The organism is Rhodococcus sp. NPDC003318, from assembly GCF_042879035.1.
Taxonomy (GTDB): Bacteria; Actinomycetota; Actinomycetes; order Mycobacteriales; family Mycobacteriaceae; genus Rhodococcus_G.
Window position 1 is genome coordinate 1 of the sequence record NZ_JBIAOU010000001.1, and the last position, 113,552, is coordinate 113,552.

Here is a 113,552-nt window from a genome sequence, read left to right on the forward strand (position 1 = left end):
AACGCCCGGTCCCATTCCGAACCCGGAAGCTAAGCCCTCCAGCGCCGATGGTACTGCACTCGACAGGGTGTGGGAGAGTAGGACACCGCCGTACATACGTTACCGAAAGGGGACCCATTCAACTGGGTCCCCTTTCGTGTTTTCATGGTCATGCCTGTGTTGTCTTCGAAGGAGATGTGGTGGCGGACAACAGCGGAGATCGGCGTTCGTATGGAAGCGACGATCCGGATCGGCGTCGCGGTGACGCCTCGCAGGGCGGACACGCTCGCGGCGGTCACCGTCAGGACGGGCAACGCGGTCGAGACGGACGGCAGGGTCGGGACGACCGGGGTCAGCGAGGGGAGGATCGTCGAGGCGACGGTCCCCGCGGAGGTTCCGGTCACCGTGGCGGTGGTGAGCATCGCGGCGAACGCCGCGGGGAGGGTGGTTCCGGCTACCGCGCCGGCGGCAGTGGCGAGCGTCGCTCGGGCGGGGACCACCGCGGAGAACGCCGCGGCGAAGACGACCGGCGCTACGGCGGTGAGCGTCGCGGTGAGGGCACAGGTGGTCATCGTGGCGGGGGCGAACGCCGCGGAGGACCTGACGACCGCAGGTCCGGGGGCGACCGGCGTGGACCGGACCGCCGCAGCGGCGGACCGCAGCGCCGGGGTGGTGAAGGCGGATTCGCGCCGCGTCCCCGCGACGGCGGCGCCTTCCCGGAGCGTCGCGCTGCACGGCCCGACGAGCCGGAGCTGCCCGAGGAGATCCAGGCCGGAGAGCTCGACCCGGCGGTTCGTCGGGACCTGCTGAGCCTCGACAAGTCGAACGCGAACACCGTTGCCCGCCACATGGTGATGGCGAGCAAACTGGTCGACGAGGATCCGGTCCTCGCGCTCGCGCACGCTCGCGCCGCCCGGAACCGCGCCGGCCGCGTCGCCGTCGTCCGGGAGACCGCCGGGATCGTCGCGTACCACGCCGGCGAGTGGGCGGAGGCGCTGTCCGAGCTGCGTGCGGCCCGGCGGATGGCCGGCGGTCCCGGCCTGCTCGCGGTGATGGCCGACTGCGAACGTGGTCTCGGGCGCCCCGAGCGAGCGATCGAGCTCGGCCGCAGCGAGGAGGCCCGCGCCCTGAAGGGGGACGAGGCGACGGAACTGCGGATCGTGGTGGCCGGAGCGCGGATGGACCTCGGCCAGTTCGACCAGGCCGTCGTCACCCTGCAGACCCCCGAACTGGACGCGTCGAAGTCCGGTCCGACCGCGGCACGGTTGTTCTACGCATACGCCGACGCGCTCGTCGCCGCCGGTCGTGTGCAGGACGGCTTGAAGTGGTTCCTGAACTCGGCGGCCGCCGACGTGGAGGGCGACACCGACGCCGAGGAGCGGGTGGCCGAACTGTCCGGCGAGCAGTGAACGCGCAGGCGCTGCGGGACCGGCACGACGTCCTGCTGCTCGACCTCGACGGGACCGTGTACGCGGGACCGCACGCGATCCCCGGTGCCCGCGATGCTCTGGTGGTCGAGGGCGGTCCGCGCCTGTTCTACGTCACCAACAACGCCAGCCGCAGTCCTGCCGAGGTGGCGGCACATCTGAACGAACTCGGTTTTCCCGCAACGGAATCCGAGGTCGTGACGAGTTCGCAGTCGGCGGCTCGGTTGGTGGCCGAACGGGTGCCGGCCGGGGCGCCCGTGCTGGTGGTCGGGACGGAGGCGCTCGCCGACGAGGTCCGTGTGGTCGGCCTGCGTCCGGTGCGCAGCTTCGACGACGCACCGGTTGCCGTCGTGCAGGGCCACTCGCCCGACACGGACTGGCGGATTCTGGCCGAGGCGACCCTCGCGATCCGGGCGGGTGCCCACTGGGTCGCGTCGAACGTCGACACCACCCTGCCGACGGAACGGGGACTGTGCCTCGGCAACGGCTCGATGGTGGCGGCGCTGCGCACCGCGACCGGCCGCGAACCGGACGTCGCGGGCAAGCCGGCGCGGCCTCTGATGGACGACGCGGTGCGCCGCAGCGCCGCACGCAGTCCGCTCGTGGTGGGGGACCGGATCGACACCGACATCGCGGGTGCGAACGCCGCCGGACTGGACTCTCTCCTGGTGCTCTCGGGCGTCACCAGCCCCGTCGACCTGCTGCGTGCGCCGGTGGCCGAGCGTCCCACGTACGTCTCGTTCACCCTGTCGGCGTTGTCGCAGGCGCCTGCGGACCTCACCATCGCGCCGCACCCCGACGTCACCGCCATCGTCGACGGTCCCACGCTCACGGTCAAGGCGTCTCCGAGTGTGGACGAGGAGACGGTGCTGCGTGCCGCGTTGGCGGCGGCGTGGTCGGACCCGGACGTGGTCGAGGTGCGAGGTGTCGCGCTCCTCGGTCGAGCGGAGTGACCACCCTCCTCCACGCCGGCCGCGGTCCTCGGCACACGGCGGCGCCGGCAGGCGCGCATTGTCGTGTCGATCGGCTAGCGTTGACGGCGATGAGTACGCCGACACCCTTTCCCGGGCAGCACCTGCCCGGTCCGCCGCAGCGAGTCGACCCGGAGCGGATCCACGCCGAGGTGGACGAGCTTCTCACGGGCCTGTCCGACTGCGATCCGCAGCACGATCACCACGCGCTGACGCGACAGGCCCAGATCCTCGAGCGTGCCCACGACGTGCTGGTCCAGGCGCTGTCGACCGTGGACAAGATCTGAGGTGGCCAGGCGTGCACGAGTCGACGCCGAACTCGTTCGGCGAGGTCTGGCTCGCTCTCGGGAACATGCGGCGCAGCTGATCGGGGCCGGCCGGGTACTGATCAACGGCGCTGTGGCGGTCAAACCCGCCACAGCCGTCGAGGCCGGTACACCGTTGCTCGTCACGGACGAGGCGGACGAAGTGTCGTGGGCGTCGCGTGGTGCCCACAAACTGCTCGGTGCGCTGGAAGCGTTCGAGCCGGAGGGACTGTCGGTGACCGGCCGACGCTGCCTCGACGCAGGCGCCTCGACCGGGGGATTCACCGACGTACTGCTCAGTCGAGGTGCCGCCGAGGTGGTCGCGGTCGACGTCGGTTACGGCCAGTTGGTGTGGCGGCTGCAGTCGGACGAGCGGGTTCGCGTCGTCGACCGCACCAACGTGCGTTCTCTCGAACCCGAGCAGATCGGCGGTCAGGTCGATCTCGTCGTCGCGGATCTGTCGTTCATCTCGCTCGCGCTCGTGCTGCCCGCCTTCGTGACGTGCGCCTCGGACGGCGCGGACCTGGTGCCGATGGTCAAACCGCAGTTCGAGGTCGGCAAGGACCGCGTGGGATCCGGTGGCGTGGTCCGGGATCCCGAGCTTCGGGCGGAGGCCGTGCTCGAGGTCTCACGCGCCGCGGACGAGGCGGGGCTGCGCACCCTGGGCGTCGTGGCCAGTCCGCTGCCCGGACCATCCGGCAACGTCGAGTTCTTCCTGTGGCTGCGCAAGCAGACCGAACCGGGTGTCGAGGACGTCGAGGCGCTGGTACGTCGGGCCGTCGCAGAGGGGCCACAGTGAACGGCGAACCGGTCACGCAGCGCGAGATCCTCGTCGTCGCCCACACCGGTCGACCGGAGATTGCCGAGACCGTCCGCCGGATTGCCCGGGTGTTCGCCGAGGCCGGGATCGGACTCAGGGTTCTCGCCTCGGAAGCCGACCACGCGGATGTCGTCCTCGGTGCGGACGTGCAATGCACCTACGTCGGACCCGGTCCGGCCGCGGCGCACGGCTGCGAACTCGTCCTCGTCCTCGGCGGCGACGGCACCTTCCTGCGCGGCGCCGAATCCGCTCGGGCTGCGGACATTCCGGTGCTCGGCATCAACCTCGGACGAATCGGCTTCCTCGCCGAGACGGAAGCGGAGCACCTGGAGGAGGCCCTCGGGCACCTGGTGCGCCAGGACTACCGCGTCGAGCACCGGATGACCATCGACATCGCCATCCGGGTCGACGACGTGATCGTCGACCGCGGGTGGGCGCTGAACGAGGCGAGCATCGAGAACGTCTCCCGGCTCGGCGTGCTCGAGGTCGTGCTCGAGGTTGACGGGCGGCCGGTGTCGTCGTTCGGATGCGACGGCGTGCTGGTCTCGACCCCGACCGGATCGACGGCATACGCCTTCTCCGCAGGCGGACCGGTGGTGTGGCCGGAACTCGAAGCCCTGCTGGTGATTCCGAGCAACGCCCACGCGCTGTTCGCGCGTCCGCTGGTCACCAGTCCGGAGTCGCTGATCGCGATCGAGACGTTCGCGGGCGGCCACGACGGGCTCGTCTTCTGTGACGGCAGTCGCACCCTGGCGCTGCCCGCCGGCGGCCGGGTGGAGGTGGTCCGCGGAGCGAACCCCGTGAAGTGGATCCGGCTCGATTCCGCGCCGTTCGCCGACCGGATGGTGCGCAAGTTCGCGCTGCCGGTGCAGGGGTGGCGAGGACCGAAGAACCGTGGGGAAGGGGACAGCAGGCGTGCTCGCTGAAATCCGCATCGACTCCCTGGGTGTCATCTCGCAGGCGAGTGCCCAGTTCCACGAGGGACTGACGGTGCTGACCGGTGAGACCGGAGCAGGCAAGACGATGATCGTGACGAGTCTGCACCTACTCGGCGGGGCCCGTGCCGATGCCGGCCGGGTCCGCGTCGGTGCCCAGCGTGCCGTCGTCGAGGGCAGGTTCTCGACCGGAAACGTCGGCCCCCGGATCGCAGCGGAGATCGACCGGCTGCTCGAGTCCAGCGGCGCCGAACGCGACGAGGACGGCACCGTCATCGCGGCCCGTACGGTCGGCGCCGACGGGCGCTCCCGCGCCCATCTCGGAGGGCGCAGCGTGCCTGCGGGCGTGCTGGCCGACCTGACATCTCCGTTGCTGACCGTGCACGGGCAGAACGACCAGCTTCGACTGCAGCGCCCCGACCAGCAGAGGGCGGCTCTCGACGAATACGGCGGTGTCGCAGTCGGTTCGCTGCTCGACAAGTACCGTGCGCTCCGGGAGCGGTGGCTCGAGGCTCGTGCCGAACTGGACGAACGCACCCGCAGCAGCCGCGAACTCGCGCAGGAGGTCGACCGCCTCCAGTTCGCGCTGAACGAGATCGACGCCGTCGACCCGCAACCCGGTGAGGACGACGCGATCGTCGCGGAGGTGCGCCGTCTCGGAGACCTCGACTCGTTGCGGTCCGCGGCGGTGGCCGCGCACATCGCGCTGGTCGGTGCGTCGGACCTCGGCAGCGAGGAGGGCCCGGACTCCGCCGGAGCCCTCGACCTGCTCGGTGAGGCCCGGGCTCGTGTCGAATCCTCGGACGATCAGGCGCTGACGGTGCTCGCACCGCGCCTCGGCGAGGCGATCACAGTCCTGACCGACGTCGCGTCGGATCTGACCGGATATCTCGACGAGCTGCCGTCGGATCCCGGGGCACTCGACGCCCTGCTCAGCAGGCAGGCCGAACTCAAGACCCTGACCCGCAAGTACGCAGCGGACGTGGACGGGGTGCTCGAGTGGGCCGCACAGGCGCGTGAGCGCCTCGGACGCATCGACGTCTCGGCAGACGCGCTGGCGGCACTGGCTGCGCGGGTGGACGAGGCTGCGACCGAGTTGGCGGCAGCTGCGACCGGACTGAGCAAGGCCCGGGCGAAGGCGTCGGGCAAACTCGGGAAGGCGGTGACCGCGGAACTCGCCGGTCTGGCGATGGGGAAGGCGAAACTCGAGGTCGAGGTCCGCCCCGTCCCCGCCGGTGCCCAGGACTCGGCGCCGCTCGAGGTCGACGGGCAGTTGCTCCACGCCGGCTCGGCCGGTGTCGACGAGGTCGAGTTCCGGCTCGCTGCGCATGCCCATGCTCCGTCGTTGCCGCTGGGCAAGAGTGCGTCCGGCGGTGAGCTGTCGCGGGTGATGCTGGCGCTCGAGGTCGTCCTCGCCGGGGCGCAGTCCAGCGCGACGATGGTCTTCGACGAGGTGGACGCCGGGGTCGGCGGCCGAGCCGCCGTCGAGATCGGGCGTCGCCTCGCCCGGCTCGCCCGCACACACCAGGTGATCGTGGTGACGCATCTGCCGCAGGTGGCGGCGTTCGCCGACACGCACCTCGTCGTGGACAAGGTCGACGGCAAGCGCAGCGCCGACAGCGGCGTGCGAGTCCTCACCGACGAACAGCGCGTGGTCGAACTGGCACGGATGCTCGCCGGGCTCGGCGACACCGAGACCGGCCGCGCGCATGCGGAGGAACTGCTCGCGACGGCCGGAGCCGAACGGGGGTCCTCCGCCGCATCGTCGTGATCGGTTCGCGACGAGCGGAAGCCGTGTCGTTCGTGGTGTCGGAGTGACAGGTGAGGTAGTAGGTTCGGCGCGCCTCCCGGGTCGCGGCACGCCTCGGGGCCATCATCGTTGGCATGAAGATGCCCGCTCTGTTGTCACGAAACACCGAATCGCTGCCGGGAATCACCGGCATCGCCAGGGTTGACCACAACACGGCGAAGCTGCTTCGCCGCGTCGGCCCCGGCGACATCGTCGTCCTCGACGAACTCGACCTGGACCGGGTGACGGCCGACGCCCTCGTCGACGCCGGCGTCACCGCTGTCGTCAACGTCTCGCAGTCGATCTCCGGTCGCTATCCGAACCTCGGACCGGAGGTGCTCGTCGCCAACGGCATCGTCCTGGTCGACTCCGTCGGTGAGGAGGCGCTCAAGAAGGTCAAGGACGGTGCGAAGATCCGCCTCCACGAGGGCGGCGTCTACACGGGCGAGCGACTCCTGGCGAAGGGTGTCGAGCAGTCCGAGGCGGAGATCTCGGATCTGATGATCGAGGCGAAGACCGGTCTGGTCGACCACCTGGAGGCCTTCTCCGGAAACACGATCGAGTTCATCCGCACCGAGAGCCCCCTGCTCATCGACGGAGTCGGTGTCCCCGACGTGGACGTCGACATGAAGGACCGGCACGTCGTCGTCGTCGCAGACGGCCCGGATCACATGGCGGACCTGAAGAATCTCAAGCCGTTCATCAAGGAGTACTCGCCGATCCTGATCGGTGTGGGAGCAGGAGCGGACGCGCTGTCCTCCGCCGGCTACCGCCCCGACCTCATCGTCGGGGATCCGGAGGAGGTCACCGCCGACACCCTCAAGTCGGGGGCGGAGGTGGTGCTGCCTGCCGACCCGGACGGGCATGCGCCGGGACTCGAGCGCATCCAGGACCTCGGCATCGGCGCGATGACCTTCCCCGCCGCATGCGCCCCGGCCGATCTCGCCTTGCTGCTCGCGGATCATCACGGAGCGTCGTTGATCGTTGCGGTCGGCAGCACCGTCTCGCTCGACGAGTTCTTCGACCGGGGGCGCCGCGACGCCAATCCGGCGGCGTTCATGACCCGGCTGAAGGTGGGCCCGAAACTGGTCGACGCCAAGGCCGTCGCGACCCTGTACCGCAGCCGGGTCTCCGGTGCGGCGATCGCGCTGCTCGTCCTCGCCGCCCTGACCGCGGTGATCGTGGCGCTGGTGGTGTCGAACATCGGCGGCGAGGCCCTCGACTGGGCCGTGGAGACGTGGAACAGCTTCGCTCTGTGGGTCCAGGGATTCTTCGAGTGATCTCTGTGCGTCAACACGCGATCTCGATCGCGGCGATCTTCCTGGCCCTGGCCATCGGCGTCGTCCTCGGCTCGGGCACACTGTCCGATTCACTGCTGTCCGGGCTGCGGGAGGACAAGACCCACCTGCAGAATCAGATCAACGACCTGCACGAGGAGAACAACCAGCTCACGGGGCAACTGTCCGCGGCGGAGGAATTCGACCGGGCCGTCGCGGACCGGGTGGTGCGCGACACGCTCGCGCAGCGGACGGTTGTCATCGTCACCACGCCGGACGCCGACCCCGGCGACCTCGACCAGGTGACCCGGCTGATCGGATCGGCCGGCGGCTCCGTGACCGGGCGGGTGGCGCTGACGGACTCGTTCGTCGACGCCGCGAACGGCGACCAGCTCCGCACGACGGTCACCAACGTCATCCCGGCGGGCATCCAGTTGCGGTCGGGATCGGTCGACCAGGGCAGCCTCGCCGGCGACCTCCTCGGGTCGGTGCTGCTGCTGGGCGCCCGGAACGCGCAACCGCAGAGCACGCCCGAGGAACTGGCGCTCGCGCTCGACGCGCTGCGGGCCGGTGGTTTCGTCGCCTACGACAACGGCACGGTCGCCCCCGCGCAGCTGGCCGTCGTGTTGACCGGTGACGGCAGTTCGGGTCAGGGCGGCAACCGGGGGTCGATCGTCGCGCGGTTCGCGGGGGCACTCGACAGCAGGGGAGCGGGCACGGTGCTCGCGGGCCGGCCCGGTGCCGCGGACGGCAACGGGCCCATCGCCGTGGTCCGCTCCGACACCGCTCTCGCGTCGGCGGTGTCGACCGTCGACGACGCCGACCGCGAGTCGGGACGGATCACCACGGTGCTGGCTCTGCAGGAACAGCTCGGGGGCGGCGCGGGCCGGTACGGGACCGGTCCGAACGCCACGGCGGTCACCGTCGGGGCGCCGATCGGCTGAGCGTCACACACCTCGGGGCGTGGCTCGGGCGTGCCGGTGCAGCGGAGCGGGGCCCCGAGGTGTTACCGTGAAGACCCGTGGGTCGGCAGGCCCCAGCTCTACTCTTTGGTCAAGTCCTGCAAGTCGTCACGGGAGCCCCTTTGCCACTGTCACGCAGTCATTCGCGTACCGCCACCAAGCACATCTTCGTCAGCGGGGGCGTGGCCTCCTCGCTCGGCAAGGGCCTGACGGCGTCCAGCCTCGGGCAGCTGCTCACCGCCCGTGGCCTGCGGGTGACGATGCAGAAACTCGACCCGTACCTCAACGTCGATCCGGGCACGATGAATCCGTTCCAACACGGTGAGGTGTTCGTCACCGAGGACGGCGCCGAGACGGACCTCGACGTCGGCCACTACGAACGGTTCCTCGACCGCGACCTCAACGCCTTCGCGAACGTGACCACCGGCCAGGTGTACTCGTCGGTGATCGCGAAGGAGCGGCGCGGCGAGTACCTCGGCGACACCGTGCAGGTCATCCCGCACATCACCGACGAGATCAAGTCCCGGATCCTCGCGATGGCCGGCCCGGACGCACAGGGGCAGGTGCCGGACGTCGTCATCACCGAGATCGGCGGCACCGTCGGCGACATCGAATCCCAGCCGTTCCTCGAGGCGGCCCGTCAGGTGCGCCACGACGTCGGCCGGGAGAACGTCTTCTTCCTGCACGTCTCGCTGGTCCCGTACCTGGGTCCGTCCGGCGAGCTCAAGACCAAGCCGACGCAGCACTCGGTGGCGGCGCTGCGCAACATCGGTATCCAGCCGGACGCGCTGATCCTGCGCTGCGACCGGGACGTGCCGCAGGCCCTGAAGGCGAAGATCGCGCTGATGTGCGACGTCGACGTCGACGCCTGCATCTCCACGCCCGACGCTCCCTCCATCTACGACATCCCGAAGGTGCTGCACAGCGAGGGCCTGGACGCGTACGTGGTGCGCACACTCGGTCTTCCGTTCCGCGACGTCGACTGGACGGTGTGGGGTGCGCTGCTCGACCGCGTCCACAACCCGCGTGAGTCGGTGCGCGTCGCCCTCGTCGGCAAGTACGTCGACCTGCCCGACGCGTACCTCTCCGTCACCGAGGCGCTGCGTGCCGGCGGGTTCGCGCACCACGCCAAGGTCGAGATCGACTGGGTCCCATCGGATGTGTGCGAGACCGAGAGCGGGGCGCAGGCCGCGCTCGGCGAGGCCGACGCGGTGCTGATCCCGGGTGGCTTCGGCATCCGCGGCATCGAGGGCAAGCTCGGCGCGATCACCTACGCTCGGACCCGCGGCATCCCGCTGCTCGGGCTGTGCCTCGGACTGCAGGCCGTCGTCATCGAGGCGGCCCGCTCGGTGGGTCTGACCGACGCCAACTCGGCCGAGTTCGAGCCCGACACCACGCACCCCGTCATCTCGACGATGGCCGACCAGGAGGACATCGTCGCCGGCGAGGCCGATCTCGGTGGCACCATGCGTCTGGGTGCGTACCCGGCCGTGCTGGAGAAGGGTTCGGTGGTCGCGCGGGCCTACGGTTCCGAGAACGTCTCCGAGCGGCACCGGCACCGCTACGAGGTCAACAACGCGTACCGGGACCGGATCGCGAAGTCGGGGCTGAAGTTCAGCGGCACCTCCCCGGACGGCCACCTCGTCGAGTTCGTCGAGCTGCCCGCCGACAAGCACCCGTTCTTCGTTGCGACGCAGGCACATCCGGAGCTCAAGAGCCGGCCGACCCGTCCGCACCCGCTGTTCGCGGCGTTCGTCGGCGCGGCCGTGAAGTACAAGGCCGCCGAGCGCCTCGAGGTCGACGTGCACCCGGAGACGGACACGGACCACGCCGAGAGCGAGGCCGTCGCCGACGCCCCGAGCGCGGGCTGACCCGCCGATGAGCCGCCCCGGACAACACGACTTCGACACCCTCGACAGCCGAACGGTGTACGAGGGTGCGATCGTCGCGTTGCGCGTGGACCGGGTCGCCATGCCGGGTGGCCGGGCCGCGGACCGCGAAGTGGTCGAACACCACGGCGCGGTCGCGGTCGTCGCCGTCGACGACCGCGACCACCTCGTGCTGATCAACCAGTACCGGCACCCGCTCGGCCGCAGGCTGTGGGAGCTGCCCGCCGGGTTGCTCGACGCGGTGGGGGAGGACCCGCTCGACGCGGCGGCACGCGAACTCGCGGAGGAGACCGGGCTGGCGGCCGCGCACTGGTCGACGCTCGTCGACGTCGCGGTCTCGCCCGGCTTCACCGACGAGGCGATCCGCGTGTACCTGGCGACCGGACTCACCGACATCGAGCGGCCGGATCCGGAGCACGAGGAAGCCGACCTGGAGATCCTGCGGGTACCGGTCGCCGAAGCGGTGGATCGCGCCCTGGCCGGTGAGATCGTCAACGCGACCGCGCTGTCGGGGATACTCGCGCTGGCCGCACTGCGGGCGCGGGACGGGGTGGGCGCCGTCGGGCGTCTCGTCGACTCCGCCTGGGTGGACCGGCCGACCGCCTTCGACCGGCGTGGGCGCGCCTGAGGTGCTCGACCAGCAGGTGTCGAGCTACCTCGCCCACCTCGCCGTCGAGCGCGGGGTGGCCGCGAACACCCTGAGTTCGTATCGTCGCGACCTCGAGCGGTACAGCGAGTACCTCACCACCCGCGGCATCGACGACCTCGACAGGGTCGCGGAACGGCACATCACCGACTTCGTGGTGGCACTGCGTCGGGGCGATCGCTCCGGCGGGGTGCGGCCGTTGGCGCCCGCGTCGGCGGCACGGGCGCTGATCGCGGTGCGGGGCCTGCACAAGTTCGCGACCGCGGAAGGGTTCACCCGAGCGGACGTCGCGCACGCCGTCAAACCGCCGTCCCCGAGCCGGCGCCTGCCGAAGTCGCTGCCGGTCGACCAGGTGTTCGCGTTGCTCGAGTCCACCGGCGGCGACGACGCCGCCGATCAGCCGCGGGCGCTGCGGGACCGGGCCCTGCTCGAGGTCCTGTACTCGACCGGGGCGCGGATCTCGGAGGCCGTGGGGCTCGACCTCGACGACATCGACGCCGTCGACCGGGCGGTCCTGCTGCGGGGCAAGGGCGGCAAGGACCGCATCGTCCCGATCGGCAGGCCCGCGCTCGCCGCACTCGAGGCGTACCTGGTGCGGGGCCGGCCGTCGCTGGTCTCGCGCAGTGGGCCGGCCGTGTTCCTCAACTCGCGCGGCGGCCGGCTGTCCCGGCAGAGCGCGTGGCAGGTGCTGCGCTCGGCCGCCGACCGGGTCGGACTCGCCGACGGGGTCTCGCCGCACACCCTGAGGCACTCCTTCGCCACGCACCTGCTCGACGGCGGCGCCGACGTCCGGGTCGTCCAGGAACTCCTCGGGCACGCATCGGTCACCACCACCCAGATCTACACCCTCGTCACGATCGGCTCCCTGCGGGAGGTGTGGGCCGGGGCGCACCCCCGCGCCCGCTGAACCCTGCACGCCCGGCCCGCCCGCGCGTGTCCGTGGGTGCTTCCCGGGGCCAGACGGTAGCGTCTTGTCGAGCATGCACGAGCGAGGAAGGGGGCCGTCGAACCGTGATCACACCTCAGCCGCCCTCGGCGACGTCGGCAGACGGCGTCGCCGACCGGCCTCGGATGCCCGGCGAACCCGGCGCGCAGGGGGTGGGAGTCGCCGCCGACGAGCAGGTCGTCGGGGGTGCCCCGGTCGACGCCGTGGCCCCGGAACCGCAGGCCGTTCCGGCGGACGAGCCGGAGCTCGGTCCCACCGGCCGGCCGCTGCGCGTGATTCCCGACCCGGCACCCCTCACGTCGCACGGTCCCGCCAAGGTGATCGCGATGTGCAACCAGAAGGGTGGCGTCGGCAAGACCACCTCGACGATCAACCTCGGAGCCTCGCTCGCCGAGTACGGTCGGCGGGTTCTCCTCGTCGACCTCGACCCGCAGGGGGCGCTGTCGGCGGGGCTCGGTGTCGCGCACAACGACCTCGACCTGACGGTCCACAATCTGCTCGTCGAGCGGAAGGTCTCCATCGACGACGTCCTGATGCGCACCCGCGTCGAGGGCCTCGATCTGCTGCCGAGCAACATCGACCTGTCGGCCGCCGAGATCCAGCTCGTCACCGAGGTCGGCCGCGAGCAGGCACTCGGGCGGGCGCTGTACCCGGTGCTCGACCGCTACGACTACATCCTGATCGACTGCCAGCCGTCGCTCGGGCTGCTCACCGTCAATGCACTCGCCTGCGCGGAAGGTGTCATCATCCCGATGGAGTGCGAGTACTTCAGCCTGCGCGGGTTGGCGCTCCTCAACGACACGGTGGAGAAGGTCCGCGACCGCCTCAACCCGCGGCTGCAGATGTCCGGGATCGTGGTCACCATGTTCGACGCCCGCACCCTGCACGCCCGCGAGGTGATGACCCGCGTGGTCGAGGTGTTCGGCGAGCTGGTCTACGACACCGTCGTCAACCGCACCGTCCGCTTCCCCGAAACCAGTGTCGCCGGTGAGCCGATCACCACCTGGGCGCCGAAATCCGGTGGCGCGCAAGCGTATCGGTCCTTGGCGCGTGAGGTGATTGCGCGGTCCGGTCGGTAGATGGAGAACACACCCACCGACGGATCCCCACCGCCGGACGGTGGAGCCGACACCGGTGGCTTCCGGGTGCGGCTGCGCAACTTCGAGGGACCGTTCGACCTGCTGCTGACCCTGATCGGTCAGCGTCGTCTCGACGTCACCGAGGTGGCGCTGCACCAGGTGACCGACGACTTCATCGCGTACACGCGCGCACTCGGCGCCGACATGGGTCTCGACCAGACCACCGAGTTCCTCGTCGTCGCGGCGACCCTCCTCGACCTCAAGGCGGCCCGGCTGCTGCCCGCCGGTGAGGTCGAGGACGCCGAGGACCTGGCGCTGCTCGAGGCCCGCGACCTGCTCTTCGCGCGGCTGCTGCAGTACCGCGCGTACAAGCAGGTCGCGCAGCTGTTCGCGGAACTCGAATCGGCCGCGCTGCGCCGTTACCCGCGGTCGGTGGCGCTCGAGGACCGGTACGCGGGCCTGCTGCCGGAGGTGCTGCTCGGGGTCGACGCGGCCGCGTTCGCGGACATCGCGGCCGCGGCGTTCGTCCCGCGTCCGGTGCCGACCGTCGGGCTCGGGCACCTGCACGCCCCGACGGTGTCGGTGCCGGAGCAGGCCGCGATCGTCCTCGACCTGCTGCGCGACCGCGGGGCGGGGGAGTGGGCGCGTTTCGGGGAGCTCGTCGACGGCTGCGAGGTGACCGTGCAGATCGTCGCCCGCTTCCTCGCACTGCTCGAGCTGTACCGGCAGCGGGCCGTGGCGTTCGAGCAACCCGAGCCGCTCGGCGAACTGCGGGTGACCTGGACGGGTGAGGGTGATGACGACGGGCGGTCGCTGGTGAGTGCGGAGGATTACGGGTGAGCGAGGAAACAGAGTTCGAGCCGGGCACCGCCGCCGTCGTCGAGGTGGACGACACGGACGAGGGCGACCGCCTCGACGACGACGAACTCGACTCCGCGCTCGAGGCGGTGCTGCTGGTGATCGACGCACCCGCGGCCGTGGACGCGCTGGCGGCAGCGGTCGGTGAGCCCGCCGACCGGGTCGACCGTGCGCTGCGGCGCATGTCGGCGGGACTGACGGCCCGCCGCAGCGGTATCGACCTGCGGTACGCGGGGGACGGGTGGCGGTTCTACACCCGCAACGAGTACGCACCGTACGTGGAGCGACTGCTGTTGGACGGGGCTCGGTCGAAGCTCACACGTGCAGCGTTGGAAACCTTGGCCGTAGTTGCGTACCGTCAACCCTTGACCCGTGCACGGGTGAGCGCGGTGCGCGGTGTGAACGTCGACGGCGTCATGCGCACCCTGCTCGCCCGCGGTCTGGTCGCCGAGGCCGGGGTGGACCCCGAGACGAATGCGACCACCTATGCGACGACCGAGTTGTTCCTGGAGCGGCTCGGGCTGGCCTCGCTGGCGGACCTGCCGCCGTTGGCGCCGTTGCTGCCCGATGTCGACGTGATCGACGACATCAGCGAGGACATGGAGTCCGACCCGCGTTTCGCGAAACTGCGAGCCGCGCGGGTGGACGCCGAACCCGTCGTCGACACCCGAGTCGACGACGACAATTGACCGAGTGAACGCATCCGTTCACTCGGACGTGCAGAAGTGAACAGGAAAGAAAAGTGAACAGATCCGCTCGCCGAGATGGCACACCGGACAGGGGCAGGGGGAAACCCGCCCGCACCACGACAGGCAAGAAGGACGCCCCGCGCACCGGCACGGGTGGCGCTCCGAAGAAGCCGCATCGCGGCCAGGCCGCCGGCACCGCAGGCAGGACCGGCGCACCCGGCGCCACCAACAAGCGGGGCAAGCCAAAGCAGGCCAAGCCGCAGCGCCAGCAGACACCGGTCGTCCCCAAGATCAGCAATGCCAAGCCCGCCCGGCACCAGCACGTCGACTCGGCGGGGCCGACGAAGCTCGCCGCCGGCGAGGGCGTGCGGTTGCAGAAGGTGCTCGCCCAGGCCGGCGTCGCCTCCCGCCGCGCCGCCGAGGAGTTGATCGAGCAGGGTCGCATCGAGGTCGACGGCCACATCGTCACCGAGCAGGGCCTGCGGGTCGATCCCGACAACGCCGTCGTCCGCGTCGACGGCATCCGGGTCGTCGTGAAGAAGGACCTCGTGCACATCGCGTTGAACAAGCCGCGCGGCTGGCAGTCGACGATGTCGGACGACCTCGGTCGCCCCTGCATCGGCGACATCGTCTCCGAACGAATCGCCGCCGGTCAGCGACTGTTCCACGTCGGTCGCCTCGACGCCGACACCGAGGGCCTGATCCTGCTGACCAACGACGGTGACCTCGCGCACCGGCTGATGCACCCGTCCTACGAGGTGCCCAAGACCTACCTCGCCACCGTCAACGGGGTGGTCGAACGCAACCTCGGCAGGACCCTCAAGGCGGGCGTCGAGCTCGAGGACGGGCCGGCGAAGGTCGACTCGTTCACCCTCCTCGACATCAACGGCAGGCAGTCACTGGTCAAGGTGGTCCTGCACGAGGGTCGCAAGCACATCGTGCGGCGGCTGCTCGAGGCCGTCGGGCACCCCGTGGTCCGGCTGGTGCGCACGGACATCGGACCGGTCGCGCTCGGCGACGGACGTCCGGGCACCCTCCGCGTGATCGGCCCCGGCGAGGTCGGCGCCCTGTACAAGGCGGTCGGTCTGTGAGCGAGGTGATCGTGCCGCTGGTGGTCGCGATGGACGGTCCGTCCGGCACCGGCAAGTCGAGCGTGTCGCGCAGGCTGGCCGATGCGCTCGCCGCCCGCTACCTCGACACCGGGGCGATGTACCGGATCGCGACCCTGCACGTCCTGCGGTCGGGTGTCGACCCCGACGACGCGGTCGCCGTCGCGGCCGCGACCGAGGCTCTCGACCTGTCGATCGGCACCGACCCGGCCTCGGACCGTGTGCTGCTGGCCGGTGAGGACGTCACCGACGAGATCCGCGGTGCCGTCGTGACGCAGGCGGTGTCCGCGGTGTCGGCGGTGCCGCGGGTGCGCGAACTCCTCGTCGACAAGCAACGCGCCTTCATCGCGCGGCATCCGCGCATCGTGGTCGAGGGCCGTGACATCGGCACCGTCGTGCTTCCGGACGCCGACGTGAAGATCTACCTGACGGCGTCCGCGGAGGCACGCGCGCGCCGCCGCAACGCGCAGAACGTCGCCGAGGGCCGTGGCGACGACTACCGGGCGGTCCTCGCCGACGTGCAGCGCCGCGACCACCTCGACTCGACGCGGGCGGTGTCACCGCTGCGGCCGGCCGACGACTCGGTGGTCGTGGACACGAGCGAATTGGGGATCGACGACGTGATCGGCCGGCTGCTGCTGGTGGTGCGTGACAGAACTGGAGTGGTGCAGTGAGCGACGTATTCGAATTCGGCGGCGACGCCTACGCCGGCGACGGCACCTGGAACGAGGAATCCGACTGGGACCTCGCCGACGTCGAGGGCGGTTTCGAGGACGAGGAGCACGTCGCCGTCCCGACCCTCGCGATCGTGGGCCGGCCGAACGTCGGCAAGTCCACCCTGGTGAACCGGATCATCGGCCGCCGCGAAGCGGTCGTGGAGGACATCCCGGGCGTCACCCGCGACCGGGTGTCCTACGACGCGAACTGGGCCGGACGCCGGTTCATGGTGCAGGACACCGGCGGGTGGGAGCCCGACGCCAAGGGGCTGCAGCAGTCGGTGGCCCGGCAGGCCGAACTGGCGATGAAGACCGCCGACGCCATCGTCCTCGTCGTGGACGCGGTCGTCGGCGCGACCGCCACCGACGAGGCGGTCGCGAAGGTGCTGCGCCGATCCAAGACGCCGGTTCTGTTGGTGGCCAACAAGGTTGACGACGAACGCACCGAGGCCGAGGCGGCCGCGCTGTGGTCGCTCGGGCTCGGGCAGCCGTACCCGGTGAGCGCGATCCACGGCCGCGGCACGGGCGACCTCCTCGACGAGGTGCTCGCGGTGCTGCCCGAAACCCCGCGGGAGGGCACCGGCGGTCAGGGCCCGCGCCGCGTCGCGCTGGTCGGCAAGCCCAACGTCGGCAAGTCCAGCCTGATCAACAAGCTCTCGGGCGACGAACGGTCGGTGGTCCACGACGTCGCGGGCACGACGGTCGACCCCGTCGACTCGCTCGTCGAGCTGGGCGGGAAGGTGTGGCGCTTCGTCGACACCGCCGGGCTGCGCCGCAAGGTCAGCCACGCCAGCGGGCACGAGTTCTACGCCTCGCTGCGCACCAAGTCGGCGATCGAGGCCGCCGAGGTCGCGATCCTGCTGATCGACGCGTCACTTCCGATCACCGAACAGGACCTGCGGGTGTTGTCGATGGTCGCGGAGACCGGGCGTGCGCTGGTGCTGGCGTTCAACAAGTGGGACCTCGTCGACGAGGACCGCCGGTTGATGCTGGAGAAGGAGATCGACCGGGAACTGGTGCGGGTGCCGTGGGCGCAGCGCGTCAACATCTCCGCCCACACCGGTCGGGCCGTGCAGAAGCTCGTGCCCGCACTGGAGACCGCCCTCGAATCCTGGGACAAGCGGGTTCCGACGGGCCGGCTCAACACCTGGCTCAAGGAGGTCGTCGCCGCGACGCCGCCGCCGATGCGCGGCGGACGCCTGCCGCGGATCATGTTCGCGACCCAGGCGGGCACCCGGCCGCCGACGTTCGTGCTGTTCACCACCGGGTTCCTCGAGGCCGGCTACCGCCGTTTCCTGGAACGCCGCCTGCGTGAGGAGTTCGGCTTCGACGGCAGCCCGGTGCGGATCTCGGTGCGCGTGCGCGAGAAGCGGGACCGCAAGAAGCGCTGATCCCCCCACCGGTCAGGTGCGTGACCAGCCGATTCGCTCTTCCGAGTGCCACTGATGTAATCTTTGCGAGCGCCCGAAAGAGCGTGGACGGGCTGTGGCGCAGCTTGGTAGCGCACCTGACTGGGGGTCAGGTGGTCGCAGGTTCAAATCCTGTCAGCCCGACCGTGAAACCCCGGTGAGAAGACATTCTCACCGGGGTTTTTCATGCGTTCGCAGTGGTGCACTTTCGGACGGCGGGGCCTCCACACATGCACCACTGCGTGAGGGGACTAACCTGGAGCGCTGCGACGGCACCGCTGTTCCCGCCGTCGCCGAATCCGCTTTCCGAAGGAGCTCTCCGTGGTCGACCTCGCCTATGTCATCGCCGGATCGGAAGCGACCGGTGGTGCCGGCCTGCAGGTCGACCTGAAGACGTTCCAGGAGCTCGGCGTCTACGGCGTCGGCACCGTCACCTGCATCGTCTCCTTCGATCCGAAATCCGGCTGGGCACACCGCTTCGTGCCGATCGCGCCGGAGGTGATCGCCGACCAGATCGAGGCCGCGACCAGCGCGCACGACCTCGACGTCGTCAAGATCGGCATGCTCGGCACCCCGGCCACCATCGATGTCGTCGCCGCCGGTCTGCGCAGCCGGAACTGGCGGCACGTCGTGCTCGACCCCGTACTCATCTGCAAGGGGCAGGAACCCGGCGCCGCGCTCGACACCGACACCGCGCTGCGCGAGCAGATCCTGCCGCTCGCCACCGTCGTGACCCCGAACCTGTTCGAGGCCCGCACCCTCGCAGGCATGGACGCCGTCGACTCCGTCGACGACCTCGCCGAGGCGGCGCGCCGCATCCACGACCTCGGGCCGCGTTACGTGATCGCCAAGGGCGGCGTCGAACTGCCCGGAGGGGACGCGGTCGACGTGCTGTTCGACGGCACCGACATCACCGTGCTGAGGGCTCCGAAGGTCGGGCAGGAGCGGGTCTCCGGGGCCGGCTGCACCCTCGCCGCAGCGGTCACCGCCGAACTCGCCAAGGGCGTGGAGGTGGCGTCCGCGGTCGAGTTCGCGAAGGAATTCGTCACCGCGGGCATCGCCGGCCGGGTGTCGGCGCACACGCCCTTCGACACGGTGTGGCAGGGGGCTTACGTCGACGCGCTCGCCTGAGCGGTTAACGTCGGGGGATGGACCACCAGACGCCGACGACACGGGACGAGGATCCGACCGGGCCCGCGTCCACCGATCCGGGACCGCCGCTGACCCGCGCCGAGTGCGTGGCCCGGCTGACAGCGTTGGACCGGATCGCCGTGCCGGACAACGGAACCCGCCGCGCCGCGGTCGCGCTCGCCGTGATCACCGATGACGCCGGTTCACGGTTGCTGCTGACGCGGCGTCCTCCGAGGATGCGGGCGCATGCCGGTCAGTTCGCCCTCCCGGGCGGCAGCATCGACCCCGGCGAGACGCCCGAGCAGGCCGCCGTGCGTGAGCTCGCGGAGGAGCTCGGCGTCCACGCGCCCGACGATGCGGTGCTCGGTCTCCTCGACGACTACGTGACGCGGTCGGGATTCGTCATCACCCCCGTCGTCGTGTGGATCGGGACGCCGAGCGGGCCGATCGTCCCGAACGAGGCCGAGGTGGCGCTCGTGTTCGAGGTCACGATGGCCGAGGTGGACGTCGACCCGTTGATCCAGCCGGTGCCCGGAACGCCCGACGGGGCGCCGCCCTACCTGCGCTGGCCGTTCCGGGGTGGCGCGATGTTCGCTCCGACCGCCGCGATCATCCACCAGTTCCGCGAGGTGGTGCTGCACGGTCGTGGCACCCGGGTCGCCGATTACGCGCAACCGGACTTCGCCGCGCGCTGACCCGGACTACCGTTGACGTTCATGGGCCTGGTCCGTGACATGCTGTGCCGCCTCGACCGCACCGGTGTCGACCCCGTTTCCTGGCAGGCGCCTGCTCCGCCGAGCGAACTGCCGGACCCGGCAGCAGAGTTCGATGCGCTCGAGCGGTGGCCGATGCCCGGTTCGACCGGCCCGGAGGATGTCGCCGTCGACGGCGACGGCCGGTTGATCACCGGGACCGACGACGGCGCGCTGTGGCGGTACGACCACCTCGACCGGCCGGGTGCCGAGCGTGTCACCCGGATCGCGGACACCGGCGGTCGGCCGCTGGGCGTCGAGGTCCTGGCCGACGGACGGTACCTGGTGTGCGACGCCGAGCGCGGCCTCCTGCGGGTGGACGACACCGGCCGCGTCGAGACGCTCACCGACAACGCCCTCGGACGTCCCCTCGTCGCGTGCAACAACTCTGCGGTCGGCGTGGACGGGATCGTGTACTTCACCGACTCGTCGGCGAAGTTCTCGATCGCCGAACACCGCTACGACCTTCTCGAACACCGGGGGACCGGACGGTTGATCCGGTTCGATCCGGTCACCGGCGAGACGGACCTGCTCGCCGACGGTCTGCAGTTCGCCAACGGTGTCGGCCTGTCCCGCGACGGGTCGTTCGTCGTCGTCGCCGAAACCGGTGCCTACCGGATCCGCCGGGTCGATCTGACCGGGCCGACCGCGGGTCGGGTGTCCGTGTGGGCGGACAACCTGCCCGGCATCCCCGACAACGTCGCGTCGCAGACGGCAGCGGGAATCTTCTGGGTCGCTCTCTACAGTCCGCGGATGCGGTTGCTCGACCTGCTGGCCCCGCATCCGGCGCTGCGGCTGCTCGCCGCGAACCTGCCGGACGCCCTGTCGCCGGATCCGGAGCCACGGGCGTGGGTGCTCGGCCTGGACGGCGACGGCACCGTCGCGCACAACCTGCGAGGCCCGAAGGGGAGCTATTCGCCGGTCACCGGGGTCCGGGAGAGCGACGGGTCGCTGTACCTGGGCAGTCTGACCGCCACTGCCGTGGCCCGCATCCCCGCGCCCCCCACCCGCGTGTGACAGTCTTGTCGGTGCCGATCCGTGCCCGACGCACGGCCGACCTGGTGAGCGAGCGTGGGAGTGACATGGACAGCGGAGACCGGCTGCGAGGCGAAGCCGGGACGGTCGAGCCGATGGTGACGGATCGCGTGCTGACGGTGCCCAACCTGCTCAGTCTGCTGCGGCTGATCGGCGTCCCGGTGTTCGCGTACCTGCTCCTGGGTCCCCAGGCCGACGGTTGGGCCCTGCTGATCCTGATGCTCAGCGGATTCACGGACTGGGCCGACGGGAAGCTGGCCAGGCTGCTGAACCAGACGTCGAGGCTCGGCGGTCTGCTCGACCCCCTCGTCGACCGGCTGTACGTCGTCACCACGCTGCTCGCCTTCGCGATCCGCGGGATCGTCCCGTGGTGGGTCGCCGCGGTCCTGATCGGCCGGGACCTGGTGCTCGCGGCGACGCTTCCCCTCTATCGGCGTCGAGGACTGCCACCGCCGTCCGTGCTCTACCTCGGCAAGGCCGCGACGTTCGCGTTGATGTTCGCGCTGCCGCTCGTCCTTGCCGCGCAGGGCGACTGGGCGATCGCCGGCGTTGCACACGCGTGGGGTTATGCACTCCTGACCTGGGGGACCGGGCTCTACGTGTGGACGGGACTGCTCTACCTGCTCGCCGCCCGCAACGTGGCCCGCGACGTGGCACCCGTCGAACGTCGGCGGGAGACGGAATCACCATGAGTGACAGCGAGGTTCGCGGCACGCCCGACGCCGGCGACGAGCCCGGGGTGCGGCGCAACCCGACCCCCTCACTGCTGACGGCGCTGCTCGCCGAGGGGCTCGACCCCGGCTACGCCGCAGCCGCCGAGGACCGGGCCCGGGGACACTCGCTGAACCGGCCGCTGCACGCCGGACTGTGGTGCGGCGCCGGGGCACTCGTGCTCGGTCTGATCTTCGGGGTGGCCTACGCGGAGGCCACCGACCGGGCGCCCGGCACCGAACAGGTGCGCCGCGACATCATCGCGCAGGTGGATGCCGCCGAGGCGCGCGGAACCGACCTCACCCGGGCTCGCGACGACCTCGCCGCCCGCACCGATGCGGCCCGCACGGCGGCCCTGTCGGGCGACGCCCAGGGCGCCGCCGTCCTGGACCGGATCGCGGACCTCGAACAGGCCGCCGCACTCGACACGGTGCACGGGCCGGGGCTCACCGTCACCCTCGCCGACCCGGTGGCCAGGCCCGACCTGTCGGACCGGTCCCGGCCCGGCGCGGACGCGACGCCGGTGATCATCGACCGTGACCTGCAGGCAGTGGTCAACTCGCTGTGGGCATCCGGAGCCGAGGCGGTCGCCGTCGGGAACGTGCGGGTCGGACCGGGAGTGACCATCCGGCAGGCCGGCGGCGCGATGCTCGTCGACAACCAGCCGGTGCCCGCACCGTACGTGATCTCGGCGATCGGGCAGCCCTCACGACTGCAGACCGGCTTCGTCGTGAGCGATGCCTACGTGCGGATGTCCGGCGTCGCGCAGTTGTACGGAGCCGGCTTCACCGTCGCCGACAGCGACGACATCACACTTCCCGGTGCGACGGCCCGGGAGATCAGGAGCGCACGAGAAGTGGGTGGTCAGTGAAGCCGATCAAGCCCGTCCAGGCGGCGAAGAACGGATACGCGATCTACGGGGTACTCGCCCTGATCGCGGGAATCGTGGCGGGCGTGGTGTTCCGGCCGCAGGTTCCCGACGCGGTGCAGCCGTACCTGCCGATCGCGGTGGTCGCGGCGCTCGACGCCGTGTTCGGTGGACTCCGTGCGTATCTCGACGAGATCTTCGACGCCAAGGTGTTCGTCGTCTCTTTCGTGTTCAACGTTCTCGTCGCCGCACTGATCGTGTGGCTCGGAGACCAGCTCGGGGTCGGCACCCAGCTGTCGACCGCGATCATCGTGGTCCTCGGCATCCGTATCTTCGGCAACGCGGCGGCATTGCGCCGCAGGTTGTTCGGGGCGTGAGCGGTCGTGGCCACCGAGGGCAGGCACGAATGGCACACCGAACCGGAGTCCGGGTCGGCACGCAGGTCGAAGGTCGTGTTCGGGGTGCTGGCCGCGCTCCTCATGGCCGCACTCGGCGTCGCGATCGCAACGCAGGTCCAGGGCACCGGCTCCGGTGACACGCTGGACTCGGCGCGCCCGGCGGATCTGCTCGTGGTGCTCGACAACCTGAACCAACGCGAGGTCGCGCTACGCCAGGAGATCGCCGGCCTGCAGGACACGCTCGCGACACTCGAACGCAGCGGGGGAGGATCCGAGGCGGCGTTGGCCGAGGCGAACGCCCGGTTGACGGCGCTGTCGATCCAGGTGGGCGCCGTGCCCGCGACCGGGCCGGGGGTCGTGCTGACCGTCACCGATCCGGCATCGGGTGTCGGGTCGGAGGTGATGTTGGACATGTTGCAGGAGTTGCGTGCTGCGGGAGCCGAGGCCATCCAGGTGCAGGGCGGCGACGGTCCGCCGATCCGGATCGGCGTCGACTCGTGGGTCAGTGGCACACCCGGGCATCTGGAACTCGACGGAACACCGCTGGTGGCGCCGTACACGGTGACCGCGATCGGTGATCCGCCGACGCTCGCTGCCGCGCTGAACATTCCGGGCGGGGTGGTCGACACGGTCGCGCGCAACGGTGGCCGGGTGTCGGTCGAACAATCGGAGCAGGTCGTCGTAGCCGCCTTGCGGGAGGCGAAAGCACGCCAATACGCTCAGCCCGGAAATTGAAGTTCCGCTGCTGCACCGGTATTTCTGTACAGCGTCGGACCGTCGTCGAAAGGACTCCACGGTGAGTGACACCAATATCCCGGCCGAATTGCGCTACACGGCCGAGCACGAATGGGTGCAGCGGACGGGATCGACCACCGTGCGGGTGGGAATCACCGACTTCGCGCAGTCGCAGCTCGGCGACGTGGTGTTCGTGCAGCTTCCCGCCGTCGACGACGAGGTGGTGGCGGGCGACTCCTTCGGTGAGGTCGAGTCGACCAAGAGCGTCTCCGACATCTACGCCCCCTTGACGGCGAAAGTCGTTGCCGTGAACGAGAATCTGGAATCGGGACCGGAGCTGGTCAACTCGGCGCCCTACGGCGACGGCTGGCTGGTCGAGCTCGAGGTCGCCGACGAGGCGACCCTCGACGCGGCGCTCGCCGGCATGCTCGACGCGGCCGCGTACGGCGAGGTGGCCGGGGGCTGACCCCGACGCGCCCCGGCTCGTGACCGCCTACGCGGACGGGCCCGCACAGGGTACGGTCAATGGAGAGTGCATTCGCCGTGTCGGGGCGCTGATCCGCATCGGTTGTGATTGTGTCTACAGATTTGTTCGGGGCTGACCCGAATCGGTCGGACTGAGGAGGAGAAACGGTGAGCGACAACGACAACGATGCGGTCTACGGGGAGACGCCTGCGGAGACCACATCGGTTTTCCGGGCGGATTTCCTCAGCGAGCTCGAGGGGGGCGCCGCGGCGCCGGCCGAACAGCCCGTTTCCGGCGTCGAGGGTCTGCCTGCCGGGTCCGCACTGCTGGTCGTCAAGCGTGGTCCCAACGCGGGATCACGGTTCCTGTTGGACCACCCGACCACCTCGGCGGGGCGGCACCCGGACAGCGACATCTTCCTCGACGACGTCACGGTGTCGCGCCGACATGCGGAGTTCCGCCGCGAACAGCACGAGTTCCAGGTGGTCGACGTGGGCAGCCTCAACGGCACCTACGTCAACCGGGAGCCGGTGGACTCGGCGACGCTCGCGAACGGCGACGAGGTGCAGATCGGCAAGTTCCGGCTCGTTTTCCTGACCGGACCCCGCGCGGCCGGAGACTCGCCTGCGGGTGCGGGTAGCTGATGACGGCGGTCGGGCAGCGGAGCCAGGGTGCAGGGGGGATGTCGATCGGCTCCGTCCTGGATCGGCTACGCCCCGAGTTCCCGGACGTCACGATCTCGAAGATCCGCTTCCTCGAGGCAGAGGGCCTGATCAGTCCGGAACGCACGCCGTCGGGTTACCGACGGTTCTCCCTTGCCGACTGTGATCGGCTGCGCTACGTCCTGACCGCCCAGCGGGACCAGTACCTGCCGCTGAAGGTGATCAAGGAACAGTTGGAGGCGATCGACAGCGGCGCCGCGGTCGTCGGCGCATCGGACGCCGCACCGCGGCGCCCCCGCGCGTTGGCGGTGGCGCCCGGCGAGGTGTCGCCGGAGGAGTTCCGCCCGGACCGTGAGATCCGGGTCAGCCGAGGGGACCTGTTGGCCCGGTCCGGCGTCGACGAGGGGTTCCTGACCGAGTTGGTCCGGGCGGGGCTGATCGTGCCGGGCACGGCCGGGTTCTTCAACGAGGACGCGGTGACGCTGGCCCGGACGGCGAAGGCGATGTCCGGGTTCGGTCTCGAGGTGCGGCACCTGCGCGCGTTCAAACTTGCGGCCGACCGCGAGGCGAGCCTGGTCGCGCAGATCGCGGGCCCGGTCGCCAAGGGCCGCGACGCGGGCGCCCGGGACCGGGCCGAGGAAATGGTCCGGGAACTCGCCGCCCTGTCGCTCACCCTGCACACCTGTCTGGTGAAGTCGGCAGTGCGTGGTGCACTCGACCGCTGAGGGCTTCTCACACTGCTCGGAACATCGGCATAGAATCGGTCGAAGCAACGGTTTTCACGGGAGGCGGGCGCAATGAGTGAGATGCGTGTGATCGGGATCCGTGTCGAGCAGCCGCAGAATTCGCCCGTGCTGTTGCTCCGGGAAGCGGATGGTGAGCGTTACCTCCCGATCTGGATCGGGCAGACGGAAGCGACCGCGATCGTCCTCGAGCAGCAGGGTGTCGAGCCGGCGCGGCCGTTGACCCACGACCTGATCAAGACCCTGATCGATGCGCTCGGTCATCGGCTGATCGAGGTGCGCATCGTCGACCTGCAGGAGGGCACCTTCTACGCGGATCTGGTGTTCGACAGGAACATCAGGGTGTCGGCGCGGCCGTCGGACTCGGTGGCGATCGCACTGCGCGTCGGTGTGCCGATCTACGCGGAGGAGTCCGTGCTCGCCGAGGCCGGTCTGGTGATGCCGGACGAGCGCGAGGACGAGGTCGAGAAGTTCAAGGAGTTCCTCGAATCGGTGTCCCCGGACGACTTCAAGGCGACCGACGGCTGAGCCGTCCGTGCGACCGACGACGGCTGAGCCATCCGTTCGTCCGACGGCTGAGCCGTCCGTGAGGAGTGGACGGTGGACGCGGAGTCCGGTCTCGAAAGCGTCTCACCTGCTCTGATTCAGCAACTCTCAGGCTAAGCTTGGGGAACCTTGGGCGTGTTGCGTTGACCGTGTGTTCGTGTGCCCATACCGTCTGGCCGACATGAACACGCACCATGTGATTCACCGGGCGTACGCTTGGGTGGATCCACGGTTCGGTTTTCCGTGCGAGAGGGAGCAGTCAGTGGTAGATCAGCCGCAGGACGCGGGTGTTCGTCAGCGCGTCGACGCCGAGGCGCCCGCCGAGGTGGTCGAGGTGGAGGACGTCCAGCCGGGGCTCTTTCCCGACGACTCCGTTCCTGACGAACTGGTCGGCTATCGCGTCCCGATCGCCTGCCAGATTGCGGGCATCACCTACCGGCAACTCGACTACTGGGCCCGGACGTCGCTGGTCGTGCCGTCGATTCGAGGGGCCGCCGGCTCGGGCAGCCAGCGCCTGTACTCGTTCAAGGACATCCTCGTCCTCAAGATCGTCAAGAGGCTCCTCGACACCGGGATCTCGTTGCAGAACATCCGGGTCGCGGTCGATCACCTCCGCAAGCGCGGGGTGGGCGACCTCGCCAAGATCACCCTGTTCTCCGACGGCACCACCGTCTACGAGTGCACGTCGCCGGAGGAGGTCGTCGACTTGTTGCAGGGCGGTCAGGGGGTGTTCGGTATCGCGGTGAGCGGTGCGATGCGTGAGCTGACCGGAACGATCGCCGACTTCCCGGCCGAGCGTGCCGACGGAGGCGAGAGCGCGCAGAGCCCCGAGGACGAGCTGGCGTCGCGTCGCAAGACCCGCGCGAACCGCAAGATCGGCTGATCGGACGCCACCGAGGCGCCGCGCGGTAGTGGCGCCTGCCACACCGCGACCGGCCGACGCGGGCCGCCGGTGGGATCTCGCCTAGAATCGTGGGTGCGTCGTCGCCGCATGGGAGAGTTCCGGAGAAGTTCGCCGGACGCCGAAGGAGCAGCACCTCCCCGTCAATCTCTCAGGCACCCAGGACCGTGCGGGCATCGGCGCCTCTGGAAAGCGGTGGGAGCACCCACCCGCCCACGGGGAAAGGGACCGGTCACCGATCAGGTGGCCCGGCCCCGAATCTCTCAGGCGCTCGCCCCGGCGAGCAGGCGACAGAGGGGGAGGAACGCACCGCGGCCCCGCGGTGTGGCCTCGGACCCCGCGGGAGTTGCCTTGTCAGACCAGTACAGCGCGTTCGTCGATCGTCACATCGGTCCCGACGCCACCGAACTCGGACGGATGCTGCACGTCATCGGCGTCGACGATCTGGACGCTCTCGCGGGCAAGGCGGTCCCGGCCGGCATCGTCGACACCGTCACCGACGGGATCAGCGCCGGCCTCGAGGTGCTTCCGCCCGCACTGTCCGAGCACGAGGTGCTCGCCGAACTGACCGCACTCGCGCAGCGCAACACCGTCGCCACGTCGATGATCGGTCTCGGCTACTACGACACCCTCACCCCGCCGGTGCTGGTGCGGAACCTGATCGAGAACCCCGCCTGGTACACCGCGTACACGCCCTACCAGCCGGAGATCAGCCAGGGCCGGCTCGAGGCGCTGCTGAACTTCCAGACGATGGTGTCCGACCTGACCGGCATGGAGGTCGCGAACTCGTCGATGCTGGACGAGGCCACCGCCGCGGCCGAGGCGATGACACTGCTGCGGCGCGCCGGGAAGTCGAAGTCCCCCCGGTTCGTGGTCGACACCGACCTGTTCCCGCAGACCCGCGCCGTCATCGAGACGCGTGCGACGCCGCTCGGGATCGAACTCGTCGACGCGGATCTGTCGCAGGGACTGCCGGACGGTGAGTTCTTCGGTGTGCTGGCGCAGCTGCCCGGCGCCTCCGGCCGCATCGTCGACCACGCGTCGCTGATCGCCGCCGCCCACGAGCGCGGCGCGCTGGTCGCGGTCGGCGCGGACCTGCTCGCACTGACCCTGCTGACCCCGCCCGGGGAACAGGGCGCGGACGCCTGCTTCGGTACCACCCAGCGGTTCGGTGTCCCGATGGGCTTCGGCGGACCGCACGCCGGCTATCTCGCCGTCCATTCCAAGCACGCCCGGCAGCTGCCCGGGCGTCTGGTCGGCGTCTCCGTCGACGCGGACGGAAACCCGGCGTACCGGCTCGCGCTGCAGACCCGCGAGCAGCACATCCGCCGTGAGAAGGCCACCTCGAACATCTGTACCGCACAGGTGCTCCTCGCGGTCCTCGCCGCGATGTACGCGAGCTACCACGGCGCCGAGGGGCTGACCGCGATCGCGCGGCGGGTCAACGCGGCCGCCCGGACCCTGGCCGCGGGCCTGCGCGCCGGTGGCGTCGAGGTCGTGCACGGGGAGTTCTTCGACACCGTCCTCGCCCGTGTCCCCGGTCGGGCCGCGGAGGTCGTCGCGAATGCCAAGGGCTGGAACGTCAACCTGCGGTTCGTCGACGCCGACCACGTCGGCGTCGCCTGCGACGAGGCCACCACGACCGCGCACCTGCAGTCGGTCCTCGCCGCGTTCGGTGTCCCCGGGGACCTGGATGCCGACACCCCGGCGTCCCTGCCCGTGGCGCTCGCCCGGACCTCGGAGTTCCTCACGCACCCGGCGTTCACCAGCCACCGCACCGAGACCGCGATGATGCGCTACCTGCGCAAGCTGTCCGACAAGGACATCGCCCTCGACCGCAGCATGATCCCGCTCGGCTCCTGCACGATGAAGCTCAACGCGGCCGCGGAGATGGAGGCCATCACGTGGCCGCAGTTCAACTCGCTGCACCCGTTCGCCCCGGCCGGTGACACCGAGGGCATCCGTGCGCTCATCGAGGACCTCGAGTCGTGGCTGGCCGCGATCACCGGCTACGACCGCGTCAGCCTGCAGCCGAACGCGGGCAGCCAGGGCGAGTACGCCGGACTGCTCGCGATCCGCAACTTCCACCTCAGCCGCGGCGACGACCACCGCGACACCTGCCTGATCCCGTCCAGTGCGCACGGCACCAACGCCGCGTCCGCGGTGATGGCCGGGATGCGCGTCGAGGTGGTCGCGTGCCGCCCCAACGGCGACGTCGACCTGGACGACCTGAAGGCGAAGATCGCCGACCACGCCGAGCGACTGGCCGCGATCATGATCACCTACCCCTCCACGCACGGGGTGTACGAGCACGAGGTCGCGGACCTCTGCGCCGCCGTCCACGACGCAGGTGGTCAGGTGTACGTCGACGGCGCGAACCTCAACGCCCTGGTCGGCCTGGCCCGCCCGGGCCGGTTCGGTGGTGACGTCAGCCACCTGAACCTGCACAAGACCTTCTGCATCCCGCACGGCGGCGGTGGTCCGGGCGTCGGACCGGTCGCGGTGCGTGCCCACCTGGCCGAGTTCCTGCCCGGGCACCCCCTCACGCCGGAACTCGGCAGCGGACCGACCGTGTCGGCCGCGCCGTACGGCAGTGCGTCGATTCTGCCGATCACCTGGGCGTACATCCGGATGATGGGTGCGGCCGGACTGCGGGAGGCGTCGCTGACCGCGATCGCGTCCGCCAACTACATCGCGCGCCGCCTCGACGAGCACTTCCCGGTGCTCTACACCGGTGACAACGGGATGGTCGCGCACGAGTGCATCGTCGACCTGCGTCCGCTCACCAAGGACACCGGCGTCACCGTCGACGATGTCGCGAAGCGGCTGGCGGACTACGGATTCCACGCGCCGACGATGAGCTTCCCGGTGGCGGGAACGCTGATGATCGAGCCGACCGAATCGGAGAACCTCGCCGAGATCGACCGGTTCTGCGACGCGATGGTCGCGATCCGCCGCGAGATCGACCGTGTCGGATCCGGTGAGTGGCCGGTGGACGACAACCCGCTGCGCGGGGCCCCGCACACCGCCTCCTGCCTCGTCGGGGACTGGCACCACCCGTACTCGCGCGAACTCGCCGTCTTCCCGGCCGGAACCGCGGACAAGATCTGGCCGCCGGTCCGTCGGATCGACGGCGCGCACGGCGACCGGAACCTGGTGTGCTCGTGCCCGCCGATCGAGGCGTTCAGCAGCTGATTTCGTTCCCACAGCGACCGTGAGCGACCCTCACGGTCGTTGTGGGCGGTCGCACCGCAGGGGACGATGGAGCGGTGCCCGAAACCCGGGCGGTCCGCAGCCGACGATCGACCGGGACACGGGAAATCCGCAATCGGAGGTCGGGATCATGTCTGCCACCCTCACCCGCATCGTCGCAGTGACCGCACTGACCGTCGGGATCGGCGCACTGGTCGCTCCGACGGCCACCGCCAAGGAACGACCACTCGGCAACGGTTCGCTCGCCATCTGCTTCGTCGTCCCGCTGCCGGGCTCCGCCGACGTCGAGTGGTGCCTCTGAGGCACAGTGGCGCGGCAGTCCGTCAGCCGAGCGTCGTCGCGAGCGCCTGCTGCAGTTCGGGCCCGGCCGCGTTCGGGACCGTGGTCATGGTCCCACCGGTCCGGTCGACGAGCTGCTGCAGCGTCGCGGCGTCGGAGTTCTCGCCGATCGCGATCACGTCGACCCGGACCGGACGGGCGGGGTCCGACGCCGCGGCGATCGCGCGGAGGAACTGGCTCGAGGTGAGGCTGTAGTCGTCGTTGGGGCCGTCGGTGACGAGCAGGATCGTGTTGGTCCTCCCCGCAACGTAGTCGGAGACCGCTGCGTCGTAGGCGGTGATGACGGACGGGTAGGTCGACGTCGCGGTGCCGGCCCGCACCGAGTCCAGTGCGCTGTCGATGCGGTCCCGGGTCTGCGACAGCGGCCCGGTGGGCACCGCGATCCGGTAGGGCCGGACGCCGTCGAGGCCGCGGGAGTACAGCCACAATCCGACTTCGGAGTCGTCGGGTGCGGTGGCGAGTTGCTCGGTCAACGCGGTCGAGACGTTGCCGAGCCGGGTGCCGCTCCCGTCGGACTGGGTCATCGACGCGGAGACGTCGAGCAGCACGGTGGCCGCGCGGGGGGTGGCCGGTGCGGTCAGGGGAGTGAGGACGGCGTTCGCGGCGGCGGGGTCGGCGCCGGCCAGCGACCCGTCCGGGGCCCCGGTGGTGAATCCCGCGGCGGTCAGCACCTCGGATTGCTCGGGAGCGCGCAGGAACTCGGCGAACTGGGCTGCGGCGCGGGAGCGAGTCTCGTCGACCCATCCGGCGCCGAGGACGACCGCCGGATGGTCGGCGACGGGCCCCGCCCCACCGGGCGCGTAGCCGCTCAGGTTGTCGGCACCGAGCGCGGTCAAGGCGGCGTCGGTCACGGCGACGGCGTGGAACGCGCCGGATGACGGATTGTCCTGCGCGGCAAGCGCGGTCAGTGCCTCCGCGGCCGTCGGCGGGACGTCGCCGAGGGCGCGCGAGCCCAGCCCCAGAGCGGTGAGCTGCCGCGTCGCGGCCTGCGACTCGGCCTGCGCGACCGTCACGGGTCCGGTGCCCGCGCCGGTCACCGCGGCCGTCACTGCCTGCCCGGCGAGACCCGTCGTGTCGGATGCGGGGGGCAGGGCCAGACCGAGAGTACGCCATCCGGGCAACCCCAGCGCCGGCAGCGACTCCGGGTCGGTCTGCAACCTCGCGAGATCCTGCCAGCCGATGCCGGCGCGAGTCAGGCCGTCGCGCAACGCATCCGGCACCGCCAGCACGACGGGGGACCAGGCCACCGATCTCGGCACCCCGCTGACCACGCCGGGAGTGTCGGCGAGGCGGGCGAGGGAGACCGAACTCTGCGGGATCCACAGCGCGGGAGCCGGACCCGGACCGGCCCACTGGCCGCCGTCCGCGCCGGCCAGCGCCGCGCCGACCGACTCGGACGAGGCATCCGTCACCGAGACGCGGACACAGTGGTCACGGATCACGGGCGCGGTCTCGTTGTAGTGATCGGCGATCGTGCGGACCGCCGTGGCGATGTCCGGGTCGGCCGCGACGTCGAGCACGGCGTCGCCCTCGACACAGGTCTGCGCGGCGGCGACACCCTGATCGGAGATCCGGTCCCGCAGCTGGAACCATCCGAGGACCGCGAGCACGAGCACGATCACGCACCCCACCGCGATCACCGGGCCCTTGCTGATACCCCGCCGTCCCGCTTCGTCGCGATGTCGCCCCACGTCGCCTCGTTTCCGGCCGCGAGGCCCACAATCCGATCCGTCATTCGTTCACCAGTCTACGGATCTCGGCAGACCACCCCGCGGCCGCGCCGAACGAGCGACGCCGCCCGACCACGGATGGTCGGACGGCGTCCCGGCAGAGGCGTGATCAGGCGTTCGCGGCCTTGTACTCGCGGCGGCGGCGGTGCAGGATCGGCTCGGTGTAGCCGCTCGGCTGCTTGCCGCCCTCGAGGATCAGCTCCTTCGCGGCCTGGAAGGCGATGTTGGAGTCGAAGTCCGGCGCCAGGTTCCGGTACGACGCGTCACCGGCGTTCTGCCGGTCGACCACCGGGGCCATCCGCTCGAGGCCGGCGACGACGTCGGCCTCGCTGACGATGCCGTGCCGCAACCAGTTCGCGAGCAGCTGGCTCGAGATCCGCAGTGTCGCACGGTCTTCCATGAGCGCGACGTCGTGGATGTCGGGCACCTTCGAGCAGCCGACACCGGCGTCGATCCACCGCACCACGTAACCGAGGATGGACTGGCAGTTGTTGTCGAGTTCCTCGCGCTTCTCGGCGTCCGACCAGTCCGTCGACGGTGCGAGCGGGATGGTGAGGATGTCGTCGACGGTGGCGCGGGGCGTGCCCTTCAGTGCGTCCTGCACCGCGAACACGTCCACCTGGTGGTAGTGGGTGGCGTGCAGCGTCGCGCCGGTGGGGGACGGCACCCACGCGGTGTTGGCGCCGGCCTTCGGGTGGCCGATCTTCTGCTCGATCATGTCGGCCATCAGGTCGGTCATCGCCCACATGCCCTTACCGATCTGCGCCTTGCCCTGCAGACCCGCGGCGAGGCCGGTGTCGACGTTCCAGTCCTCGTAGGCGGCGATCCAGCGCTGCTTCTTCATCTCCGCCTTGCGGACCATCGCACCGGCCTCCATGGAGGTGTGGATCTCGTCGCCGGTGCGGTCGAGGAAGCCGGTGTTGATGAACACCACCCGCTCGGACGCCTCCTTGATGCAGGCGGCCAGGTTGACGGTGGTGCGGCGCTCCTCGTCCATGATGCCGACCTTGAGGGTGTTGGTGGGCAGGCCGAGGACCTGCTCGACGCGGCCGAACAGTTCGGTGGTGAACGCGACCTCTTCGGGCCCGTGCTGCTTGGGCTTGACGATGTAGATCGATCCCGTGCGGCTGTTGTTCAGCGGGCCGTGGTCGTCGTCGGTGCTCAGCCCGTGCATGGCGGCGAGGCTGGTGACCAGGGCGTCGAGGATGCCTTCCGGGACCTCGTTCCCGTCGGCGTCGACGATCGCCGGGTTGGTCATCAGGTGGCCGACGTTGCGGACGAAGAGCAGCGAGCGGCCGTGCAGGGTCAGCTCGGAGCCGTCCGGCGCGGTGTAGGTGCGGTCGCCGTTCAGGGTGCGGGTCAGGGTCTTGCCGCCCTTGTCGAACGACTCCGACAGGTCGCCGCGGTTGAGGCCGAGCCAGTTGCGGTAGCCGACGACCTTGTCCTCGGCGTCGACGGCGGCGACGGAGTCCTCGAAGTCCATGATCGTGGTGATCGCCGATTCGAGCACGACGTCCTCGACGCCGGCGGCGTCCGTGGCCCCGATCGGGGAGGTCGCGTCGATCTGGATCTCGGCGTGCAGGCCGTTGTTGCGCAGCAGCACCGACGTCGGTGCGTCCTTGTCGCCGAGGTGGCCGACGAACTTCTCCGGCTGGGCGAGGCCGGTGACGACCTCGCCGCCGAGCTCGACCCGCAGGGTGGTCTCGTCGACGAAGTACCGGGTGGCCTCGGCGTGGCTGCCCTTCGCGAGCGGGGCGGCGGTGTCGAGGAAGGTACGCGCCCAGGCGATGACCTTGTCGCCGCGAACCTTGTTGTAGCCCTTGCCCTTCTCGGCGCCACCGTCCTCGGAGATCACGTCGGTGCCGTACAGCGCGTCGTACAGCGAACCCCACCGGGCGTTGGACGCGTTGAGCGCGAAGCGGGCGTTGAGGACCGGCACCACCAGCTGCGGGCCCGCGGTGGTCGCGATCTCGGCGTCCACGTTCGCCGTGGTGACCTCGAACGGGGCCGGGGTCGGCAGCAGGTAGCCGATCTCCTGCAGGAACGTCTTGTACGCGGCGGCGTCGTGCGGCCGGCCGGCACGCTCGCGATGCCAACCGTCGATCTGCGCCTGGAGGTCGTCGCGCTTGGCGAGCAGTGCCTTGTTCTTGGGCGCGAGGTCCTCGATGACCTTGACGGCGCCTGCCCAGAACGCGTCGGCGTCGACGCCGGTGCCGGGGACGGCCTCGGTGTTGACGAAGTCGAAGAGAACCTTGGCGATCCGAAGACCACCGACCTGCACGCGTTCAGTCATTGAACAGCCTCACTCTTTGTGGCGAGCGGTGTCCGTGTCGGGACACCGAACGGGACGACAACAATGTTACCCGGCGGTAGCAACCGGAGTGTTGAGTCCGGTGTTACTCGGGTTGCATCGACAGAAACAGCTCGAAAGCTGAGGCGCGTGAGGTGGGCGCCGACGAGTCGCGGACGTACGGTGGGCGCCCGGCAACAGTCTCGATCTCGATCCGGCGGTGTGGCCGGTCGAGACCAATCATACGGAGGGCTCGGCGGAACTCGACGCGGTGGTCGGGATCGCGGCGTGGCGCGCGGGTCAGTCCCGTGCCCACGCGGGGGTGACGAACACGCCCTCCGCCTCGACGGTGACACCCCCGGCGTCGGACAGCATGCCGACCACGAACGTCTTCACACCCTCGACGCGGTCGACGCACGCTTCGGCGCGCAGCGGACCGAGGGGTGTTCCGCGCCGGTACCGCAGCGCCAGCGTGCCGGTGAAGTTGGGTTTGTCGTTGGAGGCGGCGGTGACACCGCACAGCTGGTCGAGCACCAGCGCACAGACCCCGCCGTGGACGTGTCCGGGTGGACCCTCGTACGCGGCGCCGAGCGTGAACTCGCTCCAGTGCAGTCCGTCCGTGTTCCGTTCGATCGTCAGCGGGGGAGCGAGGGCGTTGCGCAGACCGATCACCGCGTTGCCCCACGGCATCGCCGTGCCGTGATCGGTGAACCGGACGCCGAAGGCGCCGTCGATCTGCCGTTCGCGCAGGCGCAGCGTCGCGGCCCGGACGATGGCCGCGACGTCGCGGATCGTGGCGTCGTCGACCTCGGTGCGGATCGTCGCGTCGACGAGTTCGCGGACCGCCTCGGTGAGCGGGCCGTAGAGGGCGGCCCTGCGAGCGATCTCGCCGGCGTCGATGTCCTCGCGTGTGAATCGCACCCGGAACCCCCATTTCTGGACACATGTCTGGACTGATGTGTGAATCTAGGGCCTCGGCCGTGGTCTGTCCAGGAAAACCGCGGCGATGCGCATCGAACCGCGCGATGATGGAGACATGCAGTTCGCCGCACCGGCCGAACGGTACGACCGGTACATGGGGCGCTACACACCGACGCTCGCGGTCGCGCTCGCCGACGCCGCGGGACTGGCGCCGGACAGTCGGGTCTGCGACGTCGGCTGCGGTCCCGGCGGCCTGACCCGCGAACTCGTCGACCGGGTGGGCTCCGCCCACGTGGCCGCGATCGATCCGGCACCCCAGTTCGTCGCGGCCTGCCGGGAACGCAACCCCGGCGCCGACGTCCGCGTCGGCGTCGCCGAGCACCTGCCCTGGGCGGACGGGGAGTTCGACGCGACGCTGTCGTCTCTCGTGGTGGGTTTCCTGACCGACCCCGACCTCGGCATCCGTGAAATGGCGCGGGTGACCCGACCGGGCGGCACCGTCGCCGCCTGCATGTGGGACATCGCCGACGGCGGGATGACCATGCTGCGCGTGTTCTGGACGGCGGTCCGCCGGGTCGACGCCGGTGCGACCGGCGAGTCGGCACTGCCGGGCACCTCCGACGGCGACATCGCCGAGCGCTTCCGCCGCGCGGGCCTGACCGGTGTCGTCGCCGGGGCCCTCACGGCCCGCGCCGACTACACCGGCTTCGACGACTTCTGGGAACCGTTCACCTTCGGGGTCGGCCCGGCCGGGCAGTACCTCGAGTCGCTGCCGCCCGCGGCGCGCGAGACGGTGCGCGAGGAGTGCCGCGCGGTGCTGCCGTCCGGGCGCTTCACCCTCGATGCCCGCGCCTGGTACGCCCGGGCCACGGTGCCTGCGCTCCGACCGGACGTCACCGGTCGCTCGGGCCGGTCGCGCTGATGAAGAGACCCTCCGCCTCCACGGTGACGCCCGCGGCATCGGACAGCGTGCCCGCGACGAGTGCCTTCCGGCCGTCGACGCTCGTCACCCGGGCCTCGCCGCGGAGCTCGCCCAGCGGGGTGCCGCGCAGATGGCGCAGTGTCAGTGTCCCGGTGAAACGTCGGGCGGTCGCGCTGGCTGTGACGCCGAGCAGATGGTCGAGGACGAGCGCGCAGATGCCGCCGTGCACGTGGCCGGGCACACCCTCGTACGCCGCGCCGAGTGTCACGGTCGTCCAGTGCCGGCCGGTCACGTCCGATTCGACGACCAGCGGCGGCGCCAGCGCATTGCGCAGTCCGACGCCCGCATTGCCCCACGCGAAGGATGTCCCGTCCGAGGTTCGGCGCATCCCGAACGCGCCGTCGACCTGCCGCGCCCGCAGTCGCCGCGTCGCGGTCCGGATCGTCGCCTCGATCTCGCGGATCGTGTCGTCGTCGACCTCGGTGCGGATCGTGGCGTCGACGAGGTCGCGCACCACCTCCGCGAACGGCCCGTAGAGGGCCTTGCGTCTCTCGTACTCGTCGACGTCGATGTCGTCCGGGGTCAGTTCCACCTGTGCCGCCTTCGTCTCGGGCCGACCGGTTCGCATCGACGGTAGTGGCCGCGTCCACCCGGTGCGGCCGATTCCCGCCCACGCCGAAACCCGCTCGGGGTGGTGGACAAACCCCACCCAGGGATGGTGGTCCGACGGCGCCCGGGGTCGGAAGGTGAAAAGGCACCGACCTTCCGCACGAGAGGACCAGCCGTGGCCGACACCGAAACACACCAGATTCTCCGGCAATGGCTGCCGCGTGCCGTCTCGGGTGAGCCGCACGCCGTCGGGATGGTGGTGGGATCCGTACACCCGCACGTGGTGGACTACTGCGCCGCACGTATGGATCGCCACACCCGTGCCCACACCCCCGTCGAGGACGTCGCCCAGGAGGTGTGCCTGGCGTTGATGCGGGCCCTGCCACGGTTCCGCGACCGGGGCGGCTCGTTGCTCCGGTTCACATTCGGGATCGCCGCGCACAAGGTGGCCGATGCGCGGCGGGCCGCCGGACGCCGCGGACCGACACCGGTCCGTGCGGTTCCCGAGTCCGGACCGGAGGAGACGGTGCTCGACGACGAGTTGCGCTTGTCGGTGCGGGAACTCGTGGACCGCCTGCCCGAGGGTCAGCGTCATGTGCTGCAGTTGCGGATCGTTCAGGGCCTCAGCGCCGAACGGACAGCAGAGCTGCTCGGCACCACGGCCGGTGCGGTGCGCGTCGCGCAGCACCGAGCGCTGCAACGAATACGGTTGCAGCTCAACGAGTCCGGACACGGCTGAGCAGATCCGCCGCCGCACTCAGGATTCGACCGCCAGCAGGACGCGGATCCTCCCGAGCAGCTCGGCCCGCAGCGGTGCGGCCCGGTCGGCGAGGGCGGACTGGGCGCGCACGTACTCTGCGCGGCCGGCGGGCGTCTCGATCGGCACCGGCGAACAGCCGAGCTCGCGCAGGTCGTACGGGCTCGCCCGCATGTCGAGTTCGCGGGCTGCCATCGCCAGTTCGAAACATCGCACCAGCAGATCCGAGTCGACCAGCGGCGTCAGCTTGTAACACCACTTGTACAGATCCATGCCCGCGTGCAGGCAGCCGGGTTGCTCGCGGCCCACCTGATCCTCACGCCGAAGTGGGGAGTCGTTGCGTCCGACCGCCTCCGGGGTGAAGAACCGGAACGCGTCGTAGTGGGTGCAGCGCAGGTTCATCGACTCGACGACCGCATCGGTGCCCGCCGGCCCGAGCCGCAGCGGGACACCCGAATGCCGGACGGCCTCCTCGCCGCCGCGGTACACCATCGCCCACTCGTGCAGACCGAAACACCCGAGCTGCGCCGGCCGGGACGCCGTCCCCGCCAGCAGCCGCTCGGTGAACTCGAGCATCGACCGGCGTCGCCCCACCAGGCCCGGGTCGGCGGTCACCCCGCCCGCCCATTCCACGTACCCGGAGTACGTGGCGTACTCGGCGGCCGCCGGTCCGGACAGCAGCACACCGAATCCGGGATGCCAGCGTCGCAGTTGCGCCGGCCGCAGGCTGTAGTAGGTGAACAGGAAGTCGACCACGGGGTGTTTCACCCCGCCGGCCTGGCGGTGCAGGTGCGGGCCGGTCAGCTCGTCGACCCGCGCCCGATGCGCCTCGCGGCGCCCGGTCCACTCGTCCTCCGCGAGAACGAGTGGACCGCCGTCGACACCGACCGCGCTCACGGCGTCTGCTGACCGGGGACCGCGTCGACGATCCGGTGCGTCCCGTCGCGGACCGTGCCGACGAACTCCTCCACCAGATCCTCGAGAGCGACGATCCCGAGCGTCCGGCCGTCCCCGTCGACCACCTCCCCGAGATGGCTGCTCGCCCGCCGCAACGCGGACAGTGCCTCGTCGAGCGGAGTCTGCACCTGCAGCCGCGGCAGCGACCGCACGTCACTGCGGGGCACCACGGTGTCCGGGCCCGCGGACTCGTCGAGGATCTCGTCGAGCACGTCCTTGAGGTGCAGGTACCCGGCCAGCGACCCGTCGGCCAGCGCCGCCGGGTACCGGGAGTACCCGGTCTCCGTCACCGCCTGTTCGATCGCACCCAGCGTCGTGCCCGCGTCGTCGAGGGGAACGGTCCGCACCTTGTCGAGGGGGATCACCACGTCGGACACGGTTCGGCCGGTCGTGTGCAACGCCTGGGTGAGCCGGCGGTGCTCCTCCTCGTCGATCAGACCCTCGGACCGGGACTCGCCGATCATCTCCGTCAACTCCAGCTCGGACACCGTGGTGTCGAGCTCGTCCCTCGGTTGCACCCGCAGCAGCCGCAGCGTCGAGTTCGCGGACCAGTTGTAGAAGGCGATGAGCGGTCTGGCCACCTTGATGAACCCGAGATGCGCCGGCACCAGCAGCATCGCGCACCGCTCCGGACCGGCGATGGCGATGTTCTTCGGAACCATCTCGCCGAGCAGGATGTGCAGGACCACGACCAGCGCCAACGCGACGGTGAACGCAATCGGGTGCAGCAGCTGGTCGGGGACACCGACCATGTCGAGCGGCTTCTCGATCAGATGCGCGATCGCCGGCTCGCCGACCCGGCCGAGCAGGATCGAGCAGATCGTGATCCCGAGCTGCGCGCCCGCCAGCATCAACGACAGGTGCTCGCCCGCGCCGATCACGGTCCGTGCCCGCTTCTTGCCCTGCCCCTCGAGCGCCTCGAGTCGGTCGCGGCGCGCCGAGATCAGCGCGAACTCGGCGGCGACGAAGAACGCGTTGCTCGCCAGCAGGAGGGCGGTGAGAACGACGCCGAACAGGTCACTCATCGTTCGGCCCCCTTGCGTGCGACGATCGTCTCGGCGGAAGCCGGAATCAGCACGACGCGGTCGATGCGGCGACCGTCCATCGCGGAAACCCGCGCGAGCCAACCCCCGTCGTCGTCGGAGCCGTCGGGATCGGGCAGCACCACCTCGTCACCGACGTCGGGTATCCGGCCGAGACGGGCGAGCACCAGCCCGCCGAGCGTCTCGTACTCGCCCTCGGGTGCGGCGTACCCGGTCGCCTGACGCACCTCGTCGATCCGGAGCAGACCGGCGCAGATCCATCCGTCGTCGGAGCGCTGCACATCGATCTCCGGATCGTCGTGTTCGTCACGGACGTCGCCGACGATCTCCTCGATCAGGTCCTCCATCGTCACCAGACCCGCCGTGCCGCCGTACTCGTCGACGACGATCGCGACCTGCATGCCGTCCGCACGGATCTGCTCGAGCAGCGCGTCGCCGTCGAGGCTGGACGGCACCACCGGCACCTTCTGCGCCAGCACCATCAGCTGCGTGGTCGCGCGTGCCGACGCCGGCACCGTGAACGCCTGCTTGACGTGCACCACGCCGACGGTGTCGTCGAGGTCACCGTCGACCACCGGGAACCGGGAGAACCCGGTGCGCGACGCGACCTCGATCAGGTCGGCGACCGTGTCGTGGAGTTCGAGGGTCTCGATCTTCACCCGCGGCGTCATGAGTTCCTCGGCGCTGCGTTCGCCGAACCGTAGCGACCGGTCCACCAGGAGCGCGGTACCGGGGTCGAGCGTGCCGCTGCGGGCACTGATCCGCACCAGCGATCCGAGTTCCTGCGGCGACCGAGCCGAACGCAGCTCCTCGGCAGGTTCGACACCGAGCCTGCGTACCACCCAGTTCGCGGATCCGTTGAGGCCGTTGATCGCCCAGCGGAACACGGTGGAGAACCAGGCCTGGGGCCCGGCCGTGGCGCGGGCGGTGCCGAGCGGGTGCGCGATCGCGAGATTCTTCGGGACCAGTTCACCGAACACCATCGACAGCGACGTCGCGATGATGAGCGCCAGCGCCAGCGAGATACCCGACGCCACCGATTCCGAGATGTTGACCGCCGTCAACACCGGCGTGATCAATTGCGCCAGAACAGGTTCGGCGATGTAGCCGGTGATGAGGGTGGTGATGGTGATGCCGAGCTGCGCACCGGACAACTGGAACGACAGGGTGCGATGCGCCCGCTGCACCTGCCGCGCGCGGCGGTCGCCGTCGCGCGCGTGCGCGTCGACGGTACTGCGTTCGAGTGCCGTGAGCGAGAACTCCGCGGCGACGAACAGGGCCGTGCCCGCGGTCAGGGCGAGGAACCCGAGCAAGCTGACGACGGTTATGGCGATCTGCATGGTCTATCGCCCCCGAGCGGGGGCCGGGGAGGGTCCGCCGGGTTTGTCACCCGGCTCGGTAGAGGAGCCCTCCGTCGTGGAACCGTCGTCGCCGGAATCGGCGTCGCGTACGAAAATGGGTGCCTCGGGCACCTTCGTCCTTTCTGTCGTGCCCGGGCGGTGGCGAATCGAAGATCGATCCCCCGCCCGACCCCGGGCGCACACTGTGTCGAGACGTCCATTCTACCGAGTCGACGCCGATCGGCCGCCCGGCACGCAGCCGACACGGTCCGGCCCTGTCACCAGCCCGCCGGCTGTGCTCCTTCACCAGCCCGCCGGTAGTGCTCCTTCACCAGCCCGCTGGTAGTGCACTTTCACCAGCCCGCTGGTAGTGGCCTTCCCTCGGCGAACCCGGCCGCCGACTGCACCCCGAGGACCGCCTTCTCGTGGAGCTCGTCGATCGTGCGGGCGCCGGCGTAGGTGCAGGTGCTGCGGACCCCGGAACAGATGTGGTCGATGAGGTCCTCGACACCCGGCCGGATCGGGTCCAGACGCATCCGGGAACTCGAGATGCCCTCCTCGAACAGGGCCTTGCGGGCACGGTCGAAGCCGCTGTCGGATGCGGTACGGGCGGCGACGGCGCGCTTGCTCGCCATCCCGAAACTCTCCTTGTACGCGTTGCCGTCCTGGTCGAAGCGCAGGTCGCCCGGAGACTCGTGGGTGCCGGCGAACCACGACCCGATCATCACGTTCGACGCGCCCGCCGCCAGCGCGAGCGCGACATCCCGCGGATGACGCACGCCGCCGTCCGCCCACACGTGGGCGCCGAGTTCGCGTGCGGCGTCGGCGCACTCCGCCACCGCGGAGAACTGTGGGCGGCCGACGCCGGTCATCATGCGCGTGGTGCACATCGCGCCCGGCCCGACACCGACCTTGACGATCGACGCACCCGCCGCCACCAGATCGCGTGTTCCGGCGGCGGAGACCACGTTGCCCGCCGCCAGCGGCACCCCGAGGTCGAGCGACGCGACCGCGGACAGCGCCTCGAGCATCCTCTCCTGGTGCCCGTGGGCGGTGTCCATCACGAGCACGTCGGCGCCGGCCTCGACGAGGGCCCGCGCCTTGGCTGCCACGTCCCCGTTGATGCCGACAGCTGCCGCGATCCGCAGCCGCCTGTCGGCGTCGAGTGCGGGTGTGTAGATCCCGGCCCGGATCGCGCCGGTGCGGGTGAGCACGCCCTCCAGACATCCGCGTTCGTCCACGATCACCGCGATCGGATCGTGGCGGGACTCGAGCAGATCGAACACCTCCCGCGCCGACGCGGACACCGGTGCGGTCGCGAAGTCGGTCACCGCGACCGCGCTCAGTCGGGTGAACCGGTCGACGTCCGCGCAGGCGTTCTCGGTCACCACCCCGACCGGACGTCGGTCGCCGTCGACGACCACCACCGCGCCGTGGGCGCGTTTCGGCAGAAGTGCCAGCGCATCGGAGACCGACGAATCGGGTCCGAGCGTCACCGGGGTGTCGGCGACCAGATGCCTGCTCTTGACGAAGGCGACCGTCTCGGAGACCGCGGTCGCCGGAACGTCCTGCGGGATCACGACGATGCCGCCGCGGCGCGCGACCGTCTCGGCCATCCGCTTTCCCGCCACCGCGGTCATGTTCGCGACCACGATGGGGATCGTGGTGCCCGATCCGTCGCGGGTGGCGAGATCGACGTCGAACCGGGACGCGACGTCGGTGCGGTTCGGCACCAGGAACACGTCGTCGTAGGTCAGGTCGTAGGGCGGGGTCTGTCCGTCGAGGAAGCGCACGATCTACGACGCTACCTGGTCCGACGTCGGAGTGCCCGGGCTCGACTGCGCCTGCGACCGGGACAGAGCGATCGTCGTCGCGATCATCACGACCACGGCGCCGGCGACCACCACGGCCCCGGCCGCGTCGACCCGCAATCGCTCTCCGAGCACGGCGAATCCGAGATACGCGGCGACCAGCGGCTCGCCGATCGTGACGGCGGGCAGCGAAGCCGCCAGCGACCCGGCCTGAAAGGCGCGTTGCTGAAGGTAGAAGCCGCCGGCGCCGACGGCGACCAACGCCCACACCTCCCACCGCGCGGGCACGGCGAGCGGATCCCGTCCGGCTTCGTCGAGGACCGGCTTCGTCAGCGCGACGGCGACACCGTACAGCGCACCGCACGCCGACCCGAGCAGCAGTGCCCGCGTGCCCGCCGGGACCCGGGTGAGGGCAACCGTGACGGCCGCCGCGCAGCCCCCGGCGACAACCACCAGCGGAATCGCCCAGTGCCGCAGGGTCGCCGCCGCCTGCCCCTCCGTCGGATTGCCGACCGTCAGGAACACCACCAGCGACAGCGCCAGCGCGACGGCCGTCACCCAGGTCCTCGCGGACATCCGGGTACCCGCGAACCGGGCCGACAGCGGCAACGCGAACAGCAACGTGCTCACGATGAGCGGCTGCACGACCAGGACCGAACCCAGACCGAGTGCGGCGGCCTGGAATACGTAGCCTCCGGCGTCGCCGCCGACGCCGACCCACCACCTCGGCGACCGGATCAACTCACCGATCAGGGCATCGCCCTCCTCGACCCCGGCGGCCGCCGACTGCTGTGCTACCGACCCGATCGCGAACAGCAACGCGCCGACGAGCGCACACGCGACGGAGAGCAGCGGCAGGTCGGTCACGGATTCAGCTTGCCCCGCCGCGCCGCCGTTGTCCCCGGGAACGCCCCGGATCGTTCGTGCGGACGCGCCCGCCACGCCCCGGAGTGCGACCCGGACGGTTCGCGGTCCGCTCCGCGGGTCGGGGCGGACCGTCGTCCGCGACCGGCACTCCGGCGGGTGGCCGGGCACCCGTGACCGCCGCCAGTGCGCGGTCGCCCGGACCGACGAGCACACCCTCCGGGTCGATACCCGCGCGCGTCAGCATCGCCGCGACCTCGTCCCGCTGCTCGTCGGTCACCAGGGTCACCACGGTTCCGGACGCTCCGGCGCGGGCCGTCCGGCCGGCGCGGTGCAGGTAGTCCTTCGGGTCGGCGGGTGGGTCGACGTGCACCACCAGCGACACGTCGTCCACGTGGATCCCGCGGGCCGCGACGTCCGTCGCCACCAGCACCGGTACCCGGCCCGACGTGAACGCCGAGAGTGCGTGCCCACGGAACGCCTGCGACTTCCCGCCGTGCAACGTCCCGGCCCGAACGCCGACCTGCGCGAGCTGGGCGACCAGCCGATCGACGCCGTGCTGGGTGCGGACGAACAGCAGGGTTCGGCCCTCGCGTGCGGCGATCTGCGCGACCACCGCCGCCTTGTCGGCGCGGTCCACGAACAGCACGTGGTGATCGGCCGGGGCGACGGGCGCGGCTGCGGACGCGGTCGCGTGCACGACCGGATCGTGCAGGTAGCGATCCACCAGTGCCTGCACGTCCTCGTCGAGCGTTGCCGAGAACAGCAGTCGCTGACCGCCCTTCGGCGTGCGGTCGAGGATGTCGGTCACCTGGGGCAGGAAGCCGATGTCGGCCAGGTGATCGGCCTCGTCGACCGCGGTGACGAGAACGTCGTCGAGGGACACCGCTGCCTGGTCGAGCAGGTCGATCAGCCGACCCGGCGTCGCGACCAGCAGATCCACACCGCGCGCGAGACGCTCGGCCTGGCGTTTCGTCGGAACCCCGCCGGTGGCGACCGCCATCCGCAAACCCAGGGCGAGCGCCGACTCGTCCAGGGCGCGTTCGATCTGGGCGCCGAGCTCCCGGGTCGGCGCGAGCACCAGTCCGCGCGGCCGCCTCGGTGCGCTGGCGCGGCCGGTGAGGCGCACGAGCATCGGCAGGCCGAACGCGAGCGTCTTCCCGGAACCGGTCGGGCCGCGGCCCAGGAGGTCACGTCCGGCCAGGATGTCGGGGATCACCAACGCCTGGATCGGGAACGGCTCGGTGATCTTCTCCCGCCTCAAGGACTGCGCCAGCGTCGCGGGCAGTCCGAGGTCGGCGAACGTGGGCATGGTGGCGGTACTCCTCGCGATCGGTGCAGGTCGAGGCTACCGCGTGGCACCGGCACGGCCCGCCCCGGCAAACGTGTCGGTGGGGTGGTGCACCATCGGCGCATCGAACACAGTTTCGAACACGGAGCGAGGGGGAGCGGATGTGTGAGATGTGTGACGGGATGTCGCCGCGCGAGATCCGGAGGGAGATGCGGCGGACGATCGCGCAGCACGGCTGGCTGCTGCAGTACGTCGCCTCGGCCATCGACGAGCAGGGAGTGCACCCGGCCTTCTGTTACTCGGTGGGCCTGACCGCGATCGGCCGCCCCGAGCTCGTCGTCACCGGCCGGTGCGCGGAGGAGTCGGCCATGCTGCTGAACGAACTCGGGTCGTGGATGAGGTGCGGGCACGATCTCGAACCCGGCGACAGGTACTCGGTCGCGGGGCTGGACGTGACCCTCGTCGCGGCGCGGGACTGCGAGTCGTGGCTGTTGCGTGCCGTGGACCTCTACGGACGCCACGTCCGGGCGTTGCAGGTGGTCTGGGCCGACTGCCGGGGACTGCTGCCCTGGGAGGGATCGAGCGACTCGACGATCGTGCAGCCACTACTCGGTCTGCCGCCGGGGGCGGGGGCGTGAGCGCGCGGTCCCGGGGTCGCGCTCCGGGACCGCGCTCGGGTGGTGCCCGCTCAGGCGTCGACCTCACTGCGGTCGCCGCTCCACAGGGTGTGGAACTTGCCGGGGCGGTCGGTGCGCTCGTAGGTGTGCGCACCGAAGAAGTCGCGCTGGCCCTGGGTGAGCGCGGCAGGCAGGCGCTCGGCGCGCAGCCCGTCGTAGTACGACAGCGACGACGAGAACGCGGGCACCGGGATGCCGAGCGACGTCGCGGTCACCACGACGCGACGCCAGGAGTCGACGGCGTTCTCGATCGCGTCCTTGAAGTAGGGCTCGACGATCAGCGACGTCAGGTCGGGGTTGGAGTCGTACGCCTCCTTGATCCGGTTCAGGAACCGGGCCCGGATGATGCAGCCGCCCCGCCAGATCGTCGCCATGTCGCCCGGCGTCAGGTCCCAGTCGTACTCGACACTGCCCGCCCGGATCTGGTCGAAGCCCTGCGCGTACGCGACGATCTTGGACGCGTACAGCGCGCGGCGGATGTCCTCGGTGAACTCTTCTGCGTCCGTCGGCTTCTCACCGAGAGTGCCCGAGGCGAGGCCCTTCGCGGCGGCGCGCTGCGCGCGCGAACCCGACAGCGCCCGCGCGAACACGGCCTCGGCGATACCGGTGACCGGCACTCCCAGGTCGAGCGCCGACTTGACCGTCCAGCGCCCGGTGCCCTTCTGCTCGGCCGCATCGACGATGACGTCGACCAGCGGCTGACCGGTCTTCGCATCCACCTGCGAGAGCACCTCCGCGGTGATCTCGATCAGGTACGACTCCAACTCGCCGGTGTTCCACTCCGCGAACACCTTCGCGACCTGGCCGGCGTCGTAGCCGAGCGCGTCACGGAACAGGTGGTACGCCTCGCCGATCAGCTGCATGTCGGCGTACTCGATGCCGTTGTGCACCATCTTCACGAAGTGGCCCGCGCCGTCCGGCCCGATGTGGGTGCAGCACGGGGTGCCGTCGACGACGGCGGCGATCGACTCCAGCAGCGGACCGAGGGATTCGTACGACTCCTTCGGGCCACCGGGCATGATCGACGGGCCGTTCAGCGCGCCCTCCTCGCCGCCCGAGATGCCGGCGCCGACGAAGTGCAGTCCACGCTCACGCAGCGACGCCTCACGGCGAATCGTGTCCGTGTACAACGCGTTTCCGCCGTCGATGATGATGTCGCCGGGCTCCATCGCCGACGCCAGCTCCTCGATCACCGCGTCGGTCGCCTCACCGGCCTTGACCATGATCAGCACCCGGCGCGGACGCTCGAGCGCGGCGACGAACTCCTCGACGGTCTCGGTGCGGACGAAGTCGCCCTCGCTGCCGTGCTCGGCGATCAACGCGTCGGTCTTGGCGATGCTGCGGTTGTGCAGGGCCACCGTGTGTCCGTGGCGGGCGAAGTTGCGGGCGATGTTCGAGCCCATCACGGCGAGTCCGGTGACGCCGATCTGAGCACGCGCGGGCGAGGAGGTGTTGTCGGTCATGGCCTACAGCTTTCCCTGCCCCGCACCCGAGCGAAACTCCAGGGTCTCGCAACTTGGGACGGGGCGGAATCCGCGCGGTGCGGCCGAGACGACGATGCCGCCACCCGCGGCGCGGGTGGCGGCATCGTCGGAGCTGGAACCGGTCAGCGGTCAGCGGTCCCGGTGGGGTCCGTCGAAACCGTCGTAGGAGCGGCGCTCAGTGCGGCTGCGAAAGCCCCCGGACGTGCCGGTGCGCTCACTGCGCTGGGGCCGATCCCCGTACGGTCGGTCCCCGCCGCGCTGGGGCCGATCTCCGTACGGTCGGTCGCCGCTGCGCTGGTAGCCGCCGTCGCGCTGCGGGCGCTCGCTGCGGTAGTTGTCCCGCTGCGGGCGGTCACCGTAGGACCGTTCGCCGTAGGAGCGGTCGCTGCTGCGCTGGTAGCCACCCTCGCTGCGCTGCGGGCGGTCGGACCGGTTGTCCCGCTGCGGCCGGTCTCCGTACGGTCGGTCGCTGCTGCGCTGGTAGCCACCCTCGCTGCGCTGCGGGCGGTCGGACCGGTTGTCCCGCTGCGGGCGGTCGGACCGGTTGTCCCGCTGCGGCCGGTCTCCGTACGGCCGGTCGCTGCTGCGCTGGTAGCCGCCGTCGCGCTGGGGCCGGTCGCCGTAGGAACGGTCTCCGCTGCGCTGGGGACGCTCGTTGCGCTGGTACCCGCCGTCCCGCTGGGGCCGGTCGCCGTACGACGGACGGTCCCCGCCGCGCTGGTATCCGTTGTCGCGCTGGGGCCGGTCGCCATAGGAGCGGTCGCCGCGCTGGTAGCCGCCGTCCCGCTGAGGGCGCTCGCTACGGTGGTTGTCTCGCTGCGGACGGTCGCCGTACGACGGACGGTCCCCGCCGCGCTGGTATCCGTTGTCGCGCTGGTATCCGTTGTCGCGCTGCGGACGGTCGCCGTAGGAGCGATCGCTGCTGCGCTGGTAGCCGCCGTCGCGGCGCGGGCGGTCGAATCCGTCCCGGCGCGGCCGATCGCCGTAGGAGCGCTCCGGGCGATCGGAGCGCTCGCGACGTTCGCGCACCGGCTCACCGCTCGGGGTGCGGGCACCGGTGATGGCGGTGAGTTCCTCGGAGCCGGGCCGGGCCTCGACATCGGTCGCGTCGACACCGGCGGTGCCGATCAACCGGCGCACCATCCGGCGCTGGTTCGGCAGCACGATCGACACGACGGTGCCCCGCTCGCCGGCGCGGGCGGTCCGGCCGGCGCGGTGCAGGTAGTCCTTGTGGTCGGCGGGCGGATCCACGTGCACGACGAGGTCGATGCCGTCGACGTGGATGCCGCGGGCGGCGACGTCGGTGGCGACGAGCACCGGCGTACGGCCGGTCTTGAACCGTTCGAGCACCCGGGTGCGCTGGTTCTGGGCCTTGCCGCCGTGCAGGGCCTCGGCGACGACACCCACCTCACGGAGGCGTTCGGTGATGCCCTCGGCGCCGAGCTTGGTGCGCGCGAACATGATCGTGCGGCCGCCCTGGCGGGATCCGATCTCGGCGAGCACGGAATCTTTCTGGCCGCGGTCGACGAGAAGAAGGAAGTGGTCCATCGTGTCGACGCTCGCGCGGCCGTCTTCGGTGGCGTGCAGGGCGTGGTCGGGCAGGAAGCGTCGGACCAGCGACTGCACCTCGCGGTCGAGGGTCGCGGAGAACAGCAGCCGCTGTCCGTCGGGGCGCGTCTGCTCGAGGATGGACCGGACCTCGGGCAGGAAGCCCATGTCGGCCATCTGGTCGGCCTCGTCGAGCGCCGTCATCTCGACCTCGTCGAGGATGCAGGTCTCCTGACGGAGGTGGTCGCCGAGGCGGCCGGGAGTTGCGACGAGGATGTCGACACCACGGGCGAGCTGTTCGACCTGCTTGGTGAACACCATGCCGCCGACGGCCGAACGGACCCGCAGCCCGACCGACGACGCGTACGGGAACAGCGAGTCGACGACCTGGACGGCGAGTTCGCGGGTCGGCACCAGCACGAGGGCACGGGGCCGCTTGGGGGCGGGACGGTCGGCGCGGTCGGCGAGGCGGGCGAGCATCGGCAATCCGAACGCGAGGGTCTTGCCGGAGCCGGTCTGGGCGCGGCCCAGGACGTTCCGGCCGGCGATCGCGTCCGGAATCGACATCGCCTGAATGGGAGACGGCACTGTGATGCCGTCGCGGGCGAGTGCCGCGACGACGGGCGCGGGCAGGCCGATCTCGGCGAAGGTGGTCTGAATTTCGGGGGCGTCGAGCTGAGCGTCCTGATCGTGGGCAGCAGCAGACTGGGCAGCGTTGGTCACGCGGAATTACCTCTCCGGGCGTCTGGGCGCGTCGCGGAGAGCGGGGCTGTGAACAGTCGCGCAGAAGAGACGAGCCGGGCACGTGCCGCCCCGGTCGGGGGCGTGAATGTGCCGAAAATGTGGGTGTCGATCGAAATGGGCCGGGAAGGCGGCCGTTGTCCAGTGTACGGGACACCGGTGTGGTTCTCTCGCCGAGCCGCGTGTGATGCGTGCGGCACCGGCGCTGCCGGCGCGGTTAGGTCGCGAACAGGCGCTGCAGCTCGACCAGCCACGGCACCGCGACCGCGATCGTCGGGACCACGAGGATCGTGACCGACGCGAGGTAGGCGGCGAGGGCGACCGGCACGTTCGTACCGGTATGGGCGAGCCGCTGGATCCGGGTCAGCGTGTGCGGGCCGCCCGCGGCCAGCGCGCCCACCGGTGCGCTCGATCCGGCGCACGTGACGAGTGCGCGGGCGAGGGGGGTCGGCCCGGTCACCTTGACCGCGGAGTCGTCGGCGAGAAGTTCGACGAGCAGCTGCACGGACCCGAGTGCGGACCTGCTCCGGACGAATTTCGGAAACGCCTCGTTGACGGCGGTGAACGCCTCGATCACCAGATCGTGCCGCGATCGCAGGTGCGAGCGTTCGTGCATCAGGATCGCGGTGATCTCGTCGCGCCCGAGGGTGTCGAGCGTGCCCGCGCTGACCACGACGCGGTGACGCAGCCCGGGCAGGCAGTACGCGATCGGTTCGGCGGCGTCGAGGACGCGCAGGTTCGAGCCGCGACTGCGGTGCGGTTCGCCGCGGTCGAGCAGGTCGACCAGCATCCGGTGTCGCGATCGCCGCCGGCGGGTACGCACGGCGACGGACGCGATCGAGAAGATCAGTTTCGCCCCGATCAGCAGGGTCAGCGCGAAGACCACGACGTACGCGACCCACAGGGGCAGTCCGAGCGCGTCGATCTCCTCGAGGGGTGCGGTCGTCGGCCGCCCGTCCGGACCGGGCACCAGCAGTTCCGCGGCGATGGCCAGCCCCGAGCTGAACGCCGACAGCACCGCCGCGATCGCGACCGCCTGCCACAGCACGAGTGCTGCGCCGGGCGCGCGAGAGGGCCAGCTGGCGCGCGCGAGCAGCGCGGGCACAGGGCCGGCGAGAAGCAGGGCCATCACTGCGAAGGCCAGTGCGGTGGTCGGGTTCATGGCCTACCCATCATGCACGATGACGGGCACGGTCAGCTCGCGCGATCGTTACCGGTGTCGATGCTGCGCAGGTGGCGCTTGTTCGCGTCGGACTCCTCGAGTGCGTTCAACGCCTCACGCAGCGCGGCGGCCTCGTCCGCGCCCACCTTGCCGACGAAGTGCACGAGCGCTGCGACACGGCCGTCGGACGCGTGGGCCTGGTCGAGGGCGTCGAACATCAACGATGCGACGAGTTCGTCGCGTCCCTGCACCGGAAGGTAGCGGTGCGCGCGGTCGTCACGTTGCTGGATCACCAGGTTCTTCTTCGCCAGCCGCTGAAGCACGGTCATGACCGTGGTGTACGCAAGCTCACGCCGCGCCGCGAGGGCCTCGTGGACCTGACGGACGGTCTGGGGTTCGGAACTGGACCACAGGTGGTCCATCACTGCTCGCTCGAGCTCGCCAAGTCCTGCCATGGGTACATCCTACGTACTGTCCGACAGTCGTGCGTACTACCTGCAGTAGTAACGCGACAGGTGTATTGAATGTGGGGTCGTCCGGAGTGCGGCGGCGCTGTCGACGGAGAGGTCACCGCGTGGACTGGTTGTACGACGTGCGGTTGCTGTCGGGGCCCGTGCCGTGGGTGGTGACGGCCCTCGCGGTCCTCGGTGTGCTGTGGCTGGTGCTCGCGCCCACCGCGCACACCGCCCGCCACCTGCGCCGGACCGTCCCGATCTGCGCGGTGGTGGCCATCGTGCTCACCGCCGCCGCCTGGATCGGGGTCGAGAAGTGGTGGCGCCCGTTCCCCGATCCCGTCGAGACGTCGGTGTACGTGTGGATCGGGTGCGCCGTGTTCGCGATCGCGCTCGCGGTGGGCCGGCTGATCACCGACCGGCGCGTGCGCCGCGGCCTGGCCACGGTGCTGTCCGCCCTCGCCGTCGTCGCGGCGTCCGCCGTCCACGTCAACCTGGTCTTCGACGCGTACCCGACCGTCCGCGACGCGCTGGGACTGCCCGCCGCGAACGCGCTCGCCTTCTCCGCCGTCCCGGCCCCGGTCGCGGATCCGGTCGCGGATCCGGTCGAAGGTAGCCCGCTGGACTCCGTGTGGACCCCGCCGGCGGACGTTCCCGACTCGGGGCGGGTGGTGACGGTGGCGATCCCGGGTGCCGTCTCCGGGTTCGCCGCGCGCGACGCCGAGATCTACCTCCCGCCCGCCTACTTCGCCGACCCCAGACCGCTGCTGCCGGTGCTGGTGCTGCTCGCGGGGCAGCCCGGAAGCCCGGGCGACTGGTTCGCCGGCGGGCGGCTCGCGCAGACCATGGACGCCTTCGCCGCCCAGCACGACGGCCTGGCCCCGATCGTCGTCGTCGCCGACGGGACCGGCTCCACACTGGCCAACCCCCTGTGCCTGGACTCGAAACTCGGCAACGTCGACACCTACCTCGCCACCGACGTCCCCGCATGGGTGAAGGCGAACCTGCAGGTCGACCCCGATCCGCGGGCGTGGGCCGTCGGCGGCCTGTCGTACGGCGGGACGTGCTCGCTGCAACTGGCCACCAACCACCCCGACGTGTACCCGACGTTCCTGGACCTGTCCGGACAACTCGAACCGACCCTCGGCGACCGGCAGCGGACCGTCGACGCGGCGTTCGGCGGCGACGACGCGGCGTTCACCGCGGTCAATCCGATGGATCTGATGGCGGCCCGCGCGTTCCCCGGCACCGCGGGGGTCTTCGTTGTCGGGTCCGACGACCACGACTACGCGCCGGGCGCGCACACTCTCTACGATGCCGCACGTCAGGCGGGAATGGACGTGCGGCTGGTCGAGATCCCCGGCGGGCACAGTTTTGCGGTGTGGTCGGCCGGTCTCGAACGGGAACTCGGCTGGCTGTCGAAGAGATTGGGGTTGACGTCGTGACGTCAGCGTTGGCCACGCTGAGCAGACAGTCCAGGCGTCTCGCCGGACTCGTCCGGTTCGGGGCGTCCGGGGCGCCGGTGAGTATCTGCCTGCTCGTCCTGCTGTGGGTCCTCGGGGCCGCCACCGGCAATCTCGGCCGCGGCGCCGGACGATCCGTCACGCACCAGTTCGCGGCCGGGATCATGGCGTTCGAGCACGGCCGGATCTGGACTGCCGTGACGTCCGGCCTGTGGGCGCAGGGACTGGCCGGGTACCTCCTCGCGACGGCGGCGATCCTGCTGATCGCCGCACCCATCGAACACCGCATCGGTTCGGGCCGGTTCGCGGTTGCCGCCCTCACCACACAGGTGTTCGGCACCCTGGTCGCGCTCGCACTGTGCGAAGTGGTCAAGCTGGTCGACGGCGGCTGGGGGTTCCGACTGCACGTGGGCTTCTCGGTCAGCCCGACCCCCTGGATCGTGGGTGTCGCGATGGTCGCCAGCTCCTCGATGACCACGCTGTGGCGGCGGCGTCTGCGGGTCGGGCTGCTGGCGCTGCTGATCACCCTCGCCCTGTTCGGAGGGCACCTGCTGGACCTGGTGCGACTGTCGTCTGCGGTGGTCGGGCTGGTACTCGGACCCGTGATCGTCGGCCGGTCCGCCCGTGGACAGCGGCTCGCGGGCACCCAGCGCGAGGGTAGGGTCCTGGTCGCGCTCGTGGTCGCGGCCAGCGCGCTGGGTCCGGCGCTCGCCGCACTGTCCCCGAACGCCGTGGGTCCGCTGGCCGTGTTGCGCGACCTCTTCCGCGGGGTCGAGTGGACACCGGCCGAGGTGCGGGACCTGTGCGTGCAGTCCCGCACCGGCGAGGACTGCCGACGCGGGCTGCTGGGACTGCGGCTCGGCGGTGTCGGGCCGACCATCCTGAGTCTGATGCCGTCGATCCTGCTGTTGGTGCTCGCAGACGGGTTGCGCCGCGGTCGCCGCTTCGCGTGGATCGCGGTGGTCTGCGCGCAGGGTGTGCTGCTGGCGCTGTCGCTGCTGAACTTCGCGGTCCGCTACGTCGGGTTCGTGGAGGGCGATTCGCTGTTCTACGGGCTCGACTCGCCGACCGTGTACCGGACGCTGGCGCCGTTCCTGACGCCACTGGCGGTCCTCGTCCTGCTCGTGGTGACCCGACGGTTCTTCACCGTCTCCGCGCCGCACGGCACCTACCGACGGTGGTGGCTGCGGCTGGCGGGGGTCGCGGGTGCACTCGGCGTCGCCTACGTCGCACTCGGCATGATCGCTCGCAGCGGGTTCGACCGGGTTCCGTCCGTGCCCGCCCTGCTCGCCGACTATCCGCAGCGGTTGGTGCCGCCCGTGTACCTGCAGTGGCTCGACCCCCGGTTCCTACCGGACGACGCGGTCACCACCCTGCTGTACGAGTGGACCGGTGTGGTGCTGTGGGTCGCGGTCTGCGTCGCGGTCGCCGCGACGTTCTTCGCCCCCGCCTACGGTGCGGCCACCGACGACACCGAACGAGCCAGGCGCCTGCTGATCTCGGGCACCGGCGGACCCCTGTCGTGGATGACCACCTGGCGGGGCAACCGGTACTGGTTCGCACCGGACGGCCGCGGGTACGTCGCCTATCGGGTGATCGCCGGTGTCGCCCTGACCACCGGCGACCCGGTCGGGCCACCGCAGGCGCTGCGCGACAACGTCACCGGGTTCGCCGACTTCGCCACCGGCAACGGCTGGATCCCCTGCTTCTACTCGGTGACGGCCGAACTGCGCGCGGTCACGGACTCGATCGGCTGGGCCGGATTCCAGGTGGCCGAGGAGACGGTGCTGCACCTCGACCAGCTCGAGTTCAAGGGCAAGAAGTTCCAGGACGTCCGCACCGCGCTGAACCGGGCCTCGAAATCGGGTGTGCGTGCCGAGTGGATCAGCTTCCCGGATGCGCCACTGGCCCTGACCGACCAGATCACGGCGATCTCGGAGGAATGGGTCGCGGACAAGGGCATGCCGGAGATGGGATTCACCCTCGGCGGGCTCGACGAGATCGACGACCCGCGGGTGCGTTGCCTGATCGCCGTCGACGCGGAGCGGACCGTGCACGGCGTCACCTCGTGGATGCCGGTGTACCGCGACGGCCGCGTCGTCGGCTGGACCCTCGACTTCATGCGTCGCCGCGCGGAGGGTTTCCGACCTGCCATGGAGTTCCTGATCGCGTCGGCCGCGCTGTCACTGAAGGAGGAGGGCGCCGAGTTCGTCAGCCTGTCCGGGGCGCCGCTCGCGAAGGTCACCGAGGCGGACGGTTCCGCTCCCACCGCCGACCAGAGCACACTCGCCGCGGTCATGGACACGGTCCTCGACGTCCTCGGACGCACCCTCGAACCGGTCTACGGGTTCCGTTCGCTGCTCGCGTTCAAGGCGAAGTTCCAACCGGACTACGTACCCATGTACATGGTGTTCGCCGACCCCGCGGCCCTGCCGAGCATCGGCAACGCCGTCGGCCGCGCCTACCTGCCCGGGGTGTCCCTCGGGCAGGGGCTGCGGCTGGTCCGCACGATGTTCCGAAGCTGACCAGCGGTACGCCTCTAGTTGTGCGGAATGTCGAGCGGATGGTCGGGTCCGCCGACAGAGCCGTACACGTGCCGGGTGCCGACCGGCACGATGAGGGGCCGATCCGACACCGGGTCGTCGATCACGCGTGCTTCGAGCCCGAACACGTCGAGCAGCAACTCCGGCGAGATCACCTCGGACGGCGTGCCCTGCGCGACGAGCGAACCCTGCGACATCACGACCAGCCGATCGCTGTAGCGGATCGCGAGGTTCAGGTCGTGCAGCACCATGACGACCGTGCGCCCGAGCTCGGAGTGCAGACGGTCGACGAGGTCGAGTACCTCCACCGAGTGCGCGAGGTCGAGGTAGGTCGTGGGCTCGTCGAGCAGCAGGATGTCGGTGCCCTGCGCGAGCGCCATCGAGATCCAGGCCCGCTGCCGCTGACCACCGGAGAGCTGCTCGACGGGCCGGTCGGCGAGATCGGACACCCCGGTCAGGGCCAGTGCCTTCGCGACCTCGCCCTCGTCGTCGGACGACCACTGCCGCAGCCACGACTGGTGTGGGTGACGACCTCGGGAGACCAGGTCGCCGACGGTCAGGCCCTCGGGCGCGGTCGGCGCCTGCGGCAGCATGCCGAGGGTCCGCGCGACGTCCTTGGTCCGCATCGACGAGATGGCCTTGCCGTCGAGCAGCACCTGACCGCTGCGCGGCTTGAGCAGCCGCCCGAGAGAACGGAGCAGGGTGGACTTGCCGCAGCCGTTGGGCCCGATGATGGTGGTGACCAGCCCGGTCGGGACCTCGAGGTCGAGCCCGTCGATGATCAGCCGGTCGCCGTAGCCCACGACGAGCGATTCGGCGGTGAGCCGCGGGCTCGGGTCGAGCCGTTCGGGGGCATCTGCAGCATGCGGGGCGCTCATGCGGTCACCTTCCGATTGTTGCGAATGAGCAGGTAGATCAGGAACGGACCGCCGAGCGCCGAGGTGACGACGCCGACAGGCAGTTCGACGGGGAGCATGGTGCGGCCGATGATGTCGCTGCCGAGCACCAGGATGGCCCCCATCAGTCCGGACGCGATGATCGGCGGCCCCGGCGTGCGGAGCAGTCGCAGGGCCAGCTGCGGAGCGGCGAGGGCGACGAAGCCGATCGGGCCGACCGCGGCGGTCGCGATGGCCGCGAGCCCGACCGCGGCGAGCAGCAGCACCGCCTGTCCGGTCTGCAGCCGCACGCCGAGGGCGCGGGCGTTGTCGTCGCCGAGCCGCAACACGCCGAGCGTGAACGATGCGATCACGGCGGCGGTACCGACAACGGCGACACCGATCGCGACGGGCCACACCTGTGCCCAGTCGCTGCCGTTGAGGGAGCCGTTGAGCCACACCTGCGCGCGCGCGACGTCGTTGATGTCGGCCGAGATCAGCAGCCACTGGATGAGCGCGACGAGCATCGCGTTGGCGCCGATCCCGATGAGGACGATGCGGTAACCCTGGACGCCGCCACGCCAGGCGAGCAGGTAGATCACCAGGGCGGTGACGATGCCGCCGACGAGCGCGGCGAGGGGGATGCCGAGCGCGGCCAGTGCACCCACGAACGCGCCACCGCCGCCGACCACGATCAGCGTCACCGCGGCGGCGCTCGCGCCCGCGGTGATGCCGAGGATGTCGGGGCTGGCCAGAGGGTTGCGCAGGATCGACTGGGTGATCGCGCCCGCGATACCGAGCGCGACGCCCGTCAGCAGCGCGGTCAGCCCGCGAGGCAGGCGCAGATCCATCACGATGAAGCGCTCGACCTTGGTGCCACCACCGAAGAGGATCTCCGCGACGGTCGGGATGGGAACGGGGAATTCGCCGCGACCGATGTTGATGCACAGCAGCAGGAAGGCGGCGGCGAGCAGCAGGACCGTGATGGTGGCCATCGTGGTCCGGCGGACGAGGGAGATGCGGCCGACCCGGAACGCGGGCCTACCCGGCACGGTGGTCGGCAGTGCCCCGGCGTCGGTGAGGGAATTGCGTTCGAGGGTGCTCACAGCGACACCAGCTTCCTGCGCCGCACTAGCGCGATGAAGAACGGCGCACCGAACACTGCGAGCACGATGCCGACCTGGAGTTCGCCGGGGCGGACCACCACGCGACCGATGACGTCGGCGAGCAGGACCATGATCGCGCCGAGCAGGCCGGCGTAGGGGACCAGCCAGCGGTAGTCGGGGCCGGTGATGAACCGCGCCACGTGCGGAACGACGAGACCGACGAAGGCGATCGGTCCGCAGGCGGCGGTCGCGGCGCCGGTGAGCAGTGTTATCGCGGCGATGCCGACGGCACGGGTGAGCGCGACGTTGGTGCCCAGTCCGCGGGCGACGTCGTCTCCCAGGCTGATCACGTTCAGCGCCGGGGTGCCGGCGACGGCGATCACGACACCGAGGACGATGAACGGCAACACCTGCCACAGCACTTCGGGTCCACGGCCGGCGACCGAGCCGACGACCCAGAACCGGTAGCCGTCGAGGCTGGTCTGGTCGAGGAGGATGACGGTCTGGGTCATCGCCTGGAGGAACATCGCGACCGCGGCGCCGGCGAGCGCGAGGCTGAGCGGACTCGACCCCCCGTTGCCGATCGACGACACACCGAAGACCACGATGCTCGCGGCGAGGGATCCGGCGAAGGCGAACCACAGGTACTGGCTCGGCGTGGTGAACCCGAGGAAGTAGATCGACAGGACCACGAAGAGCGCGGCGCCGGCATTGAGCCCGAGCAGCCCGGCGTCGGCGAGCGGGTTGCGGGTGTGGCCCTGGATCAGGGCACCCGCGATGCCCAACGCGACGCCGACCGCGACGGCGAGTGCCGTGCGCGGAATCCGCAGGGTGCGCACGACGAGGTCGGTGTCGGTGCCCGTGGACTGGAACAGCGCGTGGAAGATCTCGCCGAAGTCCATGGGGCGGGCGCCGACCGCGACGCTCGCGACGACCGTCGCGAGGAGGATCAGGAGCAGGACGGCGAGCCCGATCAGTCGCCGCTTGCGGAGGGTGGGGATCGAGTTGTCCGCGGGGAGAGGACGAAAGCCCTCGTCGACGGCGGTGGCGTACCGCACGACCTCGGTGCCGCTGCGGGGCAGCAGTGCCCGACGGGTGCCGAGTGGCCCTCCGGTGGTGGCGTCGCGGGTGATCAGGCCGAGCCAGTTCTTGCCGACGCCGGCCCCCGTGGTGCCTTCGCGCACGCCACGGTTCCAGACCAGGAGAGTGGCCGCGACGACCACGGCGACCACGCCGAAGACGATCCGGTCCATCTGGCCGCCGCCGTTGTCGTCGCGCAGGGAGTCGACGATGTACCAGCCGATCACCAGCGGCACGGCGACGAGGGCGACGTCGACGACGGCCGCGACGGCGCGCAGGCCACGTGGGGCGGGCCCGCGGGGAATCTCCCGGACCGCGTAGTCCACGTCGCCGGGGGTGATGGTCACGAGCACGCTCCTGCGTCGGATGAGGCGAACGGTCTCCAGGTTACGTAACCCTATCCAAACCCGGAATGCCGCCTCCCTGTTTCGGGCCGCTTGTGGTTAGGCTAACCTATGTTTGATCTTGCATCGGATGACGAAGGAGTGAGAAGTGTCGACGATCCCCGTGCTCCCGCGCGTAGAACTCGCTGTGCCCCTGCGAGGTTCGGCACTCTCGGAGTCCTGTATCCGGCTGCGCGCGATCCACCCGGACTACCCGCGCGTCTACGCGGTCGCCCAGATGGTCGAGCAGCCCAAGCGGCGCTGGTGGGCGCTTGCTCAGGGCATCCGTGGCGACCGGCTCGAGCGCATGCTCACCCGGTGCCTCGAGGACATCCCCGACCGTGAGGCGGCGGCCATCTCGGTCGCGTCGGCGTTGATCCACGCCGTCGTCGGCCGGGTGGCGGCGCTGGTGGTGCTCGAGGGGCGCGCGTGGGACGCCGGGTTGGACAACCTCTCGATCCACATGGACAGCGACGGATGCATCGACTGGGTCGGCGTCTGGAACCCGACGGTGCGTGTGCTGCCCGGCGACCATTGGGGCGGATCCGACGGGGTGGTGATCCTGCCCTGCGAGCGGGCCCTGTCCATGTGGACCGCATGCCGGTGCCGGACCTCGCTGACCGCGGTCTTCGACGCGCTCGACGGGCTCGTCCCGTTGGATCGCTCGGTGCTGTGGGCGATGGTCGGCGAGGCGGTGCTCGGCGCCGCGACGTTGGTTCCGACGCGCGGTGGGGTCGCCGCCTCGGTCGCGTACCGCCGCGGTCAGGCTCTGCTCGACGCGTTCGAGACCTCCGGGATGCCGGTGCGGGCCCGGGCGGGGCGCCCGGCGCTGCGTCGTCCGGTCGGTCGGGACACGGTTCGTGTCACCGCACCCCTCCAAGCCCTTGCAAGTTAGGAAAGCCTTCCCTATAGTTCGAGGCGCGACAAACCAGCCGAACCACCGGACCGTGCCGGAGTCCTGAGGGCTGCAGTGACTCCCGGTCCCCTCCACAGCGGGCCCCGCACCGAACCACCGGTGCGGGGCCCGCTGTCACATCGAGGCCCACCCGTCTCGCGCGACGACGCGGGAGCCGCCTACCCGGCCTTCTCGCGTTCCTCACCGGTCGACACCGCCGTCGGGTCGCCGATCAGTCCGGCTTCCCGCGCGCGCTCGTAGTCCTGTAGGTCCTCGATCGCGGTGCGTGCGAACACCTGCTGCTCCGTCGAGGCCATCTGTGCGCGGCCGCGGCCGAGGAAAGTCACCGTCCACGACAGCACGGTGGAGAACTTGCTCCGGAACCCCACGAGGTACATCAGGTGGATCACCAGCCACATCACCCAGCCGATGAACCCGGTGATCTCCAGCTTCCCGACCTTCGCCACCGCACTGAACCGGGAGATCGTCGCCATCGACCCCTTGTCGAAGTACTTGAACGGCTGACGCTGGTCCGGCGGCGTCCCCGCGAGGGTCGCCTTGATCTGCTTGGCGGCGTGCTTGCCACCCTGCATCGCCACCTGGGCGAGGCCGGGCAGGCTGTCGAGGGCCATCATGTCGCCGACCACGTAGACGTTGGGATGGCCGGGCAACGACAGATCGGGGTTCACGTGCACCCGGCCGGCCCGGTCGATCTCCGCACCGGACTGGTCCGCGAGCTGCTTGCCGAGGGGGCTGGCCTGCACGCCCGCGGACCACACCTTGCACTGGCAGTCGATGCGACGCGTCGTCCCGTCCTTCTCCTTGACCACCAGGCCGTCCGCGTCCACGTCGGTGACCATGGCGTTCGGCTGGATCTCGACCCCCAGCTTCTCGAGCCGGGCCGCGGCGTTGGCGCTGAGCTTGCCGCCGTACACCGGCAACACGACCGGAGCGCCGTCGAGGAGGATCACCCTGGCCTCGCGGGGGTCGATCCTGCGGAACGCCCCGGCGAGGGTCCGGTTCGCCAGTTCGGCGATCTGTCCCGCCAGCTCGACGCCGGTCGGGCCCGCGCCCACCACCACGAACGTGAGCAGCCGCGTCCGTTCCTCCGGATCGTCGGAGAGTTCGGCCTCCTCGAAGGCGCCGAGGATGCGGCCGCGCAGTTCGAGCGCGTCGTCGATCGTCTTCATTCCGGGAGCGAACTTGGCGAACTGGTCGTTGCCGAAGTACGACTGGCCGGCGCCCGCCGCCACGATGAGGCTGTCGAACTCGGTCACGGTGTCGCGCCCCAGCAGCCGGGACGTCACGGTCCGCGCGGTCAGGTCGATCCGCTCGACGTCGCCGAGCAGGACCCGCGCGTTGCGCTGCTTGCGCAGGACGAGGCGGGTGGCGGGGGCGATGTCCCCGACGGAGAGGATGCCGGTGGCGACCTGGTAGAGCAGGGGTTGGAACAGGTGGTGGGTGGTGCGGGCGACGAGTGTGATGTCGACGTCGGCGTGTTTGAGGGCCTGGGCTCCGAAGAGGCCGCCGAATCCCGAGCCGATCACGACGACGCGGTGGCGGGGCGAATCGACCGAATTGACGCTCATGTGCACACTCCTCGCGCAGATGTACGGCAGCGCTGTTCACGCTAGTCCCGGAGCGGCGATGCGTCCGGGTGAGCGTCGAGGGAACCGGCGTGTCGTCATGACTCGAATCTCACAGGGCGGGAAATCTCACGTCCGACCGGTTAGGACTGTGAGGGTCCTTGGGATTACCGTCTCTTTAAGTCTGAGTTAATCCCTGTGAACCCTGTGAGGAGGTCTGTCGCTGTGAATGGACAGGTCCGTGAGCGCGTCGACAACTACTTCGAACAGGTGGTGCGCCGCAATGCCGGCGAGCCGGAATTCCACCAGGCGGTCGCCGAGGTCTTCGAATCGCTCACCGTCGTCCTCGAACGTCACCCGAACTACGCCGACAGTGCGCTGATCGAACGGCTGTGCGAGCCGGAGCGGCAGATCATCTTCCGGGTTCCGTGGCAGGACGACCGCGGGCACGTGCACGTCAACCGTGGCTTCCGGGTCCAGTACAACAGCGCCCTCGGCCCCTACAAGGGTGGACTGCGCTTCCACCCGAGCGTCAACCTCGGCATCGTGAAGTTCCTCGGATTCGAACAGATCTTCAAGAACTCGCTCACCGGCCTGCCGATCGGCGGTGGCAAGGGCGGCTCGGACTTCGACCCCAAGGGCCGCTCGGAAGCCGAGATCATGCGCTTCTGCCAGTCCTTCATGACCGAACTGCACCGGCACGTCGGCGAGTACACCGACGTCCCCGCCGGCGACATCGGTGTCGGGGGGCGGGAGATCGGTTACCTGTTCGGCCAGTACAAGCGGCTGACCAACTCGTACGAATCCGGCGTACTCACCGGCAAGGGGCTCACCTGGGGCGGCTCGATGGTGCGCAAGGAGGCCACCGGATACGGCGCCGCGTACTTCGTCGCGGAGATGCTGAAGACCGCAGGTACCAGCCTCGACGGCCGCCGCGTCGTCGTCTCCGGCTCCGGCAACGTCGCGATCTACGCGATCGAGAAGGTGCACCAGCTCGGCGGCACCGTCGTCGCCTGCTCGGACTCCTCCGGCTACATCGTCGACGACAACGGCATCGACCTCGACCTGCTCAAGCAGATCAAGGAGGTTCGCCGCGGCCGCATCTCCGAGTACGTCGACGAGCGCGCCGACGCGCAGTACCACCCCGGCGGCAGCATCTGGAACGTGCCCTGCGACGTCGCGTTGCCGTGCGCCACGCAGAACGAGCTCGACGACGCCGCCGCGAAGACCCTGGTCGGCAACGGTGTCAAGGTCGTCGCCGAGGGTGCCAACATGCCCACCACCCCGCAGGGTATTGCGATCTTCCGCGACGCCGGGGTCGCGTTCGCACCCGGCAAGGCGGCGAACGCCGGCGGCGTCGCCACGTCCGCGCTGGAGATGCAGCAGAACGCGTCCCGGGACTCGTGGACCTTCGACTACACCGACGAGCGGCTGTCGAAGATCATGCGCGACATCCACGACCGCTGCGTGAACACCGCCGAGGAATACGGCAAGCTCGGCGACTACGTACTCGGCGCCAACATCGCCGGCTTCGTCAAGGTCGCCGACGCGATGTTCGCGCTCGGGGTGATCTGACAGCGGGTCGTTCGACATCGGGTGACTCGATCGAATCCGAGAGCCGTGCCGTGAACAGGGAAGGCGCCGGGCAACTGCCCGGCGCCGATCCGTTCGTCAGGTACATCGGCCGAGGTCAGGAGCCCGAAAGGGGTACGCCGCAGGCCGTTCGGTCTCTATTCTAGGTGATGTTCCGGACGGTCAGCGACCCGATCGGGCCGTCTTCCCGCATCGGTGTACGAAACACCGAGTTCTCGGAGTAGGAGCCCCACCATGAAACTTCACAAGGCCGCGGTGCTCTCCGCGGCCCTAGTTGCGGCGATGGGTGTCGGCGCTGGCAACTCCTATGCCAGTCCCGTTCCGACACAAGGAAACACCGAAGTGGGATACCAGACGTCGGTCCGTCCCGACGGGCGCTCCGTGGCGACAGTGCTCGACTCGGGTGTGTTCCGCCCGGTTTCGGGCGGGACCGCTGTCGACGTCGTCAACGATGCCGGCACCGCACTGACCCGAATTCCGCTCGCGTACGCCGTGGGGGACACCCTGGTCCCGATCACCGCCACCATCGGCGGCGGCGGTCGGGAACTGCTGTTGACGCCGCAGGCTCCGCCGATCGGAGTTCAGCCCGCCTACAGCCAGGCCGCCTACCAGGACATGATCGCCGAGATCGAGAAAGGCTGGCTGAACGGCGGACAGCTCAACGCCAACACCGGTGCCGCGATCGGTCTGGTCGTCGGCTGTGTCCTCTTCCTGTTCGTCGGCTGCCCGCTCGGCGCGGCAATCGGCGGAACGATCGGCGCCGTCACGGGCGTGGTCAACGCGAACCCCGCGGTCCAGCCGGCCGTGTTCGCGTTCCTTGCGACGCTGCCCTGACGCACACTCGCGTCACTGCTGGGTCAGCCCGGCCGTTCGACTCACGAGGTCGTAGGCCGGGTTCAACGCCGCCGCGCCCCGCACCTCGGCGCCGGCCCCGGAGGTGTACCGCTGGGTCGTCGTCATCGATTCGTGGCCCAGCATCCGCATCAGCGTGTAGACGCTGACGTTCTGGTCTGCCATCGCGGTTGCGAACGTGTGCCGGAGCTGGTGCACCAGAGCGCCTTTCGCACGATCACCGTTGATGCCGGCGCGCCGATACGCGCGCTCGACGCGATATTGCAGGGTGCCGCGGGTGATGCGGGTCCCGTCCCGTCCGACGAACATCGGATCCGCTGCCGCGAACCGCAGCCACGGGTCGGTGCCCGCCCGCCGTCGCGTCGTCGCGGGGAACCGCTCTGCGCGGCTGGCCAGGTAGTCGCCGAGGACGTCGACGACTACCTGCTCGACGGTCACCACGCGCTGCTTGTTTCCCTTGCCGTGGACGTGGATGACCTTCGCCTGGTCCGGTCCGTCGCCGGCCGCGTCACGCAGGTCGCCGAGGTCGATCGCGATGAGCTCGGCCGATCGCAGGCCGGTGAGCAGACCGGTGAGGATCAGGGCCAGGTCGCGCTCCGGCCAGGCCCGGGCGCCGTCGTCGGGAGACTGCAGCGTCGTGACGAGACGCTGCACGGCGTCGGCGTGGAACGCCTTCGGCACGGTCTTCGGTGCCTTCGGTCGCAGCACCGACGACATCGGGTTGGCCACGATGGCGTCTGCGGCGAACATGAAGTCGCACAGCATGTTCCACGTCGACCAGCATCGACGGATCGACGCGGGCTGACGGGTGGCGGCGAACTCGGCGAACGCGGTCCGCATCGCCGCCTTGTCGATGACGTCCGGCGTGAGGCGAGCCGGCGAGGACGCGGCCACCCGCGCAAGTGCATCGGCGACCGCCCGGTAGTCCTGCCGGTAGGCCCGCAGGGTGTTCGGGGACGGTTTCGCCGTACTGCGGTAGACGAGGAACTCCTCGAACCAGTCGTCCAGGGATTCGGTCACGTGTTCGATTGTGCCGGATGGGGCTGGTGGGACGCGAGTGTGGTCACGGAGCAGCTCTCGCGCCGCGTCCGAGTCGTGTGCGGATCGTTCCGTTTCCGGTGTGCGCCGGCCGTTGACATTCGTCAACGCGGTGCCCGTAGGATCGCCGCGTGGACCACGAATCACTGTGCTATCGGTACTCGTTCGTCACGTCCGTCGTTCCGCTGCGAGTGGAGGAGCGGGTGCGGGACGAACTCGGTGCCGCGATCGACGATCACGGTCCGCTGCAGGTGGTGACGGCGACAGCCGAGGGATTTCGTGGCTATGCCGCGGGAATCGACCTCGTCGCCAGGCTCAGCGAGGCTGGTGTCGATGTCGAACGAACGCAACCGGATCTGGTGAACCGCAGGCTGATTGCGGAGCGGGCCGGTTGTACCCGACAGGCGGTCGCGTTGTGGGTCGGGGGACACCGGCACCAGAGCGATCCGTTCCCGCTGCCGTTCAATCTGACCCTGGGGCAGACGTGGTTGTGGGGTGAGGTCCGCGCGTGGCTGGTTCGGCGGGGGATCCCGGTGGGCGACAGCGCGGAGATTCCGTCGATGCGCGACCACATGCGCGTCGACTCGCACATCGCGCACCGTCGCAGCGAATACCGCGCCGTCGCGTCGCGGGCGAGAGGTCTCTGACCTGCTCCGATACCCCTGGTCACAGGGTCCTGAACCCAAGTAATGTCATAAGGCAGCTTATCGGCATTCTGATCGGCGCAAGAACCAACGCCATCTCCCGTCCTGACAAGCACCCAGGAGGGGAGGGGGCGGCTGGTCACCGCGATGTCGGGGTGACCAGCCTGTCGCGATTCATCAACTCGCGGCGCAGGATCTTGCCGCTCGGCAGGCGGGGCACATCTTCGAAGGTGATCGACCGTGGCGCCTTGTAGTGGGCAAGGTTGTCCCGGCAGTACGCGATGAGTTCGGCGGCGAGCGCGGGGCCTGCGACGGCGTCGGCAACCGGTTGGACCACTGCGTGCACTCGCTGGCCCATCTCGTCGTCGGGTAGTCCGATCACCGCGACGTCGAGTACGGCCGGGTGCAGGGTCAATGCGTCCTCGACCTCCTGCGGATAGATGTTGACGCCGCCGGACAGGATCAGGTCCGACCGACGCGCGGACAGGTAGAGGTAGCCCTCGTCGTCGACGTGCCCCAGGTCGCCGAGCGTGTTCCAGCCCTTCTCGTTGAACGCGTCCGCGGTCTTGTCGGGATCGCCGAGGTACTCGAACCGTCCGGTGTCGCTGAACCAGACCGTGCCGATCCGGCCCGGTGGCAGTTCGGTGCCCTCGTCGTCGCAGATGTGGACGCCACCGCGAACAGCCTTGCCGACCGAACCGCGGTGGGTGAGCCAGCTCGGGGTGTCGATCATGAAGAATCCCGTTGCTTCACTGCCGGAGTAGAACTCGACGAGCTTGGGACCGAACCACTCGATCATGCGTTCCTTGACCTCGACGGGGCACGGTGCGGCACCGTGCACGAGGAGGTGGATACTCGAGACGTCGTACCGGGACCGGACAGCGTCCGGGAGTTTCAGCATCCGAACGAACATCGTGGGGACGAATTGTGCGTGCGTGACCGTGAATTCGTCGATCAGTCGAAGCGCGAGTTCGGCGTCGAACTTCTCCATCACGACGACCGTTCCGCCGTTGCGGACGGCGCCGATCGACCAGCCCAGGGGAGCGGCGTGGTACAGGGGGCCGGTGCTGAGGTAGACGGTCTCGGGACCGAAACCGAACGCACTGCCCATCAGGTGGTCGATGTTCATACCGGTTCCGAAGGGTTTGCTGGTGTGTTCCCGCACGATCCCCTTCGGCCGACCGGTGGTGCCGGACGAGTAGAACATGTAGAAGCCTTCGGATTGATCGTCGACCGTGCCCACCGGCAGACCGGCGGCCGCCTCCGCGAGGAGTTTCGTTCCGTCCGTTGCCTCGCCGACGACCAGGCGGCCCTGCAGGGCGGATGCACACTCTTCTGCGGCCACCGCGAGTGCCGTCAGCGACGCGGAGTGGATCAACAGCTCGGCCCCGCAGTTGTCGACGATGTACGCCGCCTCGCCGGCGGTCAGATGCCAGTTGACCGGGGTGTACCGCAGCCCGGTCCGCTGCGCGGCCCACACCACTGGAAACACGTCGAGTTCGTTCTCCATGAGAATGGCGATGTGGTCACCGGTCGCCAGTCCTCGTGAGCGGAAGAGGTGGGCGATCTGATTGGAACGCTCCTCGAGTTCCCGATAGGTCAGGGTGTCTCCGGACCGTCCCATCACGATCGCCGGCTTGTCGCCGAATCGAGTTGCCAGTTCCGTCAGATCCACGACACCACCTACGGTTCAAGTTGTCTTACCAAGTAATGACTGTAGTTCACCTCGACATGATCCAGGTCACAGGGGAAGGGCCGTGGTTCCATCGCGGGGCGGCGTCATCGAACCACCAAGTAATGTCATAACGTGAGTTATCGGCCACAGTCGGCTCCGGACACCACGACCTCACGTTCCTCGAGCACTTCTCGGAACCGAGACGGCCGGTCATTCGCTGCGGTTTCCGTACAGCTGCTCGATGCGGGTCTCCTCGAGGTCGAGGCGACGTTGTGCAGCTCCGAGTACCTGTGAGCTGTACGTGCCGCGGGAGCGTGCGTCGAGGAGGGTGGTGCGTTCGGCTCCGATGGTGATCAGACGCAACCGCATGTACTCGTCGCGGCGGTCGTCGTGTCGGGGGTCGGGGGAGGAGGCGTCACGCTTCTCCTGTTTTCCGATGAGGCTGTCCGATCGGACCCGCTCGACGATGTCGGGGTCGCTGTCGCCGACGGCGGTGAGGGCTTCGTCGCCGGCTTCGGCGAGTTCCCGCAACAGGTTTCCGTATTCGGTGCGGAGCCTGGTCTGGTCGTCGCCGGGAACCTTGACCCATCGGATCACCATCGGCAGAGTCAGTCCCTGCAGGAGCAGCGTGGTGACGGCGACGACGAACGCGATGAGGATCAGCTCGGCCCGGTAGGGCGTGTCGTAAGGGAGTGTCTGTGCGGCTGCCAGCGTGATCGCGCCCCGCATTCCGGACCAGGCGAGGACGACGCCGCCACGCCACCCGAGTGTTTCGTTGAGCAGGAAGTCGATGTCGGCGCTGGTCCGGTTGACGCGACGCCTGATGAGTGCCTTGCGGTTCGGGCTCATGCCGTCCACGTCGTCGAGCCGGCCGAGTCGTTCCTTCCACCGTTCGAGCCGGGGAAGCGACTGCGCCGCCCGGCGTTCGTCTCGCCGCAGTACGGCGACGAGCGGGACGACGAACAGCATCCGGACCGCGATCACGAAGGCGGACGCGAGAAGTCCGATCAGGAATCCCTGTCCGGACGGCAGGCCCGCGTCCTGTACCTCGTCGAGGAGGTGTTCGAGGCTGAGTCCCATGATCAGGAAGACGGCGGACTCGAGCAGGAAAGCGAGAGTGCGCCAGTTCATCTCCTCGGTGATGCGGTCCTCGGCGCGCAGGTAGCGGGGGCTCGAGTGGCCGGTGACCAGACCGGCGACGACGACGGCCAGCACACCGGAAGCTCCGAGCTCCTCGGCGGGGACGAAGGCCACGAAAGGCAGAACGAAGGACACTGCCGTGTTGAGGACGGTGTCGTTGAACCAGGCCCGCACCCGCACGTTCAGAATCCCGACGACCACGCCGATCGCCGACGCGACCACGACCGCGAACACGAAGTCGCCGGCCACCTCCCACATCGAGACGGCGCCTGCCATCGCGGCGATGGCGGAGCGCAGCAGCACGAGTGCCGACGCGTCGTTGACCAGTCCTTCGCCTTCGAGCACTGTCAGCAACCGTGAGGGCAGCCCGAGTTTGCGGCCGACCGAGGTGGCGGCGACGGCGTCGGTGGGGCTGATCACGGCGCCGAGGGCGAAGGCGGCGGCCCACCCGATGTCGGGGATGAGGAAGTGGAACAGTGCGGCGGCGCCGGCGGTGGTCACCACCACGAGCAGTACCGCAAGACCGCTGATCGCCTTGAAGTTTCGGCGGAAGTCCTGTGCGGGCATCGTCACCGCAGCCGAGTACAGCAGGGGCGGCAGCACGACCGCGAGGATCCACTCTGGTTCGATGTCGACGTCGGGGACGGCGGGCACGAAGCTGAGTCCGATGCCGACCACCACGAGGCTCAGGGGAGTGGCGAGGCCCAGCCGTTTCGACAACGCCGCGACGGTGACGATGCTCGCGACACCGATGACGGCGATCAGAGTCAATTCCATCCGGCTATTGTCTCGTGGGTCCCGGCCGACCCACGGTGAGGCCCGCTCGTCCCGTGATCAGGCCGATGTGTCGCCGAACTCCACCTCGACCGTGGACGCGCCTCGGAGCTCGCCGAGGCGGTCCGCCTCCTCGCGTGGTCGCTGCCGGAAGGCGGTCGTCGGTGGCCGGAGCCCGGTCGTCAGGGTCCGAGCGCGGCGTTGTGTGGAGTCAAGAGCGCGCCGAGCAGGTGGTGGCCGGCGGGGGAGTCGAGGTGGATGACGCCCCCGACGGATGCGAGGGCGGGATGACGCGCGGTGGTGGCGGGGCCGGTGAGCAGCCACGACAGCGTGTTCTCGTCGTGGCGGGGCCGGAACTGGATCCCGTCGACGCCCGGGTTCGCCGCCAGGATCGCCGCCGCCCACGTGCGGGTGGCGAGGTAGCCGGAGGGGTCGCACTTCGTGAGCCAGATTCCCGCGTTGATCCGAGCGGCGCCGGTTCCGGTGAGATCGACGACCGAGACGTCGCGGGTGGCGGTCGCTTCGCTGAGGACGCGGTCGGCGATCTGGGCACGTGGGATCAGGCGGGGTGACTGGTCGACGGGGAGCGTGCGGCACAGGGTTTCCGCAACCGCGGCGGCGGGACTGTCGCCGAGATAGGTGTAGGCGTAGCTGCCGTCGAGGCTGTCGAACCGCCCACCCCTGCGCACGCGCGGACTGGGTGTCGGGTTGAGGTCGGTGGCGCCGCGTGAGGTGGCATGGATGCGCCACATCGTGGTGCCGGCCGGGATGGTGGTGACCAGGGCGGCGGGCAGGGGTGTGGGCGGATGGGGGTAGGGGGATGCCACGCCCGTCAGTCCGCGGCGAGGTCGTCGGCCATGTCCCGCAGGTCCTGGTCGTGACCGCCGGCGACGGCGAGTTCGGCGGGCGAGCGCGGATCGTCCGCGAAGGCGGTGGGGCTCAGCCACCACGACGCGACACCCCACGGATCGGTCCGGGCGCCGAGTTGCCGGTTGAGTTCGGCGACGATGGGGCGCACCCGCTGCCGTGCCGGATCGAACTGGAACGCGGGATAGAGCTTGTGACCGGACGCGGGAAGCGCGACGACCGTCCCGGCCGCGGCGAGCCGACTCGCGGTGTTACGGCTGGTCGCGGCCTTGCCGAGGACACGGCTCACGGTGGTCGAGTCGTGCATCTCGTGCTGTTCGACGATCGCGCCGATCGCCGAGGTGACGATCCGGGTCCGCGCGACCGCAGCCGCGGCGGGGTTCGTGACGGCGCGTTCGTGCTGCGCGGCGAGCGCCGGACTCATCGCCAGCAGGGCGGTGACATCGTCCCGGACCGGCCGCAGGGTGGGGCGGCGGGCGATCTCGTCGACGACCAGGTCGACGAGATCCTGGTCGGACAGCGCGTGGATCAAGTCCCGGGCGTTGTTACGGTTGGCCGACATGCACGCACCTCCTAGGTGTGCCAGAAGTGTACTGCGTACCGTGCGTGTCGTGTCGTGTCGAGCCGGTGGACGCTCGACCTCGTCGAATCCGAGATGCCTTGTTGCACAGTAGTTTTCATGGATAATCGCAATTATCCATGAAAAGCGGACGGGGTTCCGGGCGCGGTGTCGACGGGGAGGTGAACCCTGATGTCGTCGATTCCGGTGCGCAGTCGGCCCTCGGATGTCCAGGCACACGGATGTTCGAACGCACGGATTGTCGACGACCAGGTGCCGGCGTGCATTGTGTCGCGACGAACCGTCGATGTCGACCTGTCCGACGCGTGTCGTGTCCAGCGGCGTCAGGGATCTTCGAGGAAGAGTGGCCGGCCTGCCGGACCACGCCGATCCCGCGGCTTGTCGCAGCTCGAGCACTGTGCTGCCCGTTGTCCTTTCGTGCGGCCACGTGGCATCCGCGTTCGTCGGGGACCGCCTCCGTCAGCCAAAGTGACATAATGTCCCTTATCGGGTTGCGGCGTAGAACTGCGGTGATAACCGGATTCCGCGTCGGCCCGGTCGGCCGGGCGTCTCACTGGTCCGTCTGTCGTCGAGTGTTTGTCGAGTCGTGTTGTCCGGTCATCGCAACGACTGCCGACTCACGGTGCACGCCGTCGGGCGGCCGCCGGCATGCCGCTTCCTCGGCTGCAGGATCGGGTCGAGTCGGGTCGGTCTCCGTGGCCGGCATCGCTGTGCCGAGCACCGGTCGAGTGCCGATAATCCCTCTCACCCCTCTGCTGATGCGTCCGGTTTCATCACGTCAATACGTCACAGTGACGGATTGACGAAGGGTGCCCGCACGTCTGTGACCCGCGCACTGCGACTTCCGGTGACGTGTCCGTACAGTCGGTGCATGCCCGCAGACTCTCCTGTCGACACGACGATGATGCCGCGCCGATTGCATGTCGTGGGAACGTCCGGAGCCGGCAAGAGCCGATTGGCGCACCGGATATCGCAGGTTCTGGACGTGCCACGACTCGAACTGAATGCGGTCTTCCGGGATGCCGACTGGACGTATCGCGATCTCCTCGAGGCGCGATCGCGGATCCGTGCATTCACCGACGGGCACCCGGACGGTTGGGTGATCGACGGCAACTGGACGTCACGCCTGGACGGCATGCCCGACCCGGGCGTGCCTGGAGGCGCCGACGCTGTGGTGGGCTGGACCACTCCCGGCCCGTCGTGATGAGCAGGGTGATCCGACGCACGCTACGGCGTGGTCTGCTGCGTGAGGAACTCTGGCACGGCAACCGGGAGAACCCGTTGTCGTCGCTGAGAAGTGATCCTCGGGACAACATCGTGGTGTGGGCGTGGACGCAGCATCCGGTGACCCGGCAACGGGTGACCGCGCGAGCCGCGCAGGGCCGGCCGGTGATTCGGCTGTCGGGGCAACGTGAGGTCGACGCCTGGCTCTCGTCACTGCCGGGGGCGGCCTCGAAGAGCTGAGGCCGCTCCCCCGGCGGCGACGGCGATCACGTGTACTCGACGGTCACCTTGTCGATGGTGCCGGTGAAAGGAAAGGGTGCCCGGTCGAAGTAGTCGAGGGAGACCGGTGATCCGAGGCAGGTGCCGATGTCGAGGCAGTCGTTCGCGGTGAAGAGCAGCGGGGCGCTGATCGGCACCGTGGTCTCGGCCACCTGCTGCCCGTCGACGGACATGCGCACGTTCAGCGGGCCACCCGGCCGCGTCTCGGCGTATTCGGTGACGACCTCGACTTTGTGTCGACCTGGCGAAATCGGTTCGGCCGAGCGCATTTTCGTGCGCATCAGGATGAAGAGGTTGTACTCGTAGCAGAGGTGGGCCAGTTGTCGAACGGTCCGGCCGCTGTGGTCTCCTCGGCCGCGGTGTTGTGCCATTTGCCGAAGGCGCCGTGGTGTAACCGTAGTGGCGCAGCACTTCGGCGCCCGTGGCACTCGACTTGGGGATGTGGCCGGAGTAGCCGTCCCAGTCGTTGGCGAGTTCGGCGATCTGGCCGTTGCCGACACGGTGGTGGTTGCGGCCGGTGAGCAGCGACACGCCGGTCAGACGTCCACCCACCGCACTCCTGCGGGAACGAGTTCGCCTCCCCCTGCGGTGATCTCGGCGACCGTGTCGGCGAGGTGTTCCGGTTCCCCGGTCGCGAGGGTGAGGGTGGCGACCGCGCCGTAGCTGGTCTCGACCACGGTGACCCCGCGGGCGCGCAGGTCGGCCTCGACGCGACCGGCGGTGTCGTGGCCGACGTCGAGGGTCAGCAGGTCGAGTCGACGCCGGCCGAGCAGTCGGGACGCGTCGACCGCCGCGGCGACCGCACCCGAGTAGGCACGGACGAGGCCACCGGCGCCGAGCTTGACGCCACCGAAGTAGCGGGTCACCACGGCCGCGACGTCGACCAGGTCCCGGGCCCGCAGCACCTGGAGCATCGGCACGCCGGCGGTGCCGCCGGGTTCTCCGTCGTCACCTGACCGTTCGGCCCGATCGGACGGCTCGTTGCCGGTGACGTAGGCCCAGCAGTGGTGTCGCGCATCGGGATACAGTCGTCGCCGCACGTCGAGGAAGTCCTGCGCCTCACCCGGGCCGTCGACCCGACGCAGGGCCGCGATGAACCGGGAGTGTTTGACCTCGGTTTCGACCACGACGTCGGTGTCGGCGGGCAGTGTGAAGGGCATGGTTCATCTTCTCGCCGACGCGGCGCCGGGGTCCGGCCGGGTGGCCGTCGTGGTCTCCCCCGCCGGTCAGGTGCGGGTCGGCGCGCCCGTCGCGACGATCCCCCGACGGGCGAGTGCGTCGAGGAAGCCGGCGTGGTCGTCGAGGTGGATCACGTGTCCGGAGCCGGGCACGACCTCGATCCCGAATCCGCGACCTGCCAGGTCGTCGGCGTGCGCCGGCGGGACGAGGTGGCTGGGGTCGGCGAGTACGAGGACCGACGGGACGGCTGCGGTGTCCACCGGCGCGGCGCTGAAGGATCCGAAGTCGTCGACGATCGTCGGGTCCCAGGCGGCGAGCGCGTCGAGTTTGTTGCGTAGGCTGCGCTCGTTCCAGCGGGGATGTTCGCGTTCGAGGTCTGCGATCGTCCACGACTTCTGGGCGCGGAAGCGTTCGGCCACTCGGGGATCCGGCGACGGCGAGAAGGCCGGGTCTTCGTACACGGCCACTTCGGGCTGTAACTGCGCGACGGCGTGTGCGAGGACGAGGCCGCCGAGGGAGTGGCCGATCGCGAGGGCGGGTCGGTGCGGGACGGAGGTGACGACGGAGGCGGCGAGTACCTCGCTGCTGTAGTGGTCGAGTGGTGCGCTGCTGCCGTGTCCGGGCAGGTCGACGGCGAGAACCCGGTAGCCGTGGTCGGCGAGGGCCGGGCCCACCTGCCACCAGGAGTCACGGGAGTTGCCGAGTCCGTGGATCAGCACCGCGACGCGGGTTCCCGTGCCCCACTCCTGTACGTGCAGCGTCATCGTGCGTCCTTTCGCGGAGCAGCGGATCCGGTGGTCGTCGAGGAGAGTACGACGTCGGCGGCGACGAGGCCCACGGCGCGCCCGTTCTCGGCCACGACGACGGGGCCGCGGTGGTCGCCGATTCGACGGGTGGCTGCGGCGACGGCCTCGGTGACGCCCACGACGGGAAGGGGCGGTTCGAGGCGCGACTCGACCGGGTCGGTGTCGGCGGCGCCGGCGAGTACGGCGGCCGACACCGACCCGAGAATCTCGGCGACCACGGTCGGCCCGTGACCGGTGGCAGCGAGGACGACGGGGAGTGCGTCGGTGTCGGCGAGTACGTCCCGAGCCTGCGCCACGGTGGCGGTGGAGGGCACCGTTCGGGGTGCCGTGCCGCGGCCGACGAGCATCTCGGCGACCGTCGGTCCGGGCGTTCCCCGGTAGAGCGGGAATCCGAGGCGGCCCAGCCACGCGTCGTCGTAGTACTTCGACTGCGCTCGCCCGGCGTCGGGAACGATCACGACGACCACGTCCTCCGGCCCCAGGGTCCGTGCGACGCGCAGTGCCGCGGCGATCGCGGTGCCGGCGGATCCGCCCAGGCGCAGTCCCTCCTCTCGGGCGAGGCGGTGCAGCACCGTCAGGGCTTCGACATCGGCGATGCGCTCGAGTCGGTCGACGACGGTGGGCCACCGCTCCGCTTCGGCCAGGGGGTGCGGGAAGTGGCCGACGGATTCGATGTACCAGGTGTGACCGGCGCGACCTGCGGAGTTCTCGGGGGCGGCGCCGATGACCGTGACGGTGCCGCCGGTCACCTCGGCGAGGAATTCGCCGGTGCCCGTGACGGTTCCCCACGTGCCGATGCCGTCGACGACGTGTGTGACGCGGCCGCCGGTCTGGCGCCAGATCTGCGGTCCGGTGTCGCGGGGGTCGCGGCACTCGAACATCGCGTGGACGGTCGCGTAGGTGTCCTCGGTGACCCGGGCGAGCGGGACGAGGGGGTTTCCCACGGCATCGGCGATCGAGCCGCGGGCACCGAGGTGCGCGACGGGGTGGTCGAGGATGGTCACGTGCACATGGTCGTCACACCGGGGGCACGAGCACCAGTGTTCGCGTCATCGCGATCGAATGTCCGTGATCGAAGGTCACCGCGAGAGCGGTGCCGCGGGATCTCACTGGACGACGAGTGTTCCGGTCATCTCGGGGTGGTAGCGGCAGTGGAACGGGTAGGTCCCGGGAGTTGTGGGCGCCCGGAAGGTTGCGGTGGAGTTGCCGTCGACGTCCTCGTCGAAGGCGCCCGCGGTGTCGGAGGTGACGGAGTGTTCGACACCGTCCTGGTTGTCGATCGAGACCTCGGCGCCCGCGCGGACGGTGACCGGTGAGGTGAACGCGAAGTCCCGTACGAGGACGGACGCTTCGCCGGCCGGTGTGCTCGCCTCCCCCTCGTCGTGGGTGCCCTCGTGGTCGTCACTCGGATTGACCATCGACATCTGTGGTGCCTCGGGGGTGGTGGGCTCGTTGTCGGAGTCGCATCCGGTCACCAGTCCCACGCCGAGGGTGAGACCGGCGATTCCCGCTGCGAGCTTGCCTGTTTTCATCGCCTGCTCCTCTCCTGGACCTCGAGTCCCACGGGTCCTGGACCTCGCGTCCACAGGCTTGATTTCGCTCCTCGTTCGTACCACGCGCGGTGTCGCGCCCGCACGGACCGACCGTCCAACTTCCCGTTCCCGGTTTGGCGTGGCGAGTGGGTGGGTACGGCCCGTGCATGACTGTGCGTGATCTGCTGTCGAGACCGGACTCCGTCACCGGGCTGGACCGCGTCGGTGACCCGCTCCGCGATCGCATCGCGGGGCTGCTGGATCGACACCCGGTGGTGGCGGGATTGCTGCGCGGCTCGTGGCTCGGGCATCCCGTTCATCCCGCGTTGGTGACCCTGCCGGTCGGTTCGTGGACGGCCGCGGTGGTTCTGGATCTGACGCTGCGCGACCACCGTGCTGCTCGTCGGCTCATCGGTGTGGGAATCGCGGCCTTTCCGGTCGCGGCGGTGACGGGGTGGGCGGACTGGGCGGCGCGTGGTGATCGTGACCGCCGCGCCGGGTTGGTCCACGCCGGAGCCAATGTGGTCGCGGCGGGGGCCATGCTCCGCTCGTTCCGTCTGCGCCGGAATTCGGCCGGTCTGCGTGCGCAGGCGTGGAGCGGGCTGGGACTGGCGGTCGCGACGGCGAGCGCCGCTCTGGGCGGCCACATCGCCTATTCCGTGGCGCCGGAGGGCGACACCGACGCGGATTCGTCGGTACTCGTGTCCCCCTGACCCGGGCTGCGGACGCCCGTCGTGGGAGGTCGGCTGCCGAACTCCCGACGGTGTTCGGTGCCCGGCCATATGCTGGGTGGGCAAGGACGGCGCGCTGGCGAATCGCAGGCACCCATGAACGACGACGACCGTTCCCTCGCCCGACGGGACGTGATCACGGCCCCGCACCGACTGACCCGGGTTCGGAGCGCCTCGGCCAGAGACGGCAACCTTCCGCTCGAACTGACGAGTTTCGTCGACCGGCGCTCGGAGGTGGCAGAGGCGAAGAATCGGTTGGGGTCCTTCCGCCTGGTCACGTTGACCGGTACCGGTGGGACCGGCAAGACCCGGTTGGCGACCAGGGTGGCCGAACAGGCGCGTTCGGCGTTCTCCGACGGTGTCTGGCTGGTCGAGTTGTCGGAGTTGCACGACGGAGCGCTGGTCGGTGAGGTGGTGGCCGGGGTGTTGGGGCTGCGGACCCGGACGCCACGGAGCACGTTCGAGGTGTTGGCGGAGTATCTCGGCGAGCGTGAGCTGCTGCTCGTTCTCGACAGCTGCGAACATGTCGTCGACGCGGTCGCCGTTCTGGTCGACCCGCTGCTTCGGCGATGTCGGGGTCTGCGGATTCTCGCGACGAGTCGGGAGTCGCTCGGCGTGGTCGGTGAATCGTTGTTCGTGGTTCCGCCGTTGCCCTTTTCGCGGCGCGACGGCACCGGGGTGTCCACGACCGGGGTGTCCACGGAGGACGCCGCCCTGACCCTGTTCTCGGAACGTGCGGTGGCCGCGGTGCCGGAGTTCGAGGTGACGAAGCAGAACCGGGCGACGGTGGAGTGGATCTGTGCGGGCCTGGACGGGCTGCCACTGGCGATCGAGCTCGCGGCGGCGAACCTGCGGTCCATGTCGCTCGAGCAACTCTCGGCCCGGTTGGACCGCAGGTACGCGCTGCTCACCCGCGGTCCGAGGGAGGCCCCCGCCCGGCAGCGGACCCTGCGGTCGACCGTCGACTGGAGTTACGAACTGTGCACCGAGCCGGAGCGTCTGGTGTGGGCGCGCATGTCGGTGTTCGCGGGCAGTTTCGAGCTCGCCGCGGCGGAGGCCGTGCTGGCACCGGACCTCGCGCCGCTCGACGTCCTCGATGCGCTCTCGGCGCTCGTGGACAAGTCGATACTCATTCGCGACGAGGTGGACGGCACGGTGCGGTTCCGGATGCTCGACACGATCCGGGATTACGGGTGCGACCGGCTCGAGCAGGCCGGCGACGCGCAGCGGTGGCGCAGGAGGCACCGCGACTGGTGTCGTCGTCTCGCCATCGCCACCGACGACGCCTGGCTCAGCGAGCGGCAGCGTGACGCGATCGAGGCGCTCGCGCGGGAGCTGCCGAATCTGCGGGACGCTCTCGCGTTCGGGATGGCCGAGCGGGGCGGTGCGGGTGTCTCGCTGCGTTTCGTCAATGCGCTGTTCCGCTTCTGGCTCGCCCGCGGCATGTTCACCGAGGGGCGCCGATGGATCGCGCAGGCGTTGGGCCTGCCCGCGGACCCGGTGCGTGACGGAGCCGAGGTCGTCGTCGCGATCAGCAACGCCATCACCCTCGGCGGTCTCCAGGGCGAGCTCGGGGAGGGTCGGTCGCTGGTCGAGCGGGCGCGTCGGGTGGCCGAGGGGACGGATGATCCGTCTGTTCGGGGGTGCGTGGCGCACGCTGAGGGTTTCTACTCGCAGTGCAGTGGCGATTTCCCGCGGGCGCGGGCGCTCCTGACGGAGGCGCTCGGCACCTGTGTCGAGGTCGGGGATCCCCGGGTCGAGGTGGAGATCCGGCTCAAGCTCGGGTGGGCTCACGGGCTCGACCGCGACAGCGTCGGTGCGGTTCCCGAGTTCGAGAAGGCCCGTGTGGTGACCGCCGGCTGCGGTGAGGAGGTGTACCAGTCGTACGCCCTCGAGGGCATCGGGGTCGCCCAGTGGCAGCGCGGTGAGTTCGAGCGTGCGGACGACGCTCTGCGCCGAGGACTTCGGCTGGCCCGTGCGCGCAGTGACCCGTACATGGCCGCGATGTGCATCGAGGGGTTGGCGTGGGTGGCGACCGGTGCCGGCGACATGGCGCGTGCAGCGACGCTGATGGCCGCCGCCGAGCGGGTCGCTGAGTTGGCGGACAGTTCGACGGTCGCGTTCCCGACCCTGCTCGAGCACCACGACGACTGCGAGCGACAGGTGCGCGCGGAACTGTCGCGGGCGCGGCTCGAGGTGGCCCGGTCGACCGGGGCCGCGTTCGACCTCGCGACCGCCGCGGCGTACGCGCTCGGAGACGGGTCGACCGGGGCGTCACCGACCGCGGAACCCGGGCCGGTCGACCTGACCCGACGGGAGAGCGAGGTGGCCGCGCTGGTGGCGCAGGGGTTGACGAACAAGGAGATCGCGGCGGTCCTGGTCATCTCCCGGCGTACGGTCGACGGCCATGTCGAACACATTCTCGCCAAGCTCGGATTCACCTCGCGTGCGCAGGTTGCCGCGTGGGAGGTGGGCCGCCGCCGGTGAGCCGGGGACGGTTTCGGGGACTGCCGTCGCGGGTACCACCCGCATGGCCGGGCTGCGAGGGGGAACTCGACACCGGAAGGGAGGCGGGCGGCGATGCGATCGATGTGGAAGGGCACGGTGGCGTTCGGGCTGGTCGCGATCCCGGTTCGGCTGTACTCGGCGACCGAGAACCGGAACCTGTCGTTCCATCAGGTGCACGTCGAGGACGGGAGCCGGGTTCGGCACCGCAGGTTCTGCGAGGCCGAGGACAAGGAGGTCCCGTACGACGAGATCGGGAAGGGCTTCGAGACGGAGGACGGCAAGGTGGTCGTGCTGACCGAGAAGGATCTCGACGACCTGCCACTGCCCAGTGCCCACACGATCGAGGTGCTCCGCTTCGTCCCGATCGAGTCGGTCGATCCGGTGTACTTCGATCGGAGCTACTTTCTCGAACCGGAGAAGTCGGCGGTCAAGCCGTTCCTGATGTTGCGGGATGCGATGAGCAAGTCCGGGCAGGTGGCGGTGACCAAGATCGCGATCCGGCAGCGTGAATCCCTCGCGCTGCTGCGCGTGTACCGGGACGTGATCATGATCGAGACGATGCTGTGGCCCGACGAGGTGCGGGACCCGGATTTCGGTTTCCTGCAAGGGGATTCGCCGCAGGTCAGCGCCAAGGAGATGAAGATGGCCGCCACCCTGATCGAGGCGATGTCGGAACCGGTCTTCGAACCCGGTGACTACCACGACGACTTCCGGGAGGCGTTGCGGTCGCTGGTCGACGCGAAGATCGAGGGCGACGAGACCGTCGAGCAGCCGGCCTCGGCGGTGACGGCCGACGACGAGGTCACCAGCCTGCTCGAGGCGCTGTCGCACAGCATCGAATCCACCCGGGCCGGCCGGGACGAGAGCGGGAAGGAGAAGGCGTCGTCGAGTTCGAAGCGTCGGCCGGCGAAGTCGACCGCCAAGCGCGCCACCAGGTCTCGCAGCAAAGCCGGGTCGGCCGGCTGAGGTGTTTCGGCACGCCGCCTCCGGGGCACGCACCCCGGAGGATAGGAAGAAGGTGCGCCGTGAGAATCATCCTGCTCCTCGTGGTGGTGTGGCTGGTCATCGGTGCCGTGGCGGCCGGTCAACGCGGGTACTTCGGCAACGAGCCCGGTGACTGCGCCGGGGCGGGCACCATCGCCCTCACCGTGCTGGCGGGGCCGCTCAACTACGTCGGCGTCAATCCGAAGGTGACGGAATGTCAACTGCCGCAACCGAGTCAGTGATCGTCCGGCCACCACTCGATCGAGGAGGTATCCATGGTGGGCACGCCCGAGAACGCCGACATCCCCGGAAGTGACGGCAGGGACCGCAAGGACCGGCAGCTCGACGCCGCGCGGATGGAACGCGAGTCGGGTCACCTGACCACCGACCAGGGTGTCCGGGTGGCGCACACCGACGATTCGCTGACCGTCGGACAGCGCGGCCCGACGCTGCTCGAGGACTTCCACTTCCGGGAGAAGATCACCCGTTTCGACCACGAGCGGATCCCGGAACGGGTGGTGCACGCCCGCGGTGCGGGGGCGTACGGGGTGTTCCGGCCGTACGACGACCGGTTGGCGCGCTACACGGCGGCCCGGTTCCTGACCGACCCGGGCCGGGAGACCCCGGTGTTCGTGCGGTTCTCCACGGTCGCCGGTTCGCGCGGGTCCGCCGACACCGTGCGCGACGTCCGCGGGTTCGCGACGAAGTTCTACACGGACGAGGGCAACTACGACCTGGTCGGCAACAACTTCCCGGTGTTCTTCATCCAGGACGGGATCAAGTTCCCCGACCTGATCCATGCGGTCAAACCCGAGCCGCACAACGAGATCCCCCAGGCGCAGTCCGCGCACGACACCTTCTGGGATTTCGTGGCCCTGCAGCCCGAGACGCTGCACGCCGTCATGTGGCTGATGTCGGACCGCGCGCTGCCCCGCAGCTACCGGATGATGCAGGGTTTCGGCGTGCACACCTTCCGCTTCGTCGACGACGAGGGCCGCGGCACGTTCGTGAAGTTCCACTGGACCCCGGCACTGGGCGTGCACTCGCTGCTGTGGGAGGAGTGCCAGCAGATCGCGGGCAAGGACCCGGACTTCAATCGCCGGGACCTGTGGGACGCGATCGAGTCGGGGCAGTTCCCGGAGTGGGAACTCGGTGTCCAGTTGATCCCGGAATCGGACGAGCACGCCTTCCCGTTCGACCTGCTCGACGCGACGAAACTGGTCCCGGAGGAGCGGGTCCCGGTGCTCCCGGTCGGTCGCATGGTGCTCAACCGCAATCCCGACAACTTCTTCGCCGAAACCGAGCAGGTCGCCTTCCACACCGCGAACGTGGTGCCGGGCATCGACTTCACCAACGACCCCCTGCTCCAGGCCCGCAACTTCAGCTACCTCGACACCCAGCTGATCCGGCTCGGCGGCCCGAATTTCGCGCAGCTTCCGGTGAACCGGCCGCTCGCCGACGTCCGCACCCACCAGCAGGACGGATACGGCCAGCACCGGGTGCCGCGCGGTGTCGCCGCCTACTCCGAGAACTCCCTGGGCGGGGGCTGTCCTGCGCTGGCGGACGAGGGTGTCTTCCGGCACTACACCGAACGGGTCGACGGGGAGACGGTCCGGATGCGCAGCGAGAGCTTCGCCGATCATCACGGTCAGGCCCGACTGTTCTGGCACAGCATGTCCGAGACGGAGCGCGCCCACATCGTCGCGGCCTTCGGGTTCGAACTCGGCAAGGTGCGGGACGGGGACGTACGCGTCCGCGTCGTCGACCACCTCGACCGGATCTCCTCCCGGTTGGCCCAGCGGGTTGCGCCGCTGATCGGTGTCGCGCCGCCGCGTCCGGTCTCCGGTGACGAGGACGGCGAACGCTCCCCTGCTCTGTCCCAACTCGGCCGGAGCGCGGCCGGGGATCCTGCCACCCGCAGGGTCGCGGTGCTGGTCGCGGACGGTGTCGACGTCGTGGGCGTCCACCGCCTGCAGGAGACGCTGAACGAGGTCGGCGTCACGACCGAACTTCTCGGCCCCACCGAGGGCACCCTCCTGGGCGGGTCGGGGGGATCGGTGGTCGTCGACCGGGCGATCAACACGATGGGTTCGGTGCTCTACGACGGGGTGATCGTGCCGTGCGGACCGGCGGCCGTCGCCACGCTCGCCGCGGACGGTGCGGCGGTGCACTTCGTCACCGAGGCGTACCGGCATGCGAAACCGGTCGCCGCATTCGGGGTGGGACTGGACCTGCTGCGCGCCGCCGGTGTGGACGAGCCGCTCGCCGACGGCGTCGACGTCGTGGTCTCGCACGGCGTGATCTCCTCGGCCGCCGCGTCCGACGCGCTGCCCACCGCCCTGTTCGGTGAATTCGCCGACGCACTGGCCGGGCATCGGGCCTGGGACCGCGACACCGGTTCGGTGCCGGCCTGAGTGTGTTTGACCCGCGCTCCGGCGGGCATCCGGCCGGGGGCGAATGACGACACACGCGACACCCGAAGGAGGTCACAGATGCCGAAGAAGGGTTCGGATCCACATCTGAAGGACCAGGAACTCTACGAGGAGCTGCGCGAGCAGGGCAACTCGAAGGAGAAGGCCGCGCGCATCTCGAATGCCGCCGCCGCGCGGGGGCGCAGTTCCGTGGGCCGCAAGGGCGGTCACGGGGAGTCCTACGAGGACCGCACCGTCCCGGAACTGCGTAAGCGCGCCAAGGAGATCGGACTGACCGGCTACTCGTCGATGAACAAGGGAGAACTCATCGACACGCTGCGCAACCACTGACACCACCGGTGTCGAGAACCACAGAGGACAGGTGCCCGATGCGGCGCACGCGAGACGACGACCCCCGGTCCCATGACGGGCCCGGCGCGGCGCCGGTCGCGCATCCGGAGATCGACGAGGACTGGGACCGGCTGGCACGCAACGAGACCCCCACCGAACGGCTGGATCGCAACTGGGCCAGCCTCCTGCAGGAACTGCGGGTCACCCAGACCGGTGTGCAGCTGCTCACCGGATTCCTCCTGATCCTGCCGTTCCAACCGCAGTTCGACCTCCTCACGAGCGTCGAACGCGGCATCTATCTCGCGACCATGCTGTGCGCGGCCGGTGCGACCCTGCTGCTGGTGGCGCCGGTGGGCATGCACCGCATCCTGTTCCGACAGCATCGGATCGGCACGCTCGTCGTCGCTGCCCACCACTGCGCACTCGGCGGGATGGCCCTGCTCGGGATCGCACTGGCCGGGGTGGTGACGTTGACGGTCGGAGCCGTGCTCGGTCCGAGCTTCGGGTTGCCGGCGGGCGGGATCGCCCTGGCCCTGTTCGGCTTCACCTGGCTCGCCTGGCCGTGGTGGCTGCGCACCCGGTGAAGCTGTGCCTGCACGAGCACGGCCGGTGATGTTTGGGTCCCGGTCGCGGGCGGTACCCGGTGTCTCGTGACGACCGCACCTCATCCTTCCCTGCCCATGCCCCGCGGCCCGCTGTCGTGGGCGGTGATCTCCACACTCGCCGGCGGCGCTCCAGGGTCGATGCCGGCACCACCGGAGACGGGGCGCGCGGATCCGCTGGGCGGGGACCTGCAGCTGGCGCTGCAGGTGTGTTACGAGCTGCACTACCGGGGTTTCCGCGACGTGGATCCTGAATGGGAGTGGGACCCGGACCTGATCGCGGTGCGCAATGCGGCCGAACGCCGCTTCCTGACCTGCCTGCGCTCCGCGGTACCCGGCGGCACGGATCCGGAGGCCGCACTCGACGCGGTCACCGTGCCCCGGGCCGGTGCCGACTCCGTCGCCGGTCACCTCAGGGACCACGGGACGTGGGAGCAGATGCGCGAGTACTTCGCGCACCGCTCGATCTACCACCTCAAGGAAGCCGATCCCCTGGCGTGGGCGATCCCTCGACTGCACGGCCCGGCGAAGGCGGCGTTTGTCGCCGTCGAGTTCGACGAGTTCGGCGGGGGCCGGCCGGAACGAGTGCATGCCCGGCTGTTCGAGGACCTGCTGCGGGCGGCGAACCTGGACCACCGCTATCTCGGCTACCTCGACGACGTGCCGCCGGAGACCCTGGCGACCGCGAACCTGGTGTCCGCGTTCGGATTGCACCGGGGACTGCGGGGAGCGTTGGTCGGTCACTTCGCGACCGCGGAGACCACGACGCCGCCCGGTGCCCGGGCCCTGGTCGCCGCGCTCGAGCGGATGCAGGCACCGGCGGAGTGTGTGCGGTTCTACACCGAACACGTCGAGGCCGACGCGGTGCACGAGCAGGTGCTCCGGCACGACGTGGTGGCTGCCCTGGTCACTGCCGAGCCGGAACTGGCAGGCGACGTCGTGTTCGGCGTGCAGGCCACCACGCTGCTCGAGGACCGGCTGTCCCGGCGGCTGCTCGAGTGCTGGCGGAAGGGTTCGAGTTCACTTCTGTCGGTGCATGATTCGTCGCTGCACGAGGTGGGGTCGGGGGCCTGAGCCGGTGCCGCGCGGCGCATCCGGTGGTTGTTTCGGGCGCGGGCGCCTGGGCATACACCGCGGTATGAGTGACGACACGACCACCGACAGCGTGACGGCCCGACGAGGTACGTCCTCCGCGCCGTCGATCGGTGTGGAGGAGGAGTTCCTGCTCGTCGACCCCGACACCGGGAACCCGCTGATGCTCAACACGGCCGTGGCGGCGTCGGCGGCCGAGCTGGGGCTGGACCTGCAGCTGGAGTTGGCCCGCTGCCAGGTGGAGACGAACTCCCCGGTGTGCTGGGACGCACAGACGCTGCGCGGGCACCTGTTGCGGATGCGGTCGACGGCGGCCGCGGCCGCCATGCGACACGGCGGCAGGCTGATCGCCGTCGGCACGCCCCTCGTCGGACCGTGGCGGCTGCCGATCACCGACGCCGACCGCTATCGGAGGATGGCGGAGCGATTCGGCGTGCTGACCATCGAGCAGGGGGTGTGCGGATGCCACGTGCACGTGGCCGTACCCGACCGGGAGACCGCGGTGCAGGTGTGCAATCACGTCCGGCCGTGGCTGCCCACCCTTCTCGCGCTGGGCGGAAACAGTTCGGTGCACCGGGGGGTCGACAGCGGCTTCGCGAGCTGGCGGTCGATTCTGTGGTCCCGGTGGCCGGCGTCCGGCCCTCCCCCGCTGTTCGACTCCGCCGATCACTACGACCGGACGGTCGCGACGATGGTGGACGCGGGGGTGCTGATGGACGAGCGGATGGTGTACTGGGACATCCGGCCGTCCTGTCATCTGCCGACGGTCGAGCTGCGGGTCGCGGACGTGCAGGCCACCGTCGGCGAGACGGTGATGCTGGCGACGCTGATCCGGGCGCTGGCGATGACGGCGATCCGGGAGGTCGAGCGAGGCGACCCCGTACCCGCGGTGCCGCTGGACACACTGCGGGCGGCTACGTGGCTGGCGGCACGAGAAGGATTGTGCGGCAGCGCGATCGACCCGCGAATCGGACGTCCTGTCACCAGCGCGCACATGCTCGATGCCCTGGTCGCGCACGTCCACGACGCGCTCGACGAGCTGGGGGAGTTCCGGCACGTCCGCTCCGCACTGCGCAGGCAGCTCGCGAACGGCACCGGTGCGGAGTGGCAGCGGCGCAGCCTGCGCGAGCACGGGGACGCCGTGCGGGTGGTCGGGCTTGCCGTGGGCCGGACACTCGACGACGGCGTCCCGCTCGCGGGCAACGTGGCGGCGACGCTGGTGCCGGACTCGCCTCTGGTGCCGGAGGCGGCTCCCGAGTGATCCGGGCGGTCACTCGCCCTGCAGGTCACTCGCCCTGCAGTTCGGTCCTCAGCTGCGCGAGTGTCTTCGAGAGCAGCCGGGACACGTGCATCTGGGAGATGCCGACCCGCTCCGCGATCTCCGTCTGGGTCATGCCACCGAAGAAACGCAGGATCAGCACGGTGCGTTCGCGTTCCGGCAGGCGTTCGAGTGCCGGGCCGAGGGTGACGAAACTGTCGACCTTCTCGAGGGCGTGGTCGTCGTCGCCGAGGGTGTCGACCAGGGTGGCGTTGTCCTCGTGGTCGCCGACGGGCGCGTCGATGGACATCGTGTGATAGGCGCCGCCGGCGAGCAGACCCTCGGCGACGTCGGCGACGGGCACGTCCAGTTCGGCGGCGATCTCGCTCGCCGACGGGGCCCGGCCGAGCCGCTGGGACAGCGCACCGACGCACTTGGTGATCTCGAGGTGCAGGTCCTTCATCCGGCGGGGAACGCGCATCGCCCACCCGACGTCGCGGAAGTGGTGTCGCACCTCGCCCATGATCGTCGGGACAGCGAATGACACGAAGTCGGTTCCCCGGCTGACGTCGAAGCGGTCGACCGCGTTGACCAGACCGAGCCGGGCGACCTGCACCAGGTCGTCGTACGATTCGCCGCGGCCGCGGAACCGCCGTGCGATGTGCTCGGCCAAGGGCAGTGCGCGCGTGACGATCTCCTCGCGCAACGCGTCGACGTCGGCGTGCGGTCGGCTCATCTGTTCGAAGAGCGGTCCCAGATCGTCGTACGAGTTCGACGCGTCGGGCCCGTGGCCCCGAGCCACCGCCACTAGGCGTCGCCGCCGGCGGTCTTGGTGAACACGATGGTGGTGCGGTGTCCGGTGGTGTCGTGCTCGGGTGGCCGGCGGTCGACGGTGATGGTGTCGGTCAGCGTCTGCAGGACGTGCCAGCCGAAGCCGCGTTCGTCCGGAACGGTGTCGGTGACCGTGTCGGTTCGGGCGGTGGCCTCGAGGGTGAGCCCGGACACCCGGAAGGTGCAGACCAGTTCGGCCCCGCCGACTGCACCCTTGATCAGCTGCGAGCACACCTCGTCGACGGCGAGTTTGATGTCGGAGACGTCGTCGAGGTTGAAGTCCGCCAGCACCGCGATGGTCTCGGCGACCGCTCGCAGGACGGGCAGCTGACCGAACTCCGCGCACACCTTCACCTCGACCGGCGCGGTGGATGCGGTCGTGCCCTGTCCCATCGTGTCTCCTCCAGTGCCCCTGCGCCACGGCCCCACGGCGGCCTCCGTTCAGGTGGACATTACCCGCGTGTGGGGCTGTCAGTAGTAGTGAGCGCGTCCGCCGACGGCGTGGCCGGCCGCCCCCAGGATCCACAGGATCACGCCGATGACCAGCAGTACGAGTCCGATCGTCCACAGGATGGTGATGCCGAAGACGAACCCGACGATGGCGAGAATGAGTCCGAGAATGATCATGACTTGGCCTCCTTGACGAGCGGGCTCGATCTGCCCGATCGGCGTCTGTCTTCCCCTCCGCCGCGGATCGCAAACCTTCTCATGCGAGTTCGCGGACCGCGGACGACAACTCGTCCGCGAAGAAGTCGAGGAACCCGTCGGGCGACGGTCCGGCGTTGGTCAGGACCAGGTGGTCGAATCCGGCGTCGACGTAGCGTCGGGCTACGGCGACGTGGGCATCGGCGTCGGGGCCGCACCCGAACGAGGCGAGCATGTCGTCGGCGGCGACGAAGCGGGACGCCGCCTCGAACCCGGAGGGGTTCGGCAGTTCCGCCTGGACGGGCCAGCCGAGGGCCCCGAAGCGGAAAAGGGTGCGCGCGGACTCGGCGGCCTCGGTCTCGGTCGGTGCCCAGGCGAGCGACACCTCGGCGTAGCGGGGGCCGACGCCGCCGGCCCGGGCGTAGTCGTCGACCAGGGTGCCGTCGGGGTCGGTCGCGAACAGTCCGTCGGCGACGCGGCCGGCGAGTTGCGCCGCCGCCGTCCCCCCCGGCGGCCAGCAGGATCTGCGGTGGTTCCGGTGGCAGGTCGTACACGCGGGCGTCCTCGAGGTGCAGGTGTCTGCCGTCGTAGGAGTGGAATCCGCCGGACCACAGCAGGCGGATGATCTCCACGGCCTCGCGGAGCATCTCCTGCCTGACGTCGACGGGCGGCCAGCCTCGGCTCACGACGTGTTCGTTGAGGCGTTCGCCGGAGCCGAGGCCGAGCGCGAAACGGCCGTCCGACAGCAGCGCGGTGGTCGCGGCGGCTTGCGCCACGATCGCCGGGTGGTACCGGAGGAACGGGCAGGTGACGCCGGTGATCAGCCGGATCCGCCGCGTGCGTGCCGCGATCGCGGCGAGGACCGACCAGGCGAACGGGGAGTGACCGTGGTTGTCCAGCCACGGGTGGTAGTGGTCGCTGATCTCGACGAAGTCGAACCCGGCGTCCTCGGCGCGGACGGCCTGCCGGACCAGTTCGGTCGGACCGAACGCTTCGGCGAACAGTTTGTATCCGATCTCCATGGGGGGCGTCTACCCCGGAACCCGGTGCGACACACGGGCCGCCGAGGTGTTTGCCGCCGAACCTGCCCGGGTACCCGCCGGGGATGAAGATCGCTGCCGGAAGTGGGAGCCCTGAGATCCCCGGGGCGGAGGGTGAACGCGAGATCCTCCGGACCCTGACCCGGGTGGTGTCCGCGATCGACGCCGCCGGTATGCGGTTCGCGGTCGCGGGCGGTTGCGCGGTGTACGCGCGGGGCGGGCCGCCGACCGGTCACGACGTGGACGTGTTCCTCGCCCAGGAGGACGTCTCCCCCGCGTTGCGGGCGTTGGAGAAGGCGGGACTGCGGGCCTGCAACCCGCCGGAGGACTGGCTGGTCAAGGCGTACGACGGCACCGTCCTGGTCGACCTCGTGTTCCGTCCGAACGGCCGTCCCGTCGGGGACGAGCTCCTCGACCGTGCCACCTGGATGCGCATCGGGCCGACGGCGGCGTTGGTGATCAGTGCCACCGATCTGATGGTCGACAAACTGCTCGTCCTCGACGCCCATCGGTGCGACTTCGTGCCGCTGCTGCAGATCGCCCGGGACCTGCGGGAACAGGTGGACTGGTCGACGGTGGCGACGGAGGTGGCCGGATCCGCCTATGCCCGGGCCTTCCTGGTACTGGTCTCCGAGCTGGGCATCGCGTGCACCGTCGAGGGGTCGGGCACGCCCACCACCGCCGTCCGGGTCGAGGACAGTGAGTACGCATGAGCGACGACGCCTCCGAGCTGCCGCAGTACGTCGTGGCCCATCTGCGGCGGGCGTTCGCGGAGGACCCGAGGACCTGTGAGCTCGGTATCCGGGTGAGCGTGCGGGGCCGCTGGGTGTACCTGAGCGGAGAGGTGACCTGCGAGGACCGCAAGGACGCGTTGGAAGTGGTGCTGTGGGAACACTTTCCGTCGGCTCTCGTCCGCAACGACGTGCACGTCATGCGGCTGGGAGCGCCGGTCGAACACGAGGACCTGTGATGATCCGGGTGGCGGCGGTCGGTGACGTCCACCTCGCGGAGGACGCCCGCGGGCGTCTGCGTCCGGCGCTGACGGGACTGCCCCGCCAGGCCGATCTCCTGCTGCTGGCCGGTGACCTGACCCGGCACGGCACCGCCGAGGAGGCCGCGGTGTGCGCCGACGAACTGGGTGGGCTCGGGGTGCCCGTCGTGGCGGTGCTGGGGAACCACGACTACCACTCGGATCAGGTCGACGCGCTCACCGTCCTGCTGCAGGACTCCGGAATCACCGTGCTCGAAGGTGATTCCGCGACCGTGGCCGTCGACGGCACCCGCGTCGGGGTGGCGGGAGTCAAGGGATTCGGCGGCGGTTTCGCGGGCAAGTGCGCCAGCGCGTTCGGCGAACCGGAGATGCGGGCGTTCGCCGGACACACCGAGGAGGCGGCCGGGAAACTGGCTGCGGCACTGGCCGGTCTCGACACCGACGTGCGCATCGCCCTCACCCACTACGCGCCCATCTCCGACACCCTGCACGGGGAACCGCCGGAGATCTACCCGTTCCTCGGGTCGTATCTGCTCGGGGAGGCGATCGACACGCACCGCACCGACCTCGCGGTGCACGGCCACGCCCACGCCGGTTGCGAGCGGGGCACCACTCCGGGCGGGGTGCGGGTGCGCAACGTCGCCCAGCCGGTCATCCACGCGGCGTACGCGGTGTACTGCATCGAACCCGGTCCGGTCACCCGCACCGCGCGATGACGGGCCCGGACCCGGGTTTGCCCGCACCGACGCTGGGCATCCGGGGCGCATGACTGCGACCCCGCGACCCGGCCGGGGGTCGGGACCGGTCCCCGAGCCGATACCCCAGCCCCCCGTGCCGACTCCTCCGCCCCCGACGCCCCCGATCCCGGATCCGGAACCGGTTCCGGACCCCGAGCCGCACCCGACGCCGCCGGGTCCGATGCCCCCACACCCCGCACCGGTACCCGGGCCGGGACCGGACCCTGTTCCGCCCGCCCCGCCGCCGGTTCCCGGCCCGCCGGTGCAGGGCACAGCGGTGTGGGGCGGCAGGTGACGGACGTCGCGGATCACCTGCTGCAGCGGTTGCGGGACTGGGGCGTCGAGGTGGTCTTCGGCTGTCCCGGCGACGGGATCGGTGGACTGCTCGCCGCCTGGGGTCGCGCGGGGAACGAGCCGCGGTTCGTCCAGGCGCGACACGAGGAGATGGCCGCGAGCACCTGCGCCTGGCCATCGAACGGGTTCGAGGCGGTGGGGTACGCCAAGTTCACCGGACGCCTCGGGGTGTGCGTCGCGACCTCGGGACCGGGAGCGATCCACCTGCTCAACGGGTTGTACGACGCCAAGCTCGACCACGTCCCGGTCCTGGCCGTGGTGGGGCAGACCGACCGCAGCGCACTCGGGGGCTCCTATCAGCAGGAGGTGGACCTGCCGAGTCTGTTCACCGACGTCGCGAGCGACTACGCGGAGCTGGTGACGGTGCCGGAACAGTTGCCCAACGTCCTCGACCGCGCGATCCGCACCGCGCTGACGCGGCGCGCACCGACCGCCCTGGTGGTGCCGGCCGACGTGCAGGAGCTCGAGTACACGGCGCCGGGCCACGCCGCGAAGATGGTTCCGCCGAGTCTCGGCGTCGAGGACGTCACGACCCGTCCCGGGCAGGGGCCCCTCCGGCGGGCGGCCGAGGTGCTCAACGGGGGCTCGAAGGTGGCGATGCTCGTCGGGACCGGTGCCCGGGCGGCGGCCGCCGAGGTCACGGAGGTCGCGGACCGGCTCGGTGCCGGGGTGGCCAAGGCGTTGCGGGGCAAGGACGTCCTCCCCGACGACCTGCCAAAGACCAAGCTGCAGGAGGTATTTCCCGGTCGGAGCGGCGAATGAACAAGTGGAGAAACAGGTTTCGCATCGCCGCTTTCGGGGTACCTTTCGCACACCGGACGAGGAGGCCGACAGTGACGATGGATGGAACCGTCCCCGCACCGAAACGACAACCCGCAGGCGCGAAGAAGGCCACCGCGAAGGCACGGCCGATCGGAAAGGCCCGTCGGCGAGCGGTCGCGGCGCAGACGCTGCGGGAGGACGAGGACTACGTGGTCGCGGTGTGGCCGGATCCGAGTCCGCTGACGCCGTGGTGGGAGCAGGTGTTGCGCGGTCCGGCGCGGCCGCCGACCACCTGAACGGCCGGGCGGTACGCGGTGAATGCGCCGGGAACTACCCGGCCCGGCTGCCGGGCGCGGCCAGGATGCTGTCGACCGCGGCCTGGACGGACCGGAATCGGCTGAACCGATCGAGCAGGCCGCTGACGACGAGTGGACGCAGCACGCACCGCCCCCCGGGCACCAGCAGGAGGTCGACCCGGTTGCAGTCGGCGCGCATCTTCGCGACCGCGAGCGCTTGGAGCCCCGACAGTCCGAGGAAGTCCACGCGGGTCAGGTCGACGATCACCGACCGTGCGGCCTCGTCGATGCCGGAGTCGAGACCGTGGGCGAAGGCGGGCAGCGCCGTCTCGTCGACATCGCCGGTGACGCTGACGACCGTGATCGCCGGTGCCCTGCTCTCCCGGACGCCCAGGCAGACGTCGAGGGGAGCGTAGTGAAGTGTCAGTACGTGCACGGCCAACCTCCATCTTGGTTGCTCGTGTCTGCGAGCCCCGGAAACACAGCGGGAACTGTCGTTTCCATTTCAAGCGTTTCGATTTCGAGCGGAGAAGCCGTCCGACAGCGGGGGCCGGGCCGTCGGAACGATCAGGGGCAACCCCTGCTTCTGTCCTACCACACATGGCTCACGCCTCGCAGGGTTCGGGCGCACGGCCGCGCCGAACGGCGCCCGCGGTGCGCTGTGAGAACGGCGACCCCGGCCGACACCGAGGGCGCGCCTACCAGGGGGGTCACCACCACCGCGTCGCCGACGTCGGTGGCACACCGGTAGCCCGGCGGGCGGCGAGCAGCTCGAGCAGTTCCACGCGGCTCTCCAGGCCGTCGGACACGGGTGCCCGCCGGCCGAGGGCGGCGGGCGCGTGTCGCGCCAGCGACACCCACAGGGTCAGTTTCCGCGGATCGCGGACCGTGTCGCCGGCCAGGGCGGTCAGCAGGCGACGGCAGTGCGATCCGGGGCGGCGCATCAGCGCGGTGAGGATCCGGTTGCGTTCCTCGCGCCGGCGGCGGGCCGGACCGGGCATCGCGCCGGCGGACGGTTGGTGGTAGGCGACCACCTCGGGCACGTAGCACAGGGCCCATCCGAGCGTCGCCAGGTCGAGGGCGAGCATCTCCTCCTCGCCCGGGAAGTGCAGGACGTCGTTGAAACCGCCGGCCTCGAGGAAGGCGGTGCGGCGCACGATCGCCCCGCAGGCGAGGAATCCGAGGACCGAGGGGCCGGGCAGGGTCCTCTCCCGTCCGAGGGGGCTGCGCGCCATCTCCTCGCACACCGGATCGGTGCGGCCGGCGGGCAGCACCACCACCCGCGCGGCGACGAGCCCGAGTCGCGGGTGGTCGTCGAGGTGCTGCTCGGCGAGGCGCAACGCGTGCGGGTGGTACCAGGAATCGTCGTCGCAGAACGCGACGTAGCGGGTCACGGCCTGTTCGACGCCGACGTTGCGGGCCGCGACGCCGCAGTTGCGTTCCAACCGGATCCAGTCCACCGGGCGGTGCCCTGCGCCGGTCGCGTTCACCGCCTGGACGACGCCTGCGGTGTCGTCGGTGGACGCGTTGTCGACGACGACGACGGCCGGCGGTGGTCGCAGGGAGCGCAGTTCGCGCAGTGTTCGCTGCAACTCGACGGCCCGGTTGCGGGTGGCGACGACGACCGTGGTCGCGGACTGCAGTGGAGTGACGTCGCCGGCTGCCATGTCGCGTGGTCTACCCGCCCCGCCGCGGCACAAACCGGGGGTCGACGACCGACTCGGCCCGCGTGATCAGCAGTTCCAGCGCCCGCAGCACGGTGTGTTCGAGAATCTCCTCGGGCCTGCCGTCGAATCGGCGCTGTTCGGTGTGGCTGTTCCCGCGCCCGGCGACGCCGAACCACACCGTGCCGGGCGGGCGTCCGTCCTGCTCGCCGGGGCCGCCGACGCCGGTGACGGCGACGGCGATGTCGGCGTTCAGCAGCTCGGCGGCCGTCTCCGCCATCGCCCGCGCCGCGGCCTCGCACACCACCGGGCCCTCGGGCACCCGCAGCAGCGAGTGCTTGACCGTGCGCGAGTAGGCGACGATGCCGCCGCGGAACCAGTCGCCGGAATCGGGCGCCGCGCCGAGCCGGGACGCGACCGCGCCCGAGGTCAGCGACTCGGCGCAGGCCACCGTGACGGCACCGGCGGTCGCGAGGTCGGACAGCCGTTCGCACAGTGCCCGACCCCGGTCCGAACCGTCGGCGACGTCGCGAGCGCTCACAGGACGAGCGCGACGACGAGGACCACGAAGATCGCCACGATCGCGGCCACCGCCATCAGGGTGGCGACACCGGTGACCGGACGATGCTTGCTGGTGCGAGGTTCCGGTGCCGACAGCCCGGACGTCTGCGCCGATTCCGGTGGTGTCGCGCCGGGTGGCACGGAGCCGCTGGGTTCGAGATCGGGGGTGCGCGCCGGATCGGGGTCGGGAGGAGATGCGGTCACGAGGTGGCCTCCTTCACGAGATGGTGGTCTTCTCACGGGTACCCGGGCCGAGGCGCGTCACACCCGACGCAGCGTCACCGCGACAGCGGCCGGCCATCGTGAGCACCCGCTCGTGCTTCTCCTCGTCGCGTCGGGCCCGCCACAGCGGGTGGTACAGGTACTGCCGTCGCCCGGCGGCGTCCGTGCCGACGGCCTGGATGTGACCGGCGTCGGACGATGCCGGCCGTCGCGGGGTCACTGCGTAGTAGCCGCATCCGCTCCCCCGTTCCCGGCCCACCGGGAGGCGGGCCCACCCCACGTTTGCCCGTGACCGGTCCGGGGCATGCCGACCCGGTGCCCCTTCACGCCGAGGAAGTGCCCGCCGGGGAACTGCCCGCCGAGACGGTGCCGGTCAGCGGTCTCACGCCGCTCGGTCGCATCGTGCGCCTGCCCGGCGTGTATCGCCCGCAGGAGGACACGCATCTGCTGGCGACGGCGCTGGCGGGCATGTCTCTGGGTCGCCGCGCCCGGGTGCTCGACTACTGCACCGGCAGTGGTGCGGTGGCCGTCGCCGCCGCCCGGTGCGGAGCGGAAACCGTGGTGGCCGTGGATGTCTCGCCCCGTGCCACCGTGTCGGCGTGGCTCAACGCGCAGCTGAGGAGGCTGCCGATCCGGGTCCGCCGCGGCGGTCTTGACGTGGCCCGCCGGCTCGGCCCCTACGATGTGGTTCTCGCCAATCCCCCCTACGTGCCGGCGGCCGCCGACCGGCCGCCGACGGGCACCCGTCAGCACTGGAACGGCGGACCGGACGGGCGGGCGGTCATCGGCGCACTGTGCGTGCATGCCCGACATCTGTTGCGGCCCGGCGGGTCCCTCCTTCTCGTCCAGTCCGCGGTGGCCGACCCGGACCGCACGGTCACCGAGCTGCGGCGCGCCGGGCTGCGCGCACGGGTGGCGGCGCGGACGACGATTCCCTTCGGGCCCGTCATGCGGGACCAGTCCGGTTTCCTGTTGTCGCGGGGACTGATCGAGCCCGGTCAGGACCGGGAGGACGTGGTGGTGATCCGTGGCGACCGACCGTGACCGCGAAACCGGTTCGCGCCTCGACCTTTCCGGCCGGCACCCGGACTGGACCGGGCCAGGCGTGGACGTGATCAGGACCGTCCCCGGCGGGCCGCTGCTGGTGCGCGGCCCGCTGACGGTGACGATGCCGGGTGGGCACGAGGTGGTCTCGGACCGCTGCGTGGTGGCGGTGTGTCGCTGTGGCCGCAGTTCGATCCATCCCCTGTGCGACACCAGCCATCGGGATCGCTCACCGAGACGCACCGGGTAGCGGGCTCAGACCTTCCGCTGCTTGTCCCGCTTGGTGAAGATGACATACGCGATGACGCCGATCAGGATGAGGATTCCGATGATCTCCATGACGGCGGGGTACCCGCGTCCGCCGCGAATCATGCGTCCCGGTCGGGTTTGGCGGCGGGGCGGTCGGGGCACCGCCTCGACATGACCGAACCGCAATCACGCCCACCCGCCGACAACATCGAGGAAGAGGAGCAGGCCGCGAGCGGTGCCGAATCCCTCGACGAGGACCGGCTCGGCATGGATCCGCTGGACGAGGGGTACGACGCCCCCGACGGATGGTCGGAGGCCGACCGCTTCGGCACCACGGAGGCCGAGGGCAGGCGGGGTGAATCACTCGACGAACGGCTGCGCCAGGAGGAGCCGGAGGACGCGTGATCCAGCCGAACGGGACAATGGAGTCATGAGCAGGCCGTCTCTCGTCTGGTTTCGACGCGATCTCCGCCTGCACGACCTGCCGACACTGTTGTCCGCCGCGGACGACGGCGGCACAGCGGTGGCGCTCTTCGTCCTCGACGAGGCGCTGCTGCGGCCGTCCGGGCCACCACGCCGATCGTTCCTGGAGGGCTGCCTGCGGGTCCTCGACGAGAGCCTCGGTGGCCGCCTGCTGGTGGTCCGCGGCGACCCCACCGTTGTGGTGCCGGCGGTGGCCGCCGAGTTCGAGGCCACCGCGGTGCACGTCAGCGCCGACTTCGGTCCGTACGGCGCCCGCCGCGACGGGGTGGTCGAGGGCGCGCTCGACGGGGTTCCACTGGTCCGCACCGGCTCTCCCTACGCGGTGGCGCCGGGCCGTATCCGCAAGTCGGACGGGACCCCGTACCAGGTGTTCACCCCGTTCCGCCGGGCGTGGGCGGCTCACGGCTGGCGGGCACCGGCCGAGACGGGAGCCCACACCGTCACCTGGATCGACCCGGCGGGGTTCGACGCGCGGGTGCCGCTGCCCGGACCGGGCGCCGACGACCCGGAGTTCCCCCCGGCCGGCGAACGCGCGGCGCTGGACCGGTGGCGCGACTTCCGCGACCGGGACCTGACCGGATACGCGACCGACCGCGACCGCCCCGACCTCGACGTCACCAGCCGGCTCTCGCCGTACCTGAAGTTCGGCTGCATCCACCCCCGCACCGTTCTGTACGACCTGGCGGGCCGCTCCGACGCCGACGCGACGGCGCTGCGCGGCGAACTGGCGTGGCGGGACTTCTACGCGGACGTGCTGCACCATCGTCCGGACACGGCCCGCGGCAACTACAACCACCGCTTCGACACCATCGTGCACGACAGCGGCGCGGCCGCCGATCGCGCGTTCGACGCGTGGACACAGGGCCGGACCGGATTCCCGATCGTCGACGCCGGGATGCGGCAGCTGCTCGCCGAGGGATGGATGCACAACCGGGTCCGGATGATCGTCGCGTCGTTCCTGACCAAGGACCTGCACCTGCCGTGGTGGCGGGGCGCGCGGCACTTCATGACGCACCTCGTCGACGGCGATCTCGCGTCCAATCAGCACGGCTGGCAGTGGGCGGCGGGGTGCGGCACCGACGCGGCGCCGTACTTCCGGGTGTTCAACCCGACGGTGCAGGGTGAGAAGTTCGACCCGACAGGCGATTACGTGCGTCGCTGGGTGCCGGAGCTGCGGGGGGTCGCGGGCAGGCGGGTGCATCGGCTCCCCGACGGTCCCCCGCCCGGGTATCCGCATCCGATCGTCGACCATGCGGTGGAACGCCGGGTCGCGCTCGAACGATACGGACGGATGAGCAGCCCCTGACCGGTCGGAACCGCGCAGAAGGAGCACCCATGGGAATCGACTGCCAGGCCACCGTCCCGGCGCCGCTGCAGGAGGTGTTCGACTGGTTCGCGCGGCCCGGCGCGTTGACCCGGCTGCTGCCGCCCTGGCAGCCGATCGGTGTGGTCTCGGAGGCGACCTCCCTCGCCGACGGTCGCGCGGAACTGTCGCTGCCCGCGGGTCTGCGGTGGGTCGCCGAGCACGACCCGGCGGGCTACGACCCGCCCCACCGGTTCGTCGACCGGATCACCCGCGACGGGTGGGCGTCGCTGCCCGCCGGGCTGGCGCTGCCGTGGCGCCACGAGCACACCTTCGCCGCGGTCGACGACACCACCACCCGGGTGCGCGACCACGTCGAGACGCCGCTGCCGGAAGCGCTGCTGCGGCAGATGTTCGCGTACCGGTACCGGCAGCTCGCCGACGATCTCGCCGCGCACCGCGCCGCGCGGGACCGGGGCACCCGGCCGATGACCGTCGCGGTCACGGGCGCGTCGGGGCTCGTCGGGACCGCCCTGACCGCCTTCCTGAGCACCGGTGGACACCGGGTGGTGCGCCTGGTGCGGCGCGAACCCCGGCGCCGCGGCGAACGGCGATGGGACCCGGACGCACCGGCCGCCGACCTGCTGCGCGGCGTCGACGCGGTCGTCCACCTGGCGGGGGCGTCGATCGCGGGCCGGTTCACCGACGGTCACAAACGGGCCGTCCGGGACAGCCGGATCGGGCCGACGCGCCGCCTCGCCACCGTCGCCGCGCAGACATCGGGAGGCCCCGGCGTGTTCGTGTGCGCATCCGCGATCGGGTTCTACGGCTACGACCGCGACGACGAACCGCTCGACGAGGAGACCGGCCGGGGCGGCGGGTTCCTCGCGGACGTCGTCGCGGACTGGGAGGCCGCCACCACACCCGCCACCGGCGCCGGAATCCGTGTCGTGCGGGTGCGCACGGGCATCGTCCAATCTCCGCGTGGCGGCACCCTGCGGCTGATGCGTCCGCTGTTCGCGGCGGGGCTCGGCGGCCGCGTCGGTTCGGGTCGTCAGTGGCTCTCGTGGATCGACATCGACGACCTCGTCGACGTCTACCACCTGGCGTTGACCGATCGGCGGCTCTCCGGTGCGGTGAACGCGGTCGCACCGGAACCCGTGCGCGGCGCCGACTACGCGCGCACGCTGGCGTCGGTGCTGCACCGTCCGGCGCTGCTCCCGGTGCCCGGATTCGGGCCTCGCCTGCTCCTCGGCGACCAGGGTGCGCGGGAACTCGCGACGGCGAATCAGCGGGTACTGCCGCAGGTGCTGCACGACATCGGCCACCGCTTCCGGCACCCCGCCCTCGACACGTCACTGCGGCATCAGCTCGGGCACAGCCGGGAGCACCCGTGACGCTGCGGATCCTCGTCACCGGAGCGACCGGCTACATCGGTGGCCGGCTGGCGCCGCGCCTGGTCGAGGCCGGGCACCGGGTGCGCGTGCTGGCGCGGACCCCCGACAAGCTCCGCGACGTGCCGTGGGCCCGGGACGTGCAGGTCGTCCGGGGCGACCTGGACGACCCGGACACCCTCTCCGCCGCCTGCCGCGACATCGACGTCCTGTACTACCTGGCGCACTCGATGGGCGGCCCGCGGCGGTTCGAGGACGTCGAACTGCGGTGCGCCCACAACGTCGCCGACGCGGCACACCGGGCCGGAGTGGGCCGGGTGGTGTACCTCTCCGGCCTGCATCCCGACCCCGGCGGGTCGGGGACACGGCAGCTGTCGGCGCACCTGACGTCGCGGACCCGGGTCGGCGAGATCCTGCTCGCCTCCCCCGTCCCCACGCTCGTGTTGCAGGCGGGGGTGGTCATCGGGTCGGGATCGGCGTCGTTCGAGATGATCCGGCACCTGAGCAACCGGCTGCCGGTGATGACGACCCCGCGGTGGGTGGACAACCGGATCCAGCCGATCGCCGTGCGCGACGTGCTGCACTACCTGGTCGGGGCGGCCACCGCCCCACTGCCCCGCAGCCGGGCATACGACATCGGCGGCCCCGACATCCTCCGCTACGGCGAGATGATGCAGGTGTACGCCGAGGTCGCGGGCCTGCGCCGCCGCCGGATCGTCGTGCTGCCGGTCCTCACCCCGCGGCTCGCCGGGCTGTGGGTCGGACTGGTGACACCGATCCCCCCGAGGTTGGGGCGGGCGCTGATCGAGTCGGTGTCCACCGACGCGGTGATGCGCAACCACGACGTCGACGCAGTCGTCGCGCCGCCGCCGGAGGGTGTCACCGGATACCGGGAGGCGGTGCGGTTGGCGTTGCGCCGCATCGAACGCGGTGAGGTCGAAACCACCTGGGCGAACGCGTCTCCGGTCGGTGCGCCGGCCGAGCCGCTGCCGTCGGACCCGGACTGGGCCGGCGCCGCCGCGTACGTCGACGAACGCCACACCGACTGCCCGAGCGATCCGTGGTCGGTGTGGGCGGTCGTGGAAAGCGTCGGCGGCGAGAACGGCTGGTACTCCTTCCCGTTGGCGTGGTCGGTGCGCGGGTGGCTGGACCGGGCGGTCGGCGGGGTCGGCCTCGCCCGGGGCCGGCGGCACGCCCACACCCTGCACACCGGCGATGCGCTCGACTTCTGGCGGGTCGAGCGGATCGACCGGCCGGAGTTGCTGCGGCTGCGGGCCGAGATGCGTGCGCCCGGCGGCGCCTGGCTGGAATGGCGCCTGACCGCGGTCGGGCCGAGCCGGACCCGACTGGACCAGCGTGCGGTGTTCCTGCCGAAAGGCCTGGCGGGACGGCTCTACTGGTACGCCCTCGTCCCGTTCCACCGCGTGATCTTCACCGGGATGCTGGAGAACATCGCAGGCGCCGCCGGCCGCTCGGGTGCCGCCGCGGCTCAGACGGTGCAGAGGGGCCGGAGGTCCTGACGGCCCCCGCTGGTCGGGGAGGTCAGCATCAGGCAGGAGTTGTATCCCTGCGCCTCGACGACCTGCCGGATCTCCTGCCAGCGCGCGGCGTCGACGGCCGGGGTCCGCGACAGCACGAATCCGGACAGCCGGGTGGGGTCGCCGACCAGTGCCCACGAGTAGTCGTCGGCGATGTGCGCGACGAGGTAGTTGCTCGGCCCGTCGGGTGCGCTCTGCCCCGGTACCGACGGGAACGAGACGTGCAGTTCCGCGGGGCCGTTGACCCGGGCGTTGCCGACGATGCCCCGCCTGTCCCCGGTGATGGTGGTGCACGAATTCTCCACTCGCACATCACGGTCGCCGACCTGGGTGTACCGGGCGGTGGTGTCGCGGACGCAGTCGAGGTTGAACGGCGCGGGGTTGGCGGCCAGCTGGTGCCAGGTGCCGAGGTAGCGCGGTACGTCGATCCGGTCCACCGGGCGCAAGGCCGCGGCGGTCGCGGTGCCGGCTGCGAACAGTGCCAGAGCCGCCGCGGCGCAGGTGACGGCGACGGTGCGGATGATCGTTCTCACGGTGCGTCCTCCTGTGTGTTCGGGATGCGGTCGTCAGGTGTTCGGTGCCGGGTGCCCCGAGGATGGGTGCGGTACCCATCCGGTCCGCAGTCGGCACCGAACTACGGGCATGACGACCACCTCAGAGCGTTCCGTCGCCGTGATCGGCGGCGGCGTCGCCGGCCTGACCGCCGCATATGTACTGGCGAAACACGACCGGGTCACGCTGTTCGACGCGGACGACCGGCTCGGCGGGCACGCCCACACCCACGACGTCGACCTCGGCGACGGCAGGCGGGTGCGGGTCGACACCGGGTTCATCGTCCACAACGACCGCACCTACCCGACGCTGTGCGCCCTGTTCGACGAACTGGGTGTCGCGACGCAGCCCACGGACATGTCGATGTCGGTCCGCGCTGACGGTCTCGAGTACGCGGGCGCCAGGGGTCTGCGGGGGTTGTTCCCCACCGCGAGCAACCTCCGGCGCGGACGCTACCTGCGCATGCTCGGCGAGGTCCTCCGCTTCCACCGTGCGGCGCGCGCCCTCCTGGACACCGGTGGTGCCGACGAGTCGCACCTCGGCGGTGCCGAAGAGACCCTCGGCGGTGCCGAAGAGACCCTCGGCGACTTCCTCGACCGGCTCGGGTTCTCCCGGTACTTCGTCGACCACTTCATGACGCCGCTCGTCGCCGCGGTGTGGTCGTGCGACCCGGCCGCGGCCGGCCGGTACCCCGCGCGATACCTGTTCACCTTTCTCGACCACCACGGCATGCTCGCCGTCTTCGGGTCGCCGCCGTGGCGGACGGTGACCGACGGCTCGGCCCGCTACGTCGAGAAGATCGCCGCCGGGATCGACGAGATCCGCACCGCGTCCCCGGTGCACCGTCTCGACCGCGGCTCCGGCGGGGTGCAGGTCACCACGGCGGACGGCACGCGCGACTTCGACGCGGCCGTGGTCGCGGTCCACCCACGTCAGGCCCTGCGCCTGCTCGCCGCCCCGACACCGGACGAAGCGGCGGTGCTCGGCGCGATCCCGTACTCGACGAACGTGGCGCGGCTGCACACGGACGAGTCGCTGCTGCCCCGCGCCACCGCCGCCCGCGCGTCGTGGAACTACCTCGTGCCGGGCGCCGGTGAGCGGGAGCGCGGGGTGATCGTCACCTACGACATGACCCGGCTGATGCGCCTCGACGGGATCCGGGACCGGCGCTTCCTCGTCACACTCGGCGGCGCCGACCGGATCGACCCGTCGACGGTGATCGCGGAGATGACGTACGAACATCCGCTCTACACCCCGGAATCGGTGGCCGCGCAGCGCCGACTGCCCGAACTCGACTCCGCCACCGTGACCTTCGCCGGCGCCTACCACGGCTGGGGATTCCACGAGGACGGCGCGGCGTCGGGTCTGCGTGCGGCTCGTCGACTCGGGGCGCGGGACGATCTCCCGGTGGGGGTTCCGGCATGACCACTCCGGCGATCTACCGCACCCGCATCCGCCACGTGCGGTCCTCACCGGTACGCCACGCCTTCGGGTACCGCGGTGACAGCTGGTTCGTCGACCTCGACGACCTGCCGCGGCCGCCGTGGTGGCTGCGGCCGTTCGCCCGCTTCGACGCCCGAGACCACTTCGGGCAGGGCCGAACGGCGGCGTCGGGCGGGCTGCGCGCGGGCCTCGACGCCGTCCTCGTCGAAGCGGGCCTCGACCCGACCGGCTGGCGGGTCACCGCACTGCTCTGTCCCCGGGTACTCGGTCACGTGTTCAACCCGCTGAGCCTGTACTGGTGCCACGACCGGTCGGGCACGGTGCGCTGCGTGGTCGCCGAGGTGCACAACACCTACGGCGGCAGGCACTGCTACGTCCTGCACCCGGACGCGTCGGGCCGGGCGGAGGCGGCCAAGGAGTTCTACGTCTCGCCGTTCAACCCCGTCGAGGGTCACTACACGCTGCGGGTGCCGGAGCCGGCGCAGCGGCTCGCGGTGTCGGTGACCCTGCACCGCGGCGGTCACGCCCCGTTCGTCGCCTCGGTGCACGGGGTCCGGCGACCCGCCACGGCGAGTCGGGTGCTGGCCACGGCGTTCTCGTCGAACCTGGTGTCCGCACGCATCCGGATCCAGGGCGTCGCGCTGTGGCTGCGTGGCCTGCCCGTCTCCCCTCGCCCCCCTCACTCGTCCACACTGGAGGTCTCCCGATGAGCGTCGCCGACGTCGACCGCACCAAGCCCGAGCTCGGCCCCGATCCGGCGCGGTGGCCGGACGTGGTCGGCGTGCCGTCCGGTCCGGCGGCCCGGCTCGGTGCGCCGGTGGCCGCACACCTGTTCCGGCGGGCCGTCGAGCGCCTCGACCTGCGGGTCGAGTACCCCGACGGGACCACACTCGGCGCCGGGACGGGCGACGCGCCCCGCCTGATCGTCCACCGGCCGGACCGTCTCGCCCGGCGGCTCGCCGCCGACGGGCTGATCGGCTTCGGCGAGGCGTACATGGCGGGAGACTGGACCGCACCGGACCCGGCGGCGGCGCTGACGCCGTTCGCCGCGTCCGCCGCGACCCTGATCCCTCGTCCCCTGCAGGCGCTCAGGCCGATACTGTTGCCCGGACAGCCTGCCGCCGAACGCAATTCCGAGCAGAACACCCGGTCGAACGTCTCCCGGCACTACGACCTGTCGAACGACCTGTTCGCGCTGTTCCTCGACGAGACCCTGTCCTACTCCAGCGCCCTGTTCGACGGCCGCCCCGCGCGCTGGGACACCCTCGTCGCGGCGCAGCACCGCAAGATCGACCGTCTGCTCGACGCCGCGCGCGTCGGCCCCGGGACCCGGCTCCTCGAAATCGGCACCGGCTGGGGCGAACTGGCGATCCGGGCCGCACGCCGAGGTGCCACGGTCCGATCGGTGACGTTGTCAGCGGAGCAACAGGGGCTCGCGCAGCGCCGCGCCGCCACCGCCGGCCATGCGGACGCGGTGACGATCGATCTGCTCGACTACCGCTCCGTCGGAGGTGAATTCGACGCCGTTGTGTCGGTGGAGATGATCGAGGCGGTCGGGTACGAGTACTGGCCCGTCTGGTTCGCGACCGTGGACCGGGTGCTCGTGCCCGGTGGACGGGTTGCGCTGCAGTCGATCACGATGCCCCATGACCGGATGCTGGCCACTCGGAACACCTACACGTGGATGCATAAGTACATCTTCCCGGGTGGACTGCTGCCCTCCGCGGAGGCGCTCGAGCGGGCCACGGCCGAGACCGCCCTGCGCACCACGGACCGGTTCGGCTTCGGCGCGGACTACGCCGCCACCCTGCGGTTGTGGCGGGAACGCTTCACCGCCCACGCTGCCGCGGTGGCCGACCTGGGCTTCGACGAGACGTTCCGGCGGATGTGGGAGTTGTACCTGGCGTACTCGGAGGCGGGGTTCCGCTCCGGCTACCTCGACGTGCAGCAGATCACCCTGACCAAGGACGGATCGCCGCGATGACCGTCTGGACGAACCTGCTGTCGCTTGCGGGCGCGAGCCTGATCGCGCTGGCGGCCGTGCAGGCCGCCGCGTTCGCCGTCGGCCGCCGCATCGGCCGCGTCAACGTCGTCGACGTCGCCTGGGGTGTCGGTTTCGTGGTGGTGGCGTTCCTCGCCGCGCTGTTCGGCGACGGTGCCCCCGGCCGCCGCTGGCTGCTGTTCGCCCTGGTCGCGGTGTGGGGGGTGCGGCTGAGCGTGCACATGCACGTCAAGTCGAGGGGCAAGGGCGAGGATCCCCGCTACCGCGACCTGCTCGAGCGGGCCGGCGGCGCCGACACCGCGACCGTCGTGCTGAGGGTCTTCGCGATCCAGGGCGCAGCGCAGTGGTTCGTGTCGCTGCCCGTGCTCGTGTCCGCGGTGCTCGGCCCGACCCGGGGCGTGGGCGTGGGCGCGCTCGTCGGCGGAGTCGCGCTGTGGGCGGTGGGAGTGGTGTTCGAGGCGGTCGGGGATCGGCAACTGCTGCGGTTCACCAGCGATCCCGCCCACCACGGCCGCATCATCGACACCGGACTGTGGGCGTGGACGCGGCATCCGAACTACTTCGGGGACGCGTGCGTGTGGTGGGGGCTGTGGCTCGTCGCCGCCTCGGTGTGGCCGGGCGCCCTCACCGTCCTCTCGCCCCTGCTGATGACGTACTTCCTCGTCCACGCCACCGGTGCGCGACTGCTCGAGAAGACGCTGTCGCAGCGGCCCGGCTACCGCGCGTACCAGGAGCGCACCGCCTTCTTCGTGCCACGACCGCCGCGGCGGTGAGGGTCGTGCGCGGTCCCGGTTCCGGTGGGAGCCCCTCGACGCTCCCCGAACGCGCCGATAGGCTCTCGTTCGATGAGCGGACGGGGCCGATGACCGGCGTGAGCGGGGACACCGACACACTCGCGGCACTGCTCCGGCGGGTCGCGGACCGGGACGAGTCGGCGTTCGCCCGTTTCTACGATCTGACGCGGGCACGGGTGTACGGCATGGTGCTGCGGGTGCTGCGCGATCCCGGTTACAGCGAGGAGACCACGCAGGAGGTGTTCCTGCAGGTGTGGCGGACCGCGGCCACGTTCGACGTCGCGCAGGGGTCCGCGTTGTCGTGGGTGATCACCCTCGCGCACCGGCGGGCGGTGGACCGGGTGCGCGCCGAGCAGTCCGGATCCGACCGGGAGTCCCGCTACCGGGCGAGCACCGCGGAGTCCCCGTTCGACAGCGTCACCGAGGAGGTCGCCCGGCGGGAGGATCGGCGGATCGTGGTCCGCTGCCTCGGCACCCTGACCGACCTGCAGCGCCAGTCGGTCGAGCTCGCCTACTACCGGGGACTGACGTATCGCGAGGTGTCCGAGGAACTGTCGGCGTCGCTGCCGACCGTCAAATCGAGAATCCGGGACGGCTTGCTCCGCCTCCGCAACTGCCTCGGGGGTGAGTCGCGATGACCGAGTGGCTCGACATGGCCGAGATCTACGCCCTCGACGCGGTCTCGGAGTCCGAACGCGCGGAGATCGACTCGCAGCTCGCCGCCGCGACCTCGGCGCAGCGGGCGGAGTTCGAGCGTCGTGTCCGCGACGTGCGCGAGACGATGGCCGGCGTCTCGGCGTCCACCGCCGCCGAACCTCCCCCGCAGCTGCGGGCCCGGCTCCTCGCGGAGATCGCGGCGGCGGAGATGACGGCGGACGACGCCCCGCTCGCGGTTCCGATCGATCTGGCGGCGAAGCGCCGCGAGCACCGCGGCGCTCGCGGCCGCAGGCTGCGCACCGCCGCGCTCGCCGCGGCCGCGGCGATCGTGGTCGCCGTCGGCGGTGCCGTCGTCGCGACGCGCGGGCTGGCACCCGAGCCGGAGCCGACGGCCGAGCAGGTCTTCGCCGCCGACGACGTGCGCACCACGTCCGGGCAGATCGAGGGCGGCGGCACCGCCACCGTCGTGTACTCGAAGGACGTGGGTGCCGGTGTGTTGGTGATGAACAACGTCGCCCCGCCCGCGGAGGGCACGGTGTACCAGATGTGGCTGCTCGGCGGCACCGAGGGCCCGCGGCCGGCGGGCACGATGGACGCCGAGGCCGTCGCGCCGTCGACGACGGCGGTACTCGAGGACATCGGCGACTCCACCGCACTCGGGTTCACCGTCGAACCGCCCGGAGGGTCGACGCAGCCGACCGGACCGGTGTTCGCGGAACTCCCCCTCACCTGACGCGGTCCATCACCGGCTGACCGCTTTCTGGTATCGCCGGATCGCGAACGGCACGAACACGATCAGCATCAGCGCCGTCCACAGCAGGGACGCCAGGACGGGGTTCTGCAGTGGCCACGCCTGCGGCGGCGGCATCGTCGGGTTGGTGTTGCCGAACAGTTCGCGCACCGCCTGTGTCAACGCGGACACCGGATTCCACTCGGCGATCACCCGCAGCACCGTCGGCATCGACGACGGGTCGACGAAGGTGTTCGCGATGAACGACAGCGGGAAGATCACCATGAAGCTCGCGTTGTTGAACACCTCGGGCGTGCGAATCCACATGCCCACCACCGCCATCACCCACGACAGGGCGTACGCGAACAGCAGCATCAGGGCGTAGGCGGCGAGCGCCTCCCCCAGCGACGAGTGGATGCGCCACCCGATGAGCAGGCCCGTCAGCGACATCACCACGAGGCTGATGATGTTGATCAGGACGTCGGTGGTGGTGCGGCCGATCAGCACCGCCGACGGCGCCATCGGCAACGACCGGAACCGGTCGATGATGCCCTTCTGCAGGTCCTCGACCATGCCGAGGCCGGTCCAGGTGGCACCGAAGATGACGGTCTGCGTGAAGATGCCCGCGATGAGGAACTCGCGGTACGACATCCCCGGGATCTCGATCGCGCTGCCGAACACGAACGCGAACAGCAGCACGAACATGATCGGCGACAGGGTCGTGAAGACGATCAGGTCCGGGACCCGCTTGATCTTGATGACGTTGCGTTTCGCGATGGTCAGGCCGTCGGACGCCACCATCTGCAGGGTGCTCATCGGGCCGCCTCCACATCGGATTCCTGGGCTTCGTGGCCGGTCAGGGAGAGGAAGACGTCGTCGAGGGTGGGTTTGCGCAGCGCCACGTCGGTGACGCGGATCCCGGCCGCGGACAGCCGCGCGAGTGCCGCCGCGAGGGTGTCCGCGCCGCCGCTGACCGGGACCACCACCTTCCGGATCCCGGACTCGACCTGGATCTCGCCCGCGGCCAGCGGTTCGAGTTCGGTGCGCAGGTCGGGGAGCCGGGACTGGTCGACGAGCCCGAGTTCGATCCGCTCACCGCCGACGAGGTCCTTGAGTGCGTCGGCGGTGCCGCGGGCGATGACGACGCCGCGGTCGATGACCGCGATCCGGTCGGCGAGCCGCTCCGCCTCGTCCATGTACTGCGTGGTCAGCAGCAGGGTGGTGCCGCGCGCGACCAGGTCGTCGATCACGTCCCACAGGCCGAGGCGGGCGCGGGGGTCGAGGCCGGTGGTGGGTTCGTCGAGGAACAGCACCGGCGGCTGCGCGACGAGCGCCCCGGCGAGGTCGAGGCGGCGGCGCATCCCGCCGGAGTAGCCCTTGACCGGCCGGTCACCGGCCTCGACGAGGTCGAACTGTGCGAGCAGTTCCCGGGCGCGCTCGCGGCTGCGGCGGGTGCCGAGGTGGTAGAGCCGCCCGACCATCTCGAGGTTCTCGAATCCGGTGAGGTACTCGTCGACGGCCGCGTACTGGCCGGACGCCCCGATGCGTGAGCGCAGCGCGCGGGCGTCGCCGACCACGTCGAGACCGTCGACGGTGGCGGTGCCGCCGTCGGGGACGAGCAGGGTGGTCAGCACCCGCACCGCGGTGGTCTTGCCCGCCCCGTTGGGGCCGAGCAGCGCGGTGACGGTCCCGGCGGGGACCGTCAGATCGATTCCGTCGAGGGCCGTGACGTCGCCGTACCTCTTGATCAGCCCCTCGACGACTATGGCGTCGGCCATGAGTCCTCCCGTGAGCGAGTGGGTTCGACTCCAGTGTGCCCCACGTCACCGACAGGGTTGCGGGGTCAGCCGCCGAGGCAGGCCCGCCAGCCACCGGACTGGAAGGTCTCGGTGGCGCAGTAGGCGGCGCGGGGGTAGTAGTCGCCCATCGTGACGGCCGGGTCGCTGCCCTGCGCCTGGGAGGCCTGCACGGACCGCGGGTAGAACTGCGCGCTCGGCAGCATGTGCCGCAGGAACAGCACCTTCTTCGGCACCTCCGTCGACCCCCACGGCAGGACGGTCACTGTCGGGTCCGTCGCCGCACGCGGGGGCAGGTCGGCGGGTGCGGCCACGACGTAGGTGTAGAACCCCGAATCGTCCACGCGGGTCTGGTGATCGGCCGCGCATGCCACCACCGGGTAGGGCGAGACCTGGTCGTTCTGGCACATCGACCAGTACCGCACGTCGGTGCCCGGCGCGGCGGGTGGGACGCCCGCTCCGGTGTCGGGGAAGGTCGGCGCGCGGCCGCGGACGACGACGATGCGGCCCGGCTGGTGGGTCAGGCCGGCGCCGACGTACTTGTTGTCGCCGTTGGGGAACAGGCCCGAGGTGCTGGCGGGGTTGACGAACGTCGCCTCGGGCACGTCGCCGGGGAAGGCGCCCGCGGCGGCCGACGCGATCACCGCGTCGAAGGCGTCGGTGGCGGCGGTGTCGATCGGGCCGCCGGGCAGCGACGAGGGGTCGAACGGGGCCCGGCAGGTGGGGATCGAGACGGTGCGTCCCGCCCGGGTCAGCGACACCTCGGGAAGCGGCACCGATCCGGGCAGCGACTGCGGGTCGTCGGGCACGTACACCCGGACGATGAGGAACCCGACGGGAACCCGCTGCGCTCCGGGTGCGGTGGGCAGTGCGGAGATCTCGTTCCGGGACCGGTCCGCGGTGCCGGTGGTGACGGTCACCTGCCAGCGCCGCGCGTCCGGCGGCAGGCCGGCCGCGGCCGGGTCGGCGAAGGGGTTGCCGCTGCCCGGGTCGGGGGCGATCTCGTCGTCGCGCAGTGTGTCGACGGTGTCGAAGTCGGTGCCGTACGTGTTGAGTGACATGTAGCGGGCGTAGGGGTACCAGCCGTGCACCGTGATCCGGTCGCCGTCCACGAGTGCGTACGGCAACACCCAGTAGGTGGCGCTGGCGTCGGGAAAGGCCACGTTGAGCGTCGTGGCGTCCGACATGAACTGCCAGGCGCACCCGATCTCCGGCGATGCGGCCGCGGCCGTCGGGCCCGTGAACACCCCACCGGCGAGGGCCAGCGCCGACAGGGCCGCGCATGCCCGCACGAACGGACGCATGGATTCACAGTAGGTGGCGCGGGCCGCCCACAGGTGCGAATCAGCGCAGGTCGCGCCACCGGGACAGCACGGCGTGGACGCATTCGGCGCCCCGCAGCGGGTCGGGCGGTGCGGGCAGGGTGGACGGGTACAGCAGGAACGGGGTGGTCTGCGGGCCGCCGAGGCCGCCGTGCGACCCGACCTGCTCCTCGAACGCCGCCACCTCGCCGGTGTCGGGACGGTAGCGGCCGTTGATCATCAGGTCGGCGACGTTGTCGAAGCGGTCGGTGCGCCGGATCCGGTCGAGGGTGCCGGGGCCGAAGTCGGCGAGCGGGTCCCGCCCGGTGACCTCCCCGCTGTCGACGTCGACGCTGCCGCCGCGCCCCAGGACGACCGACCCGCCGTCGTCTCGGGCGGCGAGGACGAAGCCGATGCCGGGGTGTTCGGTCAGCGCGGGCAGCAGACCCGGGTGGTGTTCGGCGATCCAGGACGTGGTGGCGCGACCCGGAGCGAGCGGGAAGCTGACGAGTCCGAGGTTCCCGGAGGCGAGGACGACCGGATTGTCGAGGGGACCGGCGGGCGCGGTGCCGCCGGTCCTGACGTGCAGGCTGGCCTCCGCGTACCCGAGCCCCTCGGCGCCCCGGCCGCGGCTGCCGAGGGATCCCGTGCCCCGCGCCGGTGCGCGGTCGCAGGCCTGCAGCACGAACTCCTCGAGGGTGTGCCCGTACGTCTGGCTGAACGTGGCGCCCTGGCTCTGTCCGTGGTCGGACAGCACGACGATGCGGTACGGCCGTCGCGCCTGCGCGGCGACGGCCACGATCATGCCGACCTGGGCGTCGAGTGTGCGCAGGACGTGGAGTGTCTCGGGGCGTTCGATGCCGGAGTGGTGGGACACCTCGTCGTAGCCGACGAGGTCGACGTACACGGGGCTGCGGCCGCCGATCACGTCGCCGATGACGGCGGCGGTGACGACGTCGGTCTCGACGACGGTGGTGAACGCGCGGACCAGCGGGTAGATGCCGCCGCGGCGGATGCGGGGGATGATGTCGGCGCGGTGCGCGTGGTGCGCCTGCCGGACCTCCCGGATCACCTCCGCGACGAGCCGGACGGTGGTGCGGACCGCGTTCGCGGGGTCGAGGAAGTAGTCGGCGTATCCGGTTGCGCCGCCGCCCATTCGGGCACCACGCATCCTGCTCACCACGAGGACGTTGTCGTCCGCGCCGCCGGTGAAGAGGTTGCCGCGACTGGCGCCGCCGGTGAGCAGGCCGTCGCGGTGGGCGCGTTCGACCTCCCGTGCCGCGTTGTCGGCGGGGTTGCTGAACACGGCGACGGCGCCGCGGGTCTTGTCGTACCAGCGGAAGGCGGGCACGTTCCGGTTGTCGCCGTACAGGATTCCGAGCTGGCTCGCGCCGGTCTGGCTGCTCCAGTCGGTATACCACGGCACCATCGTGTGCGATCCGCTGCGGACCAGGCCGGCGAGGTGTTCGGTGACGCCGTCGCGGATCGCGCGGTGCAGGACGTCGTGGCCGAGTCCGTCGATCTGGATGCACAGCAGGCCCGGCGACTCGTCGCTCGCCACTCCCGCCGATGCGCGGCGGAGCCGGGATCTGTTGCGGCGCACCACCATCAGGCGGTAGGTGTCGTCGCGCCGGGCCGCGATGGCCCCGATGGCGACCGACCCGAAGGCGGACAGCGTGATCGCCAGCACGAACAGGTCGCTCGCATTCTCGTACCGGGCCAGCGGCACCACCTGCACGGCGAGCATCATGATCAGCCAGTTCCCGACGAACGTGAGCACGAACAGCAGGGCGGGGCCCGCCCACAGGATCGCGCGCATCAGCAGCGGCCACAGGGTCACCGACAGCACGCCGAACACCAGGGCCAGGGAGAGCGCGGCGGGAATGGTGGCGAACGGCCCGCCACCGGGGACGGCCGTCAACTCGACCCCCGGCAACACCAGGTCGGTCAGCACCAGGGCGACGGCGGAAGTCAGCCACAGCACCAGAAATTCGGTCACGGTTCTCGCCGCGGTTCGCACAGTGCGCATCGTCGACCCTCCTTGTCACGTCGGATGGTAGGGGCAGGAGGCGGTGTTAGTGTCGAGACACGACCCGACCCGGCCGGTGGTGAGCGAATGTCGAGCGACGACGTGGACGTCCTGATCGTCGGCGCCGGGCTGTCCGGGATCGGGGCTGCCTGCCACCTGCGGCGCCGGCGGCCGGGATCGTCGATCCTGCTGCTCGAGGGTCGCGACCGGATCGGTGGCACCTGGGATCTGTTCCGGTATCCCGGGGTCCGGTCCGATTCGGACATGTACACCCTGGGCTACGCGTTCCGGCCGTGGACCGGCGCCCGGTCGATCACTGACGGCGAGTCGATCCTCGACTACATCCGCGCGACGGCCGCCGAGTACAGGATCGAGCACCGGATCCGGTTCGGTACTCGGGTGACCGGCGCCCGGTGGAACAGTGCGCAGGCCCGGTGGACGGTCAGCGCGGTCCACGACGGCACCGAGGTCACCTACACATGCGGTTTCCTGCTCGTGTGCAGCGGCTACTACGACTACCGGCACGGCTACCGACCCGATTTCGCGGGCCTCGAGTCGTTCCGCGGCGCGGTGGTGCACCCGCAGCAGTGGGACCCCGACCTCGACTACGCCGGTCGGCAGGTGGTCGTCGTCGGCAGCGGCGCGACCGCCGTGACCCTGGTCCCGGCGATGGCGCGGTCCGCGGCGCACGTGACGATGCTCCAACGCTCCCCCGGCTACGTGTTGTCGCTGCCGGCGCGGGACCGGTGGGCGCTGCGCCTGGGCCGGGTGCTGCCCTCGAGGTGGGTGTACGGGCTGATCCGGTGGAAGAACGTGCTGCGGATGTCGCTGTTCTACGAGCTCAGTCGCCGCCGCCCGACTACGGTGAAAAGGCTGCTGCGCAAGGGTGTTCGGGCACGGCTCGGCACCGACTACGACCTGCGGCACTTCACGCCCCGCTACGAACCGTGGGATCAGCGGATGTGCTTCGTCCCCGACGGCGACCTGTTCGCCGCGATCCGGTCGGGGCGGGCGTCGGTGGTGACCGACACCGTCGAGTCGTTCACCCCCAGCGGGATCCGGTTGGGGTCCGGCGCCGAGCTGGCTGCGGACGTGGTGGTCACCGCGACGGGACTGGAACTGCTGCCGCTCGGCGGGATCGAGTTCGAGGTCGACGGCGTCCCCGTGGACGTGTCGAGGTCGCTGGCGTACAAGGCGATGATGCTCGACGGCGTGCCGAATCTGGCGTTCTGCATCGGGTACACGAACGCGTCCTGGACCCTGAAGTGCGATCTGACGTGCGACTACGTGTGCCGGTTGCTCGACCACATGGACGCGCGCGGGTATCGGCAGTGCCGGCCGCGCAACACCGACCCGGCGATGCCCCGGCTGCCGGCGATCGACTTCACCTCCGGCTACATCCGGCGCGGCATCCACCGGTTCCCCGACCAGGGGCCGCGGGCGCCGTGGCGCCTGCGGCAGAACTACCTGCTCGACATCGCGGCCCTGCGTTTCGGGTCGGTGTCCGACGGCGCGATGGAGTTCACCGGTGCCGGACGGTGAGGTGGGGGTCCGGTGGATCGGGCACGCGACCGTCGCCGTCACCGACAGCGGGACCACGATTCTGACCGATCCGGTGCTCACGGCGCGGGTGGTGCACCTGCGGCGCAGGCGCGGCCCGGACCCGATGGCCGATCCGGTGCGCCCGGACGCGGTGGTGCTGTCGCACCTGCACGCCGACCACACCCATGTGCCGTCGCTGGCGTTGCTCGACACCGACGTGCCGATCGTGGTGCCGCGCGGCGCCGTCACCGGGTTCTCGGGGCTGCGGGTGTTCGGGGACCGGCTGATCGAGCTCGCGGTCGGGGACGAGACCCGGATCGGCGCGGTCACCGTGCGGGCGGTGCCCGCGGACCACGACGGCAGGCGGATCCGGCGAGGTCCGCGTCTCACCGATGCGGTCGGCTACGTGCTCGACGGCGCGGCGACGACGTATTTCGCCGGTGACACCGCCCTGGACCCGGCGATCGCGGACTGGGTGCCGCGCTGCGACGTCGCCCTGCTCCCGGTCGGCGGGTGGGGCCCGAATCTCGGGCCCGGCCACATGGATCCGGAGGCGGCGGTGCGGGCGGCGGAACTCGTCGCGGCGCGCCTGTCGATTCCGGTGCATTTCGGGACGCTGTGGCCGATCGGTTTGGACAGGGTACGCCCGAGCCGGTTCACCGGCCCGGGCGCCGACTTCGCCGCGCGGGCGGCGGCCGCCGGGCTCGACGCGGTGGAGTTGGCGCCGGGGCAGTCCTGGGCGCGCTAGCCACCTGTTCACCAATCGTGACCCGGCAGTATCTGCGATCTGCTGACCCGGGCCGGATGCGGTGAGACTATGGGACGGGTCGGGGAATCCTCACTTCGAGTGCAAGGTGGGACCGCGCATGAGTGATTCGAGTGACCGCGCCGGCGACGGTGGAGACGTCCGGGTTCTGCGCCCGGAATCGGAGCTCGAGGACCTACGGTCGGAGCTGGACGGAATCGACGATCAGCTTCTCGACAGCGTGCGGCAGCGGATCGAGGTCTGCACCCGCATCGCCGTCCTCAAGCGGCGGCACGACATTCCGGTGATGCAGCCGCGCCGGGTCGGGGCGGTGCACGAGCACGCCCGTTCGTACGCTCTCGACCACGACCTGTCCCCGCAGTTCCTGCGGGACCTGTACGACCTGCTCATCGCCGAGACGTGCCGGGTCGAGGATCGGATCGTGGCCGCGCAGCCACCGAACGAGCCCCAGTGAGGTGAGTGGTGCGAACGCTGCTGATCGACAACTACGACTCGTTCACCTACAACCTGTACAGCCTGCTGACGGAGGTGAACGGTCGCACCCCCACGGTCCTGACGAACGATCGGCCGTGGGAGTCGGTCCGGCTCGCGGACTACGACAACATCGTCATCTCCCCCGGCCCGGGTCGCCCTGACCGGGTACGGGACTTCGGGATCAGCGCGCAGGCGCTGGCCGACAGCGGACTCCCGGTGCTCGGGGTGTGCCTGGGCCATCAGGGCCTGTGCCACCTGTTCGGCGGGCGGGTGGTCCCCGCACCCGAGCCGAGGCACGGCCGGCTGAGCTCGGTCAGCCACGACGGGCGGGACCTGTTCGAGGGCATCCCGTCGCCGTTCCAGGTGGTGCGGTACCACTCGTTGGCGGTCGCCGAC

110 protein-coding genes, 1 tRNA gene, 1 rRNA gene, 5 pseudogenes and 1 riboswitch (1 of these 118 running past the window's edge) are annotated in these 113,552 nt (G+C 70.6%); of the genes and pseudogenes, 74 read left to right on the forward strand and 43 right to left on the reverse strand.

Annotation, left to right across the window (positions count from 1 at the left end):
* From rrf to ACFYVR_RS00165, 33 genes are all read left to right on the forward strand, one after another.
* Positions 1 to 94, forward strand: a 5S ribosomal RNA gene (gene rrf / locus ACFYVR_RS00005); the annotation flags it as partial.
* Between the two features lie 85 nt (positions 95 to 179).
* The gene (locus ACFYVR_RS00010; RefSeq protein ID WP_387468554.1) at positions 180 to 1,388 is read left to right on the forward strand and encodes a hypothetical protein; all 1,209 of its coding nucleotides are present in this window, start codon (positions 180 to 182) and stop codon (positions 1,386 to 1,388) included.
* Complete coding sequence (locus ACFYVR_RS00015; RefSeq protein ID WP_387468555.1) at positions 1,385 to 2,359, forward strand: HAD-IIA family hydrolase; 975 nt, start codon at positions 1,385 to 1,387, stop codon at positions 2,357 to 2,359. The genes ACFYVR_RS00010 and ACFYVR_RS00015 overlap by 4 nt, the downstream gene beginning before the upstream one ends.
* A gap of 89 nt (positions 2,360 to 2,448) precedes the next feature.
* Positions 2,449 to 2,664, forward strand: coding sequence for a hypothetical protein (locus ACFYVR_RS00020; protein ID WP_387468556.1), 216 nt, complete (start codon positions 2,449 to 2,451; stop codon positions 2,662 to 2,664).
* A gap of 1 nt (position 2,665) precedes the next feature.
* Positions 2,666 to 3,481: a TlyA family RNA methyltransferase gene (locus tag ACFYVR_RS00025; RefSeq protein WP_387468557.1), complete on the forward strand. Its 816-nt coding sequence runs from the start codon at positions 2,666 to 2,668 to the stop codon at positions 3,479 to 3,481.
* Positions 3,478 to 4,428, forward strand: coding sequence for an NAD kinase (locus ACFYVR_RS00030; RefSeq protein ID WP_387468558.1), 951 nt, complete (start codon positions 3,478 to 3,480; stop codon positions 4,426 to 4,428). The genes ACFYVR_RS00025 and ACFYVR_RS00030 overlap by 4 nt, the downstream gene beginning before the upstream one ends.
* On the forward strand, positions 4,418 to 6,208 hold the full coding sequence (gene recN, locus ACFYVR_RS00035; RefSeq protein WP_387468559.1) for a DNA repair protein RecN: 1,791 nt from the start codon (positions 4,418 to 4,420) through the stop codon (positions 6,206 to 6,208). Before ACFYVR_RS00030 ends, recN begins: the two co-directional genes overlap by 11 nt.
* A 113-nt stretch (positions 6,209 to 6,321) precedes the next feature.
* Complete coding sequence (steA, locus tag ACFYVR_RS00040) at positions 6,322 to 7,506, forward strand: putative cytokinetic ring protein SteA (RefSeq protein WP_387468560.1); 1,185 nt, start codon at positions 6,322 to 6,324, stop codon at positions 7,504 to 7,506.
* Entirely contained in the window at positions 7,503 to 8,447 is a 945-nt protein-coding gene (locus tag ACFYVR_RS00045) for a copper transporter (protein ID WP_387468561.1), read from the forward strand. The genes steA and ACFYVR_RS00045 overlap by 4 nt, the downstream gene beginning before the upstream one ends.
* Before the next feature lie 140 nt (positions 8,448 to 8,587).
* Complete coding sequence (locus tag ACFYVR_RS00050) at positions 8,588 to 10,336, forward strand: CTP synthase (RefSeq protein WP_387468562.1); 1,749 nt, start codon at positions 8,588 to 8,590, stop codon at positions 10,334 to 10,336.
* Between the two features lie 7 nt (positions 10,337 to 10,343).
* Positions 10,344 to 10,982, forward strand: a complete 639-nt coding sequence (locus tag ACFYVR_RS00055) for an NUDIX domain-containing protein (protein ID WP_387468563.1) — start codon at positions 10,344 to 10,346, stop codon at positions 10,980 to 10,982.
* Positions 10,969 to 11,907: a site-specific tyrosine recombinase XerD gene (xerD, locus tag ACFYVR_RS00060; protein ID WP_387468564.1), complete on the forward strand. Its 939-nt coding sequence runs from the start codon at positions 10,969 to 10,971 to the stop codon at positions 11,905 to 11,907. The genes ACFYVR_RS00055 and xerD overlap by 14 nt, the downstream gene beginning before the upstream one ends.
* Positions 11,908 to 12,014: 107 nt before the next feature.
* On the forward strand, positions 12,015 to 13,025 hold the full coding sequence (locus ACFYVR_RS00065) for an AAA family ATPase (RefSeq protein WP_387470236.1): 1,011 nt from the start codon (positions 12,015 to 12,017) through the stop codon (positions 13,023 to 13,025).
* On the forward strand, positions 13,026 to 13,865 hold the full coding sequence (locus ACFYVR_RS00070; protein WP_387468565.1) for a segregation and condensation protein A: 840 nt from the start codon (positions 13,026 to 13,028) through the stop codon (positions 13,863 to 13,865).
* A 44-nt stretch (positions 13,866 to 13,909) separates the two neighbouring features.
* Positions 13,910 to 14,572, forward strand: coding sequence for an SMC-Scp complex subunit ScpB (gene scpB / locus ACFYVR_RS00075; RefSeq protein ID WP_387470238.1), 663 nt, complete (start codon positions 13,910 to 13,912; stop codon positions 14,570 to 14,572).
* 53 nt (positions 14,573 to 14,625) lie between these two features.
* A complete protein-coding gene (locus tag ACFYVR_RS00080) occupies positions 14,626 to 15,663 on the forward strand; it encodes a pseudouridine synthase (RefSeq protein WP_387468566.1) in 1,038 nt (345 codons plus the stop codon).
* Positions 15,664 to 15,692: 29 nt separating this feature from the next.
* Positions 15,693 to 16,355, forward strand: coding sequence for a (d)CMP kinase (gene cmk / locus ACFYVR_RS00085; protein ID WP_387470240.1), 663 nt, complete (start codon positions 15,693 to 15,695; stop codon positions 16,353 to 16,355).
* Positions 16,352 to 17,788: a ribosome biogenesis GTPase Der gene (der, locus tag ACFYVR_RS00090; RefSeq protein WP_387468567.1), complete on the forward strand. Its 1,437-nt coding sequence runs from the start codon at positions 16,352 to 16,354 to the stop codon at positions 17,786 to 17,788. Before cmk ends, der begins: the two co-directional genes overlap by 4 nt.
* Positions 17,789 to 17,876: 88 nt before the next feature.
* Positions 17,877 to 17,950, forward strand: a tRNA-Pro gene (locus ACFYVR_RS00095).
* 177 nt (positions 17,951 to 18,127) lie between these two features.
* Complete coding sequence (gene thiD / locus ACFYVR_RS00100) at positions 18,128 to 18,937, forward strand: bifunctional hydroxymethylpyrimidine kinase/phosphomethylpyrimidine kinase (RefSeq protein WP_387468568.1); 810 nt, start codon at positions 18,128 to 18,130, stop codon at positions 18,935 to 18,937.
* Positions 18,938 to 18,954: 17 nt separating this feature from the next.
* Complete coding sequence (locus ACFYVR_RS00105; protein ID WP_387468569.1) at positions 18,955 to 19,632, forward strand: NUDIX hydrolase; 678 nt, start codon at positions 18,955 to 18,957, stop codon at positions 19,630 to 19,632.
* Between the two features lie 21 nt (positions 19,633 to 19,653).
* Positions 19,654 to 20,706: an SMP-30/gluconolactonase/LRE family protein gene (locus ACFYVR_RS00110; protein ID WP_387468570.1), complete on the forward strand. Its 1,053-nt coding sequence runs from the start codon at positions 19,654 to 19,656 to the stop codon at positions 20,704 to 20,706.
* 65 nt (positions 20,707 to 20,771) lie between these two features.
* Complete coding sequence (locus tag ACFYVR_RS00115) at positions 20,772 to 21,416, forward strand: CDP-alcohol phosphatidyltransferase family protein (RefSeq protein ID WP_387468571.1); 645 nt, start codon at positions 20,772 to 20,774, stop codon at positions 21,414 to 21,416.
* Complete coding sequence (locus ACFYVR_RS00120) at positions 21,413 to 22,306, forward strand: DUF881 domain-containing protein (protein ID WP_387468572.1); 894 nt, start codon at positions 21,413 to 21,415, stop codon at positions 22,304 to 22,306. Before ACFYVR_RS00115 ends, ACFYVR_RS00120 begins: the two co-directional genes overlap by 4 nt.
* Positions 22,303 to 22,680 carry a small basic family protein gene (locus ACFYVR_RS00125; RefSeq protein WP_387468573.1) on the forward strand — a complete coding sequence of 126 codons (378 nt, stop codon included), beginning with the start codon at positions 22,303 to 22,305 and terminating at the stop codon, positions 22,678 to 22,680. Before ACFYVR_RS00120 ends, ACFYVR_RS00125 begins: the two co-directional genes overlap by 4 nt.
* Positions 22,681 to 22,686: 6 nt before the next feature.
* Positions 22,687 to 23,436, forward strand: a complete 750-nt coding sequence (locus ACFYVR_RS00130) for a DUF881 domain-containing protein (RefSeq protein ID WP_387468574.1) — start codon at positions 22,687 to 22,689, stop codon at positions 23,434 to 23,436.
* 61 nt (positions 23,437 to 23,497) lie between these two features.
* Positions 23,498 to 23,902, forward strand: a complete 405-nt coding sequence (gene gcvH / locus ACFYVR_RS00135; RefSeq protein WP_387468575.1) for a glycine cleavage system protein GcvH — start codon at positions 23,498 to 23,500, stop codon at positions 23,900 to 23,902.
* A 167-nt stretch (positions 23,903 to 24,069) separates the two neighbouring features.
* Positions 24,070 to 24,546, forward strand: a complete 477-nt coding sequence (gene garA / locus ACFYVR_RS00140) for a glycogen accumulation regulator GarA (protein ID WP_387468576.1) — start codon at positions 24,070 to 24,072, stop codon at positions 24,544 to 24,546.
* A complete protein-coding gene (locus ACFYVR_RS00145; RefSeq protein WP_387468577.1) occupies positions 24,546 to 25,289 on the forward strand; it encodes a MerR family transcriptional regulator in 744 nt (247 codons plus the stop codon). The genes garA and ACFYVR_RS00145 overlap by 1 nt, the downstream gene beginning before the upstream one ends.
* Positions 25,290 to 25,361: 72 nt before the next feature.
* Positions 25,362 to 25,835 (forward strand): bifunctional nuclease family protein, encoded by a 474-nt coding sequence (locus ACFYVR_RS00150; RefSeq protein WP_387468578.1) that lies wholly within the window; start codon positions 25,362 to 25,364, stop codon positions 25,833 to 25,835.
* A 280-nt stretch (positions 25,836 to 26,115) separates the two neighbouring features.
* Positions 26,116 to 26,736, forward strand: a complete 621-nt coding sequence (locus tag ACFYVR_RS00155) for a MerR family transcriptional regulator (RefSeq protein ID WP_387468579.1) — start codon at positions 26,116 to 26,118, stop codon at positions 26,734 to 26,736.
* Between the two features lie 99 nt (positions 26,737 to 26,835).
* Positions 26,836 to 26,932: riboswitch (glycine riboswitch) on the forward strand.
* A gap of 239 nt (positions 26,933 to 27,171) precedes the next feature.
* On the forward strand, positions 27,172 to 29,949 hold the full coding sequence (gene gcvP, locus ACFYVR_RS00160; protein ID WP_387470242.1) for an aminomethyl-transferring glycine dehydrogenase: 2,778 nt from the start codon (positions 27,172 to 27,174) through the stop codon (positions 29,947 to 29,949).
* A gap of 148 nt (positions 29,950 to 30,097) precedes the next feature.
* Positions 30,098 to 30,268, forward strand: coding sequence for a hypothetical protein (locus ACFYVR_RS00165; protein ID WP_387468580.1), 171 nt, complete (start codon positions 30,098 to 30,100; stop codon positions 30,266 to 30,268).
* 22 nt (positions 30,269 to 30,290) lie between these two features.
* Here the strand turns inward: ACFYVR_RS00165 and ACFYVR_RS00170 are convergent, their stop codons facing one another.
* The 3 genes from ACFYVR_RS00170 to ACFYVR_RS00180 form a co-directional block, all read right to left on the reverse strand.
* Complete coding sequence (locus ACFYVR_RS00170; RefSeq protein ID WP_387468581.1) at positions 30,291 to 31,997, reverse strand: substrate-binding domain-containing protein; 1,707 nt, start codon at positions 31,995 to 31,997, stop codon at positions 30,291 to 30,293.
* Between the two features lie 148 nt (positions 31,998 to 32,145).
* Positions 32,146 to 34,329 (reverse strand): malate synthase G, encoded by a 2,184-nt coding sequence (locus ACFYVR_RS00175; RefSeq protein WP_387468582.1) that lies wholly within the window; start codon positions 34,327 to 34,329, stop codon positions 32,146 to 32,148.
* Between the two features lie 297 nt (positions 34,330 to 34,626).
* A complete protein-coding gene (locus ACFYVR_RS00180; RefSeq protein WP_387468583.1) occupies positions 34,627 to 35,247 on the reverse strand; it encodes a PaaI family thioesterase in 621 nt (206 codons plus the stop codon).
* A 115-nt stretch (positions 35,248 to 35,362) separates the two neighbouring features.
* Here ACFYVR_RS00180 and ACFYVR_RS00185 point away from each other — a divergent pair, with 115 nt between their 5' ends.
* On the forward strand, positions 35,363 to 36,169 hold the full coding sequence (locus tag ACFYVR_RS00185) for a class I SAM-dependent methyltransferase (protein WP_387468584.1): 807 nt from the start codon (positions 35,363 to 35,365) through the stop codon (positions 36,167 to 36,169).
* Here ACFYVR_RS00185 and ACFYVR_RS00190 read toward each other — a convergent pair.
* Positions 36,141 to 36,797, reverse strand: a complete 657-nt coding sequence (locus ACFYVR_RS00190) for a PaaI family thioesterase (protein ID WP_387468585.1) — start codon at positions 36,795 to 36,797, stop codon at positions 36,141 to 36,143. The genes ACFYVR_RS00185 and ACFYVR_RS00190 overlap by 29 nt on opposite strands.
* A 156-nt stretch (positions 36,798 to 36,953) precedes the next feature.
* Here ACFYVR_RS00190 and shbA point away from each other — a divergent pair, with 156 nt between their 5' ends.
* Positions 36,954 to 37,517 (forward strand): RNA polymerase sigma factor ShbA, encoded by a 564-nt coding sequence (gene shbA / locus ACFYVR_RS00195; RefSeq protein ID WP_387468586.1) that lies wholly within the window; start codon positions 36,954 to 36,956, stop codon positions 37,515 to 37,517.
* Positions 37,518 to 37,535: 18 nt separating this feature from the next.
* On the opposite strand, the gene ACFYVR_RS00200 is transcribed toward shbA, so the two are convergent.
* The 6 genes from ACFYVR_RS00200 to ACFYVR_RS00225 form a co-directional block, all read right to left on the reverse strand.
* Positions 37,536 to 38,432: a 3-methyladenine DNA glycosylase gene (locus tag ACFYVR_RS00200; RefSeq protein ID WP_387468587.1), complete on the reverse strand. Its 897-nt coding sequence runs from the start codon at positions 38,430 to 38,432 to the stop codon at positions 37,536 to 37,538.
* Positions 38,429 to 39,517 (reverse strand): hemolysin family protein, encoded by a 1,089-nt coding sequence (locus ACFYVR_RS00205; protein WP_387468588.1) that lies wholly within the window; start codon positions 39,515 to 39,517, stop codon positions 38,429 to 38,431. The genes ACFYVR_RS00200 and ACFYVR_RS00205 overlap by 4 nt, the downstream gene beginning before the upstream one ends.
* The gene (locus ACFYVR_RS00210; RefSeq protein ID WP_387468589.1) at positions 39,514 to 40,875 is read right to left on the reverse strand and encodes a hemolysin family protein; all 1,362 of its coding nucleotides are present in this window, start codon (positions 40,873 to 40,875) and stop codon (positions 39,514 to 39,516) included. The genes ACFYVR_RS00205 and ACFYVR_RS00210 overlap by 4 nt, the downstream gene beginning before the upstream one ends.
* A gap of 353 nt (positions 40,876 to 41,228) precedes the next feature.
* Positions 41,229 to 42,668 (reverse strand): GuaB1 family IMP dehydrogenase-related protein, encoded by a 1,440-nt coding sequence (locus ACFYVR_RS00215; protein WP_387468590.1) that lies wholly within the window; start codon positions 42,666 to 42,668, stop codon positions 41,229 to 41,231.
* A gap of 3 nt (positions 42,669 to 42,671) precedes the next feature.
* Complete coding sequence (locus ACFYVR_RS00220) at positions 42,672 to 43,553, reverse strand: DMT family transporter (protein WP_387468591.1); 882 nt, start codon at positions 43,551 to 43,553, stop codon at positions 42,672 to 42,674.
* 4 nt (positions 43,554 to 43,557) lie between these two features.
* Complete coding sequence (locus tag ACFYVR_RS00225) at positions 43,558 to 44,862, reverse strand: DEAD/DEAH box helicase (protein WP_387468592.1); 1,305 nt, start codon at positions 44,860 to 44,862, stop codon at positions 43,558 to 43,560.
* Between the two features lie 161 nt (positions 44,863 to 45,023).
* Here ACFYVR_RS00225 and ACFYVR_RS00230 point away from each other — a divergent pair, with 161 nt between their 5' ends.
* Positions 45,024 to 45,479, forward strand: coding sequence for a DUF4262 domain-containing protein (locus ACFYVR_RS00230; RefSeq protein ID WP_387468593.1), 456 nt, complete (start codon positions 45,024 to 45,026; stop codon positions 45,477 to 45,479).
* Positions 45,480 to 45,529: 50 nt separating this feature from the next.
* Here ACFYVR_RS00230 and gndA read toward each other — a convergent pair whose 3' ends face one another.
* The 4 genes from gndA to ACFYVR_RS00250 form a co-directional block, all read right to left on the reverse strand.
* Positions 45,530 to 46,981, reverse strand: coding sequence for an NADP-dependent phosphogluconate dehydrogenase (gene gndA, locus ACFYVR_RS00235; protein ID WP_387468594.1), 1,452 nt, complete (start codon positions 46,979 to 46,981; stop codon positions 45,530 to 45,532).
* Positions 46,982 to 47,131: 150 nt separating this feature from the next.
* Positions 47,132 to 49,273: a DEAD/DEAH box helicase gene (locus tag ACFYVR_RS00240; protein WP_387468595.1), complete on the reverse strand. Its 2,142-nt coding sequence runs from the start codon at positions 49,271 to 49,273 to the stop codon at positions 47,132 to 47,134.
* Positions 49,274 to 49,508: 235 nt separating this feature from the next.
* Positions 49,509 to 50,453: a M56 family metallopeptidase gene (locus ACFYVR_RS00245; RefSeq protein WP_387468596.1), complete on the reverse strand. Its 945-nt coding sequence runs from the start codon at positions 50,451 to 50,453 to the stop codon at positions 49,509 to 49,511.
* A gap of 32 nt (positions 50,454 to 50,485) precedes the next feature.
* Positions 50,486 to 50,908: a BlaI/MecI/CopY family transcriptional regulator gene (locus ACFYVR_RS00250; RefSeq protein WP_387468597.1), complete on the reverse strand. Its 423-nt coding sequence runs from the start codon at positions 50,906 to 50,908 to the stop codon at positions 50,486 to 50,488.
* 119 nt (positions 50,909 to 51,027) lie between these two features.
* Between ACFYVR_RS00250 and ACFYVR_RS00255 the strand changes: the two genes are divergently transcribed.
* Both ACFYVR_RS00255 and ACFYVR_RS00260 read left to right on the forward strand, forming a co-directional pair.
* Entirely contained in the window at positions 51,028 to 52,350 is a 1,323-nt protein-coding gene (locus ACFYVR_RS00255) for an alpha/beta hydrolase (protein ID WP_387468598.1), read from the forward strand.
* Positions 52,347 to 54,893 carry a bifunctional lysylphosphatidylglycerol flippase/synthetase MprF gene (locus ACFYVR_RS00260; RefSeq protein ID WP_387468599.1) on the forward strand — a complete coding sequence of 849 codons (2,547 nt, stop codon included), beginning with the start codon at positions 52,347 to 52,349 and terminating at the stop codon, positions 54,891 to 54,893. Before ACFYVR_RS00255 ends, ACFYVR_RS00260 begins: the two co-directional genes overlap by 4 nt.
* 14 nt (positions 54,894 to 54,907) lie before the next feature.
* Here the strand turns inward: ACFYVR_RS00260 and ACFYVR_RS00265 are convergent, their stop codons facing one another.
* Genes ACFYVR_RS00265 through ACFYVR_RS00275 form a run of 3 tightly spaced genes read right to left on the reverse strand, consistent with a single transcriptional unit; the run spans position 54,908 to position 58,319 of the window.
* Complete coding sequence (locus ACFYVR_RS00265) at positions 54,908 to 55,789, reverse strand: ABC transporter ATP-binding protein (protein ID WP_387468600.1); 882 nt, start codon at positions 55,787 to 55,789, stop codon at positions 54,908 to 54,910.
* The gene (locus ACFYVR_RS00270; protein WP_387470244.1) at positions 55,786 to 56,838 is read right to left on the reverse strand and encodes a FecCD family ABC transporter permease; all 1,053 of its coding nucleotides are present in this window, start codon (positions 56,836 to 56,838) and stop codon (positions 55,786 to 55,788) included. Before ACFYVR_RS00270 ends, ACFYVR_RS00265 begins: the two co-directional genes overlap by 4 nt.
* Positions 56,839 to 56,888: 50 nt before the next feature.
* On the reverse strand, positions 56,889 to 58,319 hold the full coding sequence (locus ACFYVR_RS00275) for a FecCD family ABC transporter permease (protein WP_387468601.1): 1,431 nt from the start codon (positions 58,317 to 58,319) through the stop codon (positions 56,889 to 56,891).
* A gap of 145 nt (positions 58,320 to 58,464) precedes the next feature.
* Here ACFYVR_RS00275 and ACFYVR_RS00280 point away from each other — a divergent pair, with 145 nt between their 5' ends.
* Positions 58,465 to 59,250, forward strand: a complete 786-nt coding sequence (locus tag ACFYVR_RS00280) for a hypothetical protein (RefSeq protein ID WP_387468602.1) — start codon at positions 58,465 to 58,467, stop codon at positions 59,248 to 59,250.
* A gap of 179 nt (positions 59,251 to 59,429) precedes the next feature.
* Here the strand turns inward: ACFYVR_RS00280 and ACFYVR_RS00285 are convergent, their stop codons facing one another.
* The gene (locus ACFYVR_RS00285; protein WP_387468603.1) at positions 59,430 to 60,839 is read right to left on the reverse strand and encodes an NAD(P)/FAD-dependent oxidoreductase; all 1,410 of its coding nucleotides are present in this window, start codon (positions 60,837 to 60,839) and stop codon (positions 59,430 to 59,432) included.
* 222 nt (positions 60,840 to 61,061) lie between these two features.
* Here ACFYVR_RS00285 and gdhA point away from each other — a divergent pair, with 222 nt between their 5' ends.
* Together gdhA and ACFYVR_RS00295 are read left to right on the forward strand one after the other, a co-directional pair.
* A complete protein-coding gene (gene gdhA, locus ACFYVR_RS00290; protein ID WP_387468604.1) occupies positions 61,062 to 62,411 on the forward strand; it encodes an NADP-specific glutamate dehydrogenase in 1,350 nt (449 codons plus the stop codon).
* 252 nt (positions 62,412 to 62,663) lie between these two features.
* Positions 62,664 to 63,263, forward strand: a complete 600-nt coding sequence (locus ACFYVR_RS00295) for a hypothetical protein (RefSeq protein ID WP_387468605.1) — start codon at positions 62,664 to 62,666, stop codon at positions 63,261 to 63,263.
* Between the two features lie 12 nt (positions 63,264 to 63,275).
* Here the strand turns inward: ACFYVR_RS00295 and ACFYVR_RS00300 are convergent, their stop codons facing one another.
* Entirely contained in the window at positions 63,276 to 64,301 is a 1,026-nt protein-coding gene (locus ACFYVR_RS00300) for a tyrosine-type recombinase/integrase (RefSeq protein WP_387468606.1), read from the reverse strand.
* Between the two features lie 149 nt (positions 64,302 to 64,450).
* Between ACFYVR_RS00300 and ACFYVR_RS00305 the strand changes: the two genes are divergently transcribed.
* Entirely contained in the window at positions 64,451 to 64,966 is a 516-nt protein-coding gene (locus tag ACFYVR_RS00305) for a hypothetical protein (protein WP_387468607.1), read from the forward strand.
* Positions 64,967 to 65,102: 136 nt separating this feature from the next.
* Here ACFYVR_RS00305 and ACFYVR_RS00310 read toward each other — a convergent pair whose 3' ends face one another.
* The 4 genes from ACFYVR_RS00310 to ACFYVR_RS00325 all read right to left on the reverse strand — a co-directional run bounded on the left by ACFYVR_RS00310 (position 65,103) and on the right by ACFYVR_RS00325 (position 69,981).
* A complete protein-coding gene (locus tag ACFYVR_RS00310; RefSeq protein WP_387468608.1) occupies positions 65,103 to 66,638 on the reverse strand; it encodes an AMP-binding protein in 1,536 nt (511 codons plus the stop codon).
* A gap of 210 nt (positions 66,639 to 66,848) precedes the next feature.
* Positions 66,849 to 68,555 carry a cation:proton antiporter gene (locus ACFYVR_RS00315; protein ID WP_387468609.1) on the reverse strand — a complete coding sequence of 569 codons (1,707 nt, stop codon included), beginning with the start codon at positions 68,553 to 68,555 and terminating at the stop codon, positions 66,849 to 66,851.
* A 179-nt stretch (positions 68,556 to 68,734) separates the two neighbouring features.
* Positions 68,735 to 69,379: an RES family NAD+ phosphorylase gene (locus ACFYVR_RS00320; RefSeq protein ID WP_387468610.1), complete on the reverse strand. Its 645-nt coding sequence runs from the start codon at positions 69,377 to 69,379 to the stop codon at positions 68,735 to 68,737.
* A 5-nt stretch (positions 69,380 to 69,384) separates the two neighbouring features.
* The gene (locus ACFYVR_RS00325) at positions 69,385 to 69,981 is read right to left on the reverse strand and encodes a hypothetical protein (RefSeq protein ID WP_387468611.1); all 597 of its coding nucleotides are present in this window, start codon (positions 69,979 to 69,981) and stop codon (positions 69,385 to 69,387) included.
* Positions 69,982 to 70,984: 1,003 nt separating this feature from the next.
* Between ACFYVR_RS00325 and ACFYVR_RS00330 the strand changes: the two genes are divergently transcribed.
* Both ACFYVR_RS00330 and ACFYVR_RS00335 read left to right on the forward strand, forming a co-directional pair.
* On the forward strand, positions 70,985 to 71,203 hold the full coding sequence (locus ACFYVR_RS00330; protein WP_387468612.1) for a hypothetical protein: 219 nt from the start codon (positions 70,985 to 70,987) through the stop codon (positions 71,201 to 71,203).
* 8 nt (positions 71,204 to 71,211) lie between these two features.
* A complete protein-coding gene (locus ACFYVR_RS00335) occupies positions 71,212 to 71,463 on the forward strand; it encodes a hypothetical protein (RefSeq protein WP_387468613.1) in 252 nt (83 codons plus the stop codon).
* A gap of 26 nt (positions 71,464 to 71,489) precedes the next feature.
* Here ACFYVR_RS00335 and ACFYVR_RS00340 read toward each other — a convergent pair.
* The 6 genes and pseudogenes from ACFYVR_RS00340 to ACFYVR_RS00365 all read right to left on the reverse strand — a co-directional run.
* Positions 71,490 to 71,816: pseudogene (locus ACFYVR_RS00340) on the reverse strand (arylsulfatase); the annotation flags it as partial.
* Positions 71,813 to 72,039, reverse strand: a pseudogene (locus tag ACFYVR_RS00345) (sulfatase-like hydrolase/transferase); the annotation flags it as partial. The pseudogenes ACFYVR_RS00345 and ACFYVR_RS00340, both read right to left, overlap by 4 nt.
* Positions 72,039 to 72,662: an IMPACT family protein gene (locus ACFYVR_RS00350; protein WP_387468614.1), complete on the reverse strand. Its 624-nt coding sequence runs from the start codon at positions 72,660 to 72,662 to the stop codon at positions 72,039 to 72,041. The gene ACFYVR_RS00350 and the pseudogene ACFYVR_RS00345, both read right to left, overlap by 1 nt.
* A gap of 66 nt (positions 72,663 to 72,728) precedes the next feature.
* Entirely contained in the window at positions 72,729 to 73,445 is a 717-nt protein-coding gene (locus tag ACFYVR_RS00355; protein ID WP_387468615.1) for an alpha/beta fold hydrolase, read from the reverse strand.
* Positions 73,442 to 74,491: a pyridoxal-phosphate dependent enzyme gene (locus tag ACFYVR_RS00360; protein ID WP_387468616.1), complete on the reverse strand. Its 1,050-nt coding sequence runs from the start codon at positions 74,489 to 74,491 to the stop codon at positions 73,442 to 73,444. The genes ACFYVR_RS00355 and ACFYVR_RS00360 overlap by 4 nt, the downstream gene beginning before the upstream one ends.
* A 102-nt stretch (positions 74,492 to 74,593) precedes the next feature.
* Positions 74,594 to 75,019, reverse strand: a complete 426-nt coding sequence (locus ACFYVR_RS00365; RefSeq protein ID WP_387468617.1) for a cupredoxin domain-containing protein — start codon at positions 75,017 to 75,019, stop codon at positions 74,594 to 74,596.
* Positions 75,020 to 75,186: 167 nt separating this feature from the next.
* Between ACFYVR_RS00365 and ACFYVR_RS00370 the strand changes: the two genes are divergently transcribed.
* From ACFYVR_RS00370 to ACFYVR_RS00410, 9 genes are all read left to right on the forward strand, one after another.
* On the forward strand, positions 75,187 to 75,732 hold the full coding sequence (locus ACFYVR_RS00370; protein ID WP_387468618.1) for a DUF2231 domain-containing protein: 546 nt from the start codon (positions 75,187 to 75,189) through the stop codon (positions 75,730 to 75,732).
* Between the two features lie 114 nt (positions 75,733 to 75,846).
* A complete protein-coding gene (locus ACFYVR_RS00375) occupies positions 75,847 to 78,237 on the forward strand; it encodes an ATP-binding protein (RefSeq protein ID WP_387468619.1) in 2,391 nt (796 codons plus the stop codon).
* Positions 78,238 to 78,330: 93 nt separating this feature from the next.
* Positions 78,331 to 79,224: a Ku protein gene (locus ACFYVR_RS00380; RefSeq protein WP_387468620.1), complete on the forward strand. Its 894-nt coding sequence runs from the start codon at positions 78,331 to 78,333 to the stop codon at positions 79,222 to 79,224.
* A gap of 59 nt (positions 79,225 to 79,283) precedes the next feature.
* Positions 79,284 to 79,484, forward strand: coding sequence for a hypothetical protein (locus ACFYVR_RS00385; RefSeq protein ID WP_387468621.1), 201 nt, complete (start codon positions 79,284 to 79,286; stop codon positions 79,482 to 79,484).
* A 33-nt stretch (positions 79,485 to 79,517) separates the two neighbouring features.
* The gene (locus ACFYVR_RS00390) at positions 79,518 to 81,656 is read left to right on the forward strand and encodes a catalase (protein ID WP_387468622.1); all 2,139 of its coding nucleotides are present in this window, start codon (positions 79,518 to 79,520) and stop codon (positions 81,654 to 81,656) included.
* A gap of 78 nt (positions 81,657 to 81,734) precedes the next feature.
* Positions 81,735 to 82,004, forward strand: a complete 270-nt coding sequence (locus tag ACFYVR_RS00395) for a Rho termination factor N-terminal domain-containing protein (RefSeq protein ID WP_387468623.1) — start codon at positions 81,735 to 81,737, stop codon at positions 82,002 to 82,004.
* A gap of 38 nt (positions 82,005 to 82,042) precedes the next feature.
* Entirely contained in the window at positions 82,043 to 82,588 is a 546-nt protein-coding gene (locus tag ACFYVR_RS00400) for a DUF6328 family protein (RefSeq protein ID WP_387468624.1), read from the forward strand.
* A gap of 66 nt (positions 82,589 to 82,654) precedes the next feature.
* Positions 82,655 to 83,680, forward strand: a complete 1,026-nt coding sequence (locus ACFYVR_RS00405; RefSeq protein WP_387468625.1) for an iron-containing redox enzyme family protein — start codon at positions 82,655 to 82,657, stop codon at positions 83,678 to 83,680.
* A 64-nt stretch (positions 83,681 to 83,744) separates the two neighbouring features.
* Positions 83,745 to 84,959, forward strand: a complete 1,215-nt coding sequence (locus ACFYVR_RS00410) for a glutamate--cysteine ligase (RefSeq protein WP_387468626.1) — start codon at positions 83,745 to 83,747, stop codon at positions 84,957 to 84,959.
* Positions 84,960 to 84,984: 25 nt separating this feature from the next.
* Here the strand turns inward: ACFYVR_RS00410 and ACFYVR_RS00415 are convergent, their stop codons facing one another.
* The 4 genes and pseudogenes from ACFYVR_RS00415 to ACFYVR_RS00430 all read right to left on the reverse strand — a co-directional run bounded on the left by ACFYVR_RS00415 (position 84,985) and on the right by ACFYVR_RS00430 (position 87,454).
* Positions 84,985 to 85,692 (reverse strand): SigB/SigF/SigG family RNA polymerase sigma factor, encoded by a 708-nt coding sequence (locus tag ACFYVR_RS00415; RefSeq protein ID WP_387468627.1) that lies wholly within the window; start codon positions 85,690 to 85,692, stop codon positions 84,985 to 84,987.
* 71 nt (positions 85,693 to 85,763) lie between these two features.
* Positions 85,764 to 86,180 (reverse strand): ATP-binding protein, encoded by a 417-nt coding sequence (locus ACFYVR_RS00420; RefSeq protein ID WP_387468628.1) that lies wholly within the window; start codon positions 86,178 to 86,180, stop codon positions 85,764 to 85,766.
* A gap of 78 nt (positions 86,181 to 86,258) precedes the next feature.
* Positions 86,259 to 86,414 (reverse strand): DUF6131 family protein, encoded by a 156-nt coding sequence (locus ACFYVR_RS00425; protein ID WP_387468629.1) that lies wholly within the window; start codon positions 86,412 to 86,414, stop codon positions 86,259 to 86,261.
* A 79-nt stretch (positions 86,415 to 86,493) separates the two neighbouring features.
* Positions 86,494 to 87,454: pseudogene (locus ACFYVR_RS00430) on the reverse strand (TIGR03557 family F420-dependent LLM class oxidoreductase).
* Between the two features lie 83 nt (positions 87,455 to 87,537).
* Between ACFYVR_RS00430 and ACFYVR_RS00435 the strand changes: the two are divergent.
* From ACFYVR_RS00435 to ACFYVR_RS00455, 5 genes and pseudogenes are all read left to right on the forward strand, one after another.
* Entirely contained in the window at positions 87,538 to 88,185 is a 648-nt protein-coding gene (locus ACFYVR_RS00435; protein WP_387468630.1) for a hypothetical protein, read from the forward strand.
* On the forward strand, positions 88,182 to 88,442 hold the full coding sequence (locus ACFYVR_RS00440; RefSeq protein WP_387468631.1) for a BON domain-containing protein: 261 nt from the start codon (positions 88,182 to 88,184) through the stop codon (positions 88,440 to 88,442). The genes ACFYVR_RS00435 and ACFYVR_RS00440 overlap by 4 nt, the downstream gene beginning before the upstream one ends.
* The gene (locus tag ACFYVR_RS00445; protein ID WP_387468632.1) at positions 88,442 to 89,179 is read left to right on the forward strand and encodes a metallophosphoesterase; all 738 of its coding nucleotides are present in this window, start codon (positions 88,442 to 88,444) and stop codon (positions 89,177 to 89,179) included. Before ACFYVR_RS00440 ends, ACFYVR_RS00445 begins: the two co-directional genes overlap by 1 nt.
* 312 nt (positions 89,180 to 89,491) lie before the next feature.
* Positions 89,492 to 90,271 (forward strand): annotated as a pseudogene (locus tag ACFYVR_RS00450) (thiamine pyrophosphate-binding protein); the annotation flags it as partial.
* A gap of 116 nt (positions 90,272 to 90,387) precedes the next feature.
* Positions 90,388 to 90,612: a hypothetical protein gene (locus ACFYVR_RS00455; protein ID WP_387468633.1), complete on the forward strand. Its 225-nt coding sequence runs from the start codon at positions 90,388 to 90,390 to the stop codon at positions 90,610 to 90,612.
* 34 nt (positions 90,613 to 90,646) lie between these two features.
* Here ACFYVR_RS00455 and ACFYVR_RS00460 read toward each other — a convergent pair whose 3' ends face one another.
* The 5 genes and pseudogenes from ACFYVR_RS00460 to ACFYVR_RS00480 all read right to left on the reverse strand — a co-directional run.
* Complete coding sequence (locus ACFYVR_RS00460; protein ID WP_387468634.1) at positions 90,647 to 91,048, reverse strand: STAS domain-containing protein; 402 nt, start codon at positions 91,046 to 91,048, stop codon at positions 90,647 to 90,649.
* A 274-nt stretch (positions 91,049 to 91,322) separates the two neighbouring features.
* Positions 91,323 to 92,279: a glycosyltransferase family 2 protein gene (locus ACFYVR_RS00465; protein ID WP_387468635.1), complete on the reverse strand. Its 957-nt coding sequence runs from the start codon at positions 92,277 to 92,279 to the stop codon at positions 91,323 to 91,325.
* 10 nt (positions 92,280 to 92,289) lie between these two features.
* Positions 92,290 to 92,817, reverse strand: a complete 528-nt coding sequence (locus ACFYVR_RS00470; RefSeq protein WP_387468636.1) for a CinA family protein — start codon at positions 92,815 to 92,817, stop codon at positions 92,290 to 92,292.
* Positions 92,814 to 93,041 (reverse strand): DUF6480 family protein, encoded by a 228-nt coding sequence (locus ACFYVR_RS00475; RefSeq protein WP_387468637.1) that lies wholly within the window; start codon positions 93,039 to 93,041, stop codon positions 92,814 to 92,816. Before ACFYVR_RS00475 ends, ACFYVR_RS00470 begins: the two co-directional genes overlap by 4 nt.
* Before the next feature lie 85 nt (positions 93,042 to 93,126).
* Positions 93,127 to 93,246, reverse strand: a pseudogene (locus ACFYVR_RS00480) (DNA topoisomerase IB); the annotation flags it as partial.
* A 128-nt stretch (positions 93,247 to 93,374) separates the two neighbouring features.
* Between ACFYVR_RS00480 and ACFYVR_RS00485 the strand changes: the two are divergent.
* From ACFYVR_RS00485 to ACFYVR_RS00510, 6 genes are all read left to right on the forward strand, one after another.
* Positions 93,375 to 94,103, forward strand: a complete 729-nt coding sequence (locus tag ACFYVR_RS00485; protein WP_387468638.1) for a HemK2/MTQ2 family protein methyltransferase — start codon at positions 93,375 to 93,377, stop codon at positions 94,101 to 94,103.
* A gap of 100 nt (positions 94,104 to 94,203) precedes the next feature.
* Positions 94,204 to 94,353, forward strand: coding sequence for a CDGSH iron-sulfur domain-containing protein (locus ACFYVR_RS00490; protein WP_387470246.1), 150 nt, complete (start codon positions 94,204 to 94,206; stop codon positions 94,351 to 94,353).
* A gap of 170 nt (positions 94,354 to 94,523) precedes the next feature.
* The gene (locus ACFYVR_RS00495) at positions 94,524 to 94,757 is read left to right on the forward strand and encodes a hypothetical protein (RefSeq protein WP_387468639.1); all 234 of its coding nucleotides are present in this window, start codon (positions 94,524 to 94,526) and stop codon (positions 94,755 to 94,757) included.
* Between the two features lie 25 nt (positions 94,758 to 94,782).
* Positions 94,783 to 96,141: a cryptochrome/photolyase family protein gene (locus ACFYVR_RS00500; protein ID WP_387468640.1), complete on the forward strand. Its 1,359-nt coding sequence runs from the start codon at positions 94,783 to 94,785 to the stop codon at positions 96,139 to 96,141.
* A 29-nt stretch (positions 96,142 to 96,170) separates the two neighbouring features.
* On the forward strand, positions 96,171 to 97,535 hold the full coding sequence (locus ACFYVR_RS00505; protein ID WP_387468641.1) for a TIGR01777 family oxidoreductase: 1,365 nt from the start codon (positions 96,171 to 96,173) through the stop codon (positions 97,533 to 97,535).
* Positions 97,532 to 99,052, forward strand: a complete 1,521-nt coding sequence (locus tag ACFYVR_RS00510) for an SDR family oxidoreductase (protein WP_387468642.1) — start codon at positions 97,532 to 97,534, stop codon at positions 99,050 to 99,052. Before ACFYVR_RS00505 ends, ACFYVR_RS00510 begins: the two co-directional genes overlap by 4 nt.
* Here ACFYVR_RS00510 and ACFYVR_RS00515 read toward each other — a convergent pair.
* Entirely contained in the window at positions 99,022 to 99,603 is a 582-nt protein-coding gene (locus tag ACFYVR_RS00515) for a lipocalin family protein (protein ID WP_387468643.1), read from the reverse strand. The two genes, ACFYVR_RS00510 and ACFYVR_RS00515, sit on opposite strands and share 31 nt — an antisense overlap.
* A gap of 109 nt (positions 99,604 to 99,712) precedes the next feature.
* Between ACFYVR_RS00515 and ACFYVR_RS00520 the strand changes: the two genes are divergently transcribed.
* From ACFYVR_RS00520 to ACFYVR_RS00545, 6 genes are all read left to right on the forward strand, one after another.
* Positions 99,713 to 101,047 carry an NAD(P)/FAD-dependent oxidoreductase gene (locus ACFYVR_RS00520; RefSeq protein WP_387468644.1) on the forward strand — a complete coding sequence of 445 codons (1,335 nt, stop codon included), beginning with the start codon at positions 99,713 to 99,715 and terminating at the stop codon, positions 101,045 to 101,047.
* A complete protein-coding gene (locus tag ACFYVR_RS00525) occupies positions 101,044 to 101,775 on the forward strand; it encodes a DUF1365 domain-containing protein (RefSeq protein WP_387468645.1) in 732 nt (243 codons plus the stop codon). Before ACFYVR_RS00520 ends, ACFYVR_RS00525 begins: the two co-directional genes overlap by 4 nt.
* Complete coding sequence (locus ACFYVR_RS00530; RefSeq protein WP_387468646.1) at positions 101,772 to 103,049, forward strand: class I SAM-dependent methyltransferase; 1,278 nt, start codon at positions 101,772 to 101,774, stop codon at positions 103,047 to 103,049. Before ACFYVR_RS00525 ends, ACFYVR_RS00530 begins: the two co-directional genes overlap by 4 nt.
* Positions 103,046 to 103,840: a DUF1295 domain-containing protein gene (locus tag ACFYVR_RS00535; protein WP_387468647.1), complete on the forward strand. Its 795-nt coding sequence runs from the start codon at positions 103,046 to 103,048 to the stop codon at positions 103,838 to 103,840. The genes ACFYVR_RS00530 and ACFYVR_RS00535 overlap by 4 nt, the downstream gene beginning before the upstream one ends.
* An 89-nt stretch (positions 103,841 to 103,929) precedes the next feature.
* The gene (locus ACFYVR_RS00540; RefSeq protein ID WP_387468648.1) at positions 103,930 to 104,499 is read left to right on the forward strand and encodes a sigma-70 family RNA polymerase sigma factor; all 570 of its coding nucleotides are present in this window, start codon (positions 103,930 to 103,932) and stop codon (positions 104,497 to 104,499) included.
* A complete protein-coding gene (locus ACFYVR_RS00545; protein WP_387468649.1) occupies positions 104,496 to 105,251 on the forward strand; it encodes an anti-sigma factor in 756 nt (251 codons plus the stop codon). Before ACFYVR_RS00540 ends, ACFYVR_RS00545 begins: the two co-directional genes overlap by 4 nt.
* 9 nt (positions 105,252 to 105,260) lie before the next feature.
* Here the strand turns inward: ACFYVR_RS00545 and ACFYVR_RS00550 are convergent, their stop codons facing one another.
* The 4 genes from ACFYVR_RS00550 to ACFYVR_RS00565 form a co-directional block, all read right to left on the reverse strand.
* The gene (locus ACFYVR_RS00550) at positions 105,261 to 106,064 is read right to left on the reverse strand and encodes an ABC transporter permease (protein ID WP_387468650.1); all 804 of its coding nucleotides are present in this window, start codon (positions 106,062 to 106,064) and stop codon (positions 105,261 to 105,263) included.
* Positions 106,061 to 107,026, reverse strand: coding sequence for an ATP-binding cassette domain-containing protein (locus tag ACFYVR_RS00555; RefSeq protein ID WP_387468651.1), 966 nt, complete (start codon positions 107,024 to 107,026; stop codon positions 106,061 to 106,063). The genes ACFYVR_RS00550 and ACFYVR_RS00555 overlap by 4 nt, the downstream gene beginning before the upstream one ends.
* Before the next feature lie 65 nt (positions 107,027 to 107,091).
* Positions 107,092 to 108,348: a hypothetical protein gene (locus ACFYVR_RS00560; protein WP_387468652.1), complete on the reverse strand. Its 1,257-nt coding sequence runs from the start codon at positions 108,346 to 108,348 to the stop codon at positions 107,092 to 107,094.
* A gap of 40 nt (positions 108,349 to 108,388) precedes the next feature.
* Complete coding sequence (locus ACFYVR_RS00565) at positions 108,389 to 110,374, reverse strand: alkaline phosphatase family protein (protein WP_387468653.1); 1,986 nt, start codon at positions 110,372 to 110,374, stop codon at positions 108,389 to 108,391.
* A gap of 87 nt (positions 110,375 to 110,461) precedes the next feature.
* Here ACFYVR_RS00565 and ACFYVR_RS00570 point away from each other — a divergent pair, with 87 nt between their 5' ends.
* The 4 genes from ACFYVR_RS00570 to pabB all read left to right on the forward strand — a co-directional run.
* Positions 110,462 to 111,916, forward strand: a complete 1,455-nt coding sequence (locus ACFYVR_RS00570; protein ID WP_387468654.1) for a flavin-containing monooxygenase — start codon at positions 110,462 to 110,464, stop codon at positions 111,914 to 111,916.
* Positions 111,903 to 112,664, forward strand: a complete 762-nt coding sequence (locus ACFYVR_RS00575) for an MBL fold metallo-hydrolase (protein ID WP_387468655.1) — start codon at positions 111,903 to 111,905, stop codon at positions 112,662 to 112,664. The genes ACFYVR_RS00570 and ACFYVR_RS00575 overlap by 14 nt, the downstream gene beginning before the upstream one ends.
* A gap of 118 nt (positions 112,665 to 112,782) precedes the next feature.
* Complete coding sequence (locus ACFYVR_RS00580; protein WP_387468656.1) at positions 112,783 to 113,136, forward strand: chorismate mutase family protein; 354 nt, start codon at positions 112,783 to 112,785, stop codon at positions 113,134 to 113,136.
* Positions 113,137 to 113,144: 8 nt separating this feature from the next.
* A protein-coding gene (pabB, locus tag ACFYVR_RS00585; protein WP_387468657.1) for an aminodeoxychorismate synthase component I crosses the window boundary here: on the forward strand, positions 113,145 to 113,552 show its beginning. Its footprint extends 1,665 nt past the window's final position; the window shows 408 of its 2,073 coding nt (coding positions 1-408); the start codon lies at positions 113,145 to 113,147; its stop codon lies off the right edge, out of view.

Excerpts from the sequence above, each read along its gene's own strand:
- ACFYVR_RS00020 (WP_387468556.1), top strand. The coding sequence starts at position 2,449 with ATGAGTACGCCGACACCCTTTCCCGGGCAGCACCTGCCCGGTCCGCCG.
- steA (WP_387468560.1), top strand. The coding sequence starts at position 6,322 with ATGAAGATGCCCGCTCTGTTGTCACGAAACACCGAATCGCTGCCGGGA.
- ACFYVR_RS00055 (WP_387468563.1), top strand. The coding sequence starts at position 10,344 with ATGAGCCGCCCCGGACAACACGACTTCGACACCCTCGACAGCCGAACG.
- ACFYVR_RS00070 (WP_387468565.1), top strand. The coding sequence starts at position 13,026 with ATGGAGAACACACCCACCGACGGATCCCCACCGCCGGACGGTGGAGCC.
- cmk (WP_387470240.1), top strand. The coding sequence starts at position 15,693 with ATGGACGGTCCGTCCGGCACCGGCAAGTCGAGCGTGTCGCGCAGGCTG.
- ACFYVR_RS00105 (WP_387468569.1), top strand. The coding sequence starts at position 18,955 with ATGGACCACCAGACGCCGACGACACGGGACGAGGATCCGACCGGGCCC.
- ACFYVR_RS00110 (WP_387468570.1), top strand. The coding sequence starts at position 19,654 with ATGGGCCTGGTCCGTGACATGCTGTGCCGCCTCGACCGCACCGGTGTC.
- ACFYVR_RS00115 (WP_387468571.1), top strand. The coding sequence starts at position 20,772 with ATGGACAGCGGAGACCGGCTGCGAGGCGAAGCCGGGACGGTCGAGCCG.
- ACFYVR_RS00120 (WP_387468572.1), top strand. The coding sequence starts at position 21,413 with ATGAGTGACAGCGAGGTTCGCGGCACGCCCGACGCCGGCGACGAGCCC.
- ACFYVR_RS00145 (WP_387468577.1), top strand. The coding sequence starts at position 24,546 with ATGACGGCGGTCGGGCAGCGGAGCCAGGGTGCAGGGGGGATGTCGATC.
- ACFYVR_RS00150 (WP_387468578.1), top strand. The coding sequence starts at position 25,362 with ATGAGTGAGATGCGTGTGATCGGGATCCGTGTCGAGCAGCCGCAGAAT.
- gcvP (WP_387470242.1), top strand. The coding sequence starts at position 27,172 with ATGCTGCACGTCATCGGCGTCGACGATCTGGACGCTCTCGCGGGCAAG.
- ACFYVR_RS00165 (WP_387468580.1), top strand. The coding sequence starts at position 30,098 with ATGTCTGCCACCCTCACCCGCATCGTCGCAGTGACCGCACTGACCGTC.
- ACFYVR_RS00175 (WP_387468582.1), bottom strand. The coding sequence starts at position 34,329 with ATGACTGAACGCGTGCAGGTCGGTGGTCTTCGGATCGCCAAGGTTCTC.
- ACFYVR_RS00185 (WP_387468584.1), top strand. The coding sequence starts at position 35,363 with ATGCAGTTCGCCGCACCGGCCGAACGGTACGACCGGTACATGGGGCGC.
- ACFYVR_RS00190 (WP_387468585.1), bottom strand. The coding sequence starts at position 36,797 with ATGCGAACCGGTCGGCCCGAGACGAAGGCGGCACAGGTGGAACTGACC.
- ACFYVR_RS00205 (WP_387468588.1), bottom strand. The coding sequence starts at position 39,517 with ATGAGTGACCTGTTCGGCGTCGTTCTCACCGCCCTCCTGCTGGCGAGC.
- ACFYVR_RS00210 (WP_387468589.1), bottom strand. The coding sequence starts at position 40,875 with ATGCAGATCGCCATAACCGTCGTCAGCTTGCTCGGGTTCCTCGCCCTG.
- ACFYVR_RS00225 (WP_387468592.1), bottom strand. The coding sequence starts at position 44,862 with ATGCCCACGTTCGCCGACCTCGGACTGCCCGCGACGCTGGCGCAGTCC.
- ACFYVR_RS00230 (WP_387468593.1), top strand. The coding sequence starts at position 45,024 with ATGTCGCCGCGCGAGATCCGGAGGGAGATGCGGCGGACGATCGCGCAG.
- gndA (WP_387468594.1), bottom strand. The coding sequence starts at position 46,981 with ATGACCGACAACACCTCCTCGCCCGCGCGTGCTCAGATCGGCGTCACC.
- ACFYVR_RS00245 (WP_387468596.1), bottom strand. The coding sequence starts at position 50,453 with ATGAACCCGACCACCGCACTGGCCTTCGCAGTGATGGCCCTGCTTCTC.
- ACFYVR_RS00250 (WP_387468597.1), bottom strand. The coding sequence starts at position 50,908 with ATGGCAGGACTTGGCGAGCTCGAGCGAGCAGTGATGGACCACCTGTGG.
- ACFYVR_RS00265 (WP_387468600.1), bottom strand. The coding sequence starts at position 55,789 with ATGAGCGCCCCGCATGCTGCAGATGCCCCCGAACGGCTCGACCCGAGC.
- ACFYVR_RS00285 (WP_387468603.1), bottom strand. The coding sequence starts at position 60,839 with ATGAGCGTCAATTCGGTCGATTCGCCCCGCCACCGCGTCGTCGTGATC.
- ACFYVR_RS00295 (WP_387468605.1), top strand. The coding sequence starts at position 62,664 with ATGAAACTTCACAAGGCCGCGGTGCTCTCCGCGGCCCTAGTTGCGGCG.
- ACFYVR_RS00315 (WP_387468609.1), bottom strand. The coding sequence starts at position 68,555 with ATGGAATTGACTCTGATCGCCGTCATCGGTGTCGCGAGCATCGTCACC.
- ACFYVR_RS00325 (WP_387468611.1), bottom strand. The coding sequence starts at position 69,981 with ATGTCGGCCAACCGTAACAACGCCCGGGACTTGATCCACGCGCTGTCC.
- ACFYVR_RS00350 (WP_387468614.1), bottom strand. The coding sequence starts at position 72,662 with ATGCCCTTCACACTGCCCGCCGACACCGACGTCGTGGTCGAAACCGAG.
- ACFYVR_RS00355 (WP_387468615.1), bottom strand. The coding sequence starts at position 73,445 with ATGACGCTGCACGTACAGGAGTGGGGCACGGGAACCCGCGTCGCGGTG.
- ACFYVR_RS00365 (WP_387468617.1), bottom strand. The coding sequence starts at position 75,019 with ATGAAAACAGGCAAGCTCGCAGCGGGAATCGCCGGTCTCACCCTCGGC.
- ACFYVR_RS00370 (WP_387468618.1), top strand. The coding sequence starts at position 75,187 with ATGACTGTGCGTGATCTGCTGTCGAGACCGGACTCCGTCACCGGGCTG.
- ACFYVR_RS00375 (WP_387468619.1), top strand. The coding sequence starts at position 75,847 with ATGAACGACGACGACCGTTCCCTCGCCCGACGGGACGTGATCACGGCC.
- ACFYVR_RS00380 (WP_387468620.1), top strand. The coding sequence starts at position 78,331 with ATGCGATCGATGTGGAAGGGCACGGTGGCGTTCGGGCTGGTCGCGATC.
- ACFYVR_RS00390 (WP_387468622.1), top strand. The coding sequence starts at position 79,518 with ATGGTGGGCACGCCCGAGAACGCCGACATCCCCGGAAGTGACGGCAGG.
- ACFYVR_RS00395 (WP_387468623.1), top strand. The coding sequence starts at position 81,735 with ATGCCGAAGAAGGGTTCGGATCCACATCTGAAGGACCAGGAACTCTAC.
- ACFYVR_RS00400 (WP_387468624.1), top strand. The coding sequence starts at position 82,043 with ATGCGGCGCACGCGAGACGACGACCCCCGGTCCCATGACGGGCCCGGC.
- ACFYVR_RS00410 (WP_387468626.1), top strand. The coding sequence starts at position 83,745 with ATGAGTGACGACACGACCACCGACAGCGTGACGGCCCGACGAGGTACG.
- ACFYVR_RS00415 (WP_387468627.1), bottom strand. The coding sequence starts at position 85,692 with ATGAGCCGACCGCACGCCGACGTCGACGCGTTGCGCGAGGAGATCGTC.
- ACFYVR_RS00420 (WP_387468628.1), bottom strand. The coding sequence starts at position 86,180 with ATGGGACAGGGCACGACCGCATCCACCGCGCCGGTCGAGGTGAAGGTG.
- ACFYVR_RS00425 (WP_387468629.1), bottom strand. The coding sequence starts at position 86,414 with ATGATCATTCTCGGACTCATTCTCGCCATCGTCGGGTTCGTCTTCGGC.
- ACFYVR_RS00435 (WP_387468630.1), top strand. The coding sequence starts at position 87,538 with ATGAAGATCGCTGCCGGAAGTGGGAGCCCTGAGATCCCCGGGGCGGAG.
- ACFYVR_RS00440 (WP_387468631.1), top strand. The coding sequence starts at position 88,182 with ATGAGCGACGACGCCTCCGAGCTGCCGCAGTACGTCGTGGCCCATCTG.
- ACFYVR_RS00445 (WP_387468632.1), top strand. The coding sequence starts at position 88,442 with ATGATCCGGGTGGCGGCGGTCGGTGACGTCCACCTCGCGGAGGACGCC.
- ACFYVR_RS00465 (WP_387468635.1), bottom strand. The coding sequence starts at position 92,279 with ATGGCAGCCGGCGACGTCACTCCACTGCAGTCCGCGACCACGGTCGTC.
- ACFYVR_RS00495 (WP_387468639.1), top strand. The coding sequence starts at position 94,524 with ATGACCGAACCGCAATCACGCCCACCCGCCGACAACATCGAGGAAGAG.
- ACFYVR_RS00500 (WP_387468640.1), top strand. The coding sequence starts at position 94,783 with ATGAGCAGGCCGTCTCTCGTCTGGTTTCGACGCGATCTCCGCCTGCAC.
- ACFYVR_RS00505 (WP_387468641.1), top strand. The coding sequence starts at position 96,171 with ATGGGAATCGACTGCCAGGCCACCGTCCCGGCGCCGCTGCAGGAGGTG.
- ACFYVR_RS00520 (WP_387468644.1), top strand. The coding sequence starts at position 99,713 with ATGACGACCACCTCAGAGCGTTCCGTCGCCGTGATCGGCGGCGGCGTC.
- ACFYVR_RS00525 (WP_387468645.1), top strand. The coding sequence starts at position 101,044 with ATGACCACTCCGGCGATCTACCGCACCCGCATCCGCCACGTGCGGTCC.
- ACFYVR_RS00530 (WP_387468646.1), top strand. The coding sequence starts at position 101,772 with ATGAGCGTCGCCGACGTCGACCGCACCAAGCCCGAGCTCGGCCCCGAT.
- ACFYVR_RS00535 (WP_387468647.1), top strand. The coding sequence starts at position 103,046 with ATGACCGTCTGGACGAACCTGCTGTCGCTTGCGGGCGCGAGCCTGATC.
- ACFYVR_RS00540 (WP_387468648.1), top strand. The coding sequence starts at position 103,930 with ATGACCGGCGTGAGCGGGGACACCGACACACTCGCGGCACTGCTCCGG.
- ACFYVR_RS00545 (WP_387468649.1), top strand. The coding sequence starts at position 104,496 with ATGACCGAGTGGCTCGACATGGCCGAGATCTACGCCCTCGACGCGGTC.
- ACFYVR_RS00550 (WP_387468650.1), bottom strand. The coding sequence starts at position 106,064 with ATGAGCACCCTGCAGATGGTGGCGTCCGACGGCCTGACCATCGCGAAA.
- ACFYVR_RS00555 (WP_387468651.1), bottom strand. The coding sequence starts at position 107,026 with ATGGCCGACGCCATAGTCGTCGAGGGGCTGATCAAGAGGTACGGCGAC.
- ACFYVR_RS00560 (WP_387468652.1), bottom strand. The coding sequence starts at position 108,348 with ATGCGTCCGTTCGTGCGGGCATGCGCGGCCCTGTCGGCGCTGGCCCTC.
- ACFYVR_RS00565 (WP_387468653.1), bottom strand. The coding sequence starts at position 110,374 with ATGCGCACTGTGCGAACCGCGGCGAGAACCGTGACCGAATTTCTGGTG.
- ACFYVR_RS00570 (WP_387468654.1), top strand. The coding sequence starts at position 110,462 with ATGTCGAGCGACGACGTGGACGTCCTGATCGTCGGCGCCGGGCTGTCC.
- ACFYVR_RS00580 (WP_387468656.1), top strand. The coding sequence starts at position 112,783 with ATGAGTGATTCGAGTGACCGCGCCGGCGACGGTGGAGACGTCCGGGTT.